Source organism: Streptomyces sp. NPDC005866 (genome assembly GCF_040629895.1).
Taxonomy (GTDB): Bacteria; Actinomycetota; Actinomycetes; order Streptomycetales; family Streptomycetaceae; genus Streptomyces.
In genome coordinates this window covers 57,234-140,546 of the sequence record NZ_JBEXWP010000027.1, presented here as the reverse complement: position 1 = coordinate 140,546, position 83,313 = coordinate 57,234, and the positions used below count along the sequence as shown (strand labels likewise).

Below are 83,313 nucleotides of genomic sequence, written 5' to 3'. Positions count from 1 at the left end.
GGCGGCGATCCGGCTACCCCTGCCCCGCTACGCGGGAGCGGGCATTCACCCCGGCCCTAAAGGACCGGGCACCCTGCCCGGAAAGACCGGTGGTGCAGCCGGTGGCCGGCGGTGTGCAGCCCAGCTCTCCGCACAACCGCAGCGCGGGCGGTTTGGCACCCTCCGCGGTGAAGCGAATGTAGTGGTCGACGATCACGTCCCGGTGACCCAGCGGCTCGGGCAGCCCGACCTTTGCCGTGGCCGTGCTCTCCTTGGTGCACCCGGAAGCCCTGTCCCCATACCGCGAGATGAAGGTGACCTGTACCCGCTCGAGGTCCGTCATCGCGTCGGTGAGCACTGCCTTGAGCTTGCGCACGCACGCGTGCGCACCACTGGGCACCTGCGTGTCGAGGAACAGGGTGCGGCGGTCCCGGCTGAGATGGACTCCGGTGACCGCGGAAGGCTGCGCCGTGGTCCACGGGATCGGCTCGGCCGTCGCTGACGAGGATGACCTCTGGTCCCCCTGACCGGCCACCTGTGTCCCGCACGCGCCGAGCAACAGCACGGCAGCGGCGCAGAGCAATGCGGCCGCTCGACGCGTTCTGTCCGATCGTCGCAAGAGCGCTCAATCCCCCCGGCACGCACCGACGTTACGCAGGCCAATATAAGGCTGTGGCCGGGAAGGCTCACCAGTTGGGTGGGCGGGCTGCAACTGGTTGAGACCCCCTTGGTGTCGGCCAAGCGGCCCCGACCCTAAGGCGCGTCAGGCGCGGAAGTAGTGCCCCGCCTCCAGGTCCTGGATGAGGCCGGGCCCGCTCGGTGCCCAGCCGAGGAGTTCCTGTGTGCGATCACTGGAGGCGGGGATGTCCATGGCGAAGAAGCGGCCGATCCAGCCGAAGTGCGTCTCCGCGTCCTGCGGTGCGATCGAGGTCACGGGAACGTCGAGTCCTCGTCCGATTGCCTCTGCGATCTCCCGTGTGGGGACTCCCTCCTCGCTCACCGCGTGCAGGATCGCTCCCGCCTGGGCCTTCTCCAGTCCCAGGCGGGTGATCTGCGCGGCATCCGACCGGTGGACCGCCGGCCAGCGGTTCGTGCCGTCGCCGACGTAGCCGGCGACCCCTTTCTCACGGGCTACCGCGACCAGGATGGCGATGAACCCGTGGTCGCCCGCGCCGTGCACGGTCGGGGCGAACCGCACGCTGACCGTGTTCACGCCGCGATCGACATACTCCAGCGCGAGGTTCTCGCTGCCGCCTCGCGGGGACTCCAGGCCGTGGAACGGTGAGCTGTCGTCCTCGGTCGTCAGCCGGCCCTGCGCCGGGCCGGCGACGCCGGACGCCAGCAGGAACGGACGGCCCGAACCGGTCAGGACGTCGCCGATCGTCTGCACGGCGGCCCGTTCGGCCTGATTGGAGACGGCGGGGTTGTTGAAGTCGTGCTTGTTGGCGAGGTGCAGGACAGCGTCGGCGGCCGCGGCGCCCTCCCGGATGCTGTCGAGGTCGTCGAGGTCGCCGCGGCGGACCTGGACGCCCTTCGCGTCGAGGGATGCGGCCGAGGTGTCGGAGCGGGCGAGCCCGACCACCTCGTGGCCGGCGGCGAGCAGTTCGTCGACCGTGGCCGAACCGATCCACCCGGATGCTCCAGTGACGAAGACGCGCATGCGAATGATCTCCTTCGATGATCAAGCCTGGTGAACCAGGCATGTGATGTCAGTTACTGACGTCAGTGACTGCCATCACTGTAGCCGCCATGTCGGCCGCTGTCATCACTAGAGTGGTCGGCATGGTGCGATGGGAGCCCGGGACGCGGGAACGACTACAGGCAGCAGCGATGGACCTCTACATCAGTCGCGGCTACGACAGGACGACCGCAGCGGACATCGCCCAGGCCGTCGGTCTCACGGAGCGGACGTTCTTCCGCCACTTCGCCGACAAGCGTGAGGTGCTTTTCAGCGGCCAGGAACTGCTGGAGCAGGCGTTCCTGGACGGTGTGGCCGCAGCCGCGCCGGACGCGTCACCGCTCGAGATGGTCGAGTCCGCCCTGTCGGCCGCGGGGCCGTTCTTCTCGAGCGAGCGCCGCGATCACTCCAGGCGGCGGCAGAGGATCGTCTCCGAGAATCCCGCGCTGCAGGAACGGGAGTTGCTGAAGTTGGCCGGGCTGGCCACGGCGGTCGCTGCCGCCCTCCGATCGCGGGGGGTTCCCGAAGCGACGGCCACCCTCGCCGCGGAATCCGGGGTGACCGTGTTCGGCGTGGCGTTCGGGAAGTGGATCGCCGAGGGTGAAGAGCGGTCGTTCCTCGACATCGAGCGCGAGGTGTTGGGCGAACTCGTGGCGATGGCCGCCGGCGTGACGTGATCAGCGTAGCGAGGGACCAACCGGGGGAACGGCGCCGCTGAGCTGCTGCGGGACGGCCGGACCGTGCACCCGCGCCGGCCCCCGGCCGCCGCCGTCTCACCGTCCGTCACTCCTCCTGTGCGGGCAATTCCAGGTGTTCCAGCCGGTCCGGGTCGGCGAGGATGTAGATCTCGGTGATCCGGCCGTCGGCGACGGTGACCGCCATGACCGACAGTGGGCGTCCCTCGGGCGCGGTGAACGCGCCGACCGTGTCGTTGACGAGCACCAGGCGCGACCAGACCGAGTACTGCCGGAAGGTGAAGGCCCCTTCGGCCACCGCCCGGGCGCCGCGCAGCACCTTGGACGCGGCCGCTCCGCGCACCAGCTTGCCCGAGTCGACGCGCAGGACCACGTCCGGGTGGAGCAGGGCGAGCAGCGCCTCGAAGTCGCCGCCCCGGGAGGCGGCCAGGAAGGCGTCAAGGACCTGGCGTTGCCTGCCCAGGTCCCGGTCGGCCGACGGGGCGGCACCCTGCACCCGGCGGCGGGCCCGGCTGGCCAGCTGGCGGGTCGCCGCCGAACTGCGCTCCACGATCGGCGCGATGTCGTCGAAGGGCACCGCGAACATGTCGTGCAGGACGAACGCCAGCCGCTCGGCGGGTTCCAGCGTCTCCAGGACGATCAGCAGGGCGAGACCGACGGAGTCCGCCTCCAGCACCTCCTGTTCGGGGTCGATACCGGACAGCGGCCGGACGACCGGGTCCGGTACGAACGTCTCGTCCATCGGCTGCTCGCGGCGCGCCGTGCGGGAGCGCAGCATGTCGAGGCAGACCCGGCCGACCACCGTGGTCAGCCAGCCTGCGAGGTTCCTGATCTCGTCGCTGTCGGTGCGTCCGAGCTTGAGCCAGGCCTCCTGGACCGCGTCCTCGGCCTCGGCGAGCGAGCCGAGCATCCGGTAGGCCACCGCGCGCAGGTGGTCGCCGTGCTCCTCGAAGCGGCGGGCCAGCAGTTCCGTGTTCTCGGTCATGTGCGCGTCCTACCGGGAGAAGAGTTCGAAGGCGACCGCCGGCAGTCCGCCGAAGCGTTCGCGGTTCGCGGCGGTCTGTTCGGTCAGGAAATCACGGACGTGCGCCTCGGGGTCCTCGTCGGTCAACGCCTCGATGTAGGTGCGGTGTTCGAGGAGCGAGCCGATCGCCCGTTCCAGGCCGGGCAAGGCGTCGACGGCATGCGTGGCCTCGGGCGACCCGGCGACGGCGACCCAGCGGACGCCGTCCCAGGGCTCCAGACCCTGGTCAATGAGTTCGGGGAAGATCCAGCGGTTGCCGGCGTCGGACGCCGCGTCGAGCGTGGCCCGCCCCACGGCCCGGTGGTCGGGGGTGTTCCAGTGGACGGCGCCCCAGGTGTCCCGGTGGTTCAGGGTGATGACCAGTTCGGGGCGGTGACGGCGGATCGCCGCCACGATGTCCCGGCGCAGCGCGGGCCCGTACTCGATCAGCCCGTCCCGGTGGTCGAGGAACTCGACGGTCGAGACACCCACGACGGCCGCGCTCGCCCGCTGCTCCCGCTCCCGCAGCGGGCCGCACCGGGCGGGCTCCAGGGTGTGCATGCCCGCCTCGCCCCGGGTCGCGAGGACATAGCCGATCTCGCGGCCCTCGTCGGTCCAGGCGGCGATCGCCGCGGAGCAGCCGTACTCCAGGTCGTCCGGGTGGGCGACCACGGCGATGGCTCGTCGCCAGTCGTCGGGCATGGGCTCGAGCGGGGTGATCTTCGGCTCGGTCATGGCCGCAGACTATGCGGACACGCCAGACCCGCAACCCCTTTTACGGGACGTCACGCCTCGTCGCGGACGAGCTTCAGCAGCCGGTCCAGGACCCTCGGCGCGCCGGTGCGCAGTCCGTCGTGCTCGAACTCGTCGGTGACCCAGGTGCGCAGGCCCCGGATGGCCCGGGCGGTCCGCAGCGAGTGCCCGGCGTCGACGTACATGTCGTCGTGGTAGACGGCGGCGGCGACCGGGACCTCGTTGGCGGCGAGGCGGGCCGGGTCGTACAGCGGCTGCCAGTCGGTCCGGGCGGCGAGCAGCTCGGCGGTGTCGCGCAGCGGGCGCAGGGACGGGTCGGTCTCGAACACCCAGGGGTGGACCGTCTCTCCCGTGAACAGGACCGGGGTGTCCCCCGTGACCGCCTTGGCCGCGTCGAACTGCGGGAACTCGGCGCGCACCCGCTCGGCCGCCCAGGCGGTGGGGCGGCTGTCCTGGCCGTAGAGCGGCTCGTGGACGAGGGCGTAGAGCGGGTTGCTCGCGTACGAGAGGAGGCCCTGGACCTGTTCCTGGAAGGCGTCGGAGAGTTCGCTGCCGGCCGGGGTGCGGACGAAGGCGTCCTCCAGGAGGAAGTGGAGGCGGTGGCTGCCGTCGCTCATGCCCAGCATCAGGCCGAGGGACTGGAAGGCCTCGACGGTGAGCCGGTAGCCGTTCGGCAGGACCACCTCGTGGTCGAGGAGGTGCTCGGCGATCCGCCGGACCCGCTCGACGTCCATCGGGTAGCGGTCGTAGTGCGCGCCGACCTTGCGCTCGATGCGCGGGTAGGCGGCCCGGTAGACGTCGTCGGCGTGGGCGTCCAGGGAGGGCAGGCCGCCGGTGATGAGGGAGGTCTTGAGACCTTCCGGGAAGAACGACAGGTAGGTCACCGTGCAGAAGCCGCCGAAGCTCTGGCCGAGGGTGGTCCAGGGGGCGCCGCCGGTGACCTGCCGACGGATCGCCTCGCAGTCCCGGACGATCGAGTCGGCGCGGAAGCGGGCCAGGTAGTCGGCCTGGGCGGCGGGGCCGCCGCGCAGCGGCAGCGTCTGCCGGCTGACCGGGGTGGAGCGGCCGGTGCCGCGCTGGTCGAGGAGCAGGACGCGGTACTCCTCCAGGGCCCGGCCGAGCCAGGCCTGCCGTCCGACGAAACGATTCGCCCCGAAGCCGGGGCCGCCCTGGAGATACAGCAGCCAGGGCAGTTCCTTGTCCGCCTTGTCGCTCGCGACCGCCTCCCGGGCGTACAGCTCGATGGTCTCGCCGTCCGGGTCGGCGTGGTCCAGTGGGACGGTGAAGTGGCGGTCGGTGAGGACGACGCCGGGCTGGCGGTAGCTGAGGCTCAACGTTTCTCCCGGGACGGACGGACGGTCGCGACCCAGTTCAGCACACGTCCGAGGGTCTGCCACCCCCGGGATCATGAAATCGTTACTGAATCACCGATCAGCGGGCGGCGAGGCTGGAGCGGCGCACCACCAGTTCCGGCTGGAGCACCACCCGGCGGTGCTCGTGCGCCGCCTGTCCCGCGCGCTCCTCTGTTTCCTCCAGGAGCAGGTCGGCGGCCATGGCGCCCATGGTCACGGCCGGCTGGCGGACAGAGGTCAGCGGTACGGCGGCCGCGGCGGCGAACTCGATGTCGTCGTAGCCGACGATCGCTAGGTCGTCCGGGACGACCACCCCGGCCGCGTACATGGCCTGGAGAACGCCGAGGGCGAGCAGGTCGTTGGCGCAGAAGACGGCGGTAGGCCGGTCGGCGAGGCCGAGCAGCCGGGCCCCCGCGTCCCGCCCGGCCGCGACGTCTAGACGCTCCGTCGGCAGTTCGCGCAGCGCGTCGGGGCCGAGGCCCGCCTCGGCGAGGGCGTTCAGGGCGCCCGTGCGCCGGTCACGGACCTGGTTGAGCCCGGGCGGCCCGCTGACATAGGCGATGGACCGATGCCCGGCGTCGAGGAGATGGCGGACCGCGAGGGCCCCGCCCGCCACGTCGTCGACGCTGACCGAGCACTCGGTGGTGCCCTCCGCGACCCGGTCGACCAGCACGAAGGGGATGCCGTGCCGGCGGAAGGTCTCGATGTTGCGGCCGGTGGCGTCCGCCGGGGTGAGCAGGACGCCGCGCACCCGCTGCTCTGCGAAGAGCGCGAGGTAGTCGGCCTCCTCGCCGGCGTTCTGCGCGCTGTTGCAGACCATCACACCGAGCCCGGCCTCCCGCGCCGCCCGCTCGGCGCCCCGGGCCACGTCCACGAAGAAGGGGTTGCCCATGTCGAGGACGAGCAGGCCCATGATCCGGCTGCGGCCCGCGCGCAGTTGACGCGCGGACTCGCTGCGGACGTAGCCGAGCCGGTCGATCGCCGACTGCACCCGCGCCCGGGTCTCGCTGGCGACGGTGTCCGGGCGGTTGATGACGTTCGAGACCGTGCCCACCGAGACTCCGGCGGCACGGGCGACGTCCTTGATACCCACCGACTGGACCATCGGGCGGAGACCTCCAGGGGGAACGTGGGCGGCGGACGGCCTTCACCTCGATGACCGACACATCGGTGAAGGGCACACCGGGAAGGGCTTCACATTACGACATGACTCGCACACCGGCCCGGGTCAGGCGGGCAGGGCGAAGTCGACGACATGGAGCGCCGAGGGGGTCGTACCGCTCGACGTCTCCTGGTACATGAACGACAGCACGTGATCCGCCCGTACCCGCATCTCGTCGATGACGACCTCGCCGAAGGCGTTGAGATCACTGCCGTCGTACAGCAGCGCCCAGTCGGTGCGCCCGGAGGACCTGGACGCGCCGGCGATCCGGCCGCGGGGGAAGACCGCGTAGGCGTTGTCGTACTTGTCCAGGATCAGCTTGGTGCGCTGGCTGGAATTCAGGGCGAGGGGGATCTCGGTCTTCCGCCAGTTGCCGGAGGAGTTCTTGCGGACGTGGAAGGCGCGCCCGTTCGCGGTGCGGTCGCTGACGTAGTTCGTGGTGCACTGGCCGAAGCGGCCGGGGACATGGCTGATGATCGCGTGCGGGAGGCCGGTGGAGTCGGTCCACTGGCTCTCCTGGTTCATCAGGGAGTGGTCCGGGTCGAGAGGGTCGACGACAGCCGGTGGCGGAGAGCGCCTCGCGCATCTCCGGCCACACGGCGGCGTGGCGTTCGCGGTACTCGGCGACGCGGTCCTGCCGGACCTTGAGGAGGAAGCACACGCGCTGCATCAACACCCCCTGGCGTCCTAGAAGTTGAACTGGCCGATGTTCTTCGCGTCGAACACGGTCGGCTTGCCGAGGTTGATCACGCCGTCCTTGCCGATGGTGTAGGTCGTGTCGCCGGCCTTGAACGTCTCGCCCTCCTTGCCGGTGATCTGCCCGGAGGCCAGGGCGACGGCGGTGCGGGCGGCGAGGTCGCCGAGCTTGGCCGGGTCCCACAGCTCGAAGGCGTCGACGGTGCCGTTCTTGACGTACTGACGCATGTCGTTGGGCGTCCCGAGGCCCGTCAGCTTGACCTTGCCCTTGTACTTGGAGCCGGACAGGTACTGGGCGGCCGCCTTGATGCCGACGGTGGTCGGGGAGACGATCCCCTTGAGGTTCGGGTACTGCTGGAGCAGGCCCTGGGTCTGCTGGAAGGACTGCTGGGCGTCGTCGTTGCCGTAGGCGATCTTGACCAGCTTGACGTTCTTGTACTTCGGGTCCTTCAGCTCCTCCTTCATGTAGCCGATCCAGGTGTTCTGGTTGGTGGCGGTCTGGGCGGCGGACAGGATCGCGATCTCGCCCGCGTACCCGATCTGCTCGGCGAGCAGCTGCACTTCGGTACGGCCGAGGTCCTCGGCGCCGGCCTGCGAGACGAAGGCGTTGCGGCAGCCGGCGTTGGTGTCGGAGTCGTAGGTGACGACCTTGATCCCGTTGGTCATGGCCTGCTTGAGCGCGGTGCACAGGGCGCCCGGGTCCTGTGCGGACACGGCCATGGCGTCCACCTGCTGCTGGGTGAGGGTGTTGACGTAGGAGACCTGACCGGAGGTGTCGGTGGCGCTGGAGGGCCCGGCCTCCTTGTACTGGGAGCCGAGCTCGGTGAGCGCCTTCTCGCCGCCCTTGTCGGCGGAGGTGAAGTAGGGGTTGTTGACGTTCTTCGGCAGAAATCCGACGGTGAGCCCCTTCTTGAGGGCGGCGTTCGGATCGGCCTTCGCGGTGGAGGTGGCCGCGGAGTCTTCACTGCTGGAGTTGTTCTTGGTGGTACCGCCGCAGGCCGTGGCGGCTACAGCGAGAGAGGTGGCGACGGCGAGAGCGACAGAGGCACGCCGGAGGGATGACTTACGCATGAGGGTTCCTTTGAACGAAGGTGCTCTGGAAGGCCCCGTCGGGGGCGCGGGGCTGTATTTCATTCGCGGCTCCGCCGCGTGGGCGCGATCAACCACGAACACATCGCAGCGTTCAGACGGTCTTGGCGGCCTTGTGCCTGGCGAGGGAGATCTGCTTGGCAACCCTCGGGCCCAGCACCGAAACGACAAGCAGCACACCGGTCACGACGATCTGGGACTGCGCGGAGACACTCAGCAGACTCATCACGTTCTGCAACGCCCCCAGGAGAAAAACGCCGGCCACCGCACCACCGAGCGTCCCTTTGCCCCCGTCGAAGTCGATTCCCCCGAGCAGCACCGCGGCCACGACGGACAGTTCGAGCCCCGTCGCGTTGTCGTACCGCGCACTCGCGTAGTGCAGCGCCCAGAAGATCCCGGTGAGCGAGGCCATGAAGCCGGTCGCCACGAACAGAATCAGCTTGTTCCGTTTGGCCCGGATGCCGGCGAACCGAGCCGCCTCCTCACTCGCCCCCACCGCGAACAACGACCGCCCGAACGGCGTGGCATGCAACAGCACCACCGCCATGACGAGCAGTACCAGGAACGGCAGGAAGGCCCGCGGCAGGAACGTGTCGCCGAGCCGCCCCGCAGCGAAGTCGAGGTACTGCGTGGGGAAATCGGTGACCGCGTCCGAGCCGAGCACGATCTGCGCGATGCCCCGGTAGGCCGCGAGCGTGCCGATGGTGACGGCCAGCGACGGCAGGCCCAACCGGGTCACCAACAGCCCGTTGACCAGCCCACAGATCACGCCCAGCAGCAGACACAGCGGGATGATTGTCTCTATCGCCATGCCCTCGTTCCACAGCCTGCCCATCACCGCGCCGGAGAGCCCGGCGGTCGACGCGACCGACAGATCGATCTCGCCGGCGACGACCAGCAGCGTCATCGGCAGCGCGATCAGCGCGATCGGAAGCGTGTTGCCGATCAGGAACGACAGGTTGAGGGAGTTGCCGAAGCCGTCCACGAAGCCGAAGGAGAACAACAGCAGGACGACCAGCAGGGCGCCGACGACGGTGTCCCAGCGAATCGCACGCGTCAAGGACTCAGGCATGGCTGACGTTCTCCTTGCTGGTCGTGGTCCTCTTCGGGGCCGACCTCTTCTTCAGCGCGGCGGCCACCCGCAGCGCGACCACCCGGTCGACGGCGATGGCGAGCAGCAGCAGGAAGCCGTTGATGGCGAGGACCCACACGGAGCTGACCCCGAGGGCCGGCAGCACGCTGTTGACGGAGGTCAGCAGCAGCGCGCCCAGCGCGGCGCCGTACACGCTCCCGGAGCCGCCCGTGAAGACCACGCCACCGACCACCACGGCGCTCACCACGGTGAGTTCGTAGCCGTTGCCGGTGCCGGAGTCGACGTTGCCGAAGCGGGCCAGGTACATCGCCCCGGCCAGCCCGGCGAGGGCACCGCAGAAGGTGTACGCGGTGAGGATCCTCTTGCGCACCGGGATACCGGCCAGCCGGGCGGCCTCCGGGTTGGAGCCCAGGGCGTACAACTCCCGTCCGCTGCCGAAGTGTTTGAGGTAGTAGGCGGTGGCGACCAGGACCGCGAGGGCGATCAGCGCCAGCCACGGGATCGCCGACAGCCCGCCGGAGCCGAAGTCGACGAAGCCGCCCGGGAGATCGGCGGCCGTGATCTGCCGGGAGCCGACCCAGATGGAGTCGACGCCCCGGATGATATACAGCGTGCCTAGGGTGACGACCAGCGCGGGGACCTGGCCGAGGCTCACGAGAAGGCCGTTGAGCAGCCCGCAGCCGATGCCGAGCAGGACGGCCAGCACGATCGCGACGGCCGTGTCGCCGCCGCCGTGCAGATAGTCGCCGGCGGCGAAGGCGGTGATGCCGAGCGTGGAGCCGACGGACAGGTCGACGTTCCTCGTGATCACCACCAGGGACTGGCCGGTGGCGACCAGCACCAGGATGGTGGCGTTGAGCAGCAGGTCCTTGATGCCCTGCTCGGAGAGGAACTCGCTGTTGCCGGCCTGGGTGACGGCGATCATCACCAGGAAGACGGCCAGGATGGCGAGTTCGCGCATCTTGAAGACACGGTCGACGAGCCGGGTCCCGCTGGACCCGGGCGCCTCGGCGACGGAGGTCTGTTCGGAGGTGGTCACCGTCATGCGGCGGCCCTCCCCGTGGCTGCGGCCATCACGGTTTCCTCGGTGGCGTCGGAGCGTGGGATCTCGGCGGTGATCCGGCCCTCGTGCATCACCAGCACACGGTCGGCCATGCCGAGGATCTCGGGCAGGTCGGAGGAGATCATCAGGACGGCGACCCCGTCGGCGGCCAACTCGCCAAGGAGCCGGTGGACTTCGGCTTTCGTACCGACGTCGATGCCACGGGTCGGCTCGTCGACGATCAGCACCTTCGGACCGGTCGCCAGCCACTTGGCGAGGACGACCTTCTGCTGGTTGCCTCCGGACAGGGTGGACACCGCGTCGGCGATCCGGGCGTACTTCACCTGGAGCCTGACCGCCCAGTCGAGGGAGCGGCTGCGCTCGGCGCCCCGGTCGACGAGGCCCGCCCTGACGGTCGTACGCAGTCCGGTCAGGCCGATGTTCCGCTCGATGGACATGTCCATCACCAGGCCCTGGGCTCGGCGGTCCTCGGGGACGAGAGCGAGTCCGGCGGACATCGCGACGGAGGGCGCCCCGTTGGTCAGTTTCCGTCCCCTGACCTCGACTTCGCCCGCGTCCCAGCGGTCGACGCCGAACACGGCCCGCGCGACCTCGGTCCGGCCGGCGCCGACCAGTCCGGCGAGGCCGACGATCTCACCGGAGCGCACCTCGAAGGAGACGTCGGTGAAGACGCCCTCCCGGGTCAACCGCCTAACGGCGAGGGCGACTTCGCCCGCCCGTACGTCCTGCTTGGGGTACAGCTCGTCGAGGTCGCGGCCCACCATCCGGCGGACGAGGTCGTCCTCGGTCATGCCGTCGACGGGCTCGCTGGCGATCCAGGCGCCGTCCCGGAGCGTGGTGACCCGGCGGCAGATCTGGAAGATCTCCTCCAGCCGGTGCGAGATGAACAGCACGGCGGCGCCCTGCTCGCGCAGGGTGCGGACGACACCGAAGAGACGGGCGACCTCGCTGCCGGTCAGGGCCGCCGTCGGCTCGTCCATGATCAGGACCCGGGCGTCGAAGGAGAGCGCCTTGGCGATCTCCACGATCTGCTGGTCGGCGATCGACAGGCCGCGGGCGGGGCGGTCTGGGTCGAGAGCGACACCGAGCCGCTTCATCAGGGCGGCCGTGGCCGCGCGGGTGGCCTTGTGGTCGATCCGGCCCAGCGCCCGCCGGGGCCGGCGGCCCATGAAGATGTTCTCGGCGATCGACAGGTCGGGGAAGAGCGTGGGTTCCTGGTAGATCACGGCGATTCCGGCGTCACGGGCGTCGCCGGGGCCATGGAAGACGACGGGCTCGCCGTCGAGCAGCACCTGGCCGGTGTCCGGTCGGTGCACCCCGGCGAGGGTCTTGATCAGCGTCGACTTGCCCGCGCCGTTCTCCCCGGCGAGGGCGTGCACCTCGCCGGGGAACAGCTCCAGGGAGACGTCCCGCAGGGCGCGGACGGCACCGAAGGACTTGGAGACGCCCTTCAGCGCCAGCACCGGGGCCGGTCCCGTGTCGGACGGGTGGGTCATGGGGGCTCCTCGACGACACCGGCGAGACGGTCGGCACCGACCCCACAGCGTCGTGAAAGGTTTCAACTGGATTGCCGGGACCGTAGGCACCACGGGCATGTCACGTCAATGGGTCCGTATCGAAAAAATTTCGATAGCCGAAGGTCACGGCAGAGTCACGGAAAACCAGGTTGGTCGGAGTCCTTGACACCTCTTCGGGAGGACTCATACTTTGCGGTTCTGAATCGTTTCACCGCTCAGACCCCAGGAGCCCCGAAGTGACCGACCTCGCCGCGGTGAAGGCCGCGCTGAAGACCCAGGCCGTCGAGACGCCGTCATGGGCGTACGGAAACTCGGGGACCCGTTTCAAGGTGTTCGCGCAGCAGGGCGTACCGCGCTCGCCGAAGGAGAAACTGGACGACGCGGCGCAGGTCCACGCGGCGACCGGGGTCGCGCCGACGGTGGCGCTGCACATCCCCTGGGACAAGGTGGACGACTACGCGGACCTGGCCAAGCACGCCGAGGAGCGGGGGCTGAGGCTGGGGGCGATCAACTCCAACACCTTCCAGGACGACGACTACAAGCTGGGCAGCATCTGCCATCCGGACGCGGCGGTGCGCCGCAAGGCCGTCGGCCATCTGCTGGAATGCGTCGACATCATGGACGCGACGGGGTCCGGCGACCTGAAGCTGTGGTTCGCGGACGGAACCAACTACCCCGGGCAGGACGACATCCGGGCGCGCCAGGACCGGCTCGCCGAGGGGCTGGCCGAGGTGTACGCGCGGCTGGGCGAGGGTCAGCGGCTGCTGCTGGAGTACAAGCTGTTCGAGCCGTCGTTCTATACGACCGACGTACCGGACTGGGGCACGGCCTACGCCCACTGTCTGAAGCTGGGGCCGAAGGCGCAGGTCGTGGTCGACACCGGGCATCACGCGCCGGGCACCAACATCGAGTTCATCGTCGCCACGCTGCTGCGGGAGGGGAAGCTCGGCGGGTTCGACTTCAACTCGCGGTTCTACGCGGACGACGACCTCATGGTCGGGGCCGCTGATCCGTTCCAGCTGTTCCGGATCATGTGCGAGGTCGTGGGCGGCGGTGGGTTCACCTCCGAGGTGGCCTTCATGCTCGACCAGTGTCACAACATCGAGGCGAAGATCCCGGCGATCATCCGGTCGGTGATGAATGTGCAGCAGGCCACGGCGAAGGCGCTGCTGGTGGACCGGGGGGCGCTGGCCGAGGCGCAGGCCGCCGGGGATGTGCTGGGGGCGAACGCGGTGCTGATGGACGCGTACGACACGGATGTGCGGCCGTTGCTGCGGGAAGTCCGGGAGGAGATGGGGCTGGATGCCGATCCGCTCGCCGCGTACGCCCGGTCCGGGTGGGCCGAGAAGGTTGTCGCCGAGCGGGTGGGAGGGCAACAGGCGGGGTGGGGGGCGTAAGCGTCTGCCGGGATCTGTTTCGTCGCGGGGTGCGGGCCATGTGTGGTTGATCGCACCCACGCGGCGGAGCCGCATAGGAAACACAGCCCCGCGACCCCTATTGAAGTCACGCCCGTTCAGAAGCTGAGGAAACTCGATGACCATCCACCCCGAAGCCGGCGCCCTTCTCGCCCGCTCCCGTCGGCTCGGCGCCGATCCCCGTAACACCAACTACGCCGGCGGCAACGCCTCCGCCAAAGGCACCGCCATCGACCCGGTCACCGGCGGTGATGTCGAACTGATGTGGGTGAAGGGGTCCGGCGGCGACCTCGGCACCCTCACCGGGGCCGGGCTCGCCGTGCTGCGGCTCGACCGGCTCCGGGCGCTCGTCGGCGTCTACCCGGGCGTCGAACGCGAGGATGAGATGGTCGGCGCCTTCGACTACTGCCTGCACGGCAAGGGCGGCGCCGCTCCCTCCATCGACACCGCCATGCACGGGCTCGTGGACGCCCCGCACGTCGATCATCTGCATCCCGACTCCGGGATCGCGCTGGCCTGCGCCGCCGACGGGGAGAAGCTGACCGCCGAGTGTTTCGGCGACTCGGTGGTGTGGGTGCCGTGGCGGCGGCCCGGATTCCAGCTCGGGCTGGACATCGCGGCCGTCAAGGCCGCCCATCCGCGGGCCGTCGGGTGCGTCCTCGGCGGGCACGGGATCACCGCCTGGGGCGACACCTCCGAGGAGTGCGAGCGGAACTCGCTGTACATCATCCGCACCGCCGAGGCCTTCCTCGCCGACCGAGGCAGGGCGGAGCCCTTCGGGCCCGTCGTCGAGGGGTACGGCGCGCTGCCCGAGGCCGACCGGCGGGAGCGGGCCGCAGCGCTCGCGCCGTACGTGCGGGCCCTCGCCTCCCAGGACAGGGCGCAGGTCGGGCACTTCACCGACGCGGACGTCGTCCTCGACTTCCTGGCCCGGGCCGAGCATCCGCGGCTCGCGGCGCTGGGGACGTCGTGCCCGGACCACTTCCTGCGGACGAAGGTACGGCCGCTCGTGCTGGACCTGCCACCGGCCGCGCCGCTCGACGAGGCCATTGCCCGGCTGAAGGAGCTGCATTCCGCGTACCGCGAGGAGTACGCCGCCTACTACCGGCGGCACGCCCTGCCCGACTCCCCCGCCATGCGCGGCGCCGACCCGGCGATCGTGCTGGTGCCCGGCGTCGGCATGTTCAGCTTCGGGAAGGACAAGCAGACGGCCCGGGTCGCCGGCGAGTTCTATGTCAACGCGATCAATGTGATGCGCGGGGCCGAAGCGGTGTCGGCTTATACGCCGATCGAGGAGTCGGAGAAGTTCCGGATCGAGTACTGGGCGCTGGAGGAGGCCAAGCTTCAGCGGATGCCGAAGCCGAAGGCCCTGGCGACCCGGGTGGCGCTGGTGACGGGTGCCGGCAGCGGGATCGGGAAGGCGATCGCGCATCGGCTCGCCGCCGAGGGGGCCTGTGTCGTCGTCGCCGATCTCAACGCCGACAGTGCCGCCGCCGTCGCGGAGGAACTCGGCGGGTCCGACAAGGCCGTCGCCGTCACCGTCGACGTGACGGACGAGGAGCGGATCGCCGCCGCCTTCCGGACCGCCGCACTGGCCTTCGGCGGGATCGACCTCGTCGTCAACAACGCGGGCATCTCCGTCTCCAAGCCCCTGCTGGAGACTTCGGCCAAGGACTGGGACCTCCAGCACGACATCATGGCCCGCGGTTCCTTCCTGGTGTCGCGGGAGGCGGCCCGGGTGATGACCGCCCAGGAGCTGGGGGGAGACATCGTCTACGTGGTGTCGAAGAACGCCGTGTTCGCCGGGCCCAACAACATCGCCTACTCGGCCACCAAGGCGGACCAGGCTCATCAGGTGCGGCTGCTGGCAGCCGAGTTGGGCCGGCACGGGATCCGGGTCAACGGGGTGAACCCCGACGGTGTGGTGCGCGGGTCCGGGATCTTCGCCGGCGGGTGGGGAGCGCAGCGGGCCGCGGTGTACGGGGTGGAGGAGTCGAAGCTGGGCGAGTTCTACGCGCAGCGGACCATCCTCAAGCGTGAGGTGCTGCCCGAGCATGTGGCGAACGCCGTGTTCGCGCTGACGGGTGGGGAGCTCACCCACACCACCGGGCTGCATGTGCCCGTCGACGCGGGTGTGGCGGCCGCGTTCCTGCGATGACCGCGGCCAGGTCCTATGCCGCGGTCGACCTCGGCGCTTCCAGTGGGCGGGTCATGGTCGGCCGGGTGGGCCCGGACTCGCTGGAGCTGGCCGAGGCGCACCGGTTCGCGAACCGGCCGGTGCGGGTGCCGGAAGGTCTGCGCTGGGACGTACTCGCCCTGTACGCCGGGGTGTTGGAGGGCCTCAGGGCGGCGGGGCGGGTGGACTCCGTCGGGCTCGACAGCTGGGCCGTGGACTACGGGCTGCTGGACGCCGACGGGGCACTGCTCGGCAACCCGGTGCACTACCGGGACGCCCGCACGGACGGCGTCGCCGAGAAGGTATGGGCGACCCTGCCGGCGGCGGAGCTGTACGCCCGCACCGGGCTCCAGTACGCGCCCTTCAACACCCTCTACCAGTTGCTGGCGGCGCGTTCGAGTGCCCAGTTCGCCCACGCCGAGCGGCTGTTGCTCATCCCCGACCTGCTGTCGTACTGGCTGACCGGCGAGCAGGGCACCGAGCTGACCAATGCCTCCACCACCCAGCTCATCGATCCCCGGACCCGCGACTGGTCGTACGAGGTGGCGGACCGGCTGGGGATCGGCCTCGGGCTGTTCGCACCGCTGCGTCGGCCGGGGGATCCCGCCGGGGTGCTGCGCCCCGAGGTGCTGGAGGAGACGGGGCTGACCGGGCCGGTGCCGGTGACCGCCGTCGGCTCGCACGACACCGCGTCGGCGGTGGCCGCCGTACCGGCGGCCGGTGAGCGGTTCGCCTATATCTGCACCGGCACCTGGTCGCTGGCGGGTCTCGAACTGGCCGCGCCCGTACTGACCGAGGAGAGCCGGGCCGCAAACTTCACCAACGAGCTGGGACTGGACGGCACGGTCCGCTACCTGCGCAACATCATGGGGCTGTGGCTGCTGCAGGAGTGCCTACGGGCCTGGGGCGACCCGGAACTGGGCGGGCTGCTGCGGGCGGCGGCCACCGTGCCGGCGCTGCGCTCGGTGGTGGACGCGGGGGACGCGGCGTTCCTGGCCCCCGGCCGGATGCCGGAGCGGATCGCCGAGGCGTGCCGGGCCTCCGGGCAGCCGGCGCCGCGGACTCCTGGCGAGATCACCCGGTGCATTCTCGACTCTTTGGCGCTCGCCCACCGGCGGGCAGTCACCGACGCCCGGCGGCTCGCCGATCACCCGGTGGACACGGTGTTCGTGGTGGGCGGCGGTACCCGTAACGCGCTGCTCTGCCAGCTCACCGCCGACGCCTGCGGGCTGCCTGTGGTGGCCGGACCCGCGGAGGCGGCGGCCCTCGGGAACGTGCTGGTCCAGGCCCGTGCACACGGCCAGGTCGGCGACCTCGCCGACATGCGGCGACTGCTCACGCGCACCCAGCCGCTCACCCGGTACGCGCCGCGCGGCGACACCGCCCGCTGGGCGGCGGCCGAGGCACGACTCGCCAGACGGTGAACCGGGTCTCCCGCTGATCGCATCGGCCTACTACGCTGCACTCATCCGATGATCGACCTCTAGGAGCCGCGATGCGAGTCGCCCTGTTCCTGACCTGCGTCAACGACACGCTCTATCCGGACACGGGCCGTGCCGTGGTGAAACTCCTGACCAGGCTGGGCGTCGAGGTCGACTTCCCGATGGCCCAGACCTGCTGCGGGCAGGCCCACTACAACACCGGGTACCGCCATGAGACGGAGCCCCTCGCCCGCCATTTCTCCGATGTCTTCGGGGAGTACGAGGCGATCGTGACGCCGTCCGGGTCGTGCGGGGCGATGGTCCGGGAGCTGTATCCCAGGATGGGCGAGCGGGCCAGGGCGGAAGGGCGCGGGAGCGGTCTCGCGAACGCGCTGGCGCCGGTGGTTCCGAAGACCTACGAGCTGACCGAGTTCCTGGTGGACGTGCTGGGGGTGACGGACGTGGGGGCCTACTACCCGCACCGGGTGACCTATCACCCGACCTGTCACGGGCTGCGCAGCCTGGGGCTCGGTGAGCGGCCGCGCCGGCTGCTCCAGGCCGTCAAGGGGCTGGAGTTGGTGGAGCTGCCGGGAGCGGAGGAGTGCTGCGGGTTCGGGGGGACGTTCGCACTGAAGAACGCCGACGTCTCGGCGGCGATGGGGACCGACAAGGTGCGCAACGCCGAGTCGACGGGCGCGGAGGTGCTGTGCGCGGCCGACAACTCCTGCCTCATGCACATCGGCGGCACCATGACCCGGCTCGGCACCGGCATGCGGCCGGTGCATATCGCGGAGATCCTGGCGAGCACGGAGGAGGAGCCGACCGTATGAGCGGAACGTATCTGGGGATGCCGGCCTTTCCGAAGGCCGCGCACGAGGCTGTCAACGACCCGACCCTGCGAGCGAACTTGCGTCACGCCACGCACACCATCCGCGCCAAGCGTGCCAAGGCCGTCGCCGAGCTGTCCGACTGGGCCGCGCTGCGGGAGGCCGGCAAACGGATCAAGGACCATACGCTCCGTCATCTCGACCGATATCTCGTCCAGTTGGAGGAGTCGGTGACGGCGGCCGGCGGTACGGTCCACTGGGCAGCCGACGCCGACGAGGCCAACCGGATCGTGGCCGGGCTGGTCAGGGAGACCGGTGAGTCCGAGGTCGTCAAGGTCAAGTCGATGGCCACGCAGGAGATCGGGCTGAACGAGGCTCTGGAGGCCGAGGGCATCCGGGCTTACGAGACCGATCTGGCCGAGCTGATCGTGCAGTTGGGCAAGGACCGGCCCTCGCACATCCTGGTCCCGGCGATCCACCGGAACCGGGGGGAGATCCGCGACATCTTCCGGCGCGAGATGGGTGAGTGGGGACGCCCCGCGCCCGAGGGCCTCACCGACACCCCGGCCGAACTCGCCGAGGCGGCCCGGCTCCACCTCCGCGAGAAGTTCCTGCGCGCCAGGGTCGGTGTCTCCGGCGCCAACTTCATGGTCGCCGAGACGGGCACCCTGGTCGTCGTCGAGTCCGAGGGCAACGGCCGGATGTGCCTCACCCTCCCCGAGACGCTGATCTCGGTCGTCGGCATCGAGAAGATCGTGCCGACCTGGCGGGACCTGGAGGTCTTCCTGCAGACCCTCCCCCGTTCGTCGACCGCCGAGCGCATGAACCCGTACACCTCGATGTGGACCGGCACCACCGACGGGGACGGACCGCAGACCTTCCACCTGGTGCTCCTCGACAACGGCCGCACCGACACCCTCGCCGACGAGGTCGGCCGCCAGGCGCTGCGCTGCATCCGCTGCTCGGCCTGCCTCAACGTCTGCCCGGTGTACGAGCGGGCGGGCGGTCACGCCTACGGCTCGGTCTACCCGGGCCCGATCGGCGCGATCCTCAGCCCCCAGCTCCGGGGGACCGCGAGCGAGATCGACGCCTCACTGCCGTACGCCTCGTCGCTGTGCGGGGCCTGCTACGAGGTGTGCCCGGTCGCCATCGACATCCCCGAGGTGCTGGTGCATCTGCGGGAGCGGGTCGTGGAGGGCGGTGAGGCGGTCCGGAACGGCAACAAGGTGGTGCTCAAGCCGGCCAGGGGGCACGCGGCCGAGCGGGCGGCGATGCGTGCGGCCCGCTGGGCGTTCTCCCACCCGGCCGCCCTGCGCACCGGCCAGCGGGTCGCCTCCCGCAGCCGCCGCCTCCACCCTCGTACGCTGCCGGGTCCCGGCAGGGCGTGGAGCGGGACACGGGACCTGCCCGCCGTACCGGCGGAGCCGTTCCGTGACTGGTGGCAGCGGACGAACGGCGGAGAGGGCGGCGCCAAGTGAGCAGCAGGGACCGGATCCTGGGCCGGGTGCGGCGCGCGCTGGCCGATGTGCCGGGCGAGGACGCGCCGGTCGAGCGGACGTATCTGCGCGAGCACGGGGAGCGGACCGTCGCGGAGACGGTGGAGCTGCTCGCCGAGAACCTGGCCGACTACCGGGCGATCGTACATCGGTGCGCGGAGGGTGAACTGGCCGCCCTGATCGGCCGGTTGGTCGCCGAGCGCCGGGCGGGAACGGTGGTCGTGCCGGCGGGGCTGGACCCGGAGTGGCTCACGGTGACCGATGTCGAGGTGATTCCGGATCACGCCGAGAGCACACCACACGAGCTCGACGATGTCGGCAGTGTGGTCACCGGGTGTGCGGTGGCGATCGCCGAGACCGGGACGATCGTGCTGGACGGCGGCCCCGACCAGGGCCGCCGCCGTATCACGCTCGTCCCCGACCATCACATCTGTGTGGTGCGGGTACCGGACCAGGTGGTGTCGTCCGTGCCCCAGGCCATGGAACGCCTCGCCCCGGCCCGCCCGTTGACCTGGATCTCCGGGCCGTCCGCGACCAGCGACATCGAGCTGGACCGGGTCGAGGGGGTGCACGGTCCGCGCACCCTGGAGGTGGTGCTCGTCAGCGGCGATCAGCCGAGCGTCGAGGTCAATTCGTAGTACCGGGCAGGGGGCGGGGACGCGGCCGCTTTGCCAGACCGGTGCGCCGGAGCGGGTGACCCGGATGCGGTACGCCGTCCGGCGGCGGCCGCACGCCGGGGAGGCGGTGCGCTGGCCGAAGCGTGGGCGCGGGGCGTCGACACCGAGCGGGTCGGCGCGGTGCTCGACCGTCAGCCCGGTCACCAGAGTGCCGCCGGTCCGGCGCCGGACTCCTTCGTGATCGTTCCGGTGTCCTCCGCCAGTCGTGCCGTCCGTCATGCCGTCCGTCATGCCGTCATCCCTTCGGCCAGTCGGATTTGTATCGATTCAGAACGATCGACGGTGAAAACGGCGACAGGAGCCGACCCGCGACCCCACGCATTCGAGATCTACTTGAAACTTTTCAAAAAGGGAGGCGGGCAGTCCGGAACGGTCGCGGCTAGCGTGAGGGAATGATCCGGTTCGAGCAGGTCACCAAGCGGTATCCGGACGGCACGACCGCCGTGGACGGCCTCTCCTTCGAGGTGACCGAGGGTGAACTCGTCACGCTCGTGGGCCCGTCCGGCTGCGGCAAGACCACGACGATGATGATGGTCAACCGGCTCATCGAACCGACCTCCGGCCGGATCCTCGTCGACGGCGAGGACATCGCACAGGTCGACCCCGTTCGGCTGCGCCGCCGGATCGGCTATGTCATCCAGCAGGTGGGCCTGTTCCCGCACCGTACGATCCTCGACAACACCGCGACCGTCCCGGCCCTGCTCGGCTGGAAGCGGGCCAAGGCCCGCGGGCGCGCCGCCGAACTCCTCGACCTGGTGGGCCTGGACCCGGGAACGTACGGCCCGCGCTACCCGGACCAGCTCTCCGGCGGCCAGCGGCAGCGGGTCGGCGTGGCCCGGGCGCTCGCCGCCGACCCGCCCGTGCTGCTGATGGACGAGCCGTTCGGGGCGGTCGACCCGGTGGTGCGGGAGCAGTTGCAGGACGAGTTCCTCAGGATGCAGGCCGCCGTGCGCAAGACGGTGCTGCTGGTCACCCATGACATCGAGGAGGCGGTGCGGCTCGGCGACCGGATCGCGGTCTACGGGCAGGGGCGCATCGAGCAGTACGACACGCCGGGTGCGGTGCTGGGGACGCCCGCCACTTCGTACGTCGCCGAGTTCGTGGGCGCTGACCGCGGGCTGAAGCGGCTGTCCGTGACCGAGATCGAACCGGACGACCTGGAGGAGCCGCCGGTCGCCCGCCCGGCCGAGTCCGCCGAGAGCGCCGCGGCGCGATTGCGGGCGGAGGGCGCCCGGTGGGCGGTGGTCCTGGACACGAACGGCGATCTGCACGGCTGGGTGGGCCGGGACGAGTTGGCGGCGGGCGGCACGGTCGGCGACCTCGCGCACCGGATGACCGCATGGGTGCAGGTCGGCGCCCCGCTGAAGCAGGCGTTCGGCGTGATGCTCCAGTACGACGCGGGGTGGGTCGCGGTCCTCGACGGCTCGCGTTTCCTCGGTGTACTGACCCCTGCCAAGCTCCACGAGGCGCTGCGCCGCTCGGTGGACGCGGAAGCGCGCGGCATCCCGCGAGGTCAGGTGCCGTTCGACTCCGTCTCCGACGCGTGATCGGCACAGGGGCAGGGCGTCCGTCGGCCGGCGTTCGTCAGCAGTACGTCATCGGACAGCGGCGGCGCAGCGAGTGCTGGGCCGCCCGCAGGTACAGCGCGACGTAGAAGGCGGCGTCCAGGTCCTCGCTCCAGGGGCCGGGGCGGGCGGCGGCCGTGTCCTTCGCCGGCCCCTCCAGGAACCACATCGTCACATCGAGGTTGTCGCAGGCCTCCGGTATCACGTCGGCAGGAAGCCGGATCGCCGTCGCCAGCCGCTGTGTGAGGGCGAGCACCTGGGGGGCGCCGGCGATCACCGTCTCGTCGGTGCAGGCGGATTCATTCGAGGGGCGGCCGGATCTCCTCGTCAAGGGAGAACGGCACCAGCACCGACCAGCCCAGCAGCAGCTCCGACTCCCGCTGTGCCAGATGTTCCCGGCACAGCGCGGCGAACCCGTCCGTGGACGGCACCAGCTTTTCCTCGAACGACAGCCCCGAGCCGCGTACGAGACGGGCCGCCTCGGGCAACGACTCGTAGGGTGCGAGGCCGCGCCGTCTCAACTCCCCGTCGAGGGCCGAGGCGACGGCCCCCTTGCCGCCCTCCTCCTCGTCCTCGTCGAACCACTCCCGCGCGGCGACACTCACCAGATACATGCCCATACCCGGAACGTACCGCCCGGCCTGACAACGGACGCCGGCCGTCACTTCACCAGACCCTTGTCCCGCAGATACGTCCGGGCCACGTCCTGGGCCAGCCGCCGCCAGCTGTCGACCTGCTGGTTCATGGACGCCAGGTCGGCCGTCGTCAGGACGTCGTTGAGCTTGCCCAGCGCCTTCGTCACCCCCTCGCTGCCCGCCCGTGCGCGGTTGACGACCGGGACGACGTAATCGGCGTTCTGCAGGTGCTTGTCGTCGGCGAGCAGGACCAGACCGAACTGGTCGAGAGTCGCGTCCGTGGTGGTGGTCAGCACCATCTGGTCCTGCCCGTTCTGCACGGCCCGCTTGGCCTGGGTGGTCCCGACGCCCTTGGGGTCGACGCCGGTGATGTCGATGCCGTAGACCTTCTTCAACCCCGGCTCGCAGTACGGCCGTTGCACGCACTCGTCGCCCGCCGCGAGCCGCACCTTCAGCCCCGAGGCACCGAGGTCGCTGAGCGTTCTGAGGTGGTGCCGACGGGCGTAGGCGGCGGTGACCGCGAAGGCGTTCTGGTCCACCGCCCGCCCCGGGTTCAGGACCGTCAGGCCGCGCGGTGTGGCGAGGCGGCGCAGCGCCTGCATCGTGGTGGCGAGGTCGGGCGAGCCCACGGGCGGTGCGTCGGGGCCGTTGGCCTTGGCGTTGAGCCAGTCCGCGAAGGTGGCCGCGTACTCGGGGACGACGTCGATCTGCCCGGATTCCAGGGCGGGTTCGTAGATTTCCCGGTTGGCGACGGTGATGAGGGAGGTCCGGTAGCCGGCCTGGTTCAGCAGCTGCGCGTACATCTGGGCGAGCAGGTCGCTCTCGGTGAATCCGGCGGAGCCGATGGTCAGATGCCGGCTGTCGCCCGGGGGTGCGGTGACCTCGCCGCGGTTCTCCAGGGAGGGGCCGGTGGTGCAGGCGGTGAGGGTGAGCAGCAGCACGGCAGGTACCGCCGTACGGGACCTCACCGTGAGCCCCGTACCCAGACCGGGGCGAGTCGCTCGGCGAGTTCGAAGACACCCTCGACGATCAGCGCGAAGGCGGCGACCAGAATCGCCCCGGCGACCACCTGGGGCGTGCTGGCCAGGTTGAATCCGGCGGTGATGATCCGGCCAAGTCCGCCGCCACCCGCGAGCGCGGCGATGGTGGCGGTGGCGACGAGCTGAACGGCGGCGATCCGCACCCCGTTGAGCACCAGAGGGAGCGAAAGGGGCAATTCCACATGAAACAGCACCTGTCGCCCGGACATCCCCATACCGCGCGCCGCCTGCACGATGCTCCGGTCGACCTCGCGCATACCCACATAGGCGTTGGTGAGCAGCGGCGGTACCGCGAACAGCACCAGGGCCACCACCGTGGGGCCCTCGCCCCATCTCCCGATCGGGGTCAGGAGCAGCAGGACCAGGACGGCGAAGGTGGGCACGGCACGGCCGACGTTGGAGATGTTCACGGCGAGCGCGCCGCCCTTGCCGAGGTGGCCGAGGATCAGGGCGACCGGCAGTGCGATCAGGCAGCTGATGACGAGGCACACGACGGTCAGGACGAGATGCTGGAGCAGCCGGTGCCCGATCCCGTCGTCGCCCGCCCAGTGCGCGGAGTCGGTGAGCCAGTCCCAGGCGTCGGTGAGCGTGGTCATGGGCGGGCCGCCCGCGTCCACGGGGTGAGCAGCCGCTGCACTCCGAGCAGCAGCAGGTCGGCGGCGACGGCGATCAGCACACACAGCACGGAGGCGGTGAGTACCTGGGCCTTGAAGTAGGTGTTCATGCCGGCGTAGATCAGGTTGCCGAGCCCGCCGAAGCCGACGATCGCGCCGACGGTGACCAGGGAGACCGCCGAGACGGTGGCGATGCGCAGGCCGGCCATCGCGGCGGGCAGGGCGAGGGGCAGTTCGACGGTGAGCAGCAGGCGGATCGGGCCGTAGCCCATACCGCGGGCGGCCTGCCGGGTCTCCTCCGGGACGGCGCGCAGGCCCGCGAGGATGTTCCGGACGAGCAGGGTGAGCGAGTAGAGCACCAGGCCGGCGACGACGAGGGTGGCCGAGAGGCCGTAGACCGGCAGGAGCAGGGAGAACATCGCCAGGGACGGGATGGTGTAGAGAACCGTCGTGACACCGAGGACGGGCCCGGCGGCCCAGCGCCAGCGGCGGCCCAGCACGGCCAGCGGGACGGCGATGACGAGGCCGATGAGCACCGAGACCGCGGTGAGCTGCAGGTGCTGGCCGACCGCGTCGAGGAGGATCTGGCGGCGGCTGCTCAGATAGGCACCGCAGATCCACTCGTTGCGCGCGAGACAGTCGTTCGGGGGCGCGGTCACGCGTCCATTGCATCGGGCGGCCGACGACCTCGGCGCGTTGTGGTGACCCGTCCGGGTCGCTGAGGAGGACAGGCCGGGACGGTCAGGACACCTGGGCCGAGCACGCCACTCCATGCCGCGCGGCGATCGGCCCCACGGACGCGCCCGAGCCATGCGGCGCCACTCCATACCGCCGTCGGACTCAGCCCTGACAACGGGAAACGCCTGAGCCGAGCACGCCAGTCCACGCCGGGCAGCTACCGGACCCACGGGGCGCGTCCGAGCCGGGCGGCGCCACTCCATACCGCCGCGGCACACAGGCCCCGACAACCGGGAACACCTGATTCAAGCGCGCCAGCCCCCGCCGCGCAGCGACCGGCCCTACGGAAGCGCCCGAGCCAGGCGGCCCTACTCCATGCCGCCGCCGGACACAGGACCCGGCAACGGGAACGCCCGGGCCAAGCACGCCAGTCCACGCCGGGCGGCTCCCGGTCCCACGGACGCGCCCGAGCCAGGCGGCGCCCCTCCACGCCCCCGGGGGGACACAGCCCCCGACAACGGGAACACCTGAATCAAGCGCGCCAGCCCCCGCCGCGCAGCGACCGGCCCTACGGAAGCGCCCGAGCCAGGCGGCCCTACTCCATGCCGCCGCCGGACACAGGACCCGGCAACGGGAACGCCCGGGCCAAGCACGCCACTGCACGGCTCGCGCAGCTACCGGTCCCAGGGACGCGTCCCGACCGGGCGGTTGGCGGTCACTCGACGGTGTCTCGGGCACGCGGCGCTACTCCATACCCCCCGCGTCCATCAGCGCGGTCGCCGTCCCCGTGGTCAGGCCGTCGTCCAGTCTTTCGATGTGGGCGCCGGCGCGGGCGCTGGCGCCGTCGAAGATCAGCATCAGCTGCCGGGCGAGGACGGCCGGATCCGCCGCGCCGCCCTGTTCGGCCTGCTCCCGGAAGAAGCCCTCGAGCCGGTCCTTGGCCGCACGGGCGACCGCGCTCGCCGGGTGCTCGGGGTCCTTCAGCTCGACCAGGGCGGCGAGGTACGGGCAGCCGTGGTAGTCGGGGTTCACGGAGTTCTTCTCCAGCCGCTCGAAGACGTACACGATCCGCTCGCGGGGCGTTGCCGGCATGCCCTCGGCGGGCACGAGCTGGGCCTCGTACCAGGGCCCGCGGCGCTCCAGGCTGGCGGCCAGCATCTCGTCCTTGCTGTCGAAGAGCTGGTACATCGAGCGCTTCGACACCCCGGCCGACCTGCACAGCGCCTCGACGCCGACGGAGACACCGTCGCGGTAGAAGAGCTGGGCGGCGGCTTCGAGCAGCCGGTCGCGGGGGGACGCCTTGTCGGTGGTGGCCATAGACCCGAGGTTACCGCGCGGAAGCCACTTGGGAAACCGATCGGTATACAGGGTGGCAGGCGAGGTGAACAAGCGCTTAGATAGGACTCCGGATCCGCTCCATGTGCGTGTTCCACGACCCTGATCAGCCGGAGGCCCCGTTGTTCACTTCCGTCGAGGACGTCTCCGCCCGCCTCGCGGAGACCGGCTATCTCGCCTCCCCCGCCGTCGCCACCACCGTCTTCCTGGCCGACCGGCTGGGCAAACCGCTCCTCGTCGAGGGCCCCGCCGGGGTCGGCAAGACCGAGCTGGCGAAGGCCGTGGCCGATGTCGCCGGGGCCCGGCTGGTGCGGCTGCAGTGCTACGAGGGCGTGGACGAGTCCCGGGCACTGTACGAGTGGAACCACGCCAAGCAGCTGCTGCGCATCAGCGCCGGCCGGGACGAGACATGGGACGAGGCCCGCACCGACATCTTCAGCGAGGAGTTCCTGCTCCCCCGCCCCCTGCTCACCGCGATCCGGGGCGACGACCCGAAGGTGCTGCTGATCGACGAGACCGACAAGGCCGATGTCGAGGTGGAGGGCCTGCTCCTGGAGGTGCTCAGCGACTTCCAGGTGACCGTCCCCGAGCTGGGCACGGTCACCGCCACCCGCCGTCCCTTCGTAGTGCTCACCTCGAACGCGAGCCGTGAACTGTCCGAGGCGCTGCGCCGCCGCTGTCTGTTCCTGCACATCGGCTTCCCTGAAGAGGAGCTGGAACGCCGGATCGTACGGCTGAAGGTGCCGGGGCTCACCGAGGCGCTCACCGAGTCCGTCGTCCGGGTGGTCGGGGCGTTGCGGGCGATGGACCTGCGCAAGGTGCCGTCGGTGGCCGAGACGATCGACTGGGCGCGCACCCTGCTGGCGCTGGGCGCCGACACGCTCGACGAGCAGGTCGTACGGGACTCCCTGGGCGTGATCCTCAAGCATCAGGACGACATCCAGAAGGCGGCCGCCAAGCTGGACCTGGACGCCCTGTGAGCCCTCGGGCCGACCTCGCCGACCGGCTTACGGGGCTGGTGGGGGCGCTGCGGGCGCACGGGGTGCGGGTCGGCACCGGGGAGACCGTGGACGCGGGACGGGCGGTGGCGGCGCTGGGCCTGGCGGACCGGGAGCTGCTGCGCGAAGGGCTGGCCGCGACCCTGCTGCACGGCCCGGGGCAACGGGCCGTGTTCGACCAGGTCTTCGACCTCTACTTTCCGCGCGGGGTGGGCGGGCCCGGTGCCGAGTCCGCCGGCCGGGACGAGTTGCGGGAGCGGCTTGCGGTCGCGCTGGCCGACGACGACACCGCGCTGCTGCGGCAGTTGGCGGCGCAGGCGGTGGACGGCATGGGCGGATACGGGAGTTCGCCGGGCTCGGACGGCTGGTCGTCGTACCAGACACTCGACCGGCTGCGGCCGCAGACGCTGCTTGCGCGGGTGCGGGCGGATGTCCGGGGGCGGGGCACGGACCCGGGGTTCGCGGACCGGCTGCTCGACGACGAGATCCGGCGGCGGATCGAGGCGTTCCGGGGCATGGTCGCGGCGGAGGCCCGGCGCCGGGTGGCCGAGTTGCGAGGGCGGGACGAGATCGCCCGGCGGGCGGTGGCGCCAAGCGCCGACCGGGTGGACTTCCTGTTCGCCGGACGGGATCAACTCGCCGAACTGCGCAGGGCCGTTCAGCCGCTGGCCCGCAAGCTGGCGACCCGGCTGGCCGCGCGCCGCCGCCGGGCCGCTCGGGGCGCCATCGACCTGCGCCGCACCCTGCGCGGCTCGCTGTCCACGGGCGGGGTGCCGATGCGGCCGGTGCTGCGCCGGCGCCGGCCGGCCCGGCCCGAGCTGGTGCTGCTGTGCGATGTGTCGGGTTCGGTTTCGGGGTTCTCGGACTTCACGATGCTGCTGGTGCAGGCGCTGCACGACCAGTTCAGCAAGGTCCGGGTGTTCGCCTTCGTCAACCGGATCGACGAGGTGACCGGCCTTCTGGAGCACGGCCGGGCCGACCCGGAGGGGCTCGGCGCCCGGATCCGCGCCGAGGCCACGCTCACCGGCTGGCACGGCAGCAGTGACTACGGCGTCGCGCTCGGCGAGTTCGCGGAACGGTACGGCGGAGCGGTGGGCCCGCGCAGCACGGTGTTCGTGCTCGGTGACGCCCGCACCAACAACCTCGACCCGAACCTCGCCGCCGTCCGCCGGATCACCGGGCAGGCGCGCCGCGTCTACTGGTTGAACCCCGAGCAGCGCTCCTTGTGGGGCACCGGCGACTCGGCGGCACCCGACTACGCGGAGCTGGCGGAGATGCACGAGTGCCGTACGGCCCGCCAGCTGAGCGCCCTCATCGCGCGGCTGCTGCCGGTGTGACACCGCGGCCGGGTCACAGAACCCCGGGGCACAGACGGCCGGGTCCCAGGCCGCTTCACAGAAGAGGGCGCCGTCGCCTACCCGCGGTGACGGCACCCGTTGGCTGCCCTCAGCTCTCCTTGGCCTTCGCGTAGTCCGTCGCCATGCCGCCGGCGAAGTCGTACAGGACGACCTGCTCGTCGCCCACGACCCAGGCGTCGTGCCCCGGCGGGCAGACGAAGACGTCGCCCGGGCCGGCCTCGCCCTCGCCGCCGTCGTCCATGACCAGGTGCATCCTGCCCTGAACCACGAAGCCGTTGTGGTGGACCATGCAGCTCTCGGTGCCCGCGATCGGTCCCACCGACTCCGTCCAGCGCCAGCCCGGCTCGAAGGTTGCGACGGCGAAGTCGAGACCGGTCATGTGCACGGCCTCCAGGTGGCCGCGCGGGAAGTCACGCCGCTCGTCGGGCTTGTCGACCGTTTTGATCTCCAGCATGACAGTGTCCTCCCTTCCACCACTCCATCGTCTTCCCGTCAAGTCAGGAGCGCCATTCGGTACGCGATCACCCTGCGGTGGATGATCTTCGCCAAGGGGGGCCGGGTGCCGTCAGCTCCGCAGGGCGGTCACCGGCACCGGCTCTCCCAGGGCCTCTCCCCCGTCGAACCGGAGAGAGACGTAGTTCATGCCCGGGAAGGCGAGGACGAGCCGCGCGCCCAGCGAGGGCAAGACAACTTCTCTGGCAAGTAGGGGAGTTCGTCGCGGCCGTAGCGGACGAGATTGGCATGCAAGCCGCTCCGGGTGCCGCCCGCCGGTGCGGGGGCGGTCGGTCGGTGAACTACGCCCCAGGATGGGCGAGTTCGATGTCGTGGTCGTGGATGTCGGCGCCGGAGACGAGCACCCCGGCGGCTTGCGGCGGGTAGCCGGTCGCGATGACCGTGTACGGACCGGTGTCCAGGTCGGAGAAGGCGTACGCGCCGTCGTCCCCGGTGGTGGTCGTGGCGACGACATTGCCGGCGCCGTCCACCAGCGTGACCCGGGCGTCGCCCAGCGGGCCCCCGGTGCCCCGTACCGTGCCGCGCACATGGGCGCCGGGCCGCAGCTCGACCTCGATGCGGGTGACCCCGGTGGCGGCGATCTCGACGGGCAGGGCGAGCGGTCGGTGCTTGGGCGAGCTGACGGCGAGTGTCACGGTGCCCGGCACCAGGTCGCCGACCGTGAACTCACCGAGCCCGTCGGTCTGCTGGGTGGTGAGCACGTCCCCGCGCACGTCGGTGACGACCACCACGGCCCCGGCGACCGGCGCCCCGCTGTCGGCGGCCCGAACCAGTCCGGCCAGGCCGCTGGTGCCGCTGAGCAGCACGTCGTACGCGACCGGTCCGGTGCCCACGACCAGGGTGGTGGCCTGCGGCTGGCAGCCGTCGGCGGAGGCTATGAGGACGTACGTCCCCTCCCCGGGCGCCGTCACGGCGTAGTGGCCCTCGGCGTCCGCGACCGCGCGGCCGAGCTGGCGGCCGCCGAGGGAGATCAGGGTGACGGCCGCCCAGCCGACGCCGGTTCCGTCGGCGCCGCGCACCCGTCCGCGCACCTGGACACCGTCGTCGGTGAGGGAGACGGTCACCGGAGTTCCTTTCGCGCCCACCGGTGCCTCGGACGCCGGTTCGCGCGCCGCCTCGGTCCCGGCCACCGCCGCCCCGGCCACCGCCGCGACCGGCTTCCGGCGCGGGATGAACGCGGCCACCAGCAGCGCGAGGACCGCCGCGCCGGAGCCGACGGCCATGACCACCTTGAAGCCGTTCTCGGAGGGCACGGTGGCGGTGCCGAAGACGGTGGTCATCTGGGCCAGGATCACCCCGGCGACCGCGCTCGCGGTCGACGTACCGATCGACCGCATCAGGGTGTTGAGGCTGTTCGCGGCGGCCGTCTCGTGCGGGTCGACGGCGCCCATGATGAGCGCGGGCATCGCACCGTAGGCGAAGCCGATACCGGCGCCGACGATGCAGGAGACCAGGACGAGCTGCCAGACGGCGTCCATGAGCACGATGTTGAGCCCGTACCCGGCGGCCACGATCACCGCGCCGCACATCAGGGTGACCTTCGGGCCGAGGTTCTTGGAGATGAGCGCCGACACGGGCGCCATCGCCATCATCACCAGGCCGGTGGGGGCCATCACCAGGCCCGCGTCGAGCAGCGACTTGCCCAGACCGTAGCCGGTCGCCTCGGGCAACTGCAGGAGCTGCGGAAGCACCAGGGACATCGCGAACATGGAGAAGCCGAAGGCGATCGAGGCGAGGTTCGTCACCAGGACCTGACGGCGGGCGGTGGTGCGCAGGTCGACCAGCGGTTGCCGGGTGCGCAGTTCGTAGAAGCCCCAGGCGAGCAGGATCACCACGGCGGCCCCGAACAGACCGAGCGTGGTGCCGCTGCCCCAGCCCCAGTCGGCGCCCTTGGAGACGCCGAGCAGCAGACAGACCAGGCCGGCCGCCATGCCGAGGGCGCCGAGCAGGTCGAAGCGGCCGCCGGTGCGCACCTTCGACTCGGGCACGAGCAACAGGACGAACAGCGCGGCGACGACGCCGAGCGCGGCCGAGGTCCAGAACAGCACATGCCAGTCGAAGTGGTCGGCGATCAGCGCGGCGGCGGGCAGGCCGAGCGCGCCGCCGACGCCGAGGGAGGCGCTCATCAGCGCGGTGGCGGAGCCGAGCCGTTCGGCAGGGAGTTCGTCGCGCATGATGCTGATGCCGAGCGGGATCACGCCCGAGGCCAGACCCTGCAGCGCGCGGCCGACGATCATCGGCACGAGGGTGTCGCTCAGCGCGGCGGTGACCGAGCCGGCGACAAGCATGACCAGGCTGGTCAGCAGCATCAGCCGCTTGCCGTACATGTCGCCGAGCCGCCCCATGACGGGTGTGGCGACGGCGGCCGCGAGCAGGGTGGCGGTGACGGCCCAGACCGCGTTGGACGCGGAGGCGTCGAGCAGCTTCGGCAGCTCGGGCACGATGGGGATCACCAGGGTCTGCATCAGCGAGACCACGATCCCGCCGAAGGCCAGCACCGCGACGACGACGCTGGCCCGCGGCGCGGCGGACTCCCCGGCCTTTATCGGCTGGGGCTGTGCTTGGGACATGGTCGAGCCTCCGTAGGGCCACCCGAGTCTGCACGACCCTCCAGAATGTAAGTCACTTGATTTACTTAAGCAAGCACAGTCGGATTCTGTGCGACGGAGGTGAAGCTTCCGCGCGAGACCCGATGGAGATGGCGTACGCCATCGTCGCCGACCCCGTCGAGCCGATGAAACAGGCCGAAAACAGGCCGCCCCGCTGGAGCCGCTCGTCCGGCTACTGCTGTCCAAGGACCCGGCGGACCGGCCCTGGCCGAGCAGACGGAACGGGCACTGCCGGCCACCTGGTCGGGAGCCGTGACGAAGGAAGCGCCGCCCACGGCACCAGCTCCCCGTGACAGCCCTCGCTCCCCCGACGGCCCCCGCTCCCTCGACGGCCTCCGTTCTCCCGATAGCCCCGCTCTGCCGGTGAGGTCACCTACAAGGACCCGACCGGTCTGGCCGGCGTCACCATCGGAACGGTCGAACCGGCCGGTGCGAACCCGATCACACACTTCGCCGCCATTGAGGCCAACACCAAGGTCAACTACCCGGCCTACCGCAAGCTGCGGATGCAGCGGACCGCCTTCCGGGGGCAGCCCGCCGCGGTCTGGGAGTTCACCTTCCGCGCAATCGACCTGGGCTGCGGAAGGGAGAGCGGCCGGGAGTACGACACCTACCTCTCCGCGCCGGAAGCCGAATGGGAGACCTACCGGCCGGTCTTCGACAACGGGAGGGACGAGTTCCGTTCGACCGGCTGACCGCTCGGCAACCGGAACCTGCGGCCGCTAAGTTGGGCGGCATGAGCAACCTTGACCGCGCGCCCGTACCGAGCGTGTGCGGTGGCCGCGGATTCGTCGTCGCCGAACCCGTCCGCGAGCTGCTGAGCCCCCGCCACGTGAAACTCGGCGAGTCGACGGAGGTGCGCCGGCTGCTGCCGAACCTCGGCCGCCGCATGATCGGCGCCTGGGCGTTCGTCGACCACTACGGCCCCGACGACATCGCCGACGAGCCCGGGATGCAGGTCCCGCCGCATCCGCACATCGGGCTGCAGACGGTCAGCTGGCTGCACCAGGGCGAGGTGCTGCACCGTGACTCGACCGGCAGCCTGCAGACCATCCGGCCCAGGGAACTCGGGCTGATGACCTCGGGCCGGGCGATCAGCCACTCCGAGGAGAGCCCCAAGTCGCACGCCCGGTATCTGCACGGCGCCCAGCTGTGGGTCGCGCTGCCCGACTCCGACCGGCACACCGACCCGAGGTTCGAGCACCACCCCGACCTGCCTGAGCTCACCGCGCCCGGCCTCAGCGCGACCGTCATCCTCGGCTGCCTCGACGGCGCGACCTCGCCCGGAACGACGTTCACCCCGATCGTCGGAGCCGACCTGGCGCTGACACAGGGGGCCGATCTGCGCCTGCCACTGGAGCCGGACTTCGAGTACGGCGTGCTGGCGATGTCCGGCGAGGTGCACGTCGACGGCGTTCCGGTGCTCCCGGGCTCGATGCTCTACCTCGGCTGCGGCCGCACCGAACTCCCGCTGCGCGCCGAGTCGGACGCGGCGATCATGCTCCTGGGCGGCGAGCCGTTCGAGGAGGAGCTGATCATGTGGTGGAACTTCGTCGCCCGGTCCCAGGATGAGATCGTACAAGCCCGCGAGGACTGGGAGAAGAGCACCCGCTTCGGCGAGGTGAAGGGCTACGACGGCGCACCGCTCCGGGCTCCGTCACTGCCGGATACACCCCTTAAGCCGCGCGGGCGGGCACGCTGATCTGCAAGAACGCGACCTACTGAGCAAGGCGGCCCAGGACCGCCAGGCTGCCCGCCTCATGGTGTTGATCATTGAGGCGGGCAGCCGTTGACGAGGCCGTCCGGACGATTCCGAGCCTCCCCGCGTTTCCAGGGTGTGGGCGTGTTTGAGCACCTGTGGCAGGACTAATGCTGACCCAATGCTGACTTTTGTGACGGTGCGTCAGAGGCGCGAGGACGCACGGGCTGGCGCAGTCCGACGTCGGCGCCGTCAGCCGGCACAGCGTCGGACGACGGACACCGACCTTGAAGCTCGTTTCAACTCGCTGATCAATGCCTCAAGGCCATGATGAGCACGTAGTCCCGGCGATTGTAGGGACCCTACAGCTCCGAACGCCGCACCCAGCGTGCTGCTCGATGTCCAGGTGACGTCCATGCCCTACAAAGCAAGGAGTCGGACAAGGCCGGGATCGCGACGTTCGTCATGCGCGGCAAGCAGTACCTCACCGCGCTGCGCGCCGAGGACCGGCTGCTGGTGCTGCAGACGCTGCACTGTTCACTAGTCAAGTCGTGTGTCGGAAACGAGGTTGTCGGGGTGTAAGTGGAGAGAGGTGAGCCCGACCGGCCGCCGCATGCTCCTGGACCACAGCGCCCTCGGCGACCTGCACGCGCTCCCCGAAGAAATACGGGACAGCGCCGCGGTGTCTAGCCGACATCCCCGAGCAGCTCGGGGCCGACCTGCGCGGGTAGGGACTTTTCGACGAGCGCGCACCGGTCGACGCATGAGGCTTGCGCGGAGAACGGCATGATCTTCGCTGCATCGGAGCACCCGGGTCGGTTTGGCCGAACAGGACTTGCCCGGGCCGAATGAACTGCTGATGCCAGCGGTCGACGGCTAACGTGTCCAGCGCCCGAGGAACTGCGCGAATCGGAGAAGGTGTTGACGGAACGGTCGAACGGACATCGCCCCACACTCGAGGACGTAGCGCGCCGGGCAGGGGTGTCGAAGTCCACGGTGTCCCGTGTGATCAACGGCGAGCCCAGAGTGCGGGCCGCGGTCGCAGAACGCATCCGACAGGCCGTAGCCGAACTCGGCTACGTACCCAACCAAGCCGCCCGAAGCCTGGTCACCCGCCGCAACAATGCCGTCGCCGTCGTTGTCACCGAACCGCAGAACCGGCTCTTCGTGGACCCGTATTTCGACTGCCACCTGCGAGGCATCCGGCACGAACTCGTGCAACAAGGAGCGCAGCCTGTGCTGTTGTTCATCGAGGAGCCGGACGACTATCCGCGCGTCGGAAACTTCCTGGGCGGCGGCCACGTCGACGGCGCCCTGCTGTTCTCGCTGCGCACCGACGACCCGTTGCCCGCCGTGGTCGAGCACATGGGCCTGCCCGCCGTCTTCGGCGGTCGCCCGGCCATCGGCTCCGGTCACCGCAGTCACAGCTACACGTACGTCGATGCCGACAACCGCGGCGGAGCCAGGGAAGCCGTCCGGCACCTCGTATCACTGGGACGCCGACGCATCGGAACCATCACTGGCCCACTCAACCAAGCCTCGGCGATCGACCGCCTCGATGGCTACCGGGACGTACTCCTCGACACCCCACCCCAGCTCGTCGCCGAGGGCGACTTCACGCTCCAGGGCGGCGCCGACGCCATGGCCGTGCTCCTCGACCGGTGCCCCGACCTGGACGCAGTCTTCGTCGCCTCGGACCACATGGCTTCCGGTGCCCTGCGCGTACTGCGCGAACGCGGGCGCCGCGTACCCGAGGACGTCGCGGTGGTCGGCTTCGACGACCTCGCGACCATCGCCGAGGTGACGGAGCCACCGCTGACCACCGTGCACCAGGACATCGAGGATATGGGGCGCCTGATGGCACGGCTGCTTTTCAAACGGACACCGCACGAGCCCGCGTCGCGAGACGGCAGTCCTCCGCTGTCCTCCGTGGTCACCCCGACACGTTTGGTCGTCCGGAATTCCGCCTGAGGGAACCGTCTGTACTCGAAGGGGCAGATCGCCGATCCCGTCGCGTGTCCCTGCCCGTCGCGCCACCGCGACTCTCTATCGACGACTTGGTATGGTGCGCAGGTTGCATCGCTTGGAGAGTTGTGGCAGCGCTCAAGGGGAGAGGGGCCAGGCGACGATGCAGGCGTCAGAGGTCCCGCGTGCGGTGGCCGCGGCCAGGTCGATCGCCTCATCACTTGGCCTGACAGTCGACGACGCGATCGTTCTTCATGACTCGAACAAGCTCACCCTGCGGCTGCTGCCTAGTGACGTCCTGGCCCGGGTGGCACCGGTAGCGCATCAGGTCGCACAGTTCGAAGTCAAGCTTGCTCAGCGGCTCGCCGGGTCCGGGTGCCCTGTGGCTGCTCTCGAGCCTCGAGTGGAGCCACGCGTCTATGAGCGTGATGGCTTCGTGGTCACGCTATGGACCTACCACGAACCCGTGACACCTCGAGAGGTCTCACCAGCCGACTACGCCCATGCCCTCCAGCGGCTGCACGCCGGCATGCGCAAGCTCGATGTCCCGACGCCGCACTTCACGAATCGAGTCGAGCAGGCCCAACAACTCGTGGCGAACCGCGACCACACTCCGGCGCTCGCCGACGCGGACCGAAAGCTGCTCGCCCACACGCTACGAAGCCTGAGACGAGCGATCGGCGAGCGCGGCAGCGCCGAGCAACTGCTGCACGGCGAACCGCACCCGGGCAACGTGCTCACCACGAAGAACGGGCTGCTGTTCATAGACCTTGAGACGTGTTGCCGTGGGCCCGTCGAATTCGACCTCGCCCACGCACCCGAAGAAGTCAGCGAGCACTATCCAGGTGTCGACCAGGACTTGCTGCGCGAGTGCCGGATCCTCGTGCTGGCGATGATCACAACGTGGCGCTGGGATCCGGACGACCAACTCCCAAACGGGCGCCAGCTGGGCGCAGAGTGGCTCAGCCAGATCCGCGCAGCACTCGATCGCAACGGCCTGGATACCCATGGCTGATCGCGGACCGGGATCTCCGCAGGCGGGAACCACAGGTCGCACTACACCAGTTCGCCAGGCTCATACGGCGTCCGTGAGGCCGGATCTGCCAGCAGGTGGTCGAGCTTGCGCCACGCGCCCGATCGCGCCCGCTTCCGCATAGGTCACCGACCCGGCGCCCCGGAGTAGCACGGTCCGCCAGCGCCGCCGGCACAGACCAGGTGTCGTGGGCTGGGCCAGCGGGCCGCCCAGTAGCAGCGCCTTCAGCGGTGCCGGCCCTGGTCAGCGCCGCAGGTCGCGCCGTCATTGATGTGCTTGGCGCCGTTCTCGCAATAATCCTGCCGGTGCCTGTGCTGTGCGTCGGGCTCCGGCCATGCGCAGCCCGAGCAGTCGATGCCGCTGGTCTGGCTGATGCTCAGCAGCGTAAGGGCGGTCCGCCGGGCCGACGTCTGCTGCAGCGAGTGGCGCAGCGCGTTCGTCACGGCGGGGAGACCGACCGCCCAGGTCTTTGGGGGGTATGACCGTCAGGTGGTCATCGGCCGGGTCTTCGGTGGCACCGATGCAGCGTGGCCCTGCTGCTGCTTTCACAGGCGTACGGGTGCTTTATCGGCCGGTGGCCGATGTCAGATGTCCGACCGTCCCGAATTCCGCCGTTCAGGCGGAAACCGTCGCCGGCTTCTCGATCTCGGTGGGCTCGCCGGCGAGTTGCTTCGACGTACCGCGGCCCACGAAGCCGTACGCCGCCCCAACGAGCAGGCCTCCGCCGACGAGGTTGCCCAGCCCCACCAGCCCCAGGTTGCGGGCGAATTCGGCCGCGGTGGCACCCGGTACGTGCTCGAACATGCCGAGCGCGTAGTAGGTCATGTTGGCCACGACGTGCTCGAAGCCCGAGCCGACGAACGCCAGCAGGCACCAGAAGATCAGCACCAGCTTGGCGCCGTCGGACCTGGTCCGCGCCGCCATCCACACGCCCAGGCAGACGAGGAAGTTGCACAGCACCCCGCGGAAGAACAGCGCCGCGCCCGACTCCGCCGACTTCGCCTTGATCAGGCTCGCCAGCAGGGCGAGCGCCGGGGCAGGATGCCCGGGGGTGGCACCGGAGGTGATGACACCGCTGCTGTGCACCAGCCAGGCGAACAGGACGGACCCGAAAAGATTACCCACGAACGAACCGACGATCAGCGCCACCGCGTTGGCGGCGGTGCAGCGCCGGGCGATGACTCCCTGCACCGTGGTCATCATGTTGCCCGTCGTCAGTTCCGCGCCGGCGAAGACCACCAGGGTCAGCGCCACGCCGAACACCAGCCCCTCGACGAGCTTCGTGTACGGCGACGAGGCGGCCAGCAGCGGTCCGGCGACCGTGAGCAGCAGCACTGCCGCAACCCCGATGAACGCACCGGCCAGCAGCGAGCTGACCAGATAGCGGCCCGGCCTGCGGAGGCTGTCGACCTTGTCGGCGGCCGCCTGTCCCTGCTCGGCGAGAGCCTGAGAAACGGAGATGGGCATTGCGTCACCTCATTGCGCTCATGTACCGGATGTTCGACGGATGGCCCTTACATTTTTCAACCCTAGTTCGAATGAAATACCCCAGAAGAAAAAAGAGTTCAACGTCACATTGCAGAGGCCGGCGGCAATCGAATTCACCTGACAGTCCTGACTCAATTTCATTCAATGGGATTTCCAATCTTGAGCAAAATGATGGTTTGGCATTCGCTCAGGGCCGCCGCGAGCCGTCGATCCGGTCGGTGGCAGGATGCGGGTCCGGTGGCGTTGCCGGTCGGCGGCCCAAACATCAGACGTGACGAGGGTGTGCCCCTGCGATCGGCCACCTCTGGGTCCCCGCCCAGGCGCGCAACGCGGACCGATCCGGCCCGGTCCGACAAACCAAGCCTGACAAAGAGGTGGTCAAAAGTGTCGTACTCGCGGAATAGCCGCAGCTCAGGCTGCAGTTAGCCCGGGCATGACGAAGACCGGAGACTACCGTGAGCCCGCGATTGTGAGGTGCCTGCTCGCCGCCTCGCTGGGAGCCGTCGAGGACGGGCTGTGAGCCCCGCGCGCGGTGAAGAGCATGCCCAGTCGTCGTCCGTAATCTCGCCGGCCTCCAACGCAGTGCCGTGATGCCCGCGCGCCCGCCGAACGGTCGCACCGCTTCGGCTGCGCAAACCCGGCCTGTTCTCCTCTCCCGCCATGACCGCACCCGCCACAACGGCCCAAACACCCTTGCAGCCCAACCGCTGGATCCGCCGCACCTCCGTTCCCGCCGCCCCTCCGGCCGCACCGCGAATCCCCCGCAGTGGACTGTGCTTGCGGTGGGCGGTGTATGAGATCACTGGGGTTCAGTCGACGTGACGGTCGTCAGGCGACGGTCGTGGTGGTGTGGACGATCTCGCCACCCACCACGGTGAGCTCGGAGCGGATTCCCGGAATGCGGTCCTCCGGCACGGCGAAGTAGTCCTCGCTGAGCACCGCGAAGTCGGCGTGCATGCCGGGGTAGAGACGCCCTCGACTGGCTTCCTCGAAGCTGAGCCAAGCGCTGCCCGAGGTGTAACACTCCAGCGCACGCTCCCGGGACATTCGGTGAAGGGCGACACGTCGCTGGACGCCATCCGCGGATTTCCCGCTGATCAGCCACCACAGCGACAACCAGGGATTGTGGGAGGAGGCGCGGGTGGCGTCGGTCCCGGCCGCCACGGGAATCCCAGCGGCGATCATGTCCGCGATGGGCGGGGTCGCGGCCATCGAGCCGTCGCCCCAGGCCGCCTCCGAGACACCGGCCTTGAACACCTGGTGGTCGTCCAGCACCACGCCCGCACCCAGTGCGGCGAGTCGCCGCAGGTTGGCCGGGCTGATGCGGTCGGCGTGGGAGAGCGAGAACCGCAGCCCGTGCAGCGGAATCCGGTCGTTGACCGCTTCCCAACAGGCCAGGATCCTGTCGATCGACTCGTCGAGCACCGCATGGATGTTCATGGGCCAGCCGCGTTCGGCGGCCCTGTAGGAGATCCGGTACAGCTCCTTCGCGGCAACGTCGGAGATCGAGAACTCCTCGAGCCCATCCATGTCGTGGCAGCCGTAGTGCACCACCTCACCGATGCCCTGGAACTGCAGCATCGGGTGCCCGAACCGCGGTGGAGTGTGCCGCATCCACTCCTCCAGCTGCTCGTATTCCTGCCCGGAGTGTCCCGCGGACAGGAAGAGCCGCATCCTCATCGAGAGATCTCCGTCGCGCCAGAGCGCGAACAGTGGTTCGTACTGTTCCGGTCCCATGCCGAACCCGCCGGCGTCGACGATTCCGGTCAGCCCGAGCGCGTGCAGGTCCGCGAGCATCACCGCGGTGGAGTGTCGTTCGCGGTCCGGTGTGGCAGAGGGAATCGCGCCGAGGATCCGGTTGAACGCGCCCATGCCGAACACGCGGCCGGTGAGCTCCCCGGTCAGAGGGTCACGCTCGAGGTGCCCCCCGACCGGGTCTGGGGTGGTGGCGTCGATACCGGTCGCGCGGAGCGCCGCCGAGTTGAGCACCGCGACCTCGTAGAGCGCCTGGACGTATACCGGGTGGTCGGGAGCGGCCGTGTCCAGCTCGGCGCGGGTGGGCTCCCGTGCTTCGGTGAACTGGCAGGGGTGCCAGCCGCCGACGACCCGGATCCATTCCCCCGGCCGCGCGGTCTCGATAGCGCCCTGGATCGCGGCAAGCGCCGTCCCCACGTCGGGAACATCCGCCCACTTGAGTTCGCTCGCCCAGGTCGCGCCGGCGCGCACGGCGTGCATATGGCCGTCGACCAGGCCGGGTATCACGCGGCGGCCGCGCAGGTCGACGGTGGTCGAGCGGGCGCCGGCCAGCGCGCGGATCTCCGCGTCGCTGCCGTACGCCATTACTCGGCCGTCGCGCACGGCCAGGGCCGTCGGTTCCTGTCCCTGGCGCCGCTCACCGCCCGGCCAGACCAGCCCGTTGACGAAGATCTGGTCGGCATGTGCGGAGTCGGGTGATGTGCTCATGAAACAACCTCGTTGTTGTTGATCGCGACGCCCGGACACGGGTCTGGGCCGGACACGGGTCTGGGCCGGAACAGGGCTGGCCGGGTACCGGCCAGCCCTGGACACGGTCAGCGGCGAGGCGGGGCCGCTGGCGCCGTGGTGGAACCGGGGCCGGAGAAGGACTCCAGCAGCCGGTCCCGGGAGATTCGGGCGTGCGCCCGGAGGGCCGGGAGGTCGTGCCCCGCTATCCGTCCGCCCTGCTTGACCACCCGGCCTGCGATCATCACGGTGTCGACGTTCTCGTTGTCGGCCAGGGTGATGGCCGCGGACACGTTGTTCACCGGCGACAGATTGGGCCGGTCGGTGTCGAGCAGGATGATGTCGGCCTGCTTGCCGGGGGTCAGCGACCCGATCCTGCTGTCCAGTCCGAGGGTGCGCGCACCTTCGATCGTGGCCATCCGGACCACGTCCCGGGTGGTGATCGTCAGCTCGGGCAGCGTCTCGTCACGGGAGAGCGCGGCGTGGTGCTGCCAGCCGCGCTCGGCTTCGAGTGTGCCGCGCATCTCGGCGAAGAGGCTGCCGCCCACGCCCGAGACGACGTCGATGCTCAGACTCGGCAACACCCCGGCCGCGCGCAGCCGCCCGGTCGCCGGATAACCATGCCCCATCTGCATTTCCACCCGCGGCGAGATCGAGGCATGGCCCCCGGTGTCGGCGATCAGCCGCAGTTCGGCGTCGGTGCAGGTGTTGCAGTGGACGAAGATCAGGTCGGGCCCCAGCAGGCCGCGTCGGTGCAGCTCGGTGATCGACCGCTGCTTGCCAAGCAGGCCGACGCCCACATGGATCGAGGTACGGATACCCAGACTGCGGGCCAGTTCGAGATCGGCCAGCGTGTCCTCGACCGGCCCGAACTCCGGGCCCATGCTGGCCAGCGCGAACGTGACCCGCCCGGCCTCCGAGGGGAAGTAGCGCTCACTCACCCGGGCGACATCGCGTGCGTACCAGTCGGCGGGCGGCCCTCCCGGGTTGCCGTAGCCGAACACCGCCCGGACGCCGGACTCCTGCAGTCCGCGCACTGCCTCGTCAGCGTGGTCCGGGCTGCGCATGATGTGCGCCCAGTCCATGACGGTGGTGATGCCGGCGTCGATGGCCTCGATCGCACCGAGCAGTTCGGCTACGTACACGTCCTCGGGGGAAAACCGCGGGCCGAGTTCCAGCAGCATGTGGTCGATGTACTGGCCGAGGGTCCAGTCCGCCGCGATCTGACGCAACGCCGCTTGCCACAGATGCCGGTGGGTGTCGATCAGCCCTGGCAGCACGATCTTGTCGGTGGCGTCGATGACGCGTACGTCCGTCGCGGGGATGTGCTCGGCGACGGCCACGATCGTGTCGTCTTCCACCAGCACGTCACCGCGGGGCAGTTCGCCGATCTGGGAGTCGACGCTGTAGACGGTGCCACCCTTGATAAGCGTTTTATGTGTCACCTTTGACCTCTGGTTCGCTACTCGAAGGGCTACGGCGTCATCGCCAGACGCGGGTGTCGGCGGGCACGTCGCCGACGGCGAGCACGGTGCCGGCAGTGACGATTTCGAAGGCGTCCGGGATGATGTCGGCGACGGCCTTCTTGAGCGGGAATCCGCTGCAGTGCATGGGAGCGACCAGCTTGGGCTCGTAGGCGGCGAGCGCCTTCGCCGTGTTGTTGATCCGGTTGGCGCTGATTCCGGGATGTCCGGTGTGGAACCCGCCGAGGACGCCGTAGAGCTGGTCGGTGCCGGTGAGGGCTCGCATGTGCTCGATCGAGCTGACCACGCCGCGGTGCCCGCACGGGTCGATGACGATCAGCCCGTGGCCTTCGACGTCGATGCCGAGGACCTGGTGGTCGTTGATGTCGTCCGCTTCCACGCGGCCGTCCGTGTGGACGCACAGGCGTCCGGCGGGAGCCTCGAACTCGAAGTCGGCGGTGGTCTGCATCTCGCCCGAGGTCCGCAGACCCGGCCCGAGCGGGATGGAGCCGCGCGCCTCCATCAGGTGACCGCCCGATTCCCGGATTCCCTCCCGCGTCAGCCCGATGTTGATCATCGGCAGGGTGGTGTACGGCTTGACGATCATCCGCGGGTTGAACGCGTCCGGATGCGCGACGACCGGGGTCGGATGCCCGATCGCCTTGAGGACTCCGTTGATGCCGCCGAAGTGGTCGGGATGGCCGTGGCTGAGTACGACCGCCTCCACCTCGTTCAGGTCCACGCCGAGGTGTCGCGCGTTGTGCAGCACCACCTCGGAGGTCAGTCCGGCGTCGAAGAGGATCGTGCTGGAACTGTTCTCGGTGAACGTCTCCACCAGGAAGCACAGCCCGTTCTCGGCGAGCAGTTCGCCGTAGCGGGAATTGAAGTGCTGATCCATGTTGTAGCGGCGCACCCGGGGGGTCGACGGCAGGAGGATGTCGATGAAGTTCTCGTCGAGAACGGTGATGCGGGCGCCGGCGCAGCGTGTCATGGTGTCGCCTTCCTCGGTGGTTACGAACGGCCTTCGGGAACGATGACGACGCGGCCGGAAACCCCGTCCGCCACCGCGCCATAGGCTTTCTGGCCCTCGTCGAGGCCAAAGCGGTGCGTGACCGGCAGCGGCCGGAAATCGCCACGCTCGAAGTAGGGGGTGAGCAGCGTCAGGCGCTCGGCGGACTCGGTGACGCCTAGCTTGCGGCTGTCCGCACCCAGCATCTGTGCCTCGCGGTGGTAGAAGTCCGGCAGGTTGATCTCCACCGTCTTCGTACCGACCGCGCTGATCACCACCAGCCTGCCCCGCTGGGCCAGCGAGGCCAGGGCGGAAGCCGTGGTGACCCCGCCGACGGCGTCGTAGATGACCTCGGCTCCCCGGCCACCGGTGTGCGCCAGCAGGGTCTTGGCCACCTCGGCCGAGTCCGGGACGAAGGGAACGAACTCGTCGATGATCTCCGCTGCCGGGGTGCCGTCGGCCGGGGCGACCCGGTCGACACCGAGCACCCGGGCCCCGCGCGTGCGGGCGATCTGGGCGACGGCGCCGCCCACCCCGCCGGAAACGCCGAAGATCACGACGGTCTCGTCCTTGCCCAGGTTCGCGAACTCGACGGCGCCGAGCCAGCCGATCACGAAGTTGACCCCGACCGCCGAGGCCTCCTCGAAGCTCAACGTCGTCGGCTTGCGGGCAAGCGCGGTGACCGGCACGCGGATGAACTCCGCGTGCGAGCCGTCCAGGGTGAAGCCGACGTCGCCGCCGGTGCCCCAGACCTCCACGCCGCGCCATTCCGGCGGACCGTCGACGACGACGCCGGCGAAGTCACGACCGGGCACGCGGGGCAGGACCGTGCCCTCCATGACGCCGACGACATTCTTCACGTCGGACGGATTGACCGAGGCGGCCCGGACGGCGACCACGGCGGTGTCCTCGGTGGCGAAGGGATCCGGCACGTCGACGACCTCCAGGACGTCGGGGCCGCCGAACCGGTCGAAATGTAGCGCGCGCACGCTGGGGTGTCCTTTCTGGACTGGTGATCAACGGGATGTGGGGGTAGCGCCATGGCGCCGGGTCGTCACCGTCGTTCGGGTTCCAGGACGAAGGTCCACTCGACGGTCTGGAACGGCTCGGTCATCTCCGTGCCGTCAGGCGCGGCCTCGCCGGCCTCGTGCTGGACGAAGTCGACCATCAGCGAGCGCTTGGTCTGGAACACGGCGTCCCGCTCCAGGTACGGGTCGTCGTTGCGGAACAGCATCGTGACCAGCGGTTCGTAGCCCTTGGCATGGAACCAGAAGTGGATGTGCTGGGGCCGCATCGGGGAGCGGCCGGCGCCGCGGAGGATCTCGCCGCAGGGTCCATCGGTCGGCACCGGGTAGTACCGCGGCACGATCGAGCGGTACCAGAACCTGCCATTGTCGTCCGTGGACAGCAGCGCCCGCATGGCCAGTTCGCCGTCCAGCTTCTCCGCCTGCTGCACGTCGTAGAAGCCGTCACCGTCGCTGTGCCAGGTGTCCACGTCCACACCGACCACCGGCCGCCCCTCGGGGTCCAAGACCGTGCCGCTGAAGAACAACGGCATGCCCTGGACACCGCCGGAGATGTCGGAGCCGTTCTCGGAGCGCGGCCGGCCCTCCACGTAGAACGGTCCAAGGAGGGTGGAGTCCGTGGCGAAGCCGTTGCCGTGATTGATCTGATCGACCAGCACGCTCAGGCCGAGGATGTCCGAGAGCAGCACGAACTCCTGGCGGGTGGGACTGGAGAGGCGACCAACCCGCTCCAGGAAGTCCACAGCGGTGAACCACTCGTCACTGGTCAGTCGGACCTCGCGGGCGAAGTCGTGCAGATACTGGACGAGGCTCACGAAGAGCTCGCGCATGCGCTGATCGGCCCCGGCGAAGGTCTCCTGCACAGCGGCTGTGATCGTTTCCTCGGTCAGATCGATCGACATCGCTTGTCTCCCTTCGGTCGCGTCGGTTACCGCGACTGGTGAGACCAGCGTGACTCTCGAATGTCATCTCGTCTAACGAAAGGAATAGATGAAACGTATCTCGAGGTGAGATGCTTCGAGTGTGGAACTTCGTCAGATGGAGTATTTTGTCGCCGTCGCCGAGGAGCGCAGCTTCTCTCGCGGCGCCGAACGGGTCCATGTCGTGCAGTCGGCGGTGTCCACAGCGGTCGCGAAGCTCGAGCGCGAGCTCGACATCCAGCTTGTGGACCGTTCCAGGAACCGCATCGCCCTGACCCCGGCGGGTGCCGCCTTCCTCGCCGAGGCCCGCAGCGCCCTCGCCGCGGCCCGGCGCGCGAAGAACTCAGTGGCCCAGTACCGGGAGCAGTTGTGCGGCACGATCGACCTCGGGACGCTGATGTCCTCCGGGCCGCTCGACCTGCCGGCCGTGCTGGGTCGCTTTCACACCGAATACCCCCTGGTTTCAATCCGCCTGCACCAAAGCATCGCCGGCACCGCCGGGCACCTCGCCGCCGTCGCGGACGGCTCACTCGACCTCGCCCTGGTCGCAGCCACCACGGCGCCGCCGCAGGTCACCCTTCGACCGGTCGCCCACGAACCCATGGTCCTGCTGTGCCGCCCCGACCACAGGCTCGGCGACCGCACCCAGATCCAGATGGCGGACCTCGCCGAGGAAACGGTCGTGCGGTTCGCTGCGGGCTGGGGCATTCGCCGCCAGACCGACGAAGCCCTCGCCATCGCCGGCATCACCGTGGACGCCCCCTACGAGGTGGCCGACTACGACACCGCCGCCGGGCTCGTCCGCAACCGGCTCGGCGTCACCGTGATGCCTGCCACGCCGGCCAGTCGCTACCCGGACCTCCGCGGCATCCCGGTCCTGCCCCTCATCACGTGGACGCTGGCGCTGGCGACCGCAGCCGAACTCCCCGCGTCGCCCGCGGCGGCGATGGCTGACACCCTCCTCAGAGCGTGCGCACTCCGAGCTGATGGTCCCGTCGACCGCGCAGGCCGCTGACGTGCTGCGCTGCGGCCGGATCAGACGCCGGCGACGTTCCGGCGCACAGCCTCGCCGTCCGTGGAAGCGTGCCCTCGCACCGTGTCCGGCGCCTACATACTGACCGGCGTGGGCAAAACCGCAGGTAGTGACCTCGCCACTGCGCAGCACCCCGCGACGCGGTGGTGATCAAGGACTACGGGGCGTCCCGTGCGCCCGTTCACCTGCCCCGACTCGGGGCGGCGAAGCCGCCCCGAGTCGCTGACCGGCGACGCTAAGCGTGCGGTTGCAGTATCAACCGGCGCGTTCCCGCACCCGCCACAACGGACGCCGCCCCCCCCCCCGCTCGTCGGGTCGGCCCTTCTGATCGCGGACGCCGGACCGAGTACTCCCGCGCACCGCCAGAGGCGTTTGTCAGGGGCCGGAGCCGTGCGTTCGGCAGGGGGGCAAGGGCACGGAGTTCGCTGCCTCTAGCACCTCCTCCACCTCCGCGCTGCTTCCGGCCGCGGTCGGTGCTGGTCTGGTCGCCGTGGCGGGCGGCGGGCCGTCAACCGCCGGGTCCGCCGCAAGAGCGGTGCCAACGGCTGACGGATTCGCCCATCAGCAACCGGGGCGCCCCCTTCCGCCGGAGGGGGCGCCGCGGCGTATATCCGGCAGCGGTCGTCGGACACGGACGCAGGCACACCGGGAGCCGGCCCGGTCGGCGACCACGAGCAGCCGTCGCCCTGGCGACGGGCTCCGCGAAGCCCCGTGCGGTTCAGCCGCGTGCATGTCGACACACCCGCTGCCTGCCGTCAGTCGGTGCTTTCGGCCAGGGTGTCCCGTACCACGCGTGCGGCGCGCTCCGCGTCCGCCCGCGAGACGTCGAGGTGAAACACGAACCGGAAGTACGGCCGCCCACCCGTGCACAGCACACCCCGGGCCGCCAGCCGCTCCACCAAGTCCTGCGGCGTGGCCCCTGCAACGGTCCGCGCGAACACCATGTTGGTGCGCGCCGCGCCGACCTCCAGCCCCGGCACTCCATCGAGCGCCTCGGCGAACAGTGCGGCGTTCGCGTGGTCCTCGGCCAGCCGCTCGACGTGGTGATCCAGCGCGTACGACGCGGCGGCTGCCAGTACTCCCGCCTGTCGCAAGCCGCCGCCCAGTACCTTGCGCCACCGCCGGGCCTCGCCGACGAACTCCCGCGAACCGAGCAGCACCGAACCCACCGGCGCCCCCAAGCCCTTGCTGAAGCACACCGACACGCTGTCGAAATGCTCCGCGATCTTCCGCGCCCCGTCGTACGGATCGCCGCCACCGGCCACCGCGGCGTTGAACAGCCTGGCCCCGTCCAGATGCGACGCCAGTTCGTGCTTGCGGGCCAGAGCCGTGGCCGCCTGAAGATAGTCAGGGGCGAGCACCGTTCCGCCGAAGGTGTTCTCCAGACACAGCAACCGGGTCCGCGCGAAATGCGGATCGTCCGGCTTGACCGCCGCCTCGACGTCCGCCAGGTCGAGCGTCCCGTCCTCCTGGTGCGGCAAAGGCTGCGGCTGGATCCCGCCGAGCGCGGCCGCCCCGCCGCCCTCGTGGCTGTAGATGTGTGCGTCCCCTCCCGCGATGTACTCGTCGCCCCGCCCGCAATGACTGAGCAGTGCGCACAGGTTGCTCTGGGTGCCTGACGAGACGAACAGCGCGTCCGGGAAGCCGAGCAACTGCGCCACCCGCTCCTGGAACGCATTCACGGCGGGATCGTCGCCGAACACGTCGTCCCCCACGTCGGCCCGCGCCATGGCATCGCGCATCGGATGGGTGGGCCGGGTGACGGTGTCGCTCCGCAGGTCTATGACATTGTTCATGCCCCTTTCCTACCGGGGCACCGCCTTGCGGCCATCGGCCGGGGGGGGCAAGCACGTGCGTCCTGCGGGCGTGGCGATGATCGCGACAACGGCCGTGTCACCGCGCCGGCTGTTCGAGAACCCGGTGCCGAGACGGTCAGTATCCAAGTGTCGACTGGACCGCCAGCGCAGGATGTCTGGCGCGTCGCAGGTCGTCCCAGCACCTCATGAAGTCATGGACGACGTCCTCGTCGTACGTGATGCCTGCGGAGTGGCTTGTGATCGTGGTGCGCGGCAGGCTCCAGCAAGCGGCGTCGCGGGCTCGGCCTGTCGGCGAGCCCGACGTTGGTGGCCGCACAGTCGGTCGTGACCTGGGAGCGGCGCGGCGTGGTGACGGCGACCAACATGTTCAGCCGGTCGCTGGGCAGCGCGGCCGGCGCCGCGGTGTTCGGCGCGATCGCCAACGCGACCCTGGCCGCACGCTATGCCCACCCGCCGGCGGCTGTGGCGGGCAAGCTGTCCGGCAGTGTGAACGCCACCAGTCTGACCTTCGGTGCCGCGCCGAAGTCCCAACTTCCCGCGGTGGCACGGTTCCTGCGCGACTCGCTGTACCAGGCCACCCACCATGTGTTCCTCGGACTGATCGCGCTGGCGCTGTCCGGGATCGGCGCGCTGCTGGTGATGCCGCGACGCAGCGAAGCACTCAGCTTCGACTGATCTCGGGTGGCCCGCGGTGTGCCTGCCACGGCCAGCGTGTTGAACGGGACCTTATGCACCGCCGGACGGGCGCAGAGTGCCGACTCGCCCATCCGGTCGGGGATGCCCTGATATCCCGGAATATCCGGAAGCAGGAACAGTACCGGGTATGACGGGTTTCACGTTGCGCCCGCTTGGGTCAGTCGCCAAGATCAGTTTGTCAGCGTATTCAGCAGGAAGGGCATGCCGTGCAGGTTTCCCTGGTGACTCTCAAGATCAAGTCGGACCAGCGCCCGCAGTTTCTCGCGGCCGTTGAGGACAACGCCACCTGCTCGGTACGTGACGAGCCTGGGTGCCTGCGTTTCGAGGCCTTCCAGGACACCACCGACCCGGACACCTACCACCTCGTTGAGGTCTTCCGGGACGAACAGGCGGTGGCCGCGCACCGCGAAACCGCTCAGTACGCCCGGTGGGCGAAGGCATCGCGAGAGTTCCTCGCCGAGCCCCTCACCGTGGTGCAGGTGCGTGACGTCCTGCCGCTGACCCTGCCGTCCTGAAGCTCCTGCTGAGAGATGTGCGGACCTTGCGACGACATCCTTGTCACACCGGGTTGTTCAGCGCTGTCAGTAGTGGATGGCGCCGAGAGCGCCGCCGCCCGCGGCCAGAGCGTCGCCGTTGAGGGCGATGCTGAGGGGGCTTGCCAGGAAAGCCACCACGGACGCCACCTCCTGGGAGGTGACCAAACGGCCGATGGACACCTTCGCTGCCAGCTCCCGCTCGGCCGCCTCGGCACTGACACGCCGGGATTCCGACGACTCCGCGATCATCGCGTCGACGCGCTCTGTACGGGTGAGCCCGGGGTGGACGGTCACCACGTTCACACCCTTGGGGCCGAGCTCGTCCGCGAGGTTCTTGCTCATCGCGGCCACCGCGACGTTGCGCACCGAGCCCACCACAGACCCGGTCTGACGGGCCGCGAGGCCGCTGATGTTGATGATCCGGCCCCAGCCTTGAGCGATCATGTGCGGTGCGAAGGCGCGTGCGGTGCGCAGGTACCCCTGCACCTTGACGTTGATCTCGTCCCCGAGGCTGCCCTCGGAGAAACCGCCGCTGTTCACATTGGCCGCGGCGTTCACCAGAATGTCCGCGCCGCCGAGTCGTTCGACGACCTCCCGCGCCATGGCAGCCACCGAGGTGCTGTCTCCGGTGTCAGCGACGACGCCGATTACCTGGCGCCCGGTTGCTGAGGCGAGTGCATCCGCCGCCGCATCCAGAACGTTCTTGTCACGGGCGACCAAGGCCACGTCCGCGCCCTCGGCGGCGAGCGCCCGGGCGCTCGCCAGTCCGATGCCGCGGCTTCCACCCGTGACGATGGCGCGCCGTCCGGTCAGTTGCAAGTCCATGGAATACCTCTCCGCGACCGGCGGCGAGGCTTTCTGCTTCCCGCCTGACACCGGCAGCCTGTTGAGTAGTTGGCGCCTGGCGTCAACGGCGGTGGCGGGGACGGTTCCGTCGCTGACGCCACGTTTCAATCCCGGCCCCGGTGCAAACGGCGCAGGGCACCGGCAGAGCTCCAGTCCCGCGCAGACCCGGGCGATCCGCCTCCGACGAGCACCGGGAGGAGGCCGACCCCCGTCCCGGGTCCGTGCAGCGCGCGCACCGGGGCGGCAGCCGACGCTCGCTTGCACCCGGCAATGCCCCTGCTTACAGAAGCACACGCGACATCCCGCAGCAGATCAACCAAGCTGAGTCTTCAGGAAGTCGAGCGTACGGTCCCAAGCCAGCTTCGCCGACTGGGCGTGGTACGTCTCACGGCCGTCATTGAAGAACGCATGGCCCGCCGGGTAGAGGTGGAAGGTCGGCTCGATTCCCGACTGTTGCTCGACAGCGGTGCGCAGCTGTTCCAGTGACTCCACCGGAACCGTCTCGTCGGACTCGCCGTAGTGCCCGAGCACCTGAGCCTTGAGCCCGGAGAAGTCCGGCAGCGCCCCCGGGATGACGCCGTAGAAGGGAACGGCCGCCACCACGCGCGGATCACGGGCGGCAAGGGCGAGGACGAAGCCGCCGCCCATGCAGAACCCGACCGTGCCCACACCGGCACTGGTGACTTCCTCCTGTGAGAGCAGGAAGTCCACGGCGCCAGACAGCAACTGCGCGCCGCGCTCAGTGGGAAGTTCGGACATCATGCGGTACGCCTCGGCGGCGTCATGGGCCACACTTCCCCCGTAGAGATCGGGGGCGAGTGCCACGAACCCGGCCTTGGCGACGCGGTCGGTGATGTCGGCAATGTGATCGGTCAGGCCCCACCACTCCTGGATGACGATGATGCCGGGCCCGCGGCCGCTCGGTGGCAGAGCCAGGTAGCCGTGGGCGGTGCTGCCCGCGCTCGGGAAGGTGACGTTCTGACGGGCGGGGATTGAGGACACTGGGGGCTCCTGTACATCGACGATCTCGTGTTCCAACGCCTACTCAACGCGCCAACCGCCGACAAATGTTGCTGTAATAGCACTTTTCACACCAATCTCGAACATTTGTTACACCGACCTCGCGAGAGCGGCTGGCCGGACGGCTGCCCGTCGCCGTGCCGTTCGCGGGAGCCTCGACCAGTGGTCCGACGGCACGATCGGCATTCGAACCGCGGAACCCTGAGCCCACTCATTGGCGTCGGTCGTCGAGGTCACTCTCCGAGTCGCTGTCGGTTGTCGTCCGTTCGACGCCAGAGCCCGTCGAAGGCACCGCGGGCGTAGGCGGAGCGGACTCCGTGATCGCGGCCGGACGGGCTGCGGAGCCCGCGTCGTGAGGGAGCCCGAAGGTCTGCCGTCCGGACAGGCAGGTGATGAGGACCATGACCAGCCAGGTCACGCGGTACGGTGCGGTGGTGTGCCCGGCGGCGCCGGGCAGGACCTGGGCTGCCCGCATAACGAGCGCGGCGACGCCGACGCCGAGGCCGGCGGCCAACTGCTGCGCCGGCCAGGGTGTTGGCTGCGGACAGGATGTCCGGGCCGACGTCGGCGAACTGCAGGGTGTTGTATGCGGAGAACCCGGTCGACCGAAAGACACCGCCGGCCAGCAGGACCAGTGCCGTCAGCCACAGCGGTGTGCCGGACGACAGGGCCGCACAGCCGACGAAGCTCACCGCGAGCCCGACGGTGCTGTCTAGTTAGATACTGTCCCGCGGCGCGGAATCATTCCCTGCCCGCACGACGTCCTCAGCGCATGACCGGCCCACGGGATCACAGCGGGTCGGCCACGGCTGTGTCAGAGGGCGAGACCGCGCAACGCCGCCTCGACGATCACGTCGGCCGCGGCCTCGTCCAGCGGCGCGTGCCCGGCGACCAGCCGGTACATCGCGGGGCCGAAGAACAGATCGATGGCCACCTCGGGATCGATGTCCGCGCGCAGTTCGCCCCGCTCGACCCCGCGGTCCCAGATGGCCCGCACCAGCTCCCGCCGAGAGGGGATCAGCCGGTCACGCAACTCCGTGGCCACCTTGGGGTCGCTCTGCGCCTCCGCCACCAGCTGAGCGAAGATCCGCCCGCTCGGGCTCGCGTAGAACCGCATCATGCCGCGCACCGCGACGCGGAAATCCTCGGCCGCTGAACCGGTGTCCGGATCCGGCGACTCGGCATACATCTGCGACAGAAACGCCTCGACCGCGACGGAGTGCTTGTTCGGCCACCACTTGTAGATCGTCGCCTTGCTCACCCCACTCCGGGCGGCGATCCGGTCGGTCGTCACAGCCTTCAGTCCGCCCTCCTGCATCAGTTCGGTGCAAGCCATCAGGACGGCATGGCGCGCCTGCTCGCTGCGGGGCCGGCCGGGGCGCCGGGTCGAACCCGTCACACCCCCGCTCTCCTGCGACGTGCTGATCGAATCATTCATCCCACCATCCAACACCGACTATGACCGGACCCTCACGGTCGTGGCCGACCGCGAGCCTCGGGTGAGGCAACGACGGCTTCCGCTTCGCGAAGCGGCTGGACCGTTCCTAAGGACTGGAGGGGCGTTGATGCTTCGGTCGCCGGCCTGCTCGCCTTTTGGTCGTTGATTCACATCCGCGACGATGCCGTCCCCACGGTCTTCGGGCACTTCCGGCGGGTGTTGCGTCCCGGCGGACCACTTCTGCTCGGCTCTCACGTCGGCAACGAGTCAAGGCTGAAGACCCAGGGCTACGGCGGTCACCCGATGAACGTTTACGTCCACCGCCGCCAGCCTGACAAAGTGGCGGCCTGGCTACGCGACGCCGGGTTCACGGTCGAGGCCCAGATACTGCTCGACCCCGACGACAGCACTCCAGGGGCGGTCCTTTTCGCACGCCGTCAGTCCTAGCCCTGTCAGTGGTCCGGCTGCGGCCGACCACATTCAGTGACAGTGCCCACCGGCCGCATCCCCACCACGCCGACAACCGCGGACGCCGACGACAGACCACCTGCCCTGGCCCCTCACCCCTCTCCCCATCAGCGTCCGTCCCCGGCTCGGCGAGACCACCGATCACTACATCCAGCGACTCGCCCGCGCCAACCACCTCAGGCCCAGCGAGCTCCTGCAACATCTCACGCCACCGCCCCACAAAACCGGCCGGAGACCCAACTGAGCCGCCTCGCCGCCCTCAGCGAACGCTCGACAGACGTCCTGGCGAAAACCCTTGCGGATGCCGACCCAGCCGCCGAGCCGACCCCCTCCGACCTCCACCTTCAACACCACCCAGCACTGAAAGACAACGGCCACAACATCACGTCGCTGATCAAGCACAACGCCCGGAGAAACAAGAACGGCCTGCGACAGATCGCCGATACGTGGAAGATCCCACTCTGGCTCCTCAGACGGGTCCTCAGTCCGCGTTTCCCCGGCCCGAAGCCCCCACTGCGGGCCCTGGCGGTCCTCGGTGCGGGGGTCGGGGACGACCATGCTGACGATCCGTACGAACGTCACCGAGGCGAAGCCCGCCATAAGGACGATCACGGCAGCGGCGACGGCGAGCGCGAGTGCGTACGGCAGATGGGGCAGCCGGAATTGCTGCAGGAGAGACTCCAGCAGGTACCACTCGGACACGAATCCAGCCGAAGGTAGGTGTAGGGCCGACGTCACGTCGCTCGTCGATCGCCCTTCGCTGCCTCCAGGCGTTCACGTTGCGGGACCACGACATAGGCGGGGTCCTTCGTGGACGCGACTCCCGCGTCGAAGGTTCCGAAGCGCTGCAGGACGCTGCCGGCGAGCAGCGCCAGCCCGGCTGCCGCCGCGGCCGGGCGGCTGTGCCGGGCGATGGTCACGGCAGCGAGTGCTCCGCCCAGCGTGAGGTACTCCGACGCCTGGCGCAGTCGGTGGGGTCGGCCGGTGGTGTAGGCCTTGGGTACCAGGCCGGGCCGACGCTCGATCAGCCGGGCGGCGACGAGTTCCGCCGCCGCTCCGACCGCGCCGAGGCGGCGAGCGGGGCCCGCCTCGGCCACCGGCGCCAGGAGCATTCCGAGGCCGCCGCCGCTGGCGGCCGCGGAGCCCGTGAACACGAAGGGCAGTTCCCGGCGGGCTTCGTGCCAGGCCGGCACGGCGGTCTGGGAGAGCAGCACAGCGGTGTAGGAGGCGAGTGCCGGGGCGAAGGCTGCCGCGGACAAGCCGGCCGGTCGGGCTGCCCCGCGCAGCAGCCGGCCGGGCAGGCTAGCTTGCAGGGACGCGGGCAGCAGTTCGGCCGTGGCGGCCAGGCCGCTGCCGGGTCCGTAGGACACGAGGATCCAGGTGCCGACGGACATGGGCGAGGTCGGCTTGGCAACGCGCAGCATGTGGTGGAAGCGTTCGGGTCGGCCGAGGTCCGCGATCAGCAGGTAGGTGCTGGCCAGGAGGGCGCCGAAGCCGCCGATGCGGCTCGCCCGGCGCAGTGCCGGGCGCCCGGTGAGGTCGGCACCGGCCGCGAGCAGGGCAGCGCCGGCCGAGAGCCCGCCCGTGAACAGGTAGGCGGGGACCTTCCACTCCCACACCGGTGGTTTCAGCACCGGCCTGCCGTAGTAGGAGCGGAACTCCCCAGGCTCCGCGGCGGACTGTTTGCGGTGTGTGTCGGCGCTCCGGCCCGAGCCGTACGTGTCTGTGTTCACGTCGGCCGCGTCTGTTTCGCTCCGCGGCTCGCGCGGGATTCCGTCGCCTTCGGTCATCGCCGGCCTCCCTTCACGAAGACGGCGGCCGAGGCGGCCAGCAGGGCCGAGGCGGCCGCTCCGGCGTACTTCCACATGGACGGCAGGTCACGCGTGGGGACGATGGGGTCCGGTGGCAGTCCGTACACTTCCGGCTCGTCCAGCAGCAGGAAGAAGGCGCCGTCGCCACCCACGCCGTCGTTGGGGTCACGGCCGTACAGCCGTGCTTCGCTCACGCCCGCCTCGTGCAGTTGCTCCAACCGGCCGTCGGCCCGCTCCCGCAACTCGTCGAGCGGGCCGAACTGGATGGAATCAGTGGGGCAGGCCTTGGCGCAGGCAGGCTCCAGGCCGCCGCGCAGCCGGTCGTAGCACAGGGTGCATTTCGCGGCCCGACCATCGTCGGGACGCCGGTCGATGACGCCGTAGGGGCAGCCGGACACGCAGTAGCCGCAGCCGTTGCAGATGTCGGGCTGCACCACGACCGTGCCGAACTCGGTCCGGAAGAGTGCCCCGGTGGGGCAGACGTCGAGACATCCGGCGTGCGTGCAGTGCTTGCACACGTCAGAGGACATCAGCCAGCGGAAGTCGGTACGGGTCTGCGCACCGCCAGTGGCGCCGGGCAGGTCGAAGGAGGGGAAGCCGAGATCGACCGGGCCGGTGCCCAGCTCGCCGCCGCCTCGGTGGGACTCGTGCAGGGCGTCGGCCACCACCTCGGTCGTGGCCTCGATGCCGGAGGGACCGGTGGGCAGGCCGGACAGGCCCGCGTCCTGGCGGCCCAGCGGGCGTTCCTGCTCGACGAAGGCGACGTGCCGCCAGGAGTTCGCGCCGAGCATGCCGGTGTTGTCGAAGGACATGCCGAGCAGATCGAGGCCGTCCTCGGGGACGTCGTTCCATTCCTTGCAGGCCACTTCGCACGCTTTGCAGCCGATGCACACGGAAGTGTCGGTGAAGAAGCCCATCCGGGGCGGAGGGTCACGGTGGCCGGCGTCCGCGGCAGGGTCGGCGAGAGGCCCGTAAAGGCTGCTGTGCTCGTCCGTCATGAGGATTCCTCCGGCCGGTCCGGTTCGGTGTGGGCCGGCTGGTCGTCGCCGGTCGTCACGATGCGGGTGCCGGTTTCCGGTGTGATCCCGGCCCGGCGGCGGTAGTCCTGGACGTACTCCTGCAGGGCGGGGCCTCTCGGCCGGCGTCCCGGGCGGATGTCGCAGGTCAGTACCTTGCTCTCCTGGATGAATACGTTGGGATCGGCCACCACGCCGATCAGGTCGTTGACGACGTCCCCTCGGGTGAGACCCGCCTGCCCCCAGTGGTACGGCATCCAGACCTGGTGGATGATCCGGTCCTGGACCCGCAGGGGCGCCAGCCGGTCGGTGACGACGACCCGGGCCTCCACCGCCGTCCGGCTGGTGATCACGTGGGCCCAGTCCAGGTGGCGCAGGCCGCGCTCTCTCGCCAGCTCGGGTGACACCTCCACGAACAGTTCGGGCTGGAGCTCCGACAGGTACGGCAGATTGCGGCTCATGCCGCCTGCGGTGTGGTGTTCGGTCAGCCGTGCCGCGGTGAACACGAAGGGGAACACCTCGCTGTGCGCCTCGGGCGGAGCGGGGTTGGACGGGTTGTCGGAGCGCCCGTACACCTTCCGGGTCGGGTTGCCCTGCTGGCCGTAGAGGAGATTGCGCGTCGGCGACTCGTGCGGTTCGTAGTGGGTGGGCAGCGGGCCGTCCGCCAGCCCGGCCGGGACGAACAGCCACGCCTTGCCGTCGGACATCATGATGAACGCGTCGTCACCGGCGAGCGCCTGCGGTCCCGAGGCCCCCTCGGGCGGCTGGTAGTCGGGCGGCTTGTTCTTCTCGAAGTCCGGCGTGTCGTGCCCGGTCCACTCGCCGCGCTCCTCGTCCCACCAGACGAGGGCCTTGCGCTCACTCCAGGGCCGCCCCTGCGGATCGGCCGAGGCGCGGTTGTACAGCACGCGCCGGTTCAACGGCCAGGTCCAGCCCCACTCCGCGTCGTACGGTCCCTGCTCGAAGCGGGACTTCCGGCGGCGGGCCTGGTTGACCTCGTCGGCGTAGACCCCGCTGTAGATCCAGCAACCGCAGGCGGTGGTGCCGTCGGCCTTGAGGTCGAGGTAGCTGCTGACCGTCCGGCCGGTGCGCAGGTCGATCCCGTTGATGTGGCGCAGCACGTCGGCCCCGGACGGCTCGTCGCCCTCGGTCCGGTAGTCCCAGGCGAGATCCAGGACAGGGTGGTCGCGCTCGTCGGTCGAGCCGGCCAGCTTCTCCTTGATGCGCCTGCCGAGGTGATAGAAGAACCACAACTCCGAGCGCTGGTCACCGCTCGGTTCGACGGCCTGGTCCCGCCACTGCAGCATCCGCTGGGTCTGGGTGAAGGTGCCGGACTTCTCCACGTGCGAAGCGGCCGGGAAGAAGAACACCTCCGTGCGGCAGCGCTCGGGGATGATCTCGCCGGTCTCGATCTCGGGGGCGTCCTTCCAGAACGTGGCGCTTTCGATCATGGCGAGGTCGCGGACGACCAGCCAGTCGAGGTTTGCCATGCCCAGGCGTTGCAGGCGGCCGTGGGCCGAGCCCACCCCGGGGTTCTGGCCCAGCAGGAAGTAACCGAAGACCTTCCCGTCGACCATGTCCATCGCGGTGCGGTAGGTGCCGTGGTCGCCGCTGATCCGCGGCAGGTAGTCGAAGCAGTAGTCGTTCTCCGCCGTCGCCGCCTCGCCCCAGTACTCCTTGAGCAGCGAGATGGTGTAGGCATCGGCGTTGCCCCAGAACCCCTTCTGGCGAGGACTGCGGATGTCGTCCAGGAAGGCGGTCAGGTTCTCGTGGCTGGTGTCCGGCATCGGCAGGTAGCCGGGCAGCAGGTTGAACAGGGTCGGGATGTCCGTGGAGCCCTGGATGCTGGCATGTCCGCGCAGCGCGAAGATCCCGCCGCCGGGACGGCCGATGTTGCCCAGCAGCAGCTGGATGATCGATCCGGCCCGGATGTACTGGGCCCCGACGGAGTGCTGGGTCCAGCCCACGCTGTACACCAGCGCGGCGGTGCGCTCGCGGCCGGAGTTCTCCGTCCAGGCGCGGCACACGTCCAGGAACAGCTCCTGGGGCACTCCGCAGATCCGCTCCACCATGTCGGGCGTGTAGCGGGCGTAGTGCCGCTTGAGCACCTGGAACACGCAGCGGGGATGCTGGAGGGTGGGATCGGCCGCGATGCGGCCGGCACCACCGTGGACAACTGGGCCTCCGGAACCGTAGCGGTCGGACGTTGCCTGCTCCTTGTGCCGGTGTCCCGGTCGCTTGTCGGCATCGATACTTTCGTACGCCCAGCTCGAGGCGTCGTAGGAGGCGGTGTGCGGGTCATACCCGCTGAAGAGACCGTCCAGGTCCTCGGTGTCCTGGTAGCGCTCGCTCAGGAGGAACGGGGCGTTGGTGTACGCCTGCACGTACTCCCGGAATTCCAGGCCGTGGGACAGGATGTAGTTGATCACGCCGCCGAGGAACGCGATGTCGGTGCCCGCCCGCAGCGTGACATGCTGGTCGGCAAGCGCACTGGTGCGGGTGAACCGCGGGTCGATGTGGAAGACCCTGGTGCCGCGTGCCTTGGCTTCCATCACCCACTGGAACCCGACCGGATGGGCTTCGGCCATGTTCGAGCCCATGATGACGATGCAGTCGGCGTTGATCAGGTCCTGCTGGTAGTCGGTGGCGCCGCCGCGTCCGAACGACGTTCCCAGACCGGGAACGGTGGCGGAGTGTCAAATACGCGCCTGGTTCTCGATCTGGATCGCACCGAGAGCGGTGAACAACTTCTTGATCAGGTAGTTTTCCTCGTTGTCCAGCGTGGCGCCGCCCAGGCTGGCGATGCCCATGGTGCGACGGAGCATGTTCCCGGCCCCGTCGGTGTCCTGCCAGCCCCTCCGGCGTGCGTCCAGCACCCGGTCGGCCACCATGTCCATGGCCGTGTCGAGGTCCAGGTCCTGCCACTCGGTGCCGTAGGGCGGCCGGTACCGCACCTTCTGCTCACGCTGCGGTCCGGTGACGAGCTGCTTGCTGGCGGAGCCCTTCGGGCACAGACGACCCCGCGAGATGGGGCTGTCCGGGTTGCCCTCGATCTGGATGACCCGCTCGTCCTTCACATAGACGCGCTGCGCGCAGCCCACGGCGCAGTAGGGGCAGACCGAGTCCGCCACCCGGTCCGCGCGGTCGGTCCGGGGCCCGAGGCCGGCAGAGCGCTTGGACTCGGCCGCCTTGCCCCGCCCCAGCCGATCCGCCCCCGTGATCTGCCGGTACACCGGCCACCCGCCGATCCAGCGTTCCAGGCCCATTCGCCCGCTCCTTCGTCCGGCGGCAGTCACCTTATCCAGACGCTACCCGGGAGGTGGCCTTCCGCAAGTCGGGCCGCGCGCCGGTGGGGGGTCATGCCTCCGGGGCGGACCTACGACTGCAGGTCGTTGAAGTGGCTCCAACTGTACGAGTCGTTCCAGAGGGTGGTGGTCGCGGCCGACCAGTCGAGTTCCCAGCCGGGGCGCACACCGTGGGTGCCCCAGCCGTCTGGCCTTCTGCCAGGGATGTGGAGTCCGCTCTGCTGGGCGGCGACGGCATCGTCGTAGACCTTCTGTGCGGTCTGGATGGCTGCCCGGGGGTTGTCGGCTTCGCCGGTGAAGATACGCAGCCCGCGTCGGCCGCTCCTGTTCCTTGTCGGGACGTTGACCTCGTAGTAAGGCAAGGCCGTCCATCTCCCTTCGGGGTGCTGGTCCCTAAGAGACCTGTGGGCCGGGGCCGCGTCGGAGAAGCGGATCTGCCGTGCCGTGATTCCTGGTGTGGTGGTGTGCGCGGCCACCCTGCGAAAACTGAACGTTTCGTTTCCATTCAGGCAACGAGCGCGTCCTCTACACGGTTCCCATTTGCTGATAAATTTCCGTTTTGTGACGACGTCCGGATCGCCGGGCCCAATGACCGGGACCAGGACCCGCCGAGGGGCGATGCCGAGGCCTGCCGGACGTGAGTGACAGGGCGCCGACCGGGGACCCGGCGGCACGATGGGCTTTCTGCGGACGGCCGAGGACCGGTCCTGAAAGAGAGGGGGGCTGCGTGGAGCAGCGGGTCACACCGGATAGCGCCGGAAAGGACGCCGCAGGGGTCGTGTCAGGCGCCGTCGACCCCTACCGGCACCGGAAGGTCGCCGTCGAGCGACGCCGGATTCCCCGCACGGATGCCGTCCTGCGTGACGAACGTCTGCAGGAGGCAACGCGTCGGCTGGGACCACAGGCGGTGAAGGCGGCGGTACGGCGGGCCCAGGAACAGGCGCGTGCGGGCACCATCCCTCCGCAGGAGGTGGAGGACGTGGCAGTGGCCCTGCTGCCGCGCACCGTCGGCGGACTGCGACCGGTGATCAACGCCACGGGGGTGGTGCTGCACACCAACCTCGGTCGGGCGTCGCTGTCGGCAACGGCCCGGCAGGCGGTGCAGGAGGCGGCCGGACCCACGGACGTCGAACTGGACCTGCGGATAGGCGTACGGGCGCGCCGCGGGCGTACCGCCCTGAAGGCGCTGTGCGAGCGAGTGCCATCTGCGGCTGCCGCCCACGTCGTCAACAACGGGGCAGCCGCCCTGGTCCTGGCGGCGACCGCACTCGCCTCCGGCAGGGAGATCGTCATCAGCCGCGGCGAGATGGTCGAGATCGGGGACGGTTTCCGGCTGCCGGACCTCCTGGTCTCCACCGGAGCCCGGCTCCGCGAGGTCGGCACCACCAATCGCACGACCGCCGCCGACTACGCAGCCGTGGTCGGGCCGGACACGGGCTTCGTGCTGAAGGTGCACCCTTCCAACTTCTGCATCACCGGATTCACCCGCACCGCCGATGCCGGAGAACTGACAGCGCTGGGCGTCCCGGTGGTCGTCGACATCGGTTCCGGGCTCCTCGCCCCCCATCCGCTGCTGCCCGCGGAACCCGACGCCGAATCGCAGCTTCGGGCCGGCGCCTCGCTGGTCACCGCGAGTGGGGACAAGCTGCTCGGCGGACCCCAGTGCGGGCTGCTCCTCGGAGACAAGGAGGTCGTTCGCACCGTGTCGCGGCATCCCCTGGCTCGTGCCCTGCGCGTGGACAAGCTGACCCTGGCCGCGCTGGAGGCGACGTTGACGGGCCCGAAGACTCCGACCGCCGAGGCGCTGGCCGCCGACTCGCAGCAGCTCATGCGCCGCGCCGATCGGCTCGCCGCCGCGCTGAGCGCCGAAGGGGTGGACGTACGGGCGGTCGACAGCACCGCAACTGTCGGTGGCGGCGGCGCGCCCGGCGTGACGCTGCCCAGCGCGGCCCTGTCACTGCCGGAGTCGTACGCCGCCCCCTTGCGCACCGGAGAGGTCCCCGTGGTGGGGCACCTGGAGGGGGGACGGTGCCTGCTCGACCTGCGGGCAGTGCCGTCGGAGGACGACGAGCGGTTGGCCGAGGCCGTGCGTTCGGCCGCGGAGAGGTAGGCGTCATGCGGGTGCTGGCCACCGCCGGGCACGTCGACCACGGCAAGTCCGCCCTGGTGCGGGCGCTGACGGGGATGGAACCGGACCGCTTCGAGGAGGAACAGCGGCGTGGACTCACGCTCGACCTCGGCTTCGTGTGGACCCGGCTCGGCCCTGACGGCGAGCACGTCGCGTTCGTGGACGTACCGGGACACGAGAGGTTCGTCGCCACCATGCTGGCCGGCGTCGGACCCGTGCCGGCCGTGCTGTTCGTGGTGGCCGCAGACCAGGGCTGGCAGCCGCAGTCGCAGGAGCACCTGGCGATCCTCGACGCGCTCGGCGTACGGCATGGCGTGCTCGCCGTGACTCGCAGCGACCTGGCGGACCCAGAGCCGGTCCGCGCCGATGCCGTCGAGCGCCTGGCCGCCACCTCGCTCGGCACCGTGCCGTCCGTCGCGGTGAGCGCGGTGACCCGCGCCGGACTGGACGAACTGCGCGCCGAGCTGGCCCGCCTGGCCCGGGCGTTGCCCGTTCCGCACGCCGACGCAGACACGCGGCTGTGGCTGGACCGGGCCTTCACGGTGCGCGGTCACGGCATTGTCGTGACGGGCACGCTCTCTTCGGGCACCCTGCGCGTCGGCGACCGGCTGGTGACGGGCGACGGCTCGGCCGCACTCAGGGTGCGCGGGCTGCAGTGCCTGCACGAGCAGCGGTCCGCCGTCAGTGGTGTGGCGCGCGTGGCGGTCAACGTGCACGGTCCCTGCGCCGGTGCGCTGGAGCGCGGGCAGGTGCTGGTGACACCGGGCCGGTGGTTGCTCACCGACCTGATCGACGTGCGCATCGTCGGAGAGCCGATGCGCGAGCTGCCCCGGATGGTCACCCTGCACGTCGGCACCGCAGCAGTCCCGGTGACGCTACGACCGCTGGGCGAGGACACCGCCAGGCTGACCCTGAGTCGCAGGCTGCCGTTGCGCGTCGGGGACCGGGCGGTGCTCCGAGAGCCGGGCGGTCGGCGCATGCCCTGCGGTGTGACCGTCCTTGACGTGCGCCCGCCACCGCTGTCACGGCGGGGCGCCGGACGGGCCAGGGCGGCCGAACTGACGGTCATGACCGGCCGTCCGGACGGCGCGGCGGAGCTTCGGCGACGGGGGCTCGTCCGGCACTCGGAGCTGCTGGCGATGGGGGTGACGCCACCCGCCGCCCCCGTCACGGGAGACTGGCTCGCCGACGAGGCCCACTGGTCGCGGCTGCGCGAGCGTCTGGCCGCCGAGGTCGAGCGGTACGCGCAGCAGCACCCCCTGGAGCCGGGCCTGCCGACGGAGGCGGCCAGGCGCCTGCTCGGACTGCCCGACCGGTCCCTCGTCGACACGCTCGCCCAGACGCCCGGACACCGCGCACTGAAGCGCCGGCAGGGCCGGTTGTACGGCCCCGGCAGCGCCCGGCCGACGCTTCCGCCGCCCGTGGAGGCGGCAGTGGATGCCGTGCGCCGCGCGTTGGAACGGGCGCCGTTCCACGCTCCTGAGGCCGAACGCTTGGCGGAACTAGGACTCAGCCGCAAGGCCGTGGCCGCCGCAGTCTCGGCCGGTGCGCTGCTGCGGGTCGGCGACGGCATCGTGCTGCTTCCCGGAGCGGATGCCCGGGCCGCCGCCGTCCTGCGCCGCCTGCCCCAGCCGTTCACGCTCAGCGAGGCCCGCCGAGCCCTGGACACCACGCGCAGGGTGGCCGTACCGCTACTGGAGTTCCTGGACGCCCAGGGATACACCGAACGGGTGGATGACCAGCGCCGGAGCTGCCGCCCGGATGCGTGCTGCGGAGGCGGACGGGAATCGAACCCGCCTGCCCGAGATCCTCGGGCACCTCGGTTTTGAAGACCGGGAGGGCCACCAGGCACCCACACGCCTCCACCGGCCGCCAGGTTACCCGGCAGGCCCCCGCACAGCCGACCCGACCACACCGCATCGTCCGCACGGATTGCCGATCCCACAGACGGAGACGGGCGGCACCTTCGACGAAGCCGTACAGCGTTGCCCGACGCGCCGCACACCTGCGCCTGCGCGCCCGACTCGACCCAGGAGATTCGCCATGACCTCGACGCGCGAAACGCCCGTGCGGCTCACGCAGTTCGCCCACGGCGGCGGATGTGCCTGCAAGATCCCGCCCGGCGAGCTGGAGGACGTGCTCGGCGGCCTGTCGGCGGCGCTGCCGACCCCGAGCGACACCCCGCTCCTCGTGGGGCTGGCCACCGGGGACGACGCGGCCGTCGTCATGCTGCCCGCGCAGGCGGGGGTGGCCGCGCAGGCGGTGGTGGCCACCGCCGACTTCTTCACTCCGGTCGTCGACGATCCGTACGACTGGGGACGTATCGCCGCGGCCAACGCCCTGTCGGACGTGTACGCGATGGGCGGCCGCCCGGTTCTCGCCGTCAATCTCCTGGCCTGGCCTCGTGACGTGCTGCCGTTCGACCTGGCCCGAGAGGTGCTGCGCGGCGGGCTGGAGGTCGCCGCCGAGGCCCGTTGCCATGTGGGCGGCGGCCACAGCGTCGACGACCCCGAACCCAAGTACGGCATGGCGGTCACCGGCCTTGCCGACCCACAGCGGCTGTTGCGCAATGACGCCGGCCGGCCCGGCATGCCGCTGTCGCTCACCAAGCCCCTCGGCCTCGGCGTACTGAACAATCGCCACAAGGCCACCGGCCAGCGGTTCGAGCAGGCGGTGGCGACGATGGTGGCCCTCAACCGGGACGCGGCCGCCGCGGCCCTGGACGCCGGTGCGACCTGCGCCACGGACGTGACGGGATTCGGGTTCCTCGGCCACCTGCACAAGCTGGCGCGAGCCTCGGGCGTCACCGCCATCGTCGACACCGCCGCCGTGCCCTACCTGGACGGGGCCGGACAGGCCGTGCGCGACGGGTACGTCAGCGGCGGCACCCGACGCAACCTGGAGTGGGTGGCCCCGTTCACGGACTTCGGGGGCACGGACGCCGACACCCGGCTGCTCCTCGCCGACGCCCAGACCTCGGGCGGGCTGCTCGTCGCGGGCGAGGTTCCCGGAGCGCCGGTGGTGGGGGAACTCGTCCTGCGCGGGCCGCACTCGATCATGCTGAGGTGAGCCGCGCCCCGGTCCGAACGCGGCAAGTTCGGAGGTACTCCCCCGCGGGCCAGGACAATCGCCCTCGTCAGACAACGCCAGACTTGCTCGCCTGCTGCCGCGCCGTGTTCAGCCGTTCTCCACCAACGCTCCCCTCGAACCCTGCGCGCGCCCTCGACCCGCACTCTCCACGCGGCCACAGGCGGACCGTGGCCCCGCGGGCGTCACATGAAATTGCGTGTGTGACGAGGCCGCCGCCCTGTCGGCCCTGCTCGTCATCGTGAACCCCCGCCTGCCCAGCGACCAGCGGGCGCGAGTCGTGTAGGGACTCGGGGCGCAGTGAGTTGCTGAACGTGGCGCCGCATGCGCCGGCGACTGCGGGGCGCGATCCGTGTCAGGGCGATGTCGAGTTCTCGGGCCCTGGCATGGCCGGTGCTCCACCGCGGATCACACCGTGGTCCGGCCGCCGTTCTCCAGGACACTCCCCCAGATGGAACGGCGGCAAGGCGAGCAGCTGCTCCCCGCACAGGCGGGGATCTTCCCGTGACCGGCGCCGACCTGACAGCGGGCCGGATCTGCTCCCCGCACAGGCGGGGATGTTCCCGGGACATGCGAAAGGCCCGGCGCTCGGCCGGGCTGCTCCCGGCACACGCGGGGATGATCCCTGGGGCAGCGATCGCACTGGATCATGGTGGGCCTGCTCCCCGCACACGCGGGGATGATCCCTGCCCGTGTAGCACAGACGGGGTGGCTCGATGATGAGCATCGACCAGGCCGTGACCCTCGATGGCGGGCATGGTGCGCGACACCTGTCGCGCACCAGCCACCCCCTGAGGCACATCGCTGAGCTGGGTGAAATACACGAAACCCACCGCGCCCTGGCTGCGCGCCGCCCACCGTGCCGTGAGCGCCCGCCGGCGCCGCACGGGGAGGGACCCCCGCGGGTGCAGGGTCCCTCTCCGGGTCAGCGGCCCTCAACTGGCCGAACCCATCGGCCCCCCTGCGGCGTCAGTCTCCGGAGGAGAAGGCCGAGTCGAAGGACTGGGCCGACGGCTCGATCGCGGTCAGTGCGCGGATGAACTTCAGGGCGTCCGGGGCACCGATCAGGCGGTCCATCCCGGCGTCCTCCCACTCCACCGAGATCGGTCCGTCGTACCCGATCGAGTTGAGCATGCGGAAGCAGGCTTCCCACGGGACGTCTCCGTGCCCGGTGGAGACGAAGTCCCAGCCGCGGCGCGGGTCCGCCCACGGCAGATGGGAGCCGAGGCGGCCGTTGCGCCCGTTGAACCGCTTGACCGACTCCTTGCAGTCCACGTGATAAATGCGGTCCTTGAAGTCCCACAAGAAGCCCACCGGGTCCAGGTCCTGCCAGACGAAGTGTGACGGGTCGAAGTTGAGCCCGAACGCCTCCCGATGGCCGATCGCCTCCAGGGTGCGCACCGTCGTCCAGTAGTCGTAGGCGATCTCGGAGGGGTGGACCTCGTGGGCGAAGCGCACGCCGACCTCGTCGAAGACGTCGAGGATGGGGTTCCACCGCGCAGCGAAGTCCGCGTAGCCGCGCTCGATCATCTCTGGCGGAACCGGGGGGAACATCGCCACCGTGTGCCAGATCGAGGAGCCCGTGAAGCCGACGACGGTCTTCACCCCGAATGCGGCAGCGGCGCGCGCGGTGTCCTTGATCTCCTGCGCGGCGCGCTGCCGGACGCCCTCCGGCTCGCCGTCGCCCCAGATGCGGGCGGGGAGGATGCCGCGGTGGCGCTCGTCGATGGGGTGGTCACAGACGGCCTGGCCCGTCAGGTGGCAGGAGAGTGTCCAGCAGCGCAGGTTGTACTTCTCCAACAGGGCGCGACGGCGCGGGATGTAGTCGTCGTCGGCCAGGGCCTTGTCGACCTCGAAGTGATCGCCCCAGCAGGCGATCTCCAACCCGTCGTAGCCCCACTTCCCCGCCAGGCGGCACACGTCCTCGAACGGCAGATCGGCCCACTGGCCGGTGAACAGGGTGATCGGGCGCGGCATCGGTTCCTCCGGTTGGTTCGTCGGTCGGGGCGGTCAGGGAGTCGGGGAGGCACTCGGAGGGATCTCGGCCAGGCGCAGCAGCAGGTCCTTGACCTCGGTCGCGTCGTAGTGGTCGCGCGCCTCGTCGGGTTGGGAGCACAGGAGGACGGGGCCGTCGTCGGGGTGGTCGGGCAGACGGCCGTGGCTGCCGCGTACCGGGGACGGGTCGAGGGGGACGACGCTCATGCGGTAGCGCATCCCGAGCTTCTTTCGGGCCAGCGCGGCGGCAGCGCGCAGCTTGACCTTGGGGTCCTTCGGGTCCATGAACAGCTCGGCCGGGTCGTAGCCGGGCTTGCGGTGGATCTCGACCAGTCGGGCGAAGTCCGGGGCGCGGTCGTCGTCGAGCCAGTAGTAATAGGTGAACCACGAGTCGGGCTCGGCGACGGCGACGAGGTCCCCGGCACGCGGGTGGTCGATGCCGTACGCCTTCTTGCCGGCCTCGGTAAGTACTTCGGCCACGCCGTCGGTGCCGGCCAGCAGTTCGCGGACGCGCTCGGTGTCGGCCGGGTCGGCGACGTAGACGTGGGCGACCTGATGGTCGGCGACGGCGAAGGCGGCCGACGTCCACGGGTCGAGGTATTCCATGCCGTCCTGGACGTGGACGTGCAGCAACCCGGACCGGCGCAGCACGCGGTTGACGTCCACCGCCCTGGAGACGTTGGTGATGCCGTACTCGGAGAGGGCGACCACGGTGATCGAGCGCGCGGCGGCGTCGTCGAGCAGCGGGGCGAGGACCCGGTCGACCTCGGCCGCCGCCGCGGCGGCGCGAGGATCGTCGGGCCCGTAGCGCTGCAGGTCGTAGTCGAGGTGGGGGACGTAGACGAGGGTGAGGTCGGGGGCGTGGGTGGCGACGACGTGCCGGGCGGCGTCGACGATCCATCGGGAGGACGCGATGGAGGCGGTCGGCCCCCAGTAGGTGAACAGCGGGAAAGTGCCGAGCTTGGCGGTGAGTTCGTCGTGCAGCCCCGGGGGGTGGGTGTAGCAGTCCGGCTCCTTGCGGCCGTCGGAGTAGTAGATCGGCCGCGGGGTGACGGTGAGGTCGACGTCTGCGCCCATGGCGTACCACCAGCAGATGTTGGCGACACGGTAGCCGGGACGGGAGCGCCGCGCCGCGTCCCACAGCTTCTCCCCGCCGACGAGCGCGTTGTGCTGCCGCCACAGCAGCACCTCGCCGAGCTCGCGGAAGTACCAGCCGTTGCCGACGATGCCGTGGCCGGTGGCGGGCTGCCCGGTGAGCAGTGTGGACTGCACGGTGCAGGTGACGGCGGGGAACGCGGTGTCGAGGCGTGAGGTGAAGCCCGCCTCGCCCAGGGCGCGCAGGCGGGGCATGTGGGCCAGCAGCCGGGGGGTGAGGCCCACCACGTCGAGGACGAGCAGGGGGGCAGGGCTCACAGGGTGACCTCCTTCAGGCCGAGAGAGATCAGGTGGTCGCGGGTGAAGGCCAGTTCGGCGGCGATGCCGTCGGCGAGGGCCCCCGGACCCCGCGGTCGGCGGCCCTCGGGGAGCACCCCCCACGTGTAGGTCTCGACCTCCACGTGAGCGGTGCGGGCGGTGTCCCCGCCGAGCAGGGCGGCGAGGGTTGCCTCCAGCTCGGGGCGCGTCGTGGTCAACGGGGGCTCCGGGTCGGCGTGCAGAGGCACGTGAAAGTGGACCCGCCAGGGCTCGCGGCCCGGCAGCCCCCCGGCCAGGGCGGCGTCCAGGTCGTCCACGGCCCGGGGCGGAGCGCCTTGCTCCCGGACCTGGTGCAGGAAGCGCGGCTCGGCAAAGGCGGCCAGAGCCGCTCGCGTTGCCGGATCAGACGGGTCGCCGGCCTGCAGGGCGCAGGACGCCTGGGTCTTGACCACCTGGAGTCCGGCCCCGTCCAGGCGGGCGAGTGCGGCGACCGGATCCTCGAAGCCGACCGCCAGATGGCAGGCGTCCAGGCAAATGCCGATGCGGTCGGTGTCCACGCGGGCGAGGTGCCGAGCGGCCTCGGCGGTGGTCTCGACGACGCAGCCCGGCTCGGGTTCCAGGCCGACCCGGATCGTCCGGCCCGTCTCACCGGCGAGGGCGGCCAGGCCGCCGGCCAGCGTGTCGAGCCCGCGGGCAGCCTCCTCCGCCTGCTGAGCCGTCCACGGCGTCCGCCAGCCCAGCGGCACGGTGGAGACGCTGCCGTGCGCGGCGTCGTCGGGAAGCAGTGCCGCGAGCACGCGGGCGAGGTCGAGGGTGTAGTGCAACCGGTCGGGCGCGGTCCAGTCCGGCCGGTAGACGGCGTGCTTGACGACGGGGTCGTGGAAGCCGCGGTAGGGGAAGCCGTTGAGGGTGACGACCTCCAGGCCGCGAGCGGTCAGCTCCCGGCGGAGCTTGCCGACCGCGCCGTCGTCCGCGGCGAGGGCCGCCGCGGCGTCGCGGGCCAGCCACAGGCCCAGGCCGAGGACGGGCACACCCAACCGCTCGCGTACCGGCTCGGCGTGACGGGCCAGTTGGGCGAGCACCCCGTCGAAGTCCTCGGCGGGGTGGACGTTGGTGCAGTACGCGAGGTGGACGACGGTGCCGTCGGGGTGGAGCAGACGCACGGCTACACCTCCGCCCGGACGCCGCGCAGCACGGAGTTGCCCTCGTAAGTGGCGTCGGCACCGAGCGCATCCGAGCCGTCCAGCTCCAGCTTGCCGCTCTGCCCGTAGAAGGCGACGGGGTTGCGCCACAGGACCGTGTCCACGTCGTCGGGCGAGAAGCCCGCGGCGAGCATGGCGTCCCCGGTCAGCCGGGTCTTCAGAGGGTCGCTCCTCCCCCAGTCCGCAGCCGAGTTGACCAGGATCCGCTCGGTGCCGAACTCGCGCAGCACGGCGACCATGCGACGCTCGTCCATCTTGGTGTCGGGATAGATGGAGAACCCCATCCAGCAGCCCGAGTCAATGACCTGACGTACCGTGACTTCGTTGAGGTGGTCGACGACGACGCGCTCCGGGGCGATCCCCGATTCCTTCACCACGGCGAGGGTCCGCTCGACGCCCGCGGCCTTGTCGCGGTGCGGGGTGTGGACCAGCGCCGGCAAGTCGTGGATGACCGCGAGTTGCAGTTGGGCGGCGAACGCCTCGTCCTCCTCGGGCGTCATCGAGTCGTAGCCGATCTCGCCGACGGCGACCACGCCGTCCTTGGGCAGGTAGCGCTGCAGGTGCTGGAGCACCTCCGCACAGCGCGGGTCGTTGGCCTCCTTGGGGTTGAGGGCGATGGTGCAGTGGTGGCGGATGCCGAACTGGGCGGCGCGGAACGGCTCCCAGCCGATGAGGGAGTCGAAGTAGTCCAGGAAACTGCCCACGGAGGTGCGCGGCTGGCCGAGCCAGAACGCGGGCTCCACCAGGGCGCGTACGCCTGCCGCGTGCATCGCCTCGTAGTCGGCAGTGGTGCGCGAGGTCATGTGGATGTGCGGGTCGAAGATACGCATCACGTCTCCCGGGGGCTGAGGCGATCGGTGGTCGCGGTGGGGACGTCCTCGGGGCCCCCGTGGCCGGGCACCGGTACGTCCGCAAGGAGCGCGAGGACCGGCCGGATGTCGGCGGGCACGTCGCGTCCTGCGGCGGTCCGCTCATGGGCGAACGCGGCCATCATGCGGGCCAGTTGAACGTCCACTCGGCCGGGCAGGCCCGGCAGCGCGGTCAGCGGGATGCCGGTGAAGACGCATTTGAGCACGCCCTGGCGGTAGGTTTCCGCGTCCAGGTGGTCGGTCGCGTAGTCGCCGAGGGCTGCCGCGATCAGCCGCGTGTCGTTGGTGCGCAGGGCGTCGCGCACCAGGGGCAGCGCGCCGTCGCCGACAGGCAGCAGCGGCAGGGCCCGCAGCACGGCGCGCCGTTCGGCCGCATCACCGGTCCGGTAGAGCTCCCCGATCTCCTCCAGCAAAGGGGTGCCGGTCAACGGCATCGCGGCCAGCAGCAGGGCGCGGGCCGCGTCGTCCACCGTCCAGCCATGCGGGTCGCCGGGGTCCAGCGGGCCACGTCCGCATCGGCGTCCGGCCAGCGGGAACAGGCCGTGGACGACTCCGGGGTCGGCGGTCACCGAGGCACACGCACCGGCGAGCCACATCCTGCCCTCCTCGGTCACCCGGTCGGCCAAGGCGGTTCTGAGGCGGTCAGGTGTCATGCCATCTCCTCCTGACGGTGGACCGCGGGGTCACACGACCGCAGGAAGTCCAGGGAGCGGCGGGCCACGCCCGGGGCGTCGTGGCTGTGCCGGGGCAGTTCGACGGCGACCAGCCCGCGGTAGCCGACCTCGTCGAGGGCGCTGAGCACGGGCGGGAAGACGATCTCACCACTGCCGAACTCCAGGTGCTCGTGCGTACCCCGGCGCATGTCGTCGATCTGCACGTTCACCAACCGGTTCCCGGCCCGGCGCACGCACTCGGGCACCGGGTAGGGTTCCAGGCAGCGGCAGTGGCCGATGTCGAGGGTCAGGCCGAACGGGACCGGGTCGCCGAGCGCCGCGGCCAACCTGGTGTACTCGTCGACGGTCTCCACGAGCATCCCCGGTTCGGGTTCGAAGCCGAGGAGGACGCCCGCCTCCTCTGCGGCCTCGACGACCTCGGCGCATCCGGCGACCAGCCGGTCCCAGGCCGCTGCCGGGTCGAGCTCCGCGGGCCTGACACCGGCCCAGAAGGAGACGGCCTGTGCGCCGAGGTCGGCGCCGACGGCCACCGCCCGGCGCAGGAAGTCCACCCTGCGCTCTCGTCCTTCGGTCGAGAGCAGGGTGGGCTCGTGCTTGTGCCAGGGGTCGAGCAGGTAGCGGGCCCCGGTCTCGATCACCACGCTGAGCCCGAGAGCGTCCAGCCGCCGGGCGAGGGCCGTCGTCCGCGCGGCCAGGCCGGGCGCGAAGGGATCGAGGTGGTGGTGGTCGAGGGTGAGCGCCACGCCGTCGTAGCCGAGTCCGGCGATGACGGTGAGCGCGTCCTCCAGCCGGTGGTTGGAGAAGCCGTTGGTGCCGAACCCGTAGCACAGGACGGGCTCGGCGGACCTGTTGTCGCGCCGCAGGGGTTCGGTCATGTCGGGGACACCCGCCTGGAGAGGGCTCGGGCCAGCGGAAAGGCCGCGGCGAGCGGAAGTGCGGAGCGGACCGCGCCCGCGCCCGCGGTGAGCGCGGCCTGAAGCGGCATCAGGCCGAGGATCCCCGCGCCGACGGCCCTGCGGACCTTTCCCGGCGAAGGATCGGCGATGGCGTGCACCTGAGCGCGGCCGGCCGTTGCGCCGTACGCGGCGAGCCCGCCCGCAACGGCCAGTTGGTGCCGGCAGCTTGTGCCCTGCCGGGCCGGGCGGGCGCGGAGCGCCGTTGCGGCTGCGGCGGCTCCGGTGGCGGCGAGTGTCACCCGGGGCAGCCACGGTTCCGCGCCCGTGACCTCGGCGCGGCTGAGCGCGGTGACGGCGAGGGTGTGCCCGGCGACGATTGCGGCCGCCGGAAGGGCGGGCCGCAGCCGGCCCGCGCCGGCGCCGAGCAGGACGTCGAGTCCCCGGGCGGCTGCCATCACCGCGGGACCCGCCGGACGGGATTTGGCCCACAGGTCGTACCCCCAGACGGTCGCCGCGAGCGGCACGGCGACCGTCAGCGCGCGACGGCCTTCGGCGGCCGCGGCCAAGCCGAGGGCGACCGCGGTCAGGGCCACGGCGGTGCCCAGGGCGACGGGTGCGGCCACCCGGCCGGAGGGGATCGGCCGCTCGGGGCGTTCAACGGCGTCCAGGTCGCGGTCGGCCCAGTCGTTGAGCGCCATCCCGGCCCAGTACAGGCAGACCGAGGAGGCGGCCAGACCTGCCACGGACATGTCGGGGCGACGGCCCGCGGCGGCCGCTCCCGCCAGGACGTCCCCCGGCACGGTGAACGCGGCCGGGGCGCGCACCAGTTCGGCCAGGACCCGCAGGCGTCGGCCGGGCGAGGGCGTTGCGGCCGGAGCGGACGCGGAGGACACAGATCCGGGATGCGAAGCCCCGGCCGGGCCGTTGCGCGACCCCGCATCCCCGCCTGCTCGCTGGACGGGGCGCGGGCCGAGCCGGAGCGCGTACGGGCGGATCACTGACCACCCCCGAGCCCGGCGGCGAAGGTCCGCAGCGTCTCGTACTGGCTCATGAGGGCGTGCTCGTCGCTGCCGACGGGGGCCTTGAAGAAGAAGGCGAGTTCGCCGAGGGGGCCGGAGATCCCCCGCTCGTGGGCGCGGGTCGTCAGCCGGGCGAGGTCGAGCACCAGGGGCGCGGCCAGCGCCGAGTCACAACCGGCCCAGGTGAACTGCAGATTCATCCGCACACCCAGGAAGCCCTCGAACACCACGTGGTCCCAGGCGGTCTTCCAGTCGCCGAGGGAGGGCACGTAGTCGATGTGGACCTCGCCCTCGACCGGGTGGCCCAGCGTCTCCGGGAGCACCAGCTGCTTGGAGACCGCCTTGCTGGCCATCGCGGCCGGATCGGCGAGCGTCTCCCCGTCGCCGCCGCCGAGCAGGTTGGTGCCGGACCAGGCCCGCACCAGCAGGCCCCGGGCGGCGAACATGGGTCCGAGGGTGGCCTTGAGCAGGGTCTCCCCGGTCTTGCCGTCGCTTCCGGCGTACGGCAGGCCGGCTTCCTCGGCCAGTTCCTGCAGTGCCGGGATCCGCATGCCGGTGGACGGCGTGAAGTCGACGTGGGCGCACCCGGCCGTGACCGCGGCCAGGGCGTACAGGGAACTGGGCGGCAGTACGTTCTCACCGGCGGCGAGCGCGGCGCGCAGGGCCCCGGCCGAGGTGTGCGCCGGGTGCGCCGGGAGAACCGGTTCGGTCGAGGCCACGTTGACGACGACCACCCGTGCGAGGCCGTGCCGCTCACGGAAAGCGTCGATGTCGGCACGTATCGTTTCGACCGCGTCCAACTGGCTCATGCCCGGGCCCGGGAGAGGGGCCGGGCGTATCTCGGCGTCGGCGGCGGCCAGGTCGTCATGGACGAGAGCGGGCAGCCCGTGGGGAAGCACCCCGGCCGCGACCAACTGCTCGGCCCGCTTCGGCAGCGGCGTGCAGGCCACGTCGTGCCCCCCGAAGACCAGGTCGGACACGGCGGGCAGGCCGGCGTCGGGGAACCCCGGCTGCTCGGTGACGCATCCGGTCGGCCCGGCCAGCCCGGCCCGCAACGCTGCCGTGCCGACGACGACCGTTGTGGCCACCGATCCGCGCGCCCCCGCCAACCAGATACCCGTGCGACTGCGTTGATCTGACATCTCGTCACCTCCATCGGCCGGGCGCCGTCGCGCCCGGCCGCCTCGTTCCTCGCTGTCGATGTCGCCGTCCCCTGTCACCTGCTTCCGCTCCCCTCCGGCTGGTCGTCCGGGGTCAGGGCCTGGCCGTCGGGGGTCACCTGCAAGAAAACGTGCTGGTGACCCAAGCCGGCTTCGATGTCGATCGCATCGAGTTCGGTGGCCCCGATCGACCAGACGTCGACGCCCTGATCCCTCTGCGAGGCTGCTGCGGCGGCGAGCCGGTTCGCCAGTGACGGGGGCGCCCCGAGGGCCAGCCGATAGGAGTCCACGGCGCCGTCGAGCACGCGGACGGCTGCGGCGAAGTCGGAACGGGCCACGTTGTAGCCGGTGTCGCCGGATGGGGGGTGGGCAAGGGCCGCGACGGCTGCGGAAGTCACCGCCTTCCACCGGCCGACCTCCGCGGCCCCCGCGGGCCGGGGAGCGCGGCCTTCGTGCGGCATGGCCGCCTCCATCTGCCGGAGCACCGGAGTGAGCCGCGTGGCGAGGCTCCTCGCCTGTGCGGTGAGCGCCTTGACCTGCTGGGTGTTGCGGGCGGCGTCCTGTGCGCGGATACGGTCGGCGAGCTGCCGGGTCGGGTCGGTAGAGGCCGTACGCCCCGCCGCCACCAGGCCTGCCACCAGGCCCGCCAGTAGGACGAGCCCGAGGACGGCGCCGGCGCCGGCGAGCAGCCCGTGGCGGAAGGATCCGCGGGCGGCGGCGTCCGGGTTCACCGGTGCGGTGAGGCTGCGCGCGGTCGTTGACGACGGCAAGGTGGGTCCTTTCGCTGTGCGGTGCCGACGGGCGGGCGGGAACCGCTGCCCCGGCGCGCCCGTTCGGACTGCGGGCGCGCCGGGGTCCGTCACCGCCGGTCAGTCGGTGTTTTCCGGGTCGCAGTTGAACTTCGCCGCACCGGCCGTCATCTTGATGCCGCCGAGGATGTGCGACAGGAACAGCGGCTCGGTGTAGCTCTCCGACGTGTGGCCCATGCCGGTGTAGAAGGACCGGCCGCCGTCGTACGGGTGGCACCACGAGATGGGGTGGTCCGCGCCCATCGAGCCGCCGGAGTAGCCGACTGGGTTGTATGTCCTCTCGTCCAACGTGGCCAGGACACGCGCGTTGGGGCGGGGGTTGGAGCGGTAGTTGTACCACTCGTCGGTGCGGGTCCAGCGGTTCGGCAGGTTCCTGGTGGCCGCGGTGCCCTGGCCCGCGACGTCCACGGTCGCCTGCTGGATCGCCGGGTGGTCCCTGAAGTACGCGCCGACCAGGCCGCCGTACCAGGCCCAGGTGTAGCCGGAGTCGGCGGCGGCGTGGATACCGACGAAGCCGCCGCCGTGCTCGATGTAGCGCTGGAAGGCGTCCTTCTCGGACTGCTGGTCCAACGGGTCGCCCGTGGTGGAGAGAAAGACGACCGACTTGTACTTGGCCAGGTTGGCGTCGTTGAACTGGGTGGCATCCTCGGTCGCCTCGACCGCGAAGCCGTGGTCCTGGCCGAGCTTCTCGATCGCCGCGATCCCGTCGGGGATGGAGGCGTGCCGGTAGCCGGTGGTCTTGGAGAACACCAGCACCCTGAACGCCGGTGCTGCGCCGTGTGCCACGGCGGCGCTGGCGGCTGCGAGTGGGAGGGTCAGAGCGGCTGCCGACAGCAGCGCGACGATACCTCTACGGGACATCATCAACCTTTCGTGACGAAATTCCGGGAACGATGGGTGCTGCGTCAGCTGAAGGCGCCGGGAAGGTACTGGTCGACGTTCTCCTTTGTGACGGTGGCGGAGAACAGGGTCAGCGAGGACGGCAGGTCCTGCCCGACGAGGTCGCTCATGCCCTTGTGCTGGGCGATGAGCCGGGCGAGCTTGACTGCCGAGGCAGACATGTTCGACGGGTAGACGACCGTGGCCTTGAGCACGGAGTTGTCGGCCTTGATCTCCTGCATGGCGTGCTTGGAGCCGGCGCCGCCGACCATGAAGAACTCGCTTCGGTTGGCCTGCTTGATGGCTGCCTCGACGCCGATGCCCTGGTCGTCGTCGTGGTTCCACAGCGCGTCGAGGTGCGAGCGTGCCTGCAGTACGTTGCTCATCACCTGCTGGCCCGAGTCCGCGGTGAAGTTGGCGGCCTGCCGGATCCCCACGGTGAAGCCGTACTTGGCCAGACCCTGCTTGAACCCGGCGCTGCGCTGCTTGGTGAGTTCGAGGTTGTCGATACCGGCGATCTCGCCGATCACGGGCGCGGAGACACCCTTGGCCTTGAGGGTCTTGCCGATGTAGAGGCCGGCGTTGAGGCCCATGCCGAAGTTGTCGCCGCCGACCCATGCCCGATACGCGAGGGGTGTGCCGAAGACACGGTCGACGTTGATGACGGGGATGCCCGCGTCCATCGCCTGTTGGGCCACGGCGGTCAGCGCCTTGCCGTCGAAGGGCAGGATCACCAGGACGTCCACTTTCTTGCCGATCAGCGTCTGGACCTGGCTGATCTGCGCGTTGACGTCGTTGGTGCCCTCGACGGCCTCGAAGTGCACGTCGGAGTACTGCTTCGCCTGCGCCATGGCGTTCTTGGTGATGGCCGCCATCCAGCCGTGGTCGGCAGCCGGCGCCGAGAACCCGATCGACACGTGCCTGCCTGGCTTGTCGTTGTCGGTGCCGGCCATGGTCGCCGCCTTGACGTCGCCCGTGGAGGCGCCGCTCTGGTTGCTGGTGCAGCCGGCAACCAGGGCTCCGCCGCCGAGTACCGCGCCACCGAGGAGAAACCTTCTGCGGTCCGGTCCGCCGAGTCCGCCCTTGTCCATCTCGCTAGTCCTTCCAGTCACGGGGGTCCTGCCTGGGTCGTGCCTGCCGTGGTCGATGCGGACGTGCCGCGCGGCTGGGCCGGGGGCGGCGCGGGCGGCGACAGCGGGGGTGAGTCGCCGTCCGCGCCGTTGCTACGGGGTGGCGGTTCTCCGGCCGCGGCGCTGGATCAGCACGGCCGCGACGATGATCAGGCCCTTGGCGATCTGCTGGATGTCGGTCGTCAGGTTGTTGAGCACAAAGATGTTGGTGATCGTGGTGAACACGAGCACGCCCAGGATCGAGCCGACAAGCGAGCCGCGGCCGCCGGTCAGCAGGGTTCCGCCGATGATCACCGCGGCGATCGAGTCCAGTTCGTACAGGTCGCCGAGGTTGCTGGCCCCGGATGTGGTCCGCGCGGTCAGCATGATCGCGGCGATGCCGCAGCACAGGCCCGAGAGCACGTACAGCACCACGGTGTGACGGCGCACGTTGAGGCCGGCGAGGCGCGCGGCCTCCTGGTTGCCGCCGATGGCGAACGTCCGGCGGCCGAAGGTGGTGCGGTTGAGGAGCACCCAGCCGACGAGCACGGCCAGCGCCAGGATGTAGACCAGCAGCGGAATGCCGAGAAACCGGGTGGAGGCGATGGAGTTGAACGACTCGACCGTGACCACCTGGGACTGCCGGTCGGAGATCCGCTCGGCCAGTCCGCGGGCGCTCGCCATCATGGCGATCGTGGTGATGAACGCCACAATGTTGCCGTAGGCGATGATCAGGCCGTTGATGAGGCCGACGACCGCGCCCACGGCGAGCGCGCAGAAGATCATGCCGCCGAGCCCGTAGGACTGGGTGGCCACGGTGGTGCACCATACGGACGCGAGCGCCACGATCGCGCCGACGGACAGGTCGATGCCGCCGCCGATGATGACGAAGGTCTGACCGATCGTGATGACCCCGATGACGGCCGCGCTCGTGAGGATGACCAGGGCGTTCTGGCTGGTCGCGAAGTTGTCCGAGCTCAGCGCACCGATGACGCACAGCAGGACGAGGACGACGAACAGGCCGAGGTTGCGCACCCTGCCCATGTGTCCGAGGAAGGCTGGTCTGCTGCCCTTGCCCGGGGGCGCGGTCTGCCGGACGGATCCGGCCGGCGATGCCTGGCCGGTGGCGGGCAGCGGACCGCTCCCGCCCGGGGGACTGGTCTGCTGGCTCACGCGGAGCTCCCTTCCATGACGAGGTCGAGCACTTTCGATTCGTCGAGGTCGAGGGCGCCGGCCTCACGGACCACCCGCCCTTCGCGCATGACGAGAACGCGGTCGGCGAGGCCGAGGACCTCGGGCACCTCACTGGAGACGAGGAGCACGCCGACTCCTGAATCCGCGAGCCGCCGGATGAGCTGGTAGAGCTCCGCCCGTGCCCCGACGTCGACGCCGCGAGTGGGCTCGTCCAGCAGCAGGAGCCGGCAGTCGGTGAGCAGCCAGCGCGCGACGACGGCCTTCTGCTGGTTGCCGCCGGAGAGGGTGCGCACCGGCCGGGTCGGATCGGGCGGCCGCAGGTCCAGCTTGCGGACCGCCTCCGTCGTCGCGGCCAGTTCGTTGCGGGCGTCGAGGAACCCGGCGCGGGAGAACCGCCGCAGCGAGGACATGGACACGTTGTGGGCGATAGAGGAGTGCATGAACAGCGCCTGGCTCTTGCGTTCCTCCGGGGCGAGCCCGAGGCCCGCCCGGACGGCGGCGGTGACACTGCCGGGCCGTAGGGCGGATCCTGTCACGCTGATGCGCCCGGAGGCCGGACGCCGCGCTCCGTAAACCGTTTCGAGGATCTCCGAGCGGCCGGAGCCGACCAGGCCCGCCAGCCCGACGATCTCGCCGGCCCGGACGGTGAAGGAGACGTTCTGGAACTCCCCCGGGCGACTGATGTCGTCGACCTCCAGCAGCACCGGCCGCTTCTCCGGGCCAGGCGTCTTCGGTCTCGACGGGAAGACGTACTCGACGGTGCGGCCGGTCATCAGCGAGACCAACTCGGAGGTCGGGGTGGTGCGTGCGGGCAGCCCCCGGGCGACCGTGCGGCCGTCCTTCAGGACGGTGACGCGATCCCCGATCCGGCGGATCTCCTCCATGCGATGGGAGATGTACACGACGGCCACGCCGGCGGCGGTGAGGTCGCCGATGATGCGGAAGAGGTTGTCCACCTCGTCATGGGCGAGGACGGCGGAGGGCTCGTCCATGATGATGAGCCGCGCGTCGTGCGAGAGAGCGCGTGCCATGGAGACGAGTTGCTTGCCGGCCGCGGAGAGCTCGCCCACCTCACGCGTGACACGGATCTCCGGGTGCCCGAGTCTGCGCAGGAGCTGCCGGGCGGCGTCGTGCATCCGCGAGCGCTGGGTGAACCCCAGTCGGGACTGCTCGTGCCCCAGGTAGATGTTCTCCGCCACCGACAGGCCGTCGGCCAGGTCGAGTTCCTGGTAGATGGTGGCGATCCCGTGGCGCATGGCGGCCGTCGGCGTCGCGAGTGTCACCGGTTCGCCCTCCCAGGCGATGTGTCCCTCGTCGGGCTGGTGGGCGCCGGCCAGGACCTTGATGAGTGTCGATTTACCCGCGCCGTTCTGGCCCAGCAGGCAGTGCACTTCTCCGGCGACCACGTCGAGGTCGACACCGTCGAGCGCCCGGACGCCGGGGAACTCCTTGACGACGCCTTGCATCTCGAGCAGCGGGGCACTCATGGGTCTCCCTCAGATGCGATGTCCGCCGCCCCCCCTCTCGGGGCGAAGTGGCGGATTGTCAACTTGTCGATCCCACTGATCAGTTGGTTCCTCGCGGACGACCTCTGTGACGAGGCTCCCGAGGGGTCCCGCGTGTCGTGGGGCGGGGGTCCCGGGATCCGGCCGGGGCCGGTCGTGGATCCCTGGCGGTTTTCCTTGTGGTGAGGAACTGCTGTGGTTACGGTCGGAAGTTTCCCGATGGCGGCGTGCGTCCGTGCAGGTTTTCCGCAACAGGCCGCTTCTTGTCGCGCGGCGGACTGAGAGGAAGGTAGTTCTTACAGCGTTGTTTGAAAAGGGTTCGCGAACCGCTCGGGCACTTCGTGGCCGGAAGCGGCAACTGGTGTAACAGTTTTGGGCGCACGGTGCCGGCACACGGCTGGAATATCGGGGACTTGGTATCCGTTCATCGGCGCGGCGGGATGCCGGATCGTCGGCCCGACTGCCTCTGGCCTTGGGGAACTTGAGTTCGACGAGGGTTGGCAGGCCATGCGCCCGACAACTTGCGGGACCCCTCACGCGAAGGGGCGCGCGAACCCCGCACCGAGGCAGACGGGTATTACCGGAGCGCATGGTCGAATGCACCCCGGAATTACCGGCGACTGCCCTGGCGCTGACAGCGGTGGGGCGACTCCGGCCTTTTCGGCCGGGTAATGAGAGTTGTTCGACCGGTCGGATTTCCACCAGGAGCTTCCTTGGAATCCTCCTTTTCGTGGACGGGGCGTGAACATCGGTTGCTTGCGTCCGGCTACGCGGTGGTGCGGCGTCCGTGGGGCCGTGGGGCGGCCGGGTTCGCGGAGCTCGGTCAGGGAGCGACCGCGAGGGGATCGTCGGTTCCGGACGGAAGCGGCGGACTCTCTTGCGTGACCTTCTCGGGCGCGACGGGCGTCCATACGCTGCTGTTCGCGGCGCTGTGCTCCACCGCGGCCAGCACCCGCTGTACCTGCAGCCCGTCGGCGAAGGACGGCTCGGGGTCCCGGTTCTCGATGATCGCCTGCATCAGATCGCGCACCTGGTGCACAAAGGTGTGGTCGTAGCCGAGTCCGTGACCCGCCGGCCACCACCCCTCGAGATAGGGATGGTCGGGTTCGGTGACCAGGATGCGCCGGAAGCCCGCTGTCGCGGCCGCCTCGGTGTGGTCGTGGAAGGCCAGTTCGTTGAGGCGCTCCAGATCGAAGGCGATGCTGCCGCGGTCGCCGTTGATCTCGATGCGCAGCGCGTTCTTCCGGCCGGCGGCGACCCGCGTGGCCTCGAAGGACGCGACGGCACCGCCGGGAAACCGGCCGGTGAACAACGCTGCGTCGTCCACCGTGACGGGGCCGCGCGGCGCCGCCCCGTCGACGACGGCCGCGAGCCCGGAGGACACCGCTGGCAGCGGACGTTCGCGGACGAAGGTCTCGGTCAGGGCGGACACTCCCGACAGCTGCTCCCCGACGAGATACTGGGCGAGGTCGACGATGTGGGCGCCGAGGTCGCCCAGCGCGCCGGAGCCTGCGTGCTCCCGCTGCAGCCGCCACACCAGCGGGAACCCCGGATCGACGATCCAGTCCTGCAGATACTGTGCGCGTACGTGTCGCAGGCTGCCGAGGCGGCCCTCGGCGATCAGCCGACGGGCGAGGGCGAGCGCAGGTGTGCGCCGATAGCTGAACCCCACCATGGAGCGCACGCCGCGCCGCGAGGCGGCGGCGGCGGCGGCGGCCATCGCCTCCGCCTCCTCGACACTGTTGGCGAGCGGCTTCTCGCACAACACGTGCTTACCGGCCTCCAGCGCCGCGATCGCGATCTCGGCGTGACTGGAGCCCGGGGTGCAGATGTCCACCAACTGAACGTCGGAGCGGGCGATCAAGGCCCGCCAGTCGGTCTCGGTGGCGGCCCAGACCTGACGCCGGGCCGCCTCTTCCAACGCCGCCTGCTCGCGCCCGGCGAGGGCGGCCATGACCGGGCGCATGGGCAGATCGAACGCACACGCGACGGTACGCCAGGCATGTGAGTGTGCGCGGCCCATGAAGGCGTATCCGACCATGCCCACCCCGATCGCGGGCGAGCCGTTCTGACTGTCCATAGGCGCTCCTGAAGGATGCGTGTGGGCGCGAGGAACGGACGCGGGAAAGCGTCCGTTCGCGGGAACGGATTCCGGCCGCGCGGGCGCGTCAGGCCGGTGAGAAGATGTGGTCGCTGATCAGTCGGGTGGCGCCGATGACGCCTGCGACCTGGCCGAGCTCGCCGAGGACGATCGGCAGGTTGCCGGTCGCCAACGGCAGGGACTGCCGGTAGACCTGGGTGCGGATGCTCGCCAAGAGGGTGTGCCCCAGCCCGGTGAGACCTCCACCGATGACCACCATGCCGGGGTTGAAGAAACTGACCAGGCCCGCGATGACGTGACCGGTACGGGTTCCACCGAGGCGGATCAGTTCCAGGCACGCGGCGTCCCCGGCGCCGGCGGCTGCCGACACGTCCTCAGGGGTCAGCCGCCCCGTCGCCTCGAGTCGCCCGGCCAACTGCGCCGAGCGCCCCGCCTCGGCGAGCATGGTCGCGTCGCGCACCAGGGCGTTGCCGCCGAAGTGCGCTTCCAGGCAACCGATGTTGCCGCAGGCGCACGGGGGCCCTTCCGGGTCCACCTGGATGTGGCCGATGTCGCCGGCACTTCCGGTGACGCCCCGGTGGACCTCGCCGCCGACCACGATGCCGCAGCCGATGCCGGTGCCGACCTTGACGCACAGGAAGTCGCGTACGGAACGGGCGACACCGGCCTGCTGCTCGCCCAGGGCCATCAGGTTCACGTCGTTGTCGACGAGGACGGGGCAGCCGAGCTCCTGGCTCAGCGCCTCGCGGACGGGGAAGCCGTCCCAGCCGGGCATGATCGGCGGTGCGACGGGGACCCCGTCAGGAAACCGGACAGGTCCCGGCACGCCGATCCCGGCGCCGTCGAAGTGCTCCGCGAGCCCGGCCTCGCGCAGCTTGGCGGCCAGGGCGAGCACCCGCTCGAACACGGCGACCGGACCCTCACGCACGTCCAGCGGCTCGGACAGGTGGCCGAGCACCTCCAACTCCGCGTTGGTGACCGCGGCGTCCACGGAGGTGGCACCGATGTCCACGCCGAGGAAGCGCAGCGAGGGGGCTATCCGGAGGTTGTGCGAGCGGCGGCCGCCTCGGGAAGCGGCGAGACCGTCCTGGACGACGAGGCCCGTCTCCAGCAGCCGTTCGATCTCGACGGCGAGCTTGGAACGCGACAGTTCGACCTGATCGCCCAGAGCGACCCGGGACTGCGGACCGAGGTCGCGCAGTAGGCGAAGCAGCCTGGCCTGGTGGACATTGGCCGGCCGAGCCGTCATACGCCTCACGCCGCCCCTCCCGTCATCGACGAAGCCGTGCGCACACCCGGCACTCTGGGCGCGACTTTCAAGAGGACCGTAGCACCGTGGTGCCGAACACGAAAGAACTTGTGCAGTAGTTGGTTGTACTTTCATCTCACAGTGGACAAAGCCCGTTTCAAGCCCCGCTGCCGATGCGCGTGCCGGGCCCTGCGTCCGCCCTGCGCTTCGCCGGACAGGTCCTGGCGGCAGCCGAGAAAACGAGCAGGGCCCGATGGGGTGGAGCCGGCCGGCTCCACCCCATCGGGCCCTGCTGCTGTGCTGTCGAGTCGTCCGTGAGGCTGTGGCAGACGTTCAGTACCGCCGAGCCCTTACGGATCAGGCGGGGACCGCCGTCCCCGCCGTCACCTCACCGCTGCACACCATTGGTGTGCGGCTTGCCCACGTCGGAACGTCCGGCGGCCTTCTTGATCTGACCCGCCTCTCGTTGGTCGACGGCCCCCTCCTTCCGGAGCGTCGCGACGATCTTCTCGACGTGCGAGACGAACGCGCCGTGACTGGTCCAGGCGGCGTGATCCTCGATCAGCTCGTTGATGGTGCAGCCGTTCGTCGTGACGCGGTTGGGGATGCCCGTGTTGATCGAGCCGACGAACACCGTGGAACGGCCGTCCGTCTCAGGGCAGTTGGTGGGCGGCTTGCTGTCGACGACGCTGAGGGACAGCGACTTGGCCGTGGAGGTGTTGCCGGCCTTGTCGGTGGCCCGGTACAGGAAGGTGTGGCTCCCCGCCCGGTTCACTGCCACCGGCTCGGTGTACGGCAGGTAGGGGCCGCCGTCGAGCGAGTACTCGACCTTGTCCACGCCGGAACCGGAGTCCGATGCGGTCACCGTCACGGTCGCGCTGCCGACGTAGTTGCCGGACGTGTCCTTCGTCCCCGAGACGGAGGCCGACACCTGCGGCGGGGTGGTGTCCTGCGGCGGAGCCGCGACGACCGTGAACGACACCGACTGCACCGCGGAGGTGTTACCGGCCTTGTCCGTCGCCCGGTACGACACCGTATGCCGACCGACACCGTTGACCTGCACCGGCGCGGTGTAGTCCGCGTACGCCCCACTGTCGAGCGAGTACTCGGTCCTGGCCACGCCAGAACCGGAGTCGGAGGCCGACACCGTCACCGTCGCACTGTCGACGTAGTTCCCCGAGGCGTCCTTGGTCCCCGACACCGACGCCGACGTGTCCGGCGGGGTGGTGTCCTGCGGCGGGGCCGCGACGACCGTGAACGACACCGACTTCACCGCGGAGGTGTTCCCCGCCTTGTCCGTCGCCCGGTACGACACCGAATGCTGACCCACACTGTTCACCTGCACCGGCGCGGTGTAGTCCGCGTACGCCCCACTGTCGAGCGAGTACTCGGTCCTGGCCACGCCAGAACCGGAGTCGGAGGCCGACACCGTCACCGTCGCACTGTCGACGTAGTTCCCCGAGGCATCCTTGGTACCCGACACCGACGCCGACGTGTCCGGCGCGGTGGTGTCCTTCG

General features: G+C 70.4%; 68 protein-coding genes, 1 tRNA gene and 7 pseudogenes. 21 read left to right on the top strand and 55 right to left on the bottom strand.

Annotated elements, in window-relative coordinates; translation table 11 throughout:
• Positions 1–13: 13 nt before the first annotated feature.
• Together ABZ396_RS32655 and ABZ396_RS32650 are read right to left on the bottom strand one after the other, a co-directional pair.
• Positions 14–355 carry a hypothetical protein gene (locus tag ABZ396_RS32655; protein ID WP_358918333.1) on the bottom strand — a complete coding sequence of 114 codons (342 nt, stop codon included), beginning with the start codon at positions 353–355 and terminating at the stop codon, positions 14–16.
• A 387-nt stretch (positions 356–742) separates the two neighbouring features.
• The gene (locus ABZ396_RS32650) at positions 743–1,639 is read right to left on the bottom strand and encodes an SDR family oxidoreductase (protein ID WP_358918335.1); all 897 of its coding nucleotides are present in this window, start codon (positions 1,637–1,639) and stop codon (positions 743–745) included.
• 122 nt (positions 1,640–1,761) lie between these two features.
• Here ABZ396_RS32650 and ABZ396_RS32645 point away from each other — a divergent pair, with 122 nt between their 5' ends.
• Positions 1,762–2,334, top strand: a complete 573-nt coding sequence (locus tag ABZ396_RS32645; protein WP_358918337.1) for a helix-turn-helix domain-containing protein — start codon at positions 1,762–1,764, stop codon at positions 2,332–2,334.
• A gap of 106 nt (positions 2,335–2,440) precedes the next feature.
• On the opposite strand, the gene sigJ is transcribed toward ABZ396_RS32645, so the two are convergent.
• The 10 genes and pseudogenes from sigJ to ABZ396_RS32595 form a co-directional block, all read right to left on the bottom strand.
• Positions 2,441–3,337, bottom strand: a complete 897-nt coding sequence (gene sigJ, locus ABZ396_RS32640; RefSeq protein WP_358918338.1) for an RNA polymerase sigma factor SigJ — start codon at positions 3,335–3,337, stop codon at positions 2,441–2,443.
• Positions 3,338–3,346: 9 nt separating this feature from the next.
• Positions 3,347–4,090 (bottom strand): PIG-L deacetylase family protein, encoded by a 744-nt coding sequence (locus ABZ396_RS32635; protein WP_358918340.1) that lies wholly within the window; start codon positions 4,088–4,090, stop codon positions 3,347–3,349.
• Positions 4,091–4,140: 50 nt separating this feature from the next.
• Complete coding sequence (locus ABZ396_RS32630; RefSeq protein WP_358918341.1) at positions 4,141–5,442, bottom strand: alpha/beta fold hydrolase; 1,302 nt, start codon at positions 5,440–5,442, stop codon at positions 4,141–4,143.
• 97 nt (positions 5,443–5,539) lie between these two features.
• Entirely contained in the window at positions 5,540–6,565 is a 1,026-nt protein-coding gene (locus ABZ396_RS32625) for a LacI family DNA-binding transcriptional regulator (RefSeq protein ID WP_358918343.1), read from the bottom strand.
• A gap of 123 nt (positions 6,566–6,688) precedes the next feature.
• A pseudogene (locus ABZ396_RS32620) lies at positions 6,689–7,180 on the bottom strand (BNR-4 repeat-containing protein); the annotation flags it as partial.
• Between the two features lies 1 nt (position 7,181).
• Positions 7,182–7,292 (bottom strand): annotated as a pseudogene (locus ABZ396_RS32615) (L-rhamnose mutarotase); the annotation flags it as partial.
• Between the two features lie 17 nt (positions 7,293–7,309).
• Positions 7,310–8,389 (bottom strand): rhamnose ABC transporter substrate-binding protein, encoded by a 1,080-nt coding sequence (gene rhaS / locus ABZ396_RS32610; RefSeq protein ID WP_358918345.1) that lies wholly within the window; start codon positions 8,387–8,389, stop codon positions 7,310–7,312.
• A 112-nt stretch (positions 8,390–8,501) separates the two neighbouring features.
• Entirely contained in the window at positions 8,502–9,479 is a 978-nt protein-coding gene (locus ABZ396_RS32605) for an ABC transporter permease (RefSeq protein ID WP_358918347.1), read from the bottom strand.
• On the bottom strand, positions 9,472–10,545 hold the full coding sequence (locus ABZ396_RS32600; RefSeq protein ID WP_358918349.1) for an ABC transporter permease: 1,074 nt from the start codon (positions 10,543–10,545) through the stop codon (positions 9,472–9,474). Before ABZ396_RS32600 ends, ABZ396_RS32605 begins: the two co-directional genes overlap by 8 nt.
• The gene (locus ABZ396_RS32595; RefSeq protein ID WP_358918351.1) at positions 10,542–12,059 is read right to left on the bottom strand and encodes a sugar ABC transporter ATP-binding protein; all 1,518 of its coding nucleotides are present in this window, start codon (positions 12,057–12,059) and stop codon (positions 10,542–10,544) included. The genes ABZ396_RS32600 and ABZ396_RS32595 overlap by 4 nt, the downstream gene beginning before the upstream one ends.
• Positions 12,060–12,316: 257 nt before the next feature.
• Here ABZ396_RS32595 and rhaI point away from each other — a divergent pair, with 257 nt between their 5' ends.
• From rhaI to ABZ396_RS32565, 6 genes are all read left to right on the top strand, one after another.
• Positions 12,317–13,477, top strand: coding sequence for an L-rhamnose isomerase (gene rhaI / locus ABZ396_RS32590; protein WP_358918353.1), 1,161 nt, complete (start codon positions 12,317–12,319; stop codon positions 13,475–13,477).
• A 136-nt stretch (positions 13,478–13,613) separates the two neighbouring features.
• Positions 13,614–15,653, top strand: a complete 2,040-nt coding sequence (locus ABZ396_RS32585; protein WP_358918354.1) for a bifunctional aldolase/short-chain dehydrogenase — start codon at positions 13,614–13,616, stop codon at positions 15,651–15,653.
• Positions 15,650–17,095 carry a rhamnulokinase family protein gene (locus tag ABZ396_RS32580; protein WP_358918355.1) on the top strand — a complete coding sequence of 482 codons (1,446 nt, stop codon included), beginning with the start codon at positions 15,650–15,652 and terminating at the stop codon, positions 17,093–17,095. Before ABZ396_RS32585 ends, ABZ396_RS32580 begins: the two co-directional genes overlap by 4 nt.
• Positions 17,096–17,166: 71 nt before the next feature.
• Positions 17,167–17,922 (top strand): (Fe-S)-binding protein, encoded by a 756-nt coding sequence (locus tag ABZ396_RS32575; RefSeq protein WP_358918356.1) that lies wholly within the window; start codon positions 17,167–17,169, stop codon positions 17,920–17,922.
• Entirely contained in the window at positions 17,919–19,397 is a 1,479-nt protein-coding gene (locus ABZ396_RS32570; protein ID WP_358918358.1) for a LutB/LldF family L-lactate oxidation iron-sulfur protein, read from the top strand. The genes ABZ396_RS32575 and ABZ396_RS32570 overlap by 4 nt, the downstream gene beginning before the upstream one ends.
• Complete coding sequence (locus ABZ396_RS32565; RefSeq protein ID WP_358918359.1) at positions 19,394–20,053, top strand: LUD domain-containing protein; 660 nt, start codon at positions 19,394–19,396, stop codon at positions 20,051–20,053. Before ABZ396_RS32570 ends, ABZ396_RS32565 begins: the two co-directional genes overlap by 4 nt.
• 57 nt (positions 20,054–20,110) lie before the next feature.
• Here ABZ396_RS32565 and ABZ396_RS32560 read toward each other — a convergent pair.
• Positions 20,111–20,311: pseudogene (locus ABZ396_RS32560) on the bottom strand (hypothetical protein); the annotation flags it as partial.
• A 173-nt stretch (positions 20,312–20,484) separates the two neighbouring features.
• Between ABZ396_RS32560 and ABZ396_RS32555 the strand changes: the two are divergent.
• Positions 20,485–21,639 (top strand): betaine/proline/choline family ABC transporter ATP-binding protein, encoded by a 1,155-nt coding sequence (locus ABZ396_RS32555; protein ID WP_358918361.1) that lies wholly within the window; start codon positions 20,485–20,487, stop codon positions 21,637–21,639.
• A gap of 37 nt (positions 21,640–21,676) precedes the next feature.
• Here ABZ396_RS32555 and ABZ396_RS32550 read toward each other — a convergent pair whose 3' ends face one another.
• The 6 genes from ABZ396_RS32550 to ABZ396_RS32525 all read right to left on the bottom strand — a co-directional run bounded on the left by ABZ396_RS32550 (position 21,677) and on the right by ABZ396_RS32525 (position 25,941).
• Positions 21,677–21,934 (bottom strand): hypothetical protein, encoded by a 258-nt coding sequence (locus ABZ396_RS32550; RefSeq protein ID WP_359186530.1) that lies wholly within the window; start codon positions 21,932–21,934, stop codon positions 21,677–21,679.
• A gap of 22 nt (positions 21,935–21,956) precedes the next feature.
• Positions 21,957–22,277 carry a hypothetical protein gene (locus ABZ396_RS32545; protein WP_358918365.1) on the bottom strand — a complete coding sequence of 107 codons (321 nt, stop codon included), beginning with the start codon at positions 22,275–22,277 and terminating at the stop codon, positions 21,957–21,959.
• A 41-nt stretch (positions 22,278–22,318) separates the two neighbouring features.
• Entirely contained in the window at positions 22,319–23,260 is a 942-nt protein-coding gene (locus ABZ396_RS32540) for an ABC transporter substrate-binding protein (protein WP_358918366.1), read from the bottom strand.
• Positions 23,257–23,928 (bottom strand): ABC transporter permease, encoded by a 672-nt coding sequence (locus ABZ396_RS32535; protein ID WP_358918367.1) that lies wholly within the window; start codon positions 23,926–23,928, stop codon positions 23,257–23,259. Before ABZ396_RS32535 ends, ABZ396_RS32540 begins: the two co-directional genes overlap by 4 nt.
• Entirely contained in the window at positions 23,925–24,605 is a 681-nt protein-coding gene (locus ABZ396_RS32530; RefSeq protein WP_358918369.1) for an ABC transporter permease, read from the bottom strand. The genes ABZ396_RS32535 and ABZ396_RS32530 overlap by 4 nt, the downstream gene beginning before the upstream one ends.
• Positions 24,606–25,368: 763 nt before the next feature.
• Positions 25,369–25,941 (bottom strand): TetR/AcrR family transcriptional regulator, encoded by a 573-nt coding sequence (locus ABZ396_RS32525; RefSeq protein ID WP_358918370.1) that lies wholly within the window; start codon positions 25,939–25,941, stop codon positions 25,369–25,371.
• 140 nt (positions 25,942–26,081) lie between these two features.
• Between ABZ396_RS32525 and ABZ396_RS32520 the strand changes: the two genes are divergently transcribed.
• Positions 26,082–26,939, top strand: a complete 858-nt coding sequence (locus ABZ396_RS32520) for a MoxR family ATPase (RefSeq protein WP_358918372.1) — start codon at positions 26,082–26,084, stop codon at positions 26,937–26,939.
• On the top strand, positions 26,936–28,294 hold the full coding sequence (locus tag ABZ396_RS32515) for a VWA domain-containing protein (protein ID WP_358918374.1): 1,359 nt from the start codon (positions 26,936–26,938) through the stop codon (positions 28,292–28,294). The genes ABZ396_RS32520 and ABZ396_RS32515 overlap by 4 nt, the downstream gene beginning before the upstream one ends.
• 109 nt (positions 28,295–28,403) lie before the next feature.
• On the opposite strand, the gene ABZ396_RS32510 is transcribed toward ABZ396_RS32515, so the two are convergent.
• Both ABZ396_RS32510 and ABZ396_RS32505 read right to left on the bottom strand, forming a co-directional pair.
• Entirely contained in the window at positions 28,404–28,769 is a 366-nt protein-coding gene (locus ABZ396_RS32510) for a cupin domain-containing protein (RefSeq protein WP_358918375.1), read from the bottom strand.
• A 340-nt stretch (positions 28,770–29,109) separates the two neighbouring features.
• The gene (locus ABZ396_RS32505; protein ID WP_358918376.1) at positions 29,110–31,398 is read right to left on the bottom strand and encodes an MFS transporter; all 2,289 of its coding nucleotides are present in this window, start codon (positions 31,396–31,398) and stop codon (positions 29,110–29,112) included.
• Positions 31,399–31,943: 545 nt separating this feature from the next.
• Here ABZ396_RS32505 and ABZ396_RS32500 point away from each other — a divergent pair.
• From ABZ396_RS32500 to ABZ396_RS32485, 4 genes are all read left to right on the top strand, one after another.
• Entirely contained in the window at positions 31,944–32,132 is a 189-nt protein-coding gene (locus ABZ396_RS32500) for a hypothetical protein (protein ID WP_358918378.1), read from the top strand.
• 41 nt (positions 32,133–32,173) lie between these two features.
• On the top strand, positions 32,174–33,139 hold the full coding sequence (locus ABZ396_RS32495; RefSeq protein WP_358918380.1) for a pirin family protein: 966 nt from the start codon (positions 32,174–32,176) through the stop codon (positions 33,137–33,139).
• A gap of 918 nt (positions 33,140–34,057) precedes the next feature.
• Positions 34,058–35,107 carry a LacI family DNA-binding transcriptional regulator gene (locus tag ABZ396_RS32490; RefSeq protein WP_358918382.1) on the top strand — a complete coding sequence of 350 codons (1,050 nt, stop codon included), beginning with the start codon at positions 34,058–34,060 and terminating at the stop codon, positions 35,105–35,107.
• Between the two features lie 157 nt (positions 35,108–35,264).
• On the top strand, positions 35,265–36,116 hold the full coding sequence (locus tag ABZ396_RS32485) for an aminoglycoside phosphotransferase family protein (protein WP_358918384.1): 852 nt from the start codon (positions 35,265–35,267) through the stop codon (positions 36,114–36,116).
• 272 nt (positions 36,117–36,388) lie between these two features.
• Here the strand turns inward: ABZ396_RS32485 and ABZ396_RS32480 are convergent.
• From ABZ396_RS32480 to ABZ396_RS32450, 7 genes and pseudogenes are all read right to left on the bottom strand, one after another.
• Positions 36,389–36,656, bottom strand: a pseudogene (locus ABZ396_RS32480) (hypothetical protein); the annotation flags it as partial.
• A 93-nt stretch (positions 36,657–36,749) separates the two neighbouring features.
• Positions 36,750–37,601 (bottom strand): formate/nitrite transporter family protein, encoded by an 852-nt coding sequence (locus tag ABZ396_RS32475; RefSeq protein ID WP_358918386.1) that lies wholly within the window; start codon positions 37,599–37,601, stop codon positions 36,750–36,752.
• A gap of 849 nt (positions 37,602–38,450) precedes the next feature.
• Positions 38,451–40,085 carry an amidohydrolase gene (locus ABZ396_RS32470; protein ID WP_358918388.1) on the bottom strand — a complete coding sequence of 545 codons (1,635 nt, stop codon included), beginning with the start codon at positions 40,083–40,085 and terminating at the stop codon, positions 38,451–38,453.
• A 107-nt stretch (positions 40,086–40,192) separates the two neighbouring features.
• On the bottom strand, positions 40,193–41,548 hold the full coding sequence (locus ABZ396_RS32465) for an amidohydrolase family protein (RefSeq protein ID WP_358918389.1): 1,356 nt from the start codon (positions 41,546–41,548) through the stop codon (positions 40,193–40,195).
• Positions 41,549–41,585: 37 nt separating this feature from the next.
• Positions 41,586–42,557: an MBL fold metallo-hydrolase gene (locus ABZ396_RS32460; protein ID WP_358918390.1), complete on the bottom strand. Its 972-nt coding sequence runs from the start codon at positions 42,555–42,557 to the stop codon at positions 41,586–41,588.
• A 20-nt stretch (positions 42,558–42,577) separates the two neighbouring features.
• Positions 42,578–43,564 (bottom strand): zinc-binding alcohol dehydrogenase family protein, encoded by a 987-nt coding sequence (locus ABZ396_RS32455; protein WP_358918392.1) that lies wholly within the window; start codon positions 43,562–43,564, stop codon positions 42,578–42,580.
• Positions 43,565–43,629: 65 nt separating this feature from the next.
• Positions 43,630–44,502, bottom strand: coding sequence for a dioxygenase (locus ABZ396_RS32450; RefSeq protein WP_358918393.1), 873 nt, complete (start codon positions 44,500–44,502; stop codon positions 43,630–43,632).
• Positions 44,503–44,638: 136 nt separating this feature from the next.
• Here ABZ396_RS32450 and ABZ396_RS32445 point away from each other — a divergent pair, with 136 nt between their 5' ends.
• A complete protein-coding gene (locus ABZ396_RS32445; RefSeq protein WP_358918395.1) occupies positions 44,639–45,535 on the top strand; it encodes a LysR family transcriptional regulator in 897 nt (298 codons plus the stop codon).
• A gap of 773 nt (positions 45,536–46,308) precedes the next feature.
• Here ABZ396_RS32445 and ltaE read toward each other — a convergent pair.
• Complete coding sequence (gene ltaE, locus ABZ396_RS32440) at positions 46,309–47,349, bottom strand: low-specificity L-threonine aldolase (protein WP_358918396.1); 1,041 nt, start codon at positions 47,347–47,349, stop codon at positions 46,309–46,311.
• A gap of 136 nt (positions 47,350–47,485) precedes the next feature.
• Positions 47,486–47,632 (bottom strand): annotated as a pseudogene (locus ABZ396_RS32435) (D-2-hydroxyacid dehydrogenase); the annotation flags it as partial.
• 44 nt (positions 47,633–47,676) lie between these two features.
• On the opposite strand from ABZ396_RS32435, the gene ABZ396_RS32430 reads away from it, so the two are divergent.
• Together ABZ396_RS32430 and ABZ396_RS32425 are read left to right on the top strand one after the other, a co-directional pair.
• Positions 47,677–48,045 (top strand): hypothetical protein, encoded by a 369-nt coding sequence (locus tag ABZ396_RS32430; protein ID WP_358918398.1) that lies wholly within the window; start codon positions 47,677–47,679, stop codon positions 48,043–48,045.
• A 242-nt stretch (positions 48,046–48,287) separates the two neighbouring features.
• Positions 48,288–48,581: a putative quinol monooxygenase gene (locus ABZ396_RS32425; RefSeq protein WP_358918400.1), complete on the top strand. Its 294-nt coding sequence runs from the start codon at positions 48,288–48,290 to the stop codon at positions 48,579–48,581.
• 66 nt (positions 48,582–48,647) lie between these two features.
• Here ABZ396_RS32425 and ABZ396_RS32420 read toward each other — a convergent pair whose 3' ends face one another.
• The 3 genes from ABZ396_RS32420 to ABZ396_RS32410 form a co-directional block, all read right to left on the bottom strand.
• A complete protein-coding gene (locus tag ABZ396_RS32420; RefSeq protein WP_358918401.1) occupies positions 48,648–49,556 on the bottom strand; it encodes an SDR family NAD(P)-dependent oxidoreductase in 909 nt (302 codons plus the stop codon).
• A gap of 204 nt (positions 49,557–49,760) precedes the next feature.
• Positions 49,761–50,450, bottom strand: a complete 690-nt coding sequence (locus ABZ396_RS32415) for a dienelactone hydrolase family protein (protein ID WP_358918403.1) — start codon at positions 50,448–50,450, stop codon at positions 49,761–49,763.
• An 832-nt stretch (positions 50,451–51,282) separates the two neighbouring features.
• Positions 51,283–51,906, bottom strand: coding sequence for a TetR/AcrR family transcriptional regulator (locus tag ABZ396_RS32410; protein WP_358918405.1), 624 nt, complete (start codon positions 51,904–51,906; stop codon positions 51,283–51,285).
• A gap of 162 nt (positions 51,907–52,068) precedes the next feature.
• Between ABZ396_RS32410 and ABZ396_RS32405 the strand changes: the two genes are divergently transcribed.
• The gene (locus ABZ396_RS32405) at positions 52,069–52,353 is read left to right on the top strand and encodes a hypothetical protein (protein WP_358918407.1); all 285 of its coding nucleotides are present in this window, start codon (positions 52,069–52,071) and stop codon (positions 52,351–52,353) included.
• 165 nt (positions 52,354–52,518) lie between these two features.
• Here the strand turns inward: ABZ396_RS32405 and ABZ396_RS32400 are convergent, their stop codons facing one another.
• The 5 genes from ABZ396_RS32400 to ABZ396_RS32380 all read right to left on the bottom strand — a co-directional run bounded on the left by ABZ396_RS32400 (position 52,519) and on the right by ABZ396_RS32380 (position 58,868).
• Positions 52,519–53,076 carry a hypothetical protein gene (locus tag ABZ396_RS32400; RefSeq protein WP_358918408.1) on the bottom strand — a complete coding sequence of 186 codons (558 nt, stop codon included), beginning with the start codon at positions 53,074–53,076 and terminating at the stop codon, positions 52,519–52,521.
• Between the two features lie 32 nt (positions 53,077–53,108).
• Positions 53,109–54,164 carry an NrfD/PsrC family molybdoenzyme membrane anchor subunit gene (gene nrfD, locus ABZ396_RS32395; protein ID WP_358918410.1) on the bottom strand — a complete coding sequence of 352 codons (1,056 nt, stop codon included), beginning with the start codon at positions 54,162–54,164 and terminating at the stop codon, positions 53,109–53,111.
• On the bottom strand, positions 54,161–55,183 hold the full coding sequence (locus ABZ396_RS32390) for a 4Fe-4S dicluster domain-containing protein (protein WP_358918412.1): 1,023 nt from the start codon (positions 55,181–55,183) through the stop codon (positions 54,161–54,163). Before ABZ396_RS32390 ends, nrfD begins: the two co-directional genes overlap by 4 nt.
• The gene (fdh, locus tag ABZ396_RS32385) at positions 55,180–58,467 is read right to left on the bottom strand and encodes a formate dehydrogenase (protein ID WP_358918413.1); all 3,288 of its coding nucleotides are present in this window, start codon (positions 58,465–58,467) and stop codon (positions 55,180–55,182) included. Before fdh ends, ABZ396_RS32390 begins: the two co-directional genes overlap by 4 nt.
• A gap of 110 nt (positions 58,468–58,577) precedes the next feature.
• Positions 58,578–58,868 (bottom strand): hypothetical protein, encoded by a 291-nt coding sequence (locus ABZ396_RS32380; protein WP_358918415.1) that lies wholly within the window; start codon positions 58,866–58,868, stop codon positions 58,578–58,580.
• Between the two features lie 416 nt (positions 58,869–59,284).
• Here ABZ396_RS32380 and selA point away from each other — a divergent pair, with 416 nt between their 5' ends.
• Together selA and ABZ396_RS32370 are read left to right on the top strand one after the other, a co-directional pair.
• Positions 59,285–60,616, top strand: coding sequence for an L-seryl-tRNA(Sec) selenium transferase (gene selA, locus ABZ396_RS32375; RefSeq protein WP_358918416.1), 1,332 nt, complete (start codon positions 59,285–59,287; stop codon positions 60,614–60,616).
• 5 nt (positions 60,617–60,621) lie between these two features.
• Positions 60,622–62,370: pseudogene (locus tag ABZ396_RS32370) on the top strand (SelB C-terminal domain-containing protein); the annotation flags it as partial.
• 33 nt (positions 62,371–62,403) lie between these two features.
• Here ABZ396_RS32370 and ABZ396_RS32365 read toward each other — a convergent pair.
• Positions 62,404–62,498, bottom strand: a tRNA-Sec gene (locus ABZ396_RS32365).
• 179 nt (positions 62,499–62,677) lie between these two features.
• Between ABZ396_RS32365 and selD the strand changes: the two genes are divergently transcribed.
• A complete protein-coding gene (selD, locus tag ABZ396_RS32360; protein ID WP_358918418.1) occupies positions 62,678–63,703 on the top strand; it encodes a selenide, water dikinase SelD in 1,026 nt (341 codons plus the stop codon).
• A gap of 987 nt (positions 63,704–64,690) precedes the next feature.
• On the opposite strand, the gene ABZ396_RS32355 is transcribed toward selD, so the two are convergent.
• The 16 genes and pseudogenes from ABZ396_RS32355 to ABZ396_RS32280 form a co-directional block, all read right to left on the bottom strand.
• A complete protein-coding gene (locus ABZ396_RS32355; protein WP_358918419.1) occupies positions 64,691–65,698 on the bottom strand; it encodes a sugar phosphate isomerase/epimerase family protein in 1,008 nt (335 codons plus the stop codon).
• A gap of 33 nt (positions 65,699–65,731) precedes the next feature.
• Positions 65,732–67,129, bottom strand: coding sequence for a nucleotide pyrophosphatase/phosphodiesterase family protein (locus tag ABZ396_RS32350; RefSeq protein WP_358918420.1), 1,398 nt, complete (start codon positions 67,127–67,129; stop codon positions 65,732–65,734).
• Positions 67,126–68,292: a metabolite traffic protein EboE gene (eboE, locus tag ABZ396_RS32345; RefSeq protein WP_358918421.1), complete on the bottom strand. Its 1,167-nt coding sequence runs from the start codon at positions 68,290–68,292 to the stop codon at positions 67,126–67,128. Before eboE ends, ABZ396_RS32350 begins: the two co-directional genes overlap by 4 nt.
• A gap of 2 nt (positions 68,293–68,294) precedes the next feature.
• Positions 68,295–69,161: a TatD family hydrolase gene (locus ABZ396_RS32340; RefSeq protein ID WP_358918422.1), complete on the bottom strand. Its 867-nt coding sequence runs from the start codon at positions 69,159–69,161 to the stop codon at positions 68,295–68,297.
• Positions 69,161–69,853 (bottom strand): EboA domain-containing protein, encoded by a 693-nt coding sequence (locus ABZ396_RS32335; protein ID WP_358918423.1) that lies wholly within the window; start codon positions 69,851–69,853, stop codon positions 69,161–69,163. Before ABZ396_RS32335 ends, ABZ396_RS32340 begins: the two co-directional genes overlap by 1 nt.
• The gene (locus tag ABZ396_RS32330; protein ID WP_358918424.1) at positions 69,850–70,749 is read right to left on the bottom strand and encodes a sugar phosphate isomerase/epimerase family protein; all 900 of its coding nucleotides are present in this window, start codon (positions 70,747–70,749) and stop codon (positions 69,850–69,852) included. Before ABZ396_RS32330 ends, ABZ396_RS32335 begins: the two co-directional genes overlap by 4 nt.
• Complete coding sequence (locus ABZ396_RS32325) at positions 70,746–71,663, bottom strand: SCO3242 family prenyltransferase (protein ID WP_358918425.1); 918 nt, start codon at positions 71,661–71,663, stop codon at positions 70,746–70,748. The genes ABZ396_RS32330 and ABZ396_RS32325 overlap by 4 nt, the downstream gene beginning before the upstream one ends.
• 101 nt (positions 71,664–71,764) lie before the next feature.
• Positions 71,765–72,931: an inositol-3-phosphate synthase gene (locus ABZ396_RS32320; RefSeq protein ID WP_358918426.1), complete on the bottom strand. Its 1,167-nt coding sequence runs from the start codon at positions 72,929–72,931 to the stop codon at positions 71,765–71,767.
• Between the two features lie 74 nt (positions 72,932–73,005).
• Complete coding sequence (locus tag ABZ396_RS32315; RefSeq protein WP_358918427.1) at positions 73,006–73,719, bottom strand: hypothetical protein; 714 nt, start codon at positions 73,717–73,719, stop codon at positions 73,006–73,008.
• Between the two features lie 99 nt (positions 73,720–73,818).
• Positions 73,819–74,622, bottom strand: coding sequence for a ThuA domain-containing protein (locus ABZ396_RS32310; RefSeq protein ID WP_359186517.1), 804 nt, complete (start codon positions 74,620–74,622; stop codon positions 73,819–73,821).
• A 41-nt stretch (positions 74,623–74,663) separates the two neighbouring features.
• Positions 74,664–75,728, bottom strand: coding sequence for a substrate-binding domain-containing protein (locus tag ABZ396_RS32305; protein ID WP_358918429.1), 1,065 nt, complete (start codon positions 75,726–75,728; stop codon positions 74,664–74,666).
• A gap of 132 nt (positions 75,729–75,860) precedes the next feature.
• On the bottom strand, positions 75,861–76,880 hold the full coding sequence (locus ABZ396_RS32300) for an ABC transporter permease (protein WP_358918507.1): 1,020 nt from the start codon (positions 76,878–76,880) through the stop codon (positions 75,861–75,863).
• Between the two features lie 35 nt (positions 76,881–76,915).
• Positions 76,916–78,427, bottom strand: coding sequence for a sugar ABC transporter ATP-binding protein (locus ABZ396_RS32295; protein WP_358918430.1), 1,512 nt, complete (start codon positions 78,425–78,427; stop codon positions 76,916–76,918).
• A gap of 841 nt (positions 78,428–79,268) precedes the next feature.
• Positions 79,269–80,525 (bottom strand): Gfo/Idh/MocA family oxidoreductase, encoded by a 1,257-nt coding sequence (locus tag ABZ396_RS32290; protein ID WP_358918431.1) that lies wholly within the window; start codon positions 80,523–80,525, stop codon positions 79,269–79,271.
• A gap of 88 nt (positions 80,526–80,613) precedes the next feature.
• Positions 80,614–81,795: an ROK family protein gene (locus ABZ396_RS32285; protein WP_358918432.1), complete on the bottom strand. Its 1,182-nt coding sequence runs from the start codon at positions 81,793–81,795 to the stop codon at positions 80,614–80,616.
• Positions 81,796–82,183: 388 nt separating this feature from the next.
• Positions 82,184–83,313: pseudogene (locus ABZ396_RS32280) on the bottom strand (glycosyl hydrolase); the annotation flags it as partial.

Excerpts from the sequence above, each read along its gene's own strand:
- ABZ396_RS32650 (WP_358918335.1), bottom strand. The coding sequence starts at position 1,639 with ATGCGCGTCTTCGTCACTGGAGCATCCGGGTGGATCGGTTCGGCCACG.
- ABZ396_RS32450 (WP_358918393.1), bottom strand. The coding sequence starts at position 44,502 with ATGTCGATCGATCTGACCGAGGAAACGATCACAGCCGCTGTGCAGGAG.
- ABZ396_RS32285 (WP_358918432.1), bottom strand. The coding sequence starts at position 81,795 with ATGACGGCTCGGCCGGCCAATGTCCACCAGGCCAGGCTGCTTCGCCTA.
- ABZ396_RS32295 (WP_358918430.1), bottom strand. The coding sequence starts at position 78,427 with ATGAGTGCCCCGCTGCTCGAGATGCAAGGCGTCGTCAAGGAGTTCCCC.
- ABZ396_RS32600 (WP_358918349.1), bottom strand. The coding sequence starts at position 10,545 with ATGACGGTGACCACCTCCGAACAGACCTCCGTCGCCGAGGCGCCCGGG.
- ABZ396_RS32320 (WP_358918426.1), bottom strand. The coding sequence starts at position 72,931 with ATGTCAGATCAACGCAGTCGCACGGGTATCTGGTTGGCGGGGGCGCGC.
- ABZ396_RS32495 (WP_358918380.1), top strand. The coding sequence starts at position 32,174 with ATGAGCAACCTTGACCGCGCGCCCGTACCGAGCGTGTGCGGTGGCCGC.
- rhaS (WP_358918345.1), bottom strand. The coding sequence starts at position 8,389 with ATGCGTAAGTCATCCCTCCGGCGTGCCTCTGTCGCTCTCGCCGTCGCC.
- ABZ396_RS32500 (WP_358918378.1), top strand. The coding sequence starts at position 31,944 with ATGCAGCGGACCGCCTTCCGGGGGCAGCCCGCCGCGGTCTGGGAGTTC.
- ABZ396_RS32460 (WP_358918390.1), bottom strand. The coding sequence starts at position 42,557 with ATGACACGCTGCGCCGGCGCCCGCATCACCGTTCTCGACGAGAACTTC.
- ABZ396_RS32445 (WP_358918395.1), top strand. The coding sequence starts at position 44,639 with ATGGAGTATTTTGTCGCCGTCGCCGAGGAGCGCAGCTTCTCTCGCGGC.
- ABZ396_RS32635 (WP_358918340.1), bottom strand. The coding sequence starts at position 4,090 with ATGACCGAGCCGAAGATCACCCCGCTCGAGCCCATGCCCGACGACTGG.
- ABZ396_RS32535 (WP_358918367.1), bottom strand. The coding sequence starts at position 23,928 with ATGACCACGCTCACCGACGCCTGGGACTGGCTCACCGACTCCGCGCAC.
- ABZ396_RS32545 (WP_358918365.1), bottom strand. The coding sequence starts at position 22,277 with ATGGGCATGTATCTGGTGAGTGTCGCCGCGCGGGAGTGGTTCGACGAG.
- ABZ396_RS32555 (WP_358918361.1), top strand. The coding sequence starts at position 20,485 with ATGATCCGGTTCGAGCAGGTCACCAAGCGGTATCCGGACGGCACGACC.
- selD (WP_358918418.1), top strand. The coding sequence starts at position 62,678 with ATGACCTCGACGCGCGAAACGCCCGTGCGGCTCACGCAGTTCGCCCAC.
- ABZ396_RS32340 (WP_358918422.1), bottom strand. The coding sequence starts at position 69,161 with ATGCGTATCTTCGACCCGCACATCCACATGACCTCGCGCACCACTGCC.
- ABZ396_RS32525 (WP_358918370.1), bottom strand. The coding sequence starts at position 25,941 with ATGGCCACCACCGACAAGGCGTCCCCCCGCGACCGGCTGCTCGAAGCC.
- ABZ396_RS32595 (WP_358918351.1), bottom strand. The coding sequence starts at position 12,059 with ATGACCCACCCGTCCGACACGGGACCGGCCCCGGTGCTGGCGCTGAAG.
- ABZ396_RS32355 (WP_358918419.1), bottom strand. The coding sequence starts at position 65,698 with ATGCCGCGCCCGATCACCCTGTTCACCGGCCAGTGGGCCGATCTGCCG.
- ABZ396_RS32410 (WP_358918405.1), bottom strand. The coding sequence starts at position 51,906 with ATGAATGATTCGATCAGCACGTCGCAGGAGAGCGGGGGTGTGACGGGT.
- ABZ396_RS32330 (WP_358918424.1), bottom strand. The coding sequence starts at position 70,749 with ATGACCGAACCCCTGCGGCGCGACAACAGGTCCGCCGAGCCCGTCCTG.
- ABZ396_RS32625 (WP_358918343.1), bottom strand. The coding sequence starts at position 6,565 with ATGGTCCAGTCGGTGGGTATCAAGGACGTCGCCCGTGCCGCCGGAGTC.
- ABZ396_RS32485 (WP_358918384.1), top strand. The coding sequence starts at position 35,265 with ATGCAGGCGTCAGAGGTCCCGCGTGCGGTGGCCGCGGCCAGGTCGATC.
- ltaE (WP_358918396.1), bottom strand. The coding sequence starts at position 47,349 with ATGAACAATGTCATAGACCTGCGGAGCGACACCGTCACCCGGCCCACC.
- ABZ396_RS32305 (WP_358918429.1), bottom strand. The coding sequence starts at position 75,728 with ATGGACAAGGGCGGACTCGGCGGACCGGACCGCAGAAGGTTTCTCCTC.
- ABZ396_RS32290 (WP_358918431.1), bottom strand. The coding sequence starts at position 80,525 with ATGGACAGTCAGAACGGCTCGCCCGCGATCGGGGTGGGCATGGTCGGA.
- ABZ396_RS32510 (WP_358918375.1), bottom strand. The coding sequence starts at position 28,769 with ATGCTGGAGATCAAAACGGTCGACAAGCCCGACGAGCGGCGTGACTTC.
- ABZ396_RS32570 (WP_358918358.1), top strand. The coding sequence starts at position 17,919 with ATGAGCGGAACGTATCTGGGGATGCCGGCCTTTCCGAAGGCCGCGCAC.
- ABZ396_RS32585 (WP_358918354.1), top strand. The coding sequence starts at position 13,614 with ATGACCATCCACCCCGAAGCCGGCGCCCTTCTCGCCCGCTCCCGTCGG.
- ABZ396_RS32390 (WP_358918412.1), bottom strand. The coding sequence starts at position 55,183 with ATGACGGACGAGCACAGCAGCCTTTACGGGCCTCTCGCCGACCCTGCC.
- ABZ396_RS32470 (WP_358918388.1), bottom strand. The coding sequence starts at position 40,085 with ATGAGCACATCACCCGACTCCGCACATGCCGACCAGATCTTCGTCAAC.
- ABZ396_RS32335 (WP_358918423.1), bottom strand. The coding sequence starts at position 69,853 with ATGACACCTGACCGCCTCAGAACCGCCTTGGCCGACCGGGTGACCGAG.
- nrfD (WP_358918410.1), bottom strand. The coding sequence starts at position 54,164 with ATGACCGAAGGCGACGGAATCCCGCGCGAGCCGCGGAGCGAAACAGAC.
- ABZ396_RS32580 (WP_358918355.1), top strand. The coding sequence starts at position 15,650 with ATGACCGCGGCCAGGTCCTATGCCGCGGTCGACCTCGGCGCTTCCAGT.
- ABZ396_RS32310 (WP_359186517.1), bottom strand. The coding sequence starts at position 74,622 with ATGATGTCCCGTAGAGGTATCGTCGCGCTGCTGTCGGCAGCCGCTCTG.
- ABZ396_RS32575 (WP_358918356.1), top strand. The coding sequence starts at position 17,167 with ATGCGAGTCGCCCTGTTCCTGACCTGCGTCAACGACACGCTCTATCCG.
- sigJ (WP_358918338.1), bottom strand. The coding sequence starts at position 3,337 with ATGACCGAGAACACGGAACTGCTGGCCCGCCGCTTCGAGGAGCACGGC.
- ABZ396_RS32505 (WP_358918376.1), bottom strand. The coding sequence starts at position 31,398 with ATGTCCCAAGCACAGCCCCAGCCGATAAAGGCCGGGGAGTCCGCCGCG.
- ABZ396_RS32645 (WP_358918337.1), top strand. The coding sequence starts at position 1,762 with ATGGTGCGATGGGAGCCCGGGACGCGGGAACGACTACAGGCAGCAGCG.
- ABZ396_RS32605 (WP_358918347.1), bottom strand. The coding sequence starts at position 9,479 with ATGCCTGAGTCCTTGACGCGTGCGATTCGCTGGGACACCGTCGTCGGC.
- ABZ396_RS32475 (WP_358918386.1), bottom strand. The coding sequence starts at position 37,601 with ATGCCCATCTCCGTTTCTCAGGCTCTCGCCGAGCAGGGACAGGCGGCC.